Origin of the sequence: Pseudomonas sp. PP3, assembly GCF_905336995.1 — a bacterium.
In the GTDB taxonomy this organism is placed as follows: Bacteria; Pseudomonadota; Gammaproteobacteria; order Pseudomonadales; family Pseudomonadaceae; genus Aquipseudomonas; species Aquipseudomonas reinekei.
Genome location: NZ_HG995459.1, coordinates 5,838,151 through 5,953,493, shown reverse-complemented (window position 1 = coordinate 5,953,493; position 115,343 = coordinate 5,838,151). Strand labels below are relative to the sequence as shown.

90 protein-coding genes (2 of these 90 only partly in view) are annotated in these 115,343 nt (G+C 60.5%); 53 read left to right on the top strand and 37 right to left on the bottom strand.

The window, feature by feature from the left end; all coding sequences use genetic code 11:
- On the top strand, positions 1-927 hold the 3' portion of the coding sequence (locus KHO07_RS26930; protein WP_150735550.1) for a malic enzyme-like NAD(P)-binding protein. The gene continues 342 nt to the left of window position 1, outside the view; the window shows 927 of its 1,269 coding nt (coding positions 343-1,269); its start codon lies off the left edge, out of view; its stop codon occupies positions 925-927.
- A gap of 237 nt (positions 928-1,164) precedes the next feature.
- Here KHO07_RS26930 and KHO07_RS26925 read toward each other — a convergent pair whose 3' ends face one another.
- Entirely contained in the window at positions 1,165-3,606 is a 2,442-nt protein-coding gene (locus KHO07_RS26925) for a penicillin-binding protein 1A (protein ID WP_212625990.1), read from the bottom strand.
- Positions 3,607-3,820: 214 nt separating this feature from the next.
- On the opposite strand from KHO07_RS26925, the gene KHO07_RS26920 reads away from it, so the two are divergent.
- From KHO07_RS26920 to gspM, 23 genes are all read left to right on the top strand, one after another.
- Positions 3,821-4,882 carry a pilus assembly protein PilM gene (locus tag KHO07_RS26920; RefSeq protein ID WP_150735552.1) on the top strand — a complete coding sequence of 354 codons (1,062 nt, stop codon included), beginning with the start codon at positions 3,821-3,823 and terminating at the stop codon, positions 4,880-4,882.
- Positions 4,882-5,448, top strand: coding sequence for a PilN domain-containing protein (locus KHO07_RS26915; protein WP_150735553.1), 567 nt, complete (start codon positions 4,882-4,884; stop codon positions 5,446-5,448). The genes KHO07_RS26920 and KHO07_RS26915 overlap by 1 nt, the downstream gene beginning before the upstream one ends.
- A complete protein-coding gene (pilO, locus tag KHO07_RS26910; RefSeq protein WP_212625989.1) occupies positions 5,445-6,068 on the top strand; it encodes a type 4a pilus biogenesis protein PilO in 624 nt (207 codons plus the stop codon). Before KHO07_RS26915 ends, pilO begins: the two co-directional genes overlap by 4 nt.
- On the top strand, positions 6,065-6,592 hold the full coding sequence (locus KHO07_RS26905) for a pilus assembly protein PilP (RefSeq protein WP_212625988.1): 528 nt from the start codon (positions 6,065-6,067) through the stop codon (positions 6,590-6,592). Before pilO ends, KHO07_RS26905 begins: the two co-directional genes overlap by 4 nt.
- A gap of 13 nt (positions 6,593-6,605) precedes the next feature.
- The gene (gene pilQ, locus KHO07_RS26900) at positions 6,606-8,681 is read left to right on the top strand and encodes a type IV pilus secretin PilQ (protein ID WP_150735556.1); all 2,076 of its coding nucleotides are present in this window, start codon (positions 6,606-6,608) and stop codon (positions 8,679-8,681) included.
- A gap of 4 nt (positions 8,682-8,685) precedes the next feature.
- A complete protein-coding gene (gene aroK / locus KHO07_RS26895) occupies positions 8,686-9,204 on the top strand; it encodes a shikimate kinase AroK (protein WP_150735557.1) in 519 nt (172 codons plus the stop codon).
- 151 nt (positions 9,205-9,355) lie between these two features.
- Complete coding sequence (aroB, locus tag KHO07_RS26890) at positions 9,356-10,456, top strand: 3-dehydroquinate synthase (protein ID WP_075947241.1); 1,101 nt, start codon at positions 9,356-9,358, stop codon at positions 10,454-10,456.
- A gap of 10 nt (positions 10,457-10,466) precedes the next feature.
- A complete protein-coding gene (locus KHO07_RS26885) occupies positions 10,467-12,059 on the top strand; it encodes an AAA family ATPase (protein ID WP_150735558.1) in 1,593 nt (530 codons plus the stop codon).
- Between the two features lie 349 nt (positions 12,060-12,408).
- Positions 12,409-16,854 carry a glutamate synthase large subunit gene (gene gltB, locus KHO07_RS26880; RefSeq protein WP_150735559.1) on the top strand — a complete coding sequence of 1,482 codons (4,446 nt, stop codon included), beginning with the start codon at positions 12,409-12,411 and terminating at the stop codon, positions 16,852-16,854.
- A 32-nt stretch (positions 16,855-16,886) separates the two neighbouring features.
- Positions 16,887-18,305, top strand: coding sequence for an FAD-dependent oxidoreductase (locus KHO07_RS26875; RefSeq protein WP_075947244.1), 1,419 nt, complete (start codon positions 16,887-16,889; stop codon positions 18,303-18,305).
- A gap of 249 nt (positions 18,306-18,554) precedes the next feature.
- On the top strand, positions 18,555-19,622 hold the full coding sequence (gene hemE, locus KHO07_RS26870; RefSeq protein ID WP_150735560.1) for a uroporphyrinogen decarboxylase: 1,068 nt from the start codon (positions 18,555-18,557) through the stop codon (positions 19,620-19,622).
- A gap of 291 nt (positions 19,623-19,913) precedes the next feature.
- Positions 19,914-21,380, top strand: a complete 1,467-nt coding sequence (gene gbpA / locus KHO07_RS26865) for an N-acetylglucosamine-binding protein GbpA (RefSeq protein ID WP_150735561.1) — start codon at positions 19,914-19,916, stop codon at positions 21,378-21,380.
- An 81-nt stretch (positions 21,381-21,461) separates the two neighbouring features.
- Complete coding sequence (locus KHO07_RS26860; RefSeq protein ID WP_244858253.1) at positions 21,462-21,998, top strand: type II secretion system protein N; 537 nt, start codon at positions 21,462-21,464, stop codon at positions 21,996-21,998.
- 7 nt (positions 21,999-22,005) lie between these two features.
- A complete protein-coding gene (gene gspD, locus KHO07_RS26855) occupies positions 22,006-23,934 on the top strand; it encodes a type II secretion system secretin GspD (RefSeq protein ID WP_212625987.1) in 1,929 nt (642 codons plus the stop codon).
- The gene (gspE, locus tag KHO07_RS26850) at positions 23,931-25,412 is read left to right on the top strand and encodes a type II secretion system ATPase GspE (RefSeq protein ID WP_212625986.1); all 1,482 of its coding nucleotides are present in this window, start codon (positions 23,931-23,933) and stop codon (positions 25,410-25,412) included. Before gspD ends, gspE begins: the two co-directional genes overlap by 4 nt.
- Before the next feature lie 3 nt (positions 25,413-25,415).
- Positions 25,416-26,615: a type II secretion system inner membrane protein GspF gene (gspF, locus tag KHO07_RS26845; protein WP_212625985.1), complete on the top strand. Its 1,200-nt coding sequence runs from the start codon at positions 25,416-25,418 to the stop codon at positions 26,613-26,615.
- Between the two features lie 3 nt (positions 26,616-26,618).
- Positions 26,619-27,068 carry a type II secretion system major pseudopilin GspG gene (gspG, locus tag KHO07_RS26840; RefSeq protein WP_212625984.1) on the top strand — a complete coding sequence of 150 codons (450 nt, stop codon included), beginning with the start codon at positions 26,619-26,621 and terminating at the stop codon, positions 27,066-27,068.
- A 3-nt stretch (positions 27,069-27,071) separates the two neighbouring features.
- Positions 27,072-27,539: a type II secretion system minor pseudopilin GspH gene (gspH, locus tag KHO07_RS26835; protein ID WP_212625983.1), complete on the top strand. Its 468-nt coding sequence runs from the start codon at positions 27,072-27,074 to the stop codon at positions 27,537-27,539.
- Entirely contained in the window at positions 27,532-27,915 is a 384-nt protein-coding gene (gene gspI / locus KHO07_RS26830) for a type II secretion system minor pseudopilin GspI (RefSeq protein ID WP_212625982.1), read from the top strand. The genes gspH and gspI overlap by 8 nt, the downstream gene beginning before the upstream one ends.
- Positions 27,908-28,450 (top strand): type II secretion system protein GspJ, encoded by a 543-nt coding sequence (locus KHO07_RS26825; protein WP_212625981.1) that lies wholly within the window; start codon positions 27,908-27,910, stop codon positions 28,448-28,450. The genes gspI and KHO07_RS26825 overlap by 8 nt, the downstream gene beginning before the upstream one ends.
- Positions 28,447-29,277: a type II secretion system protein GspK gene (locus KHO07_RS26820; protein WP_212625980.1), complete on the top strand. Its 831-nt coding sequence runs from the start codon at positions 28,447-28,449 to the stop codon at positions 29,275-29,277. Before KHO07_RS26825 ends, KHO07_RS26820 begins: the two co-directional genes overlap by 4 nt.
- On the top strand, positions 29,274-30,380 hold the full coding sequence (gene gspL / locus KHO07_RS26815; RefSeq protein ID WP_212625979.1) for a type II secretion system protein GspL: 1,107 nt from the start codon (positions 29,274-29,276) through the stop codon (positions 30,378-30,380). Before KHO07_RS26820 ends, gspL begins: the two co-directional genes overlap by 4 nt.
- A complete protein-coding gene (gene gspM, locus KHO07_RS26810; protein WP_212625978.1) occupies positions 30,377-30,832 on the top strand; it encodes a type II secretion system protein GspM in 456 nt (151 codons plus the stop codon). The genes gspL and gspM overlap by 4 nt, the downstream gene beginning before the upstream one ends.
- Here the strand turns inward: gspM and KHO07_RS26805 are convergent.
- Entirely contained in the window at positions 30,825-32,105 is a 1,281-nt protein-coding gene (locus KHO07_RS26805) for an MFS transporter (RefSeq protein WP_212625977.1), read from the bottom strand. The two genes, gspM and KHO07_RS26805, sit on opposite strands and share 8 nt — an antisense overlap.
- 119 nt (positions 32,106-32,224) lie before the next feature.
- On the opposite strand from KHO07_RS26805, the gene KHO07_RS26800 reads away from it, so the two are divergent.
- Positions 32,225-33,136, top strand: coding sequence for a LysR family transcriptional regulator (locus KHO07_RS26800; protein WP_150735572.1), 912 nt, complete (start codon positions 32,225-32,227; stop codon positions 33,134-33,136).
- 85 nt (positions 33,137-33,221) lie between these two features.
- On the opposite strand, the gene KHO07_RS26795 is transcribed toward KHO07_RS26800, so the two are convergent.
- From KHO07_RS26795 to KHO07_RS26690, 22 genes are all read right to left on the bottom strand, one after another.
- Complete coding sequence (locus KHO07_RS26795; RefSeq protein WP_150735573.1) at positions 33,222-33,662, bottom strand: hypothetical protein; 441 nt, start codon at positions 33,660-33,662, stop codon at positions 33,222-33,224.
- Between the two features lie 67 nt (positions 33,663-33,729).
- Entirely contained in the window at positions 33,730-34,254 is a 525-nt protein-coding gene (locus tag KHO07_RS26790) for a DUF4822 domain-containing protein (protein WP_212625976.1), read from the bottom strand.
- A gap of 263 nt (positions 34,255-34,517) precedes the next feature.
- Positions 34,518-35,744 carry a beta-ketoacyl-ACP synthase gene (locus tag KHO07_RS26785; protein ID WP_212625975.1) on the bottom strand — a complete coding sequence of 409 codons (1,227 nt, stop codon included), beginning with the start codon at positions 35,742-35,744 and terminating at the stop codon, positions 34,518-34,520.
- Positions 35,744-36,472 (bottom strand): 3-oxoacyl-ACP reductase FabG, encoded by a 729-nt coding sequence (fabG, locus tag KHO07_RS26780; RefSeq protein WP_150735576.1) that lies wholly within the window; start codon positions 36,470-36,472, stop codon positions 35,744-35,746. The genes KHO07_RS26785 and fabG overlap by 1 nt, the downstream gene beginning before the upstream one ends.
- Entirely contained in the window at positions 36,469-36,930 is a 462-nt protein-coding gene (locus tag KHO07_RS26775) for a hotdog family protein (RefSeq protein ID WP_212625974.1), read from the bottom strand. The genes fabG and KHO07_RS26775 overlap by 4 nt, the downstream gene beginning before the upstream one ends.
- Entirely contained in the window at positions 36,927-38,123 is a 1,197-nt protein-coding gene (locus KHO07_RS26770) for a beta-ketoacyl-[acyl-carrier-protein] synthase family protein (RefSeq protein ID WP_212625973.1), read from the bottom strand. Before KHO07_RS26770 ends, KHO07_RS26775 begins: the two co-directional genes overlap by 4 nt.
- Positions 38,120-38,650, bottom strand: a complete 531-nt coding sequence (locus KHO07_RS26765) for a hypothetical protein (RefSeq protein ID WP_244858252.1) — start codon at positions 38,648-38,650, stop codon at positions 38,120-38,122. The genes KHO07_RS26770 and KHO07_RS26765 overlap by 4 nt, the downstream gene beginning before the upstream one ends.
- The gene (locus tag KHO07_RS26760) at positions 38,650-39,375 is read right to left on the bottom strand and encodes a class I SAM-dependent methyltransferase (protein WP_212625972.1); all 726 of its coding nucleotides are present in this window, start codon (positions 39,373-39,375) and stop codon (positions 38,650-38,652) included. The genes KHO07_RS26765 and KHO07_RS26760 overlap by 1 nt, the downstream gene beginning before the upstream one ends.
- Complete coding sequence (locus tag KHO07_RS26755) at positions 39,372-40,619, bottom strand: NAD(P)/FAD-dependent oxidoreductase (RefSeq protein ID WP_150735580.1); 1,248 nt, start codon at positions 40,617-40,619, stop codon at positions 39,372-39,374. Before KHO07_RS26755 ends, KHO07_RS26760 begins: the two co-directional genes overlap by 4 nt.
- Entirely contained in the window at positions 40,606-41,766 is a 1,161-nt protein-coding gene (locus tag KHO07_RS26750; RefSeq protein ID WP_212625971.1) for a sodium:proton antiporter, read from the bottom strand. The genes KHO07_RS26755 and KHO07_RS26750 overlap by 14 nt, the downstream gene beginning before the upstream one ends.
- Positions 41,763-44,102: an MMPL family transporter gene (locus KHO07_RS26745; protein WP_212625970.1), complete on the bottom strand. Its 2,340-nt coding sequence runs from the start codon at positions 44,100-44,102 to the stop codon at positions 41,763-41,765. Before KHO07_RS26745 ends, KHO07_RS26750 begins: the two co-directional genes overlap by 4 nt.
- Positions 44,086-44,817 carry an outer membrane lipoprotein carrier protein LolA gene (locus tag KHO07_RS26740; RefSeq protein ID WP_244858251.1) on the bottom strand — a complete coding sequence of 244 codons (732 nt, stop codon included), beginning with the start codon at positions 44,815-44,817 and terminating at the stop codon, positions 44,086-44,088. The genes KHO07_RS26745 and KHO07_RS26740 overlap by 17 nt, the downstream gene beginning before the upstream one ends.
- Entirely contained in the window at positions 44,814-45,239 is a 426-nt protein-coding gene (locus KHO07_RS26735) for an acyl-CoA thioesterase (RefSeq protein WP_150735583.1), read from the bottom strand. The genes KHO07_RS26740 and KHO07_RS26735 overlap by 4 nt, the downstream gene beginning before the upstream one ends.
- Positions 45,232-46,776 (bottom strand): aromatic amino acid ammonia-lyase, encoded by a 1,545-nt coding sequence (locus tag KHO07_RS26730; protein ID WP_212625969.1) that lies wholly within the window; start codon positions 46,774-46,776, stop codon positions 45,232-45,234. Before KHO07_RS26730 ends, KHO07_RS26735 begins: the two co-directional genes overlap by 8 nt.
- Positions 46,757-47,698 (bottom strand): glycosyl transferase, encoded by a 942-nt coding sequence (locus KHO07_RS26725; protein ID WP_150735585.1) that lies wholly within the window; start codon positions 47,696-47,698, stop codon positions 46,757-46,759. The genes KHO07_RS26730 and KHO07_RS26725 overlap by 20 nt, the downstream gene beginning before the upstream one ends.
- Positions 47,695-48,429, bottom strand: coding sequence for a glycosyltransferase family 2 protein (locus KHO07_RS26720; protein ID WP_150735586.1), 735 nt, complete (start codon positions 48,427-48,429; stop codon positions 47,695-47,697). The genes KHO07_RS26725 and KHO07_RS26720 overlap by 4 nt, the downstream gene beginning before the upstream one ends.
- A gap of 149 nt (positions 48,430-48,578) precedes the next feature.
- Complete coding sequence (locus tag KHO07_RS26715) at positions 48,579-50,258, bottom strand: acyl-CoA synthetase family protein (protein ID WP_212625968.1); 1,680 nt, start codon at positions 50,256-50,258, stop codon at positions 48,579-48,581.
- The gene (locus KHO07_RS26710) at positions 50,255-50,800 is read right to left on the bottom strand and encodes a hypothetical protein (protein ID WP_150735588.1); all 546 of its coding nucleotides are present in this window, start codon (positions 50,798-50,800) and stop codon (positions 50,255-50,257) included. Before KHO07_RS26710 ends, KHO07_RS26715 begins: the two co-directional genes overlap by 4 nt.
- On the bottom strand, positions 50,797-51,051 hold the full coding sequence (locus tag KHO07_RS26705; protein WP_007992314.1) for an acyl carrier protein: 255 nt from the start codon (positions 51,049-51,051) through the stop codon (positions 50,797-50,799). Before KHO07_RS26705 ends, KHO07_RS26710 begins: the two co-directional genes overlap by 4 nt.
- 9 nt (positions 51,052-51,060) lie before the next feature.
- Positions 51,061-51,321 (bottom strand): phosphopantetheine-binding protein, encoded by a 261-nt coding sequence (locus KHO07_RS26700; protein WP_150735589.1) that lies wholly within the window; start codon positions 51,319-51,321, stop codon positions 51,061-51,063.
- A complete protein-coding gene (locus KHO07_RS26695) occupies positions 51,302-52,111 on the bottom strand; it encodes a lysophospholipid acyltransferase family protein (RefSeq protein WP_212625967.1) in 810 nt (269 codons plus the stop codon). Before KHO07_RS26695 ends, KHO07_RS26700 begins: the two co-directional genes overlap by 20 nt.
- Complete coding sequence (locus KHO07_RS26690; protein WP_212625966.1) at positions 52,087-52,812, bottom strand: beta-ketoacyl synthase chain length factor; 726 nt, start codon at positions 52,810-52,812, stop codon at positions 52,087-52,089. Before KHO07_RS26690 ends, KHO07_RS26695 begins: the two co-directional genes overlap by 25 nt.
- A 355-nt stretch (positions 52,813-53,167) precedes the next feature.
- Here KHO07_RS26690 and KHO07_RS26685 point away from each other — a divergent pair, with 355 nt between their 5' ends.
- On the top strand, positions 53,168-53,938 hold the full coding sequence (locus KHO07_RS26685; protein ID WP_150735592.1) for a ParA family protein: 771 nt from the start codon (positions 53,168-53,170) through the stop codon (positions 53,936-53,938).
- A 50-nt stretch (positions 53,939-53,988) separates the two neighbouring features.
- Here the strand turns inward: KHO07_RS26685 and trxC are convergent, their stop codons facing one another.
- From trxC to KHO07_RS26660, 5 genes are all read right to left on the bottom strand, one after another.
- Positions 53,989-54,423, bottom strand: coding sequence for a thioredoxin TrxC (trxC, locus tag KHO07_RS26680; RefSeq protein ID WP_212625965.1), 435 nt, complete (start codon positions 54,421-54,423; stop codon positions 53,989-53,991).
- A 162-nt stretch (positions 54,424-54,585) separates the two neighbouring features.
- Positions 54,586-56,049 (bottom strand): protein adenylyltransferase SelO, encoded by a 1,464-nt coding sequence (gene selO, locus KHO07_RS26675; RefSeq protein ID WP_212625964.1) that lies wholly within the window; start codon positions 56,047-56,049, stop codon positions 54,586-54,588.
- A 48-nt stretch (positions 56,050-56,097) separates the two neighbouring features.
- Positions 56,098-59,451: a mechanosensitive channel MscK gene (mscK, locus tag KHO07_RS26670; protein ID WP_212625963.1), complete on the bottom strand. Its 3,354-nt coding sequence runs from the start codon at positions 59,449-59,451 to the stop codon at positions 56,098-56,100.
- Between the two features lie 34 nt (positions 59,452-59,485).
- Positions 59,486-61,228 (bottom strand): potassium/proton antiporter, encoded by a 1,743-nt coding sequence (locus KHO07_RS26665; RefSeq protein WP_212625962.1) that lies wholly within the window; start codon positions 61,226-61,228, stop codon positions 59,486-59,488.
- A gap of 269 nt (positions 61,229-61,497) precedes the next feature.
- A complete protein-coding gene (locus KHO07_RS26660; protein ID WP_212625961.1) occupies positions 61,498-63,123 on the bottom strand; it encodes a methyl-accepting chemotaxis protein in 1,626 nt (541 codons plus the stop codon).
- A 275-nt stretch (positions 63,124-63,398) separates the two neighbouring features.
- On the opposite strand from KHO07_RS26660, the gene KHO07_RS26655 reads away from it, so the two are divergent.
- The 3 genes from KHO07_RS26655 to KHO07_RS26645 all read left to right on the top strand — a co-directional run bounded on the left by KHO07_RS26655 (position 63,399) and on the right by KHO07_RS26645 (position 65,963).
- Positions 63,399-63,629, top strand: a complete 231-nt coding sequence (locus tag KHO07_RS26655) for a hypothetical protein (RefSeq protein ID WP_212625960.1) — start codon at positions 63,399-63,401, stop codon at positions 63,627-63,629.
- Positions 63,626-63,925, top strand: a complete 300-nt coding sequence (locus tag KHO07_RS26650) for a cell division protein ZapA (RefSeq protein ID WP_075947277.1) — start codon at positions 63,626-63,628, stop codon at positions 63,923-63,925. Before KHO07_RS26655 ends, KHO07_RS26650 begins: the two co-directional genes overlap by 4 nt.
- Before the next feature lie 100 nt (positions 63,926-64,025).
- On the top strand, positions 64,026-65,963 hold the full coding sequence (locus KHO07_RS26645; RefSeq protein ID WP_212625959.1) for a methyl-accepting chemotaxis protein: 1,938 nt from the start codon (positions 64,026-64,028) through the stop codon (positions 65,961-65,963).
- Between the two features lie 158 nt (positions 65,964-66,121).
- Here KHO07_RS26645 and KHO07_RS26640 read toward each other — a convergent pair whose 3' ends face one another.
- On the bottom strand, positions 66,122-67,924 hold the full coding sequence (locus KHO07_RS26640; RefSeq protein WP_212625958.1) for an acyl-CoA dehydrogenase: 1,803 nt from the start codon (positions 67,922-67,924) through the stop codon (positions 66,122-66,124).
- 235 nt (positions 67,925-68,159) lie between these two features.
- The gene (gene putA, locus KHO07_RS26635) at positions 68,160-72,110 is read right to left on the bottom strand and encodes a trifunctional transcriptional regulator/proline dehydrogenase/L-glutamate gamma-semialdehyde dehydrogenase (RefSeq protein ID WP_150735601.1); all 3,951 of its coding nucleotides are present in this window, start codon (positions 72,108-72,110) and stop codon (positions 68,160-68,162) included.
- Between the two features lie 460 nt (positions 72,111-72,570).
- Between putA and putP the strand changes: the two genes are divergently transcribed.
- The 7 genes from putP to rlmJ all read left to right on the top strand — a co-directional run bounded on the left by putP (position 72,571) and on the right by rlmJ (position 83,729).
- The gene (putP, locus tag KHO07_RS26630) at positions 72,571-74,055 is read left to right on the top strand and encodes a sodium/proline symporter PutP (RefSeq protein ID WP_212625957.1); all 1,485 of its coding nucleotides are present in this window, start codon (positions 72,571-72,573) and stop codon (positions 74,053-74,055) included.
- Between the two features lie 262 nt (positions 74,056-74,317).
- Positions 74,318-76,252, top strand: coding sequence for a type VI secretion system tip protein TssI/VgrG (tssI, locus tag KHO07_RS26625; protein ID WP_212625956.1), 1,935 nt, complete (start codon positions 74,318-74,320; stop codon positions 76,250-76,252).
- Positions 76,242-76,979 carry a DUF4123 domain-containing protein gene (locus tag KHO07_RS26620; protein WP_212625955.1) on the top strand — a complete coding sequence of 246 codons (738 nt, stop codon included), beginning with the start codon at positions 76,242-76,244 and terminating at the stop codon, positions 76,977-76,979. The genes tssI and KHO07_RS26620 overlap by 11 nt, the downstream gene beginning before the upstream one ends.
- Positions 76,979-81,601: an RHS repeat-associated core domain-containing protein gene (locus KHO07_RS26615; protein ID WP_212625954.1), complete on the top strand. Its 4,623-nt coding sequence runs from the start codon at positions 76,979-76,981 to the stop codon at positions 81,599-81,601. The genes KHO07_RS26620 and KHO07_RS26615 overlap by 1 nt, the downstream gene beginning before the upstream one ends.
- A complete protein-coding gene (locus tag KHO07_RS26610) occupies positions 81,598-81,981 on the top strand; it encodes a hypothetical protein (RefSeq protein WP_075947284.1) in 384 nt (127 codons plus the stop codon). The genes KHO07_RS26615 and KHO07_RS26610 overlap by 4 nt, the downstream gene beginning before the upstream one ends.
- A gap of 340 nt (positions 81,982-82,321) precedes the next feature.
- Positions 82,322-82,645, top strand: a complete 324-nt coding sequence (locus KHO07_RS26605; protein WP_212625953.1) for a hypothetical protein — start codon at positions 82,322-82,324, stop codon at positions 82,643-82,645.
- A 247-nt stretch (positions 82,646-82,892) separates the two neighbouring features.
- A complete protein-coding gene (gene rlmJ / locus KHO07_RS26600) occupies positions 82,893-83,729 on the top strand; it encodes a 23S rRNA (adenine(2030)-N(6))-methyltransferase RlmJ (RefSeq protein WP_150735605.1) in 837 nt (278 codons plus the stop codon).
- Positions 83,730-83,876: 147 nt separating this feature from the next.
- Here rlmJ and msrA read toward each other — a convergent pair whose 3' ends face one another.
- The 5 genes from msrA to aceE form a co-directional block, all read right to left on the bottom strand.
- Positions 83,877-84,524: a peptide-methionine (S)-S-oxide reductase MsrA gene (gene msrA / locus KHO07_RS26595; protein ID WP_150735653.1), complete on the bottom strand. Its 648-nt coding sequence runs from the start codon at positions 84,522-84,524 to the stop codon at positions 83,877-83,879.
- A gap of 62 nt (positions 84,525-84,586) precedes the next feature.
- A complete protein-coding gene (locus KHO07_RS26590; protein ID WP_212625952.1) occupies positions 84,587-87,280 on the bottom strand; it encodes a GGDEF and EAL domain-containing protein in 2,694 nt (897 codons plus the stop codon).
- A 176-nt stretch (positions 87,281-87,456) separates the two neighbouring features.
- Positions 87,457-88,851, bottom strand: coding sequence for an alkaline phosphatase D family protein (locus KHO07_RS26585; RefSeq protein WP_212625951.1), 1,395 nt, complete (start codon positions 88,849-88,851; stop codon positions 87,457-87,459).
- A 257-nt stretch (positions 88,852-89,108) separates the two neighbouring features.
- Positions 89,109-91,073, bottom strand: a complete 1,965-nt coding sequence (aceF, locus tag KHO07_RS26580; protein ID WP_212625950.1) for a dihydrolipoyllysine-residue acetyltransferase — start codon at positions 91,071-91,073, stop codon at positions 89,109-89,111.
- A gap of 11 nt (positions 91,074-91,084) precedes the next feature.
- Entirely contained in the window at positions 91,085-93,730 is a 2,646-nt protein-coding gene (aceE, locus tag KHO07_RS26575) for a pyruvate dehydrogenase (acetyl-transferring), homodimeric type (RefSeq protein ID WP_075947289.1), read from the bottom strand.
- 383 nt (positions 93,731-94,113) lie between these two features.
- Between aceE and glnE the strand changes: the two genes are divergently transcribed.
- The 16 genes from glnE (at position 94,114) to KHO07_RS26495 (ending at position 113,119) form a co-directional block, all read left to right on the top strand.
- Positions 94,114-97,053: a bifunctional [glutamate--ammonia ligase]-adenylyl-L-tyrosine phosphorylase/[glutamate--ammonia-ligase] adenylyltransferase gene (glnE, locus tag KHO07_RS26570; RefSeq protein WP_212625949.1), complete on the top strand. Its 2,940-nt coding sequence runs from the start codon at positions 94,114-94,116 to the stop codon at positions 97,051-97,053.
- Positions 97,054-97,380: 327 nt separating this feature from the next.
- Complete coding sequence (waaF, locus tag KHO07_RS26565) at positions 97,381-98,415, top strand: lipopolysaccharide heptosyltransferase II (protein ID WP_150735610.1); 1,035 nt, start codon at positions 97,381-97,383, stop codon at positions 98,413-98,415.
- A gap of 1 nt (position 98,416) precedes the next feature.
- Positions 98,417-99,478 (top strand): lipopolysaccharide heptosyltransferase I, encoded by a 1,062-nt coding sequence (waaC, locus tag KHO07_RS26560; RefSeq protein ID WP_212625948.1) that lies wholly within the window; start codon positions 98,417-98,419, stop codon positions 99,476-99,478.
- Positions 99,478-100,602, top strand: coding sequence for a glycosyltransferase family 4 protein (locus KHO07_RS26555; protein ID WP_150735612.1), 1,125 nt, complete (start codon positions 99,478-99,480; stop codon positions 100,600-100,602). The genes waaC and KHO07_RS26555 overlap by 1 nt, the downstream gene beginning before the upstream one ends.
- A complete protein-coding gene (gene rfaP, locus KHO07_RS26550) occupies positions 100,599-101,405 on the top strand; it encodes a lipopolysaccharide core heptose(I) kinase RfaP (RefSeq protein ID WP_212625947.1) in 807 nt (268 codons plus the stop codon). The genes KHO07_RS26555 and rfaP overlap by 4 nt, the downstream gene beginning before the upstream one ends.
- Positions 101,405-102,139: a lipopolysaccharide kinase InaA family protein gene (locus KHO07_RS26545; RefSeq protein ID WP_150735614.1), complete on the top strand. Its 735-nt coding sequence runs from the start codon at positions 101,405-101,407 to the stop codon at positions 102,137-102,139. The genes rfaP and KHO07_RS26545 overlap by 1 nt, the downstream gene beginning before the upstream one ends.
- Positions 102,136-102,888: a lipopolysaccharide kinase InaA family protein gene (locus KHO07_RS26540; RefSeq protein WP_150735615.1), complete on the top strand. Its 753-nt coding sequence runs from the start codon at positions 102,136-102,138 to the stop codon at positions 102,886-102,888. Before KHO07_RS26545 ends, KHO07_RS26540 begins: the two co-directional genes overlap by 4 nt.
- Positions 102,888-104,339 carry a lipopolysaccharide kinase InaA family protein gene (locus KHO07_RS26535; protein WP_212625946.1) on the top strand — a complete coding sequence of 484 codons (1,452 nt, stop codon included), beginning with the start codon at positions 102,888-102,890 and terminating at the stop codon, positions 104,337-104,339. The genes KHO07_RS26540 and KHO07_RS26535 overlap by 1 nt, the downstream gene beginning before the upstream one ends.
- A gap of 167 nt (positions 104,340-104,506) precedes the next feature.
- Entirely contained in the window at positions 104,507-104,842 is a 336-nt protein-coding gene (locus KHO07_RS26530) for a YceK/YidQ family lipoprotein (protein ID WP_212627695.1), read from the top strand.
- 154 nt (positions 104,843-104,996) lie between these two features.
- Entirely contained in the window at positions 104,997-106,754 is a 1,758-nt protein-coding gene (locus KHO07_RS26525) for a carbamoyltransferase (protein ID WP_056852329.1), read from the top strand.
- Positions 106,738-107,868: a glycosyltransferase gene (locus KHO07_RS26520; RefSeq protein WP_212625945.1), complete on the top strand. Its 1,131-nt coding sequence runs from the start codon at positions 106,738-106,740 to the stop codon at positions 107,866-107,868. Before KHO07_RS26525 ends, KHO07_RS26520 begins: the two co-directional genes overlap by 17 nt.
- The gene (locus KHO07_RS26515; RefSeq protein WP_212625944.1) at positions 107,868-108,764 is read left to right on the top strand and encodes an antimicrobial resistance protein Mig-14; all 897 of its coding nucleotides are present in this window, start codon (positions 107,868-107,870) and stop codon (positions 108,762-108,764) included. The genes KHO07_RS26520 and KHO07_RS26515 overlap by 1 nt, the downstream gene beginning before the upstream one ends.
- A gap of 8 nt (positions 108,765-108,772) precedes the next feature.
- Positions 108,773-110,203: a PIG-L family deacetylase gene (locus KHO07_RS26510; protein ID WP_212625943.1), complete on the top strand. Its 1,431-nt coding sequence runs from the start codon at positions 108,773-108,775 to the stop codon at positions 110,201-110,203.
- Positions 110,200-111,156, top strand: a complete 957-nt coding sequence (locus KHO07_RS26505; RefSeq protein WP_150735621.1) for a glycosyltransferase — start codon at positions 110,200-110,202, stop codon at positions 111,154-111,156. The genes KHO07_RS26510 and KHO07_RS26505 overlap by 4 nt, the downstream gene beginning before the upstream one ends.
- Before the next feature lie 39 nt (positions 111,157-111,195).
- Entirely contained in the window at positions 111,196-111,963 is a 768-nt protein-coding gene (locus tag KHO07_RS26500; protein ID WP_150735622.1) for a glycosyltransferase family 2 protein, read from the top strand.
- Between the two features lie 4 nt (positions 111,964-111,967).
- Positions 111,968-113,119 (top strand): O-antigen ligase family protein, encoded by a 1,152-nt coding sequence (locus KHO07_RS26495; RefSeq protein WP_212625942.1) that lies wholly within the window; start codon positions 111,968-111,970, stop codon positions 113,117-113,119.
- Positions 113,120-113,160: 41 nt separating this feature from the next.
- Here the strand turns inward: KHO07_RS26495 and KHO07_RS26490 are convergent, their stop codons facing one another.
- Entirely contained in the window at positions 113,161-113,802 is a 642-nt protein-coding gene (locus tag KHO07_RS26490) for a toluene tolerance protein (protein WP_150735624.1), read from the bottom strand.
- A gap of 116 nt (positions 113,803-113,918) precedes the next feature.
- On the opposite strand from KHO07_RS26490, the gene msbA reads away from it, so the two are divergent.
- On the top strand, positions 113,919-115,343 hold the 5' portion of the coding sequence (gene msbA / locus KHO07_RS26485; protein WP_212625941.1) for a lipid A export permease/ATP-binding protein MsbA. It continues 375 nt past the right edge of the window; only the first 1,425 of its 1,800 coding nucleotides appear in the window; the start codon lies at positions 113,919-113,921; its stop codon lies off the right edge, out of view.

Genomic DNA, 115,343 nt, shown 5'->3' with positions numbered 1-115,343 from the left:
CCGCAAGCCTTCATCGACACCGTCAAGCGCATCTCCATCACCTTCGGTGGCATCAACCTGGAAGACATCAAGGCACCTGAGTGCTTTGAGATCGAGCGCGCGCTGATCGAACAGTGCGACATCCCGGTATTCCACGATGACCAGCACGGCACCGCGATCGTAACCGCAGCCGGCATGATCAACGCCCTGGAAATCGCCGGCAAAACCCTGCCGGAAGCCAAGATCGTCTGCCTGGGCGCCGGCGCTGCCGCCATCTCCTGCATGAAATTGCTGGTGAGCATGGGCGCCAACATCGAAAACATCTACATGATCGACCGTACCGGCGTGATCCACTCCGGACGTGACGACCTGAACCAGTACAAGGCTGTTTTCGCTCACGCGACCGAAAAACGCACCCTGGCAGACGCTCTGGAAGGCGCAGACGTGTTTGTCGGCCTGTCCGGTCCGAACCTGCTGAGCGCTGAAGGCCTGTTGTCCATGGCGCCTAACCCGATCGTGTTCGCTTGCTCGAACCCTGATCCGGAAATCTCCCCGGAACTGGCGCACGCCACCCGTAACGACGTGATCATGGCCACCGGCCGTTCGGACTACCCGAACCAGGTCAACAACGTGCTGGGCTTCCCGTTCATCTTCCGCGGTGCCCTGGACGTTCGCGCCAAGCGCATCAACGAAGAAATGAAAGTGGCTGCAGCCAACGCCCTGCGCGAACTGGCCAAGCTGCCAGTGCCTCAGGAAGTGTGCGACGCCTACGGCGGCATCAAACTGGAATTCGGTCGTGAGTACATCATTCCGAAGCCAATGGATGCCCGCCTGATCACCCTGATCTCCGATGCCGTGGCGAAAGCCGCCATCGAGACCGGTGTGGCGACCCTGCCGTATCCGAAGAACTACCCGCTGAAAAGCGTGGATGACGTGTTCAACGGCTAAGCCGCTGTAACGCTTCAACCGAAAGCCCCGGCTCGTCATGAGTCGGGGCTTTTTTATGCCTGAGGGTTTTGTGTTGCCTCTAGGGGCCACCGCTGGCAAGCCAGCTCCCACAGGGGAATGCGGTCAACTGTAGGCGTTGGCGTGCCGGCGAAGAGGCCGGTTCAATCAATGCAAAACGGCAGATGTAAAAAAGCCCCGCGCTTCTCTCGAAGGCGGGGCTTTTCAATGTGGCTGCGATCAGAACAAATCGATCGGCGCCGCTTCATCTGCCGGCAGCGGGCTGCCCGGCGCGTTGCCGTTACCCAGCTCGTTCACCGATGGTGGCGTGTCCTCGGCCTTGAACAGTTCGAAATAGGCCCCTGGCGTGCTCGGAGTGGCAGCGCGGCCGCTGATCGGGTCTACACGCAGGCTCAGGATGCCTTCGGGCTCTGCCTGCGTGTGGGGCGGCAGGTCTTTGAGCGCGGCGCCCATGTAATTCATCCAGATCGGCAGGGCGACGGTGCCGCCGAACTCCTTGCGGCCCAGGCTTTCAGGCTGGTCGAAGCCGGTCCAGACGGTCGTCACGTAATCGGCGTTGTAACCGGAGAACCAAGCGTCCTTGGATTCGTTGGTGGTACCGGTTTTGCCCGCGAGGTCGCCACGGCCCAGGGCCAGGGCGCGACGGCCGGTGCCGAGTTTGATCACATCCTCAAGCATGCTGTTGAGGATGTAGGTCGTGCGCCCATCAACGATGCGTTCAGCCACGGCCGGTGATTGTGTCGCCGGTTGCGCGTTCAGCGTGTCGCTCGGGGTGGCGTTGACTGTAAAGGCCTCGGCGACTGGCGCGGCGATACCGTCGGTGGCCGCGCCGCCCTTCGGCACGCTCGGCGGATTGGCGACGAAAAGCGTGTCGCCGTTGCGGCTTTCGATCTTGTCGATGATGTACGGAGTGATCTTGTAGCCACCGTTGGCGAAGGCGCTCCAGCCGGTCGCGATCTCCATCGGCGTCAGGGTCGCGGTGCCCAGTGCCAGGGACAGGTTGGGCGGCAGGTCCTGCTTGTTGAAGCCGAAGCGAGTGATGTAGTCGATGGTCTTGCCGACGCCCATCGCTTGCAGCAGGCGGATCGACACCAGGTTGCGCGACTTGTACAGCGCTTCACGCAAACGGATCGGGCCAAGGAAGGTGTTGGTGTCGTTCTTCGGACGCCAGACCTTGTCCAGGTACTCGTCGACGAACACGATCGGCGCATCGTTCACCAGGCTGGCGGCGGTATATCCGTTATCCAGCGCAGCACTGTAAACGAATGGCTTGAAGCTCGAACCCGGCTGGCGCTTGGCCTGCAATGCACGGTTGTAGTTGCTCTGCTCAAAGGCAAAACCACCCACCAGCGAGCGGATGGCGCCGTTCTGCGGATCAAGGGACACCAGCGCGCCCTGGGCCTGTGGAATCTGGCTGAACTTGAGCGAGTCGTCCGGTTGGCGCTGGACGCGAATCAGGTCGCCGACCTGAGCGACATCCGACGGCTGTTTCGGATTGGGGCCCATGCTGTTGGTGTTCAGGAACGGGCGAGCCCATTTCATGGTTTCCCAGTTGACGTGTTCCTGTCCGGTGCGGGTCAGCACCTGCAGACCGGTCTTGTCGACCTGGGTCACGATGGCCGGCTCAAGGCTGCTGATGGTGCGCTGCTTGGTCAGTTCGGTGGCCCACGCCTCGCGGGTCTTGCCCGGCAGGCGGGATTCAGGGCCGCGATAGCCGTGACGCTGGTCGTAGGTCATCAGGCCTTCGTGGAGGGCGGTGTTGGCCATTTCCTGAAGGTTGCTCGGCACGGTAGTGGTGACGCGGAAACCTTCGGTGTAGGCGTCGCTGCCATAGCGGCCGACCATTTCGGCACGGGCCATCTCGGCGATGTAAGGGGCGTTCACTTCCGGAGTCGGTACGTGATAGCTGGCGTTCAGCGGCTCGTTGATCGCGGTGGTGTAATCGGCTTCGCTGATTTTGCCCAGCTTGTACATGCGCCCCAGGATCCAGTCGCGACGTTCCTTGCTGCGAGCCGGGTTGGCCAGCGGGTTGAAGCGCGACGGGGCTTTTGGCAGGCCGGCAATCATCGCCATTTGCGCCAGGCTGACGTCACGAATCGACTTGCCGTAATACACCTGCGCCGCAGCCTCGATACCGTAGGCGCGGTTGCCCAGGTAGATCTTGTTGACGTACAGCTCAAGGATTTCGTCCTTGGTCAACTGACGTTCGATCTGCAAGGCCAGGAGAATCTCAGTGGTTTTGCGCGAGAAGCTGCGTTCGCTGGTGAGGAAGAAGTTCTTCGCCACCTGCATGGTGATGGTGCTGCCACCGGACTGAATGTGGCCGCTCTTGACCAATTGGGTGGCCGCACGCATCAGGCTGCTCGGGTCGACGCCGTAATGGTTGGCGAAATTGTCGTCTTCAGCACTTAGTAACGCATTAATGAAATTGGGGGGAATGTCGGCGAACCTGATCGGTGTGCGGCGCATTTCGCCAAATTCTGCGATCAACTTGTTGTCGCTGCTGTAGACCCGCAATGGAATCTGCAACTGAATGCTTCTCAGAGCCTCCACGGACGGCAATCCGGGGCTAAGGTAAAGAAACGCCCCGCTCAGACCCAGAAGCAGTCCGCAGAAAACCGCGACGATGGACCAACCGAAAAATTTCAGCAGACGAATCAAGGCTTTTGGATATCCAGGGCAAAGAATGAATTAGGCATCAGGGTTCAGGCTAAAGGCGAACGACCCGCGCTTGAGAAAAAGCGGAAAAAAACGCTGGGCATTATAAGCATTTTTCCGGTGCAGGCGTCATTGGCGGCTGCTGTCAAGACGGGCGGAGGGAACGCAACACATATTACAGAGTCCGTAACTCACGGATAGTCATAGGGAATTGCTAGTGCCAGGACTCTTCAACAAAAAAGCCAATACGCTTCTAGGGATCGACATCAGCTCCACATCGGTGAAACTTCTGGAGCTGAGCCGTCAGGGCGACCGTTATCGGGTCGAGGCCTATGCGGTCGAGCCACTGCCTGCCAGCGCGGTGATCGAGAAAAACATCGCTGAGCTCGAAGGCGTGGGCCAGGCCCTTTCCCGCGTGCTGGTCAAGGCCAGGACCAGCGTCAAGAACGTCGCCGTGGCCGTTTCCGGTTCGGCGGTGATCACCAAGACCATCGAGATGGATGCGGGGCTTTCCGATGACGAGATGGAAAGCCAGCTCAAGATCGAGGCCGATCAGTACATCCCTTATCCGCTGGATGAAGTCGCCATCGATTTCGAAGTCCAGGGGGCGTCAGCGCGCAACCCCGAGCGGGTCAACGTGCTGCTCGCCGCCTGTCGCAAGGAAAACGTCGAGGTTCGCGAAGCGGTATTGACCCTGGCCGGGCTGACCGCACGGGTGGTCGACGTGGAGGCCTATGCCCTGGAGCGTTCATTCGGTTTGCTGGCCAGTCAGCTGGCGGCGTCGAAGGAACGTCTGGTGGCGGTGGTCGACATCGGTGCGACCATGACCACCCTGAGCGTGCTGTTCAACGGGCGGATCATCTACACCCGCGAACAACTGTTCGGAGGGCGGCAACTGACCGAAGAGATCCAGCGTCGATACGGCCTGACTGTCGAACAGGCGGGGCTGGCGAAGAAGCAGGGCGGCCTGCCGGACGATTACGTGCGCGAGGTGTTGCAGCCGTTTCGCGAGGCGCTGGTACAGCAGGTGTCCCGTTCGTTGCAGTTTTTCTTCGCGTCCGGTCAGTACCACTCAGTCGATCAGATTCTTTTGGCCGGCGGCACCGCTTCGGTTTCCGGGCTGGATCGATTGATCGAGCAGCAGTTGGGTACGCCGACACTGGTCGCCAATCCGTTTTTCGAGATGACCCTGAGCAGCAAGGTCAACGCCGCGGCCCTGACCAGCGATGCCCCGGCCATGATGATCGCCTGCGGGCTGGCCCTCAGGAGTTTCGACTGATGGCACGGATCAATCTTTTACCTTGGCGCGAAGAGCTGCGTGAACAACGCCGCAAACGCTTTCTACTGATTCTGGTTGGCGTGCTGGTGGGGTCGACAGGCGCGGTATTGATCGCCAATCAGGCGATCAACAGCGCCATTGAGCGGCAAGTGGCGCGCAATGATTACATCGGCAAACAGATCGTCGTGGTCGATGAGCGGATCAAGCAGATCAGTGAGCTCAAGGCTCGTCGTCAGCAATTGGTCGAGCGCATGCGCATCATCCAGGACCTGCAAGGCAACCGGCCGATCAGTGGGCGGATTTTTGATCAACTCGCGCGTACTTTGCCGGACGGGGTCTATTTCACCGAAGTCAAAATGTCAGGCAAGACCTTGTCGATCAGCGGTGCGGCAGAATCGAACAATCGTGTTTCCGACCTGATGCGAAATCTGGATGCGTCCGATTGGTTCGATGCCCCCAGTCTGACCGAAGTGAAAGCGACCACCGCTGGTCAACTGGATCAAGCCAACGTCTTTCAGTTGAGCGTGCGACAGACGCAGCCTGCTGCCGTGGAGGGCGGAAAATGAGTCCGTCCCAGTGGTTCGAAGGGCTGCGCAAGATCGACATCAATGAACTGGACACCAACAACATCGGTTCCTGGCCACCCGCGATCAAGGTGCTGGTGGCTGTGCTGCTGATGGTGCTGGTGCTGTCGCTGGGCTACAGCTTTTCCACCAGCGAGCTAGAGACCCAGCTGGATCTCAAACGCGAAGAAGAGTCGACCCTCAAAGCGCAGTTCGCCACCAGGGCGCACATGGCGGCGAACCTCGAGCTTTACACACAACAGATGAAAGAGATGGAAAACTCCTTTGGTGTGCTGCTGCGGCAATTGCCCAGCGATACCGAAGTGCCCGGGCTGCTGGAAGACATCACCCGCACCGGTCTGGGCAGTGGTCTGGAGTTTGAGGAAATCAAACTGCTGCCGGAGGTGACCCAGCCGTTCTACATCGAATTACCAATACAGATTACCGTCACCGGCGCCTATCACGACCTCGCGACGTTCGTCAGCGGCGTGGCCGGGCTGCCGCGCATCGTCACCCTGCATGATTTCGACCTGTCGCCAGTCAACCCTGACGGCGGGCCGAAACTGCGCATGAGCATCCTGGCCAAGACCTATCGCTACAACGATAAAGGGCTGCGTCAATGAGCCTTATTCGTGGATTTACCGTAGCGCTCTTGCTGGTCGTCCTGGCCGGTTGTGGTGGTGGTGAAGACTTCAGTGATCTGGACGCCTACATGAACGAAATGCGCCTGCGGGCGCCGGGAAAGATTGAACCAACGCCGACATTCCGGTCTTACCCGACATTCACCTACAACGCGGCGAACCTGCGCAGCCCGTTTTCCCGGCAGGTCAGAATCGACCTGGCCGGTCAGAAACATGGGTCGCGTAACGTCAAGCCAGACCCGAACCGGGTCAAGCAGTACCTCGAGGGTTTCAATATCGAGCAGTTTGAAATGGTCGGCACGATTTCCAATGCGGCGGGCTCCTTTGCGCTGTTGCGCGGGGCCGGCGGGGTGCATCGGCTGAAGGTCGGCGATTACCTGGGGCGTAACGACGGGCGAATAGTCGCCATCAGCAGCGCCCAGGTCGACGTGGTCGAAATCGTCCCGGATGGCGAAGGGGACTGGCTGGAAAGGCCGCGGACCATCCCTTTGAAAGAGCACTCATAGTGGAACTCGAAAAATGAACAGGATTTTCTCCACCCTCGGAATGTCGCTATGGATAGCGTTGCTGTCGCCGATGGTACAAGCGGCCAATCTCAAGGCGCTGGATGTTGCAGCGCTGCCAGGCGACCGCGTCGAGTTGAAGTTGGGGTTCGATGAGCCACCGCCGTCGCCCAATGGTTACACCACGGAGTCACCCGCGCGGATCGCAATCGATCTGCCTGGCGTGATCAGCCAGTTGACCAGCAAGACCCGTGATCTGGGCGCCGGCAACGCCCGCAGCGCAACAGTGGTCGAGGCCAAGGACCGTACGCGGCTGATCATTAATCTGACCCAGCTGACGCCGTACAGCACGCGCGTCGAAGGCAACAACCTGTTCGTCGTGGTCGGGCAGGGTGGCAAAAGCGCCGTATCGCGACCGATCGTCACCGCCATTCCGGCCAAGTCTCCGGTGCGCCCGGTTGCGTCGGCAGGCAAGGCCATCCGCGGCGTGGACTTCCAGCGGGGCACTCAGGGTGAAGGCAATGTGGTAATCGATTTGTCGGATCCTTCCATTGCGCCCGACATCCAGGAGCGCGAGGGCAAGATCATTCTCGGTTTCGCCAGGACCCGTTTGCCCGAGCCATTGCGAGTGCGCCTGGACGTCAAGGATTTCGCCACGCCGGTGCAGTTCGTCAATGCCAATGCCACCGGCGACAGAGCCACTATCACCATCGAGCCCAGCGGGGCCTTCGATTATTCGACCTACCAGACCGATAACAAGCTGACCGTCAGCATCCGCCCGATGACCGCCGACGACCTGCAAAAACGTAACGCCGACCGCTACGCCTATAGCGGTGAAAAGCTCTCGCTGAACTTCCAGGACATCGATGTGCGCTCGGTGCTGCAATTGATCGCCGATTTTACCAACCTCAATCTGGTGGCCAGCGACACGGTGCAAGGCGGCATTACCCTGCGCCTGCAAAACGTCCCCTGGGACCAGGCACTGGATCTGGTGCTGAAAACCAAGGGCCTGGACAAGCGCAAAATCGGCAATGTCCTGTTGGTGGCGCCTGCCGATGAAATTGCCGCTCGTGAACGCCAGGAACTGGAGTCGCAGAAGCAAATCGCCGAACTCGCGCCGCTGCGTCGCGAGCTGCTTCAGGTCAACTATGCCAAGGCGGCCGATATCGCCAAGCTGTTCCAGTCGGTGACCAGTGCCGAGGCGAAAATCGACGAACGGGGTTCGATCACTGTCGATGAGCGCACTAACAACATCATCGCCTACCAGACCCAGGACCGACTCGACGAGCTGCGTCGGATCGTGGCGCAACTGGATATCCCGGTGCGGCAAGTAATGATCGAGGCGCGCATCGTCGAAGCCAACGTCGATTACGACAAAAGCCTGGGCGTGCGCTGGGGGGGCTCGATCCAGAACAAGGGCAACTGGAATACCTCCGGCGTCAGCAACGGTGCCAATGCGTCATCGACCATCGGCACGCCGGGCAGCACCAGCACCAATTCACCGTTCGTCGACCTGGGGGCAGTCAACAATACCTCGGGAATCGGCATTGCCTTCATCACTGACAATGTCTTGCTGGACCTTGAGCTGACCGCCATGGAGAAAACCGGTAACGGCGAAATCGTCTCGCAACCCAAGGTGGTCACGTCCGACAAGGAAACGGCGAAGATTCTCAAGGGCACCGAGATTCCCTATCAGGAAGCCAGCTCCAGCGGCGCCACGTCCGTATCGTTCAAGGAGGCTTCGCTGTCGCTGGAGGTCACCCCGCAAATCACGCCGGACAACCGGATCATCATGGAGGTGAAGGTCACCAAGGACGAGCCGGACTACCTGAACAAGGTCCAGGATGTGCCGCCGATCAAGAAAAACGAAGTCAACGCCAAAGTCCTGGTCAACGATGGCGAGACCATCGTCATTGGTGGTGTTTTCTCAAATACTCAGAGCAAGGTTGTAGATAAGGTGCCATTTCTTGGCGATGTGCCGTATCTTGGCCGCCTTTTCCGGCGTGACGTGGTTTCGGAGAAAAAATCCGAGCTGTTGGTGTTTCTCACTCCGCGTATCATGAATAACCAGGCGATTGCTGTGAGTCGTTGATTCTGTGCGAAATTTGATTCTTGTAGGACCGATGGGCGCTGGAAAAAGCACCATCGGCCGGTTGCTGGCCAAAGAGCTGCGCTTGCCATTCAAAGATTCCGATAAGGAAATTGAATTACGCACGGGCGCCAATATCCCATGGATCTTCGATAAGGAAGGCGAACCGGGCTTTCGTGATCGCGAGCAGGCCATGATTGCCGAGCTGTGCGATTTCGACGGCGTGGTGCTGGCGACCGGTGGTGGCGCTGTCATGCGCGAAGCCAATCGTCGGGCACTGCACGCCGGCGGTCGCGTGGTCTATCTGCATGCTTCCGTCGAGCAGCAGGTCGGGCGCACCTCTCGCGACCGCAATCGTCCCTTGCTTCGCACCGCCGATCCGGCCAAGACCCTTCGGGATCTGCTGGCGATCCGCGATCCGCTTTATCGGGAAATCGCCGATCTGGTGGTGGAAACCGATGAGCGGCCACCGCGAATGGTCGTGCTCGATATTCTGGAACGCCTGCAGCAGCTGCCGCCCCGTTAAAGCGCCGCACGAAATGCGCTATCCTCGGCGTCCCGCCATGACCGCACACGGTTGTGGCGGCTGGCTACCGCACGGCGTCACACCAGCTGAGGCCGTGGACATTCGTTAATTCAAGGCAGGACGCCTGATTCCATCTTCACTGTGGGGACACATGCAGACACTCAAGGTCGATCTAGGCGAGCGCAGCTACCCGATTCACATTGGCGAAGGTTTGTTGGATCAGCCTGAGCTGCTGGCCCCGCATATTCGCGGACGGCAAGTGGCGATCATCTCCAACGAAACCGTTGCGCCGCTCTATCTCGAACGTCTGACCCGCAGTCTGGCGCAGTTCTCGGTGATTTCCGTGGTGTTGCCCGATGGCGAAGCCTTCAAGACATGGGAAACCCTGCAACTGATCTTCGACGGCCTGCTGACCGCCCGGCACGATCGCCGCACCACCGTGATTGCCCTTGGCGGCGGCGTTATTGGTGACATGGCCGGTTTTGCTGCCGCTTGTTACCAGCGCGGTGTTGATTTCATTCAGGTCCCGACCACGCTGTTGTCGCAAGTCGACTCTTCCGTGGGCGGCAAGACCGGGATTAACCATCCGTTGGGCAAGAACATGGTTGGCGCCTTTTATCAGCCGAATGTCGTGCTGATCGACACCGCTTCCCTCAATACCCTGCCGGCCCGGGAACTGTCTGCCGGCCTGGCTGAAGTCATCAAGTACGGGCTGATCTGCGACGAGCCGTTCCTGACCTGGCTCGAAGACAACGTCGATCGCCTGCGCAACCTGGATCAACAGGCCCTGACTTACGCCATCGAACGTTCCTGCGCGGCCAAGGCTGCGGTGGTCGGTGCCGACGAAAAAGAGACCGGTGTGCGAGCCACGCTCAACCTCGGTCACACCTTCGGTCATGCCATCGAAACCCACATGGGCTATGGTGTCTGGCTTCACGGTGAAGCCGTGGCTACTGGCACCGTAATGGCTCTTGAGATGTCCGCGCGCCTGGGCTGGATCAGCGAGCAGGAGCGCGATCGCGGCATCCGGCTGTTCCAGCGCGCCGGGTTGCCGGTCATCCCGCCTGAAGAGATGACCGAAGCCGATTTCCTCGAGCATATGGCAATTGATAAAAAAGTGATCGACGGTCGTTTGCGCCTGGTGCTGCTGCGCCACATGGGCGAAGCAGTGGTGACCGACGATTATCCGAAAGAGGTTCTACAGGCCACGCTGGGAGCGGATTACCGCGCCCTGGCTCAGCTTAAAGGTTAATAAGAACGCGATGACTAGTTTGCATGCCGACGAGGCTTTCCTCGGCCATTACCAGTTGAGTCATGACCCTTTTGCTCCACGGGTGCCTGGCTTCAAGTTTTTCCCGGCCCAGCGCAAACCCGTGCTGGGGCAGTTGCATCACCTGGCGCGTTACAGCCAGTTGCTGCTGGTAGTCACGGGCCCACAGGGCAGTGGCAAAACCCTGCTGCGTCAGGCTTTGGTGGCCAGCACCAATAAACAGTCGGTGCAGAGCGTGGTGGTTTCCGCCCGTGGCGCCGGCGACTCGGCGGGTGTGCTGCGTCAGGTCGCCCAGGCGCTGGACGTTGCCCAGGCCGAGATCGGCGCGATCCTGGCTCAGGTGGTGCAACTGGCGCTCACCGGCCAGGAGGTCTATCTGCTGGTGGATGACGCCGAGCAGCTCGACGAATCCGCGCTCGAAGCGTTGATGGCGCTGGGTGCCGGTGCGCCGGAAGGTCGCCCGCATGTGTTCCTGTTCGGCGAGTCGTCGATGATTGCCCAGCTCGAGCAATTGAGCCTCGAGGAAGAGCGCTTCCACGTCATCGAGCTGCAGCCTTACACCGAAGAAGAAACCCGCGAATACCTGGACCAGCGCCTCGAGGGTGCAGGTCGGGGTATCGAACTTTTCACCGCGGATCAGATCTCTGATATTCACGAAAGCTCCGAGGGTTGGCCTGGCAATATCAACCAGGTTGCCCGCGATGCAATGATCGAAGCCATGATTGCCAGCCGCTCAGCGGTGAAGCGTCCAAGTATGGGGTTCAATATGCCGAAGAAACACGTATTGGCGATTTCCGCCGTCGTCGTGGTCGCGGTAGCCGCCGCCTGGTTGATACCGGGTCGCAGCAAAGCACCGACCACAGGTGCTCCGGCCAACGAACAGGCGCAATTGCCGCTCGGCCAGGGTGCACCTCAGGCGAACGGTGGTGCGCCAGCCGTCGAATTCGCCGGTAACACGCAGCCGATGCCACTGCCGTTGGTCGGTAACTCTCAGCCGGTCATGCGTGGTCCTCTGGCCGAAGCGGCCGGTGGTATCACTGAAGGCGACGATGGCGTACCGCTTGAGGGCTCCAGCGAGACTCCGCCGACCGTCACCACCACCGCACCGCCAGCGGGCGTTCCGGCCGGCCCTGCGCCGACCCCGGCGGCCAAGCCGGTCCCGGCACCGACTCAAGTCGCTACCGCCAAGCCTGCGCCGGTTACAGCCCCTGCGGCCAAGCCAGCCCCGGCACCCGCCAAACCGGCCGTTGCCACCGCCAAGCCTGCGGAGAAACCAGCCGCCGCCACCAAGGCTGCCGGTGGTACCTGGTATGCCGGTCAGGCACCGGGTAACTACGTGGTGCAGATCCTCGGCACCAGCTCCGAAGCGGCTGCGCAAAACTTCGTCAAGGAGCAGGGCGGCGAGTACCGCTACTTCAAGAAAGTACTGAACGGCAAACCGCTTTACGTCATCACCTACGGCAGTTTCAGCAACCGCGATGCGGCCGTTTCCGCCATCAAGGCCTTGCCAGCGAAGGTTCAGGCTGGTAAACCTTGGCCTCGCACTGTCGCCAGCGTCCAACAGGAACTGGCAACAACTCGCTGAAGATTCGGCGGCCTTACCCAGGCCGCCTCTCCAAGCACCTCAAAATTTCTGCACGGCATGCCGCCTCTACAGGCCGCGTGCCTTGTGGTGTCTGCGTCATAGTAGTCTTTGAGTCGTTGCGGTCAGAATTAAAAAAGTTTTGACTAGCACAGCATATCGCTTTAAACCTTTCACAAATGCGACATAGATTTGCGACATTTCGTCGTCAAATTTGTGAGCCTCCGTGTCGGTGTGTACAATGACCTCCCTTTTGCCCCCGCAAAGCTGGCGTACGTCCAGCGCGAATGGTAAGTGGTTGAATTGAAAAGAAATTTGCCTCGATGAGAGGCAGCCTGGTGAGAAAGTGTCTATGAAAGCAGGTCTGTACCAACCAGATGAATTCAAGGATAACTGCGGTTTCGGCCTGATAGCCCATATGCAGGGCGAGCCCAGTCATACCCTTTTGCAAACGGCCATCGAGGCCCTGACCTGCATGACCCACCGCGGTGGGATTAATGCCGACGGCAAGACCGGTGACGGTTGCGGTCTGCTGATTCAAAAGCCGGACGTGTTCCTGCGAGCCATCGCCCAGGAAACCTTCGGCGTCGAACTGCCAAAGCAATATGCCGTGGGCATGGTCTTCTTCAACCAGGACCCGGTCAAAGCCGAAGCCGCTCGCGAGAACATGAACCGCGAGATCCTGGCCGCCGGCCTGCAACTCGTCGGCTGGCGCAAAGTGCCGATCGATACCAGCGTCCTCGGCCGTCTGGCCCTTGAGCGCCTGCCGCAGATCGAGCAGGTGTTCATCGGCGGTGAAGGCCTGAGCGATCAGGACATGGCCGTCAAGCTGTTCACTTCCCGTCGTCGCTCGTCCGTGGCCAACGCCGCCGACACCGACCACTACGTCTGCAGCTTTTCGCACAAGACCATCATTTATAAAGGCCTGATGATGCCGGCGGATTTGACCGCCTTCTATCCAGACCTGAGCGATGAGCGCCTGCAAACCTCGATTTGCGTGTTCCACCAGCGCTTCTCCACCAATACCCTGCCGAAATGGCCGCTGGCTCAACCGTTCCGCTTCCTGGCGCACAACGGCGAGATCAACACCATTACCGGCAACCGCAACTGGGCCGTGGCCCGTCGCACCAAGTTCACCAACGACTTGATGGACCTGGAAGAGCTCGGCCCGCTGGTCAACCGCGTGGGCTCCGACTCTTCGAGCATGGACAACATGCTCGAGTTGATGGTCACCGGTGGCATCGACCTGTTCCGTGGCGTACGGATGATCATTCCGCCTGCGTGGCAGAACGTCGAAACCATGGACCCGGATCTGCGTGCGTTCTACGAATACAACTCGATGCACATGGAACCGTGGGACGGCCCGGCCGGCGTGGTAATGACCGACGGTCGCTACGCGGTGTGCCTGCTCGACCGTAACGGTCTGCGTCCGGCGCGTTGGGTCACCACCAAGAACGGCTTCATCACCCTGGCGTCCGAAATCGGTGTCTGGAACTACCAGCCTGAAGACGTGCTCGCCAAGGGTCGCGTTGGCCCGGGCCAGATCTTTGCCGTGGACACCGAAACAGGGCAGATCCTCGACACCGATGCGATCGACAACCGCCTGAAGTCCCGTCATCCGTACAAGCAATGGCTGCGCAAGAACGCCCTGCGCATCCAGGCGACCATGGAAGACAACGACCACGGTTCGGCGTTCTACGACGTCGATCAGCTCAAGCAATACATGAAGATGTACCAGGTCACGTTCGAAGAACGCGACCAGGTGCTGCGTCCGCTGGGCGAACAGGGCTACGAAGCCGTGGGCTCGATGGGCGACGATACGCCGATGGCCGTGCTGTCCCAGCGTGTGCGCACGCCGTACGACTATTTCCGCCAGCAGTTCGCGCAGGTGACCAACCCGCCGATCGACCCGCTGCGTGAAGCGATCGTGATGTCGCTGGAGATCTGCCTCGGTGCCGAGCGCAACATCTTCCAGGAGTCGCCGGAACACGCTTCGCGCGTGATCCTCAGCTCGCCGGTCATTTCCCCGGCCAAGTGGCGTTCGCTGATGAACCTCGATCGTCCGGGCTTCGAGCGCGCGATCATCGACCTCAACTACGACGAGAGCGTCGGCCTCGAAGCGGCGATCCGCAACGTGGCCGATCAGGCTGAAGAAGCCGTGCGCGCCGGTCGTACCCAGGTCGTGCTGAGTGACCGTCATATCGCTCCGGGCAAGCTGCCGATCCACGCTTCCCTGGCCACCGGCGCGGTGCACCACCGCCTGACCGAAAAAGGCCTGCGTTGCGACTCCAACATCCTCGTGGAAACCGCGACCGCCCGCGATCCGCACCACTTCGCCGTGTTGATCGGTTTCGGCGCCTCTGCCGTTTACCCGTTCCTGGCTTACGAAGTGCTGGGCGACCTGATCCGTACCGGTGAAGTGCTGGGCGACCTCTACGAGGTGTTCAAGAACTACCGTAAAGGCATCACCAAAGGCTTGCTCAAGATCCTCTCGAAGATGGGTATCTCGACCATCACTTCGTACCGTGGTGCGCAGCTGTTCGAAGCCATCGGCCTGTCCGAGGAAGTCTGCAACCTGAGCTTCCGTGGTGTGCCAAGCCGTATCAAAGGTGCGCGTTTCGTCGACATCGAAGCCGAGCAGAAAGCGCTCGCCTCCGAAGCCTGGAGCCCGCGCAAGCCGATCCAGCAGGGTGGTTTGCTGAAGTTCGTCCACGGTGGCGAATATCACGCGTACAACCCGGACGTGGTCAACACCCTGCAAGCCGCCGTGCAGCAGGGCGACTACAGCAAGTTCAAAGAATACACGTCGCTGGTGGATAACCGCCCGGTGTCGATGATCCGCGACCTGCTGAAAGTCAAAACCCTCGACACGCCGCTGGACATCAGCGAGATCGAGCCGCTGGAATCGGTGCTCAAGCGCTTCGACTCCGCCGGCATCTCCCTGGGCGCTCTGTCGCCGGAAGCGCACGAAGCCCTGGCCGAAGCCATGAACCGCCTGGGTGCGCGTTCCAACTCCGGTGAAGGCGGCGAAGACCCGGCGCGCTACGGCACCATCAAGAGCTCGAAAATCAAACAAGTCGCGACTGGCCGTTTCGGTGTGACCCCGGAATACCTGGTCAACGCTGAAGTGCTGCAGATCAAGGTTGCCCAAGGCGCCAAGCCGGGCGAGGGCGGTCAACTGCCAGGCGGCAAGGTCAACGGTCTGATCGCCAAGCTGCGTTACGCAGTGCCGGGCGTGACCCTGATTTCGCCACCGCCGCACCACGACATCTACTCGATCGAAGACTTGTCACAGCTGATTTTCGACCTGAAACAAGTTAACCCGAAAGCGCTGGTCTCGGTGAAGCTGGTAGCAGAAGCCGGCGTCGGCACCATTGCCGCCGGTGTGGCCAAGGCCTATGCGGACCTGATCACCATCTCCGGCTACGACGGTGGTACCGGTGCATCGCCACTGACATCGATCAAATACGCGGGCGCGCCGTGGGAACTCGGCCTCGCCGAAACCCACCAGACCCTGCGTGGCAACGACCTGCGCGGCAAAGTCCGGGTACAAACCGACGGCGGCCTGAAAACCGGCCTCGACGTGATCAAGGCCGCCATTCTCGGCGCTGAAAGCTTCGGCTTCGGCACCGCGCCAATGATCGCCCTGGGCTGCAAATACCTGCGTATCTGCCACCTGAACAACTGCGCCACCGGCGTCGCGACTCAGAACGAGAAGCTGCGCAAGGATCACTACATCGGTACCGTCGACATGGTGGTGAATTTCTTCACCTACGTCGCCGAAGAAACCCGTGAGTGGCTGGCCAAGCTGGGCGTGCGCTCCCTCGAAGAGCTGATCGGCCGTACCGATCTGCTGGAAGTCCTCGAAGGGCAGACCGCCAAGCAACATCACCTGGACCTGACGCCGTTGCTGGGCAGCGACCACGTGCCGGCGGACAAACCGCAGTTCTGCGGCGTGGAACGCAACCCGCCGTTCGACAAAGGCCTGCTGGCCGAGAAAATGGTCGACATGGCCACCTCGGCGATCAACGACCTGAGCGGCGCTGAATTCGAACTGGATATCTGCAACTGCGACCGTTCGATCGGCGCGCGGATCTCCGGCGAAATCGCCCGTAAGCACGGCAATCAGGGCATGGCCAGCGCGCCAATCACCTTCCGCTTCAAGGGTACGGCGGGTCAGAGCTTCGGCGTGTGGAACGCCGGCGGCCTGAACATGTACCTGGAAGGCGACGCCAACGACTACGTCGGCAAAGGCATGACCGGCGGCAAGCTGGTCATCGTTCCGCCGAAGGGCAGCGTCTACAAGACTCAGGACAGTGCCATCATCGGCAACACCTGCCTGTACGGCGCCACCGGCGGCAAACTGTTCGCCGCCGGCACCGCGGGCGAGCGTTTCGCCGTGCGTAACTCTGGTGCCCACACCGTTGTGGAAGGCACTGGCGATCATTGCTGCGAATACATGACCGGTGGTTTCGTCTGCGTCCTGGGCAAGACCGGTTACAACTTCGGCTCTGGCATGACCGGTGGTTTCGCCTACGTGCTCGACCAGGACAACACCTTCGTTGACCGGGTCAACCATGAACTGGTGGAAATCCAGCGGATCAGCGGTGAGGCGATGGAAGCCTACCGTAGCCATTTGCAACGCGTGCTGAACGAGTACGTCGAGGAAACCGACAGCGAGTGGGGTCGTGAACTCGCCGAGAACCTCGATGATTACGTACGTCGTTTCTGGCTGGTCAAGCCTAAGGCTGCCAACCTGAAATCGTTGCTTTCCAGCACCCGTGCCAACCCGCAGTGATATGCGCCTGAAGAGTTTGATGAGGTTTTAAAATGGCTGAACGTCTGAATAATGACTTCCAGTTCATCGAGGTCGGGCGCAAGGATCCGAAGAAGAAACTGTTGCGTCAACGCAAGAAAGAGTTCGTGGAAATCTACGAACCCTTCAAACCCCAGCAGTCGGCCGACCAGGCCCACCGCTGCCTGGGTTGCGGTAACCCGTATTGCGAATGGAAGTGCCCGGTGCACAACTTCATTCCCAACTGGCTGAAACTGGTGGCCGAGGGCAACATCCTCGCGGCTGCCGAGCTGTCGCACCAGACCAACACCTTGCCGGAAGTCTGCGGCCGGGTGTGCCCGCAGGATCGTCTGTGCGAGGGTGCGTGCACCCTCAACGACGGCTTCGGCGCGGTGACCATCGGTTCGGTGGAGAAGTACATCACCGACACCGCGTTCGCCATGGGCTGGCGCCCGGACATGTCCAAGGTCAAGCCGACCGGCAAGCGTGTCGCGATCATCGGCGCCGGGCCTGCGGGCCTGGGCTGCGCTGACGTGCTGGTACGTGGTGGCGTGACCCCGGTGGTGTTCGACAAGAACCCGGAAATCGGTGGCCTGCTGACCTTCGGCATCCCCGAGTTCAAGCTGGAAAAGACCGTGCTGAGCAATCGCCGCGAAGTCTTCACCGGCATGGGCATCGAGTTCCGCCTGAACACCGAGGTGGGCAAGGACGTGACCATGGAGCAATTGCTCGAAGAATACGATGCCGTATTCATGGGCATGGGCACCTACACCTACATGAAGGGCGGTTTTGCCGGTGAAGACTTGCCGGGCGTTTACGACGCGCTGGACTTCCTGATCGCCAACGTCAACCGCAACCTGGGCTTTGAAAAGTCGCCGGAAGATTTTGTCGACATGAAAGGCAAGAAGGTCGTGGTTCTCGGTGGTGGTGACACGGCGATGGACTGCAACCGTACTTCGATTCGCCAGGGCGCCAAGTCGGTGACCTGTGCGTATCGTCGTGACGAAGCCAACATGCCGGGTTCGCGCAAAGAGGTGAAGAACGCCAAGGAAGAAGGCGTGAAATTCCTCTACAACCGCCAGCCGATCGCCATCGTTGGCGAAGACAAGGTCGAAGGCGTGAAGGTGGTCGAGACCCGTCTCGGCGAGCCGGATGCCCGTGGCCGTCGCAGCCCGGAGCCGATCCCGGGTTCCGAAGAGATCATCCCGGCCGACGCCGTGGTCATCGCTTTCGGTTTCCGTCCAAGCCCGGCGCCGTGGTTCGAACAGTTCAGTATCCAGACCGACAGCCAGGGCCGCGTCGTGGCCCCGGAACAAGGCCAATACAAGCACCAGACCAGCAACCCGAAAATCTTCGCCGGTGGCGACATGGTTCGCGGTTCTGACCTGGTGGTGACGGCGATCTTTGAAGGCCGCAATGCCGCCGAAGGGATCCTGGATTACCTGGGCGTCTGATCACCGTTCCAACAGATTGAAATGCAAAACCTGTAGGAGCTGGCTTGCCGGCGATAGCATCACCTCGGTCTACCTGACAAACCGAGGTGTCTGCATCGCTGGCAAGCCAGCTCCTACAGTTGTTTCCGGGTGTGCAAATACTGCATTTCGCCGCGACAAATTGACCCGATAGACAAAAGGTGCGGCGCTTGCCGTGCCTTTTGCCTCCGGCTCTGAGAAAATGCCCGCACTTTTTTTCCGGATGCCGACATGACTGCCCTGAAGAACGACCGTTTCCTGCGCGCCCTGCTCAAGCAACCTGTAGATGTCACCCCCGTGTGGATGATGCGCCAGGCCGGACGCTACCTGCCTGAATACCGCGCCAGCCGTGCCCAGGCCGGTGATTTCATGAGCTTGTGCATGAACCCGGAATTCGCTTGCGAAGTCACGATGCAACCGCTTGACCGCTATCCACAACTGGACGCGGCGATCCTCTTTTCCGACATCCTGACCATCCCCGATGCGATGGGCCAGGGCCTGTACTTCGAAACCGGCGAAGGTCCGCGCTTCAAGAAAGTCGTCAGCACCCTGGCTGACATCGAAGCCCTGCCGATCCCTGATCCACACAAAGACCTCGGTTACGTGATGGACGCCGTCAGCACTATCCGCCGCGAGCTGAACGGCCGTGTGCCGCTGATCGGCTTCTCCGGCAGCCCATGGACCCTCGCCACTTACATGGTTGAAGGCGGCTCGTCGAAAGACTTCCGCAAGACCAAGGCGATGCTCTACGACAACCCGCAAGCCATGCACCTGCTGCTGGATAAACTCGCGCAGTCGGTCACCAGCTACCTCAACGGCCAGATCATGGCCGGTGCCCAAGCGGTGCAAATCTTCGATACCTGGGGCGGCAACCTGTCGGCGGCGGCGTATCAGGAATTCTCCCTGGCCTACATGAAGAAAATCGTCAACGGCCTGATCCGCGAGCACGATGGCCGCAAGGTGCCGGTGATCCTGTTCACCAAGAACGGCGGCCTGTGGCTGGAAAGCATCGCCGATGCCGGCGCCGATGCACTGGGCCTGGATTGGACCTGCGACATCGGTAATGCCCGTGCCCGTGTCGGTGACAAAGTCGCCCTGCAAGGCAACATGGACCCGACCGTGCTCTACGCCAAGCCGGAAGCGATTCGCACCGAAGTCGGACGCATCCTGGCCAGCTACGGCAAAGGCAGTGGCCACGTGTTCAACCTGGGTCATGGCATCACGCCGGAAGTCGATCCGGAACATGCCGGTGCTTTCTTGCGCGCGGTGCATGAACTGTCGGCGCAGTATCACGAATAACTGTCTTTGACGTGATCGAAAGCCTGTCCGGCCTGGTGCCCGACAGGCTTTTTTATGCGCAGCTTTCCTTGTTTAGCTGAGCTCACTGTTTGTAAGAATTCTTTCGTCCAATGTCGGAGAACGAGCCTTAGAGACGGTTCCTGCTGTCAGCAGGGATGTTTCCTACATAGAAAACGCATTCATCCAAGTAAGGTTCGGACCCTTGCTCAGCCCCACGGCTGAGCAATATCGCAAACATCAGCGCCAGCAATGCGCGCGTTAAATTTCGATAAGTAGTCTGGACCTCATTTGATGAAAAATACTTCGTACAAAGGAAGTGCGTTTTCCGCCTGCACTTCTTCGATGATCCTGTTATCGGCAATGTTGGCCTCTCAAGGTGCTTCCGCCCATGGCTTTCTGGAAGTGCCGCCGTCCCGTGCCCTGGCCTGTCAGAAAGGCCTGAATACCCACTGTGGCGGCGCGCAATACGAACCACAAAGTGTCGGCGAAACCTTCAAGGGCTTTCCCGCCGGTGTTGGTGGCGCGCCCTTGCAGGGGCCGGTCGACGGCAAGATTGCAAGCGGTGGTCACTCGCTGTTCTCCGCCATGGACGCACAGTCCGCCACCCGTTGGCACCTGACGGAAATCAAGGACCGCACGATCGATTTCCAGTGGGGCTACACGGCTGTTCATCCAGCCACCAAGCACGAATACTTCATTACCCGTAATGGCTGGAATCCAAACGAAGCACTCAAGCGTGCCACGTTCGAAAGCACGCCGTTCTGCACCGTCGACGGTGGCAATCAGAAGCCGTCGAACAGCGACAAGCACAACTGCACCATCCCCGCGGACAAATCCGGTCATCACGTCATCCTGGCCATCTGGACCGTCGGTGACACTGACGCCGCGTTTTATAACGCTGCGGACGTGAACATCCTGGCGGAACCCGAGCTTCCGGGTGGCTGGACTTCCGTAGGCAGCATTTCGCCTTCGACCCCATTGATGGTGGGGGACAAGGTCAAGGCCCGTGCGTTCTCCGCCAATGGCGAGAACCCTCAATACAGCGTCGAGATCGCCATCAACTCGGCCGATGAAGGCCTGCCAAACAACTGGTCGTTCAAGTTGGCGGAAGCCATCAACAATGCGCACAAACTGGTTCGCGCAGGCGTGCGTGATGAAAGCGGCAACATCGAGCCGGTCAAAGGCAACAACAGCGTTTACGCCCAGAAAGAAAGCGGCGTGACCCGCTACGAAGTTCAACTGAACATGCAGGAAGATGCCGCGGCTCGCCTCTCGGTTGCCTCGCAACAACCTGAGTATGTCTTGGACAAAGGCCTGGCCAAGGTCGATTTCAGCATCATTTCCAATCGCAAAATGAACGTCGAAGCGACCTTGTTCGACGCGAACAACAAGCCGGTTGGCGTTACCTCTGCCCAAGTGGACAGCGGCGCGACCTGGCTGGCGATGGATGTTCGCAGCAATCCTGGCGCACATACCCTGACCCTGGTTGGCACGACCCTCGACGGCCGGACCACTCGCCAGGATACCCAGACCACGAAGCTGACCGGTGAAGGTGCTGGTGCCGACTACGACTTCGTATTCCCGGAAGGCATCAGCGGCTACACCGCCGGTACCAAAGTGCTGCAACCGAAGACCAACGAAGTCTTCGAGTGCAAGCCGTTCCCGGAGTCGGGCTATTGCAAGCAATACACCCCGACCGCCAACGGCTATGAGCCTGGTGTCGGTGCGCATTGGCACATGGCGTGGAACAAGCTCTAAACCCTCCCGCAGCACTTCAGGCGACCTGACCAGGGTCGCCTGAAGGCAGGGCCTTACCGTTTAACATCGAGTGAACCTGTCGTGAAGTTTTCACTGAAGGTGATGACCCGTTTCACTTCGCGCCCGATCGTTGGCCTGCTGATTCTGCCGCTGGGTTGTGGCGTGTTAGTGGTGTGGCAGGAGTGGATTTTTCGCGAACAATTCGCCCAAGCGTTACCCGCGATGACCAAGGTCACCACGGAGCCTGCTCACGTGCCGCTGGATGCGACCGCGGTGGCCACAGTGTTTGGTTTGTCCCCTGACACCACACTTCGCGCAAGTACCGAGCCACTGGCGTTGCAAGCCTGTTTCGTAGTTGGCAGCGGCTTGTCCAGCGCGTTGCTGGTCGATGCTCAAGGCTCGCGCCTGTATCAGGTTGGCGAGCGTTTGCCGGGTGGCAGTGTCCTGCGCCGCGTGGAGGTCGATCAAGTGGTGTTGTGGAACAACGGCCGGGAAGAACGCTTGACCCTGCAATCACCTGCAGCGCCATTTCTGCGTCCATTCGAATCGCCAGCCGAGCTTCATAACCCCGTTGCTTCTGCGCGTTTTTTACGCCCGCTCTCCGGGCCGTCAGAGTGATCAAATCATGAACAGCTTCACAGGCGCGCCGGCCTTGCGCTGCGCGCTGCTTCTTGCCGCTATGGCGACCGCGACCTTTGCCGGTGCGCTGTCTGCTGCGCAAGAAAAATGGCAACTGGCGATGAACAACGCCGAACTGCGCGACATCGTTGAAGAGATCTCCGGCATTCTTGGCACTACCGTGGTGCTCGATCCCCGAGTCTCCGGGCGCATCACGGTCATGTCTCGGCAAGCTCTCGATCGTGAGGGTGTTCGTCGCTTGTTTTACTCGGTGCTCGATGCCCATCACTTCACGGTCATCGATGAGGGCGACCGGATCCTCATCACCCCCGTGAGCGAAGCCAAAACCCGCGCCGGCAGCGGTTCTGCAAAAAACACCACGGCCTCGCAATTCGTCACTCAAGTCATCGAGCTGAACACCAGCAGCGCCAACGACATTGCAGGGCTGGTCAGGCCACTGGTGTCGGTCAATGGTTATGTCGGGCCCTCGGTATCCGCCAATGCGCTGGTGATTACCGACACGGCCGCCAATGCGCAGCGAATCGCCCAAGTGGTGCGGCAACTCGATTCCGGGCAGAGCAGCAGGCATGCGGTGGTTCAGCTGCGCCACGCTCAGGCCGGCGACGTAGCGCCGGTGATGGAATCGTCGCTGGGCAAACGAAATGCCGATACCGCCATTCAGGTGTTGGCTGATACGAGAACCAATCGCCTGATTCTCATCGGCCCGCCGGCGGTTCGCCAACGGTTGACCGAGTTGGCCCGCGGTCTCGATATTCCGGCTACCGAAACCCCTGACAACGCCCGGGTGATCCGCCTGCGTCACAGCGATGCCAGGCAACTGGCGGACATTCTGGAGAGCATGGGTCAGGGCCGGAAAATGGCTCCTGCCCTTGGCGCGGGCAAGGAAACTTCGTCCGGCGCGACGTTCATGATCAAGGCCGACGAAAGCCAGAATGCACTGGTATTGATCGCCGAGCCGGCACAGGTTCGTACCATCGAAAGCATCGTGCGCCAACTGGATCAACCGCGGGCGCAGGTGCTGATCCATGCTGCCATCGTCGAGATCTCCGGCGACATCGCCGAAGCCGTCGGCGTGCAGTGGGGCCTGAATACCGGTGATGCAAAAGGCTTCATCAACTTCCCCGGCACCGACATTCCTATCGTGGGCGGGCTGACGTTCGACGAGAAAAAATCCGCACCGGAAGGCGCATTGCTGCGGCTGGGCAGTGACCGTTTCGGCGCGTTGATTTCGGCGTTGGCCAGCAATACCCATAGCAACCTGTTGTCCACCCCGAGCCTGTTGACCCTGGACAATCAGGAAGCGGAAATCATCGTCGGCCAGAACGTGCCATTCAAAACCGGCTCCTACGCGACCAACAGCAGCGGTGCGGATAATCCGTTCACCACGGTGGAGCGCAAGGACGTCGGCATCAGCCTGAAGATCAAACCGTACATCAACGAAGGCTCGACGTTGCGCCTGGAAGTCGAGCAGGAAGTCTCGGACATCGCACCGTCGGTCTCGGGCGTCGATTCCTCGGATTTGATCACCAACAAGCGCGCACTCAAGAGCACCATTCTGGCGGACGACGGCGAAATCATCGTCATTGGCGGTTTGATCCGCGACAGCGTGCGCACGCAACAAAGCGGGGTGCCGCTGTTGCGCGATATTCCTTACCTGGGCGCGTTGTTTCGCTGGACCCGGGACACTCAAACCAAAAGCAATCTGATGGTGTTCTTGCGGCCGACCATCGTGCGCAGCAAGGAAGATCTCTCTGATGTCAGCCAGCGGCGTTACAACGCGCTGCGGGACTTGAGCCAGTCCGGAACGCGGGACAATAACTCGTTGCTGCTGCCGGCCGATGCGCGGCAGTTGTTTGAACCGGTTTCCGCGGCGCCGGTGTTCGACCTGCGCCAGTCGGCGCCGCCTGCGCCATGACCCGCACGAGGGATTTTTGTCAGCCACTGCCCTTCGGTTTCGCCCGGCGTTTCGGCGTGCTGCTGGCGTGCGAGCAGGGCGAGCCGAGTCTTGTGCTGCGTGGCGATACACCGCTGACGGCCCTGGCCGAAGTGCGTCGGCTCTGTGGTCGGGACTTGCCATTGCAGCTGTTGTCGCCAGATGAGTTTGCGATGCGACTGGCGACGGCCTACCGCGAAGGCCAGAGCGCTGCCGAGCAAGTCGCTCAAGGGCTGGACGAAGAGCTGGACCTGCTGAGCCTGGTGGATCAGGTGCCGCAAACCGCCGACCTGTTGGAGCAGCAGGGCGATGCGCCGATCATCCGCCTGATCAACGCGCTGCTCAGTGAAGCGGTGCGTGAGCAGGCTTCGGATGTGCACCTGGAAACCTTCGAGCAATACCTCTCGGTGCGGATGCGCATCGACGGGCAATTGCGCGAAATGCTTCGGCCACGGCGTGAGCTGGCGACGCTGCTGGTGTCGCGGATCAAGGTCATGGCGCGGCTGGATATCGCTGAAAAACGTGTGCCGCAGGATGGCCGCATGGCGCTGCGACTGGCCGGGCATGAAGTGGATGTGCGGGTCTCGACGTTGCCTTCGGCCCACGGTGAACGGGTGGTGTTGCGCCTGCTCGACAAACAGGCCGGGCGCCTGGAGTTGCCCCGTCTGGGGATGCCGGATGACATCCTCCTGGCCCTCCAGCAACTGCTGGGCAAACCCCACGGCATTTTGCTGGTGACCGGGCCGACCGGATCGGGAAAAACCACCAGCCTGTACGCCGCGTTGAGCAGCCTCAACGATCAGACACGCAACATCCTGACGGTTGAAGACCCCATTGAGTACCACCTGCCCGGCGTCGGACAGATGCCGGTCAATCCGAAAGTCGACATGACCTTCGCCCGGGGCTTGCGGGCGATCCTGCGCCAGGACCCGGACGTGGTGATGGTCGGTGAAATCCGCGACCGCGAGACGGCGGAAATTGCCGTGCAGGCTTCGCTGACCGGCCACCTGGTGCTGTCGACGTTGCACACCAACAGCGCGGTCGGTGCAGTGACGCGCCTGGTGGATATGGGCGTGGATGCGTACCTGTTGGCATCGTCACTGGTCGGAGTTCTGGCCCAGCGCTTGCTGCGTACGTTGTGCCCGCATTGCAAGGTGCCGTACAACGCTGATGCGACGGCCTGCCAGCGTCTGGGATTGGGCACGGCGATGACGATGCAGCTGTTCAAGGCTGTCGGCTGTGAGCTGTGTCAGCACGGCTATCGCGGGCGGATCGGGATCTATGAATTGATCAGCATCACACCCGCCTTGTCGATGTTGATTCACCAGGGCGCCAGTGAGCAGTCTTTGTCTGACGAGGCTCGCAAGGTGTCGCGCAGCCTGTTCCAGGATGGTCGCCAGCGGGTGATCGACGGCCAGACCAGCCTCGACGAGTTGCTGCGTGTGACGCGGGAGGACTAGGGCATGCCGACCTTCGATTACCGCGCAGACAACGCCCAGGGCCGTCGATGCAAGGGCCGGCTGGAGGCCGACAGCCCTCGCCACGCGCGGCAACTGTTGCGCGAGCGCGGGCTATGGCCCCGTGACCTGAATGAGATCCGGACTACGAGCGCGACACCTGGCGCAGGGCGGTTGAACGCCGCTGATCTGGCGCTGCTGACATTGCAGTTGTCGACACTGGTCCAGGCGGGTTTGCCTCTGGAAGAAGCGCTCGAGGCCGTAGCGAAACAGAGTGCCAGACGCCGGGTTGCCGGGCTGCTGTCGGCGGTCAGAAGCCGAGTTATGGAAGGCCACGCGCTGGCCGCGGCGTTGGCGCAATTTCCCAAGGCGTTCCCTGAAGTGTTCCGCGCCACCGTGGCGGCCGGTGAACGTTCGGGCCATTTGGGCCATGTGCTGGAGCAACTGGCGGCGTACACCCAGGCCCGCCAGGCATCGCGACAAAAAATTCAGATGGCGTTGGTGTACCCGTTGATCCTGATGCTCGCCAGCCTTGTGATTGTCGGTTTCCTGCTCGGCTACGTGGTGCCGGACGTGGTGAAAATCTTCGTCGACAGCGGGCAACCGTTGCCGTGGCTGACCCGGGCCTTGATCAGTGCCAGTGACGGGCTGCGCAGCCATGGTCTGTTGCTGCTCGCGGCGTTGGCGATGGTGGCTGGAGGTTGCCGCTGGAGTCTGCGTCAGCCGCTGTGGCGACTGCGTTGGCATCGGTGGGTCTTGAATGTGCCGATCGTCGGTGAGGTGCTGCGGGCGATGGAAGCCGCACGTTTCGCCAGCACCCTGGCGATCCTCGGTAAAAGCGCGGTGCCCTTGGTCGACGCACTGGAAATCGCCGCCGCCGTGATCGGCAACCTGACCATTCGTGCACGCATGGCCGATGTTGCCCGCTCGGTTCGCGAAGGCGGCACCCTGACCCGTGGCCTGGAACTCGGCGGCGATATCCCGCCGATGATGCTGCACATGATCGCCAGCGGCGAACGGGCCGGCGAGCTCGATCGCATGCTGAGTCGTGCCGCCGAACAACAGGAAAGCAGCCTGGCCGCACGCATTGCCCTGGTGGTGAGCCTGTTCGAACCCGCGATGCTGGTGCTGATGGGCGGCGTGGTGCTGCTGATCGTTCTCGCCATCCTGCTTCCAATTCTCAGCCTCAACCAATTGGTGAATTGACCCATGAATGCTTTACGTCACAGAACCTCCCAGCGCGGATTTACCCTCATCGAAATCATGGTGGTGGTGGTCATCATCGGCATTCTGGGGGCCATCGTGGTCCCGCAGTTCATGAGTCGCCCCGATCAGGCCAAAGTCACCGCTGCCAAAGTCGACATCCAGGCCATCGCCACCGCCCTGGAAATGTATCGCCTCGACAACTTCCACTATCCCTCGACGCAACAGGGGCTGGAAGCCTTGAGCAAACGTCCGTCCGGTCTGCCGGCAGCGCGCAACTGGAACCCCAACGGTTACTTGAAAGCCCTGCCCGTGGACCCGTGGAGTACACCGTATCAGTACCTCAATCCAGGCATTCAATCGGTCGACGGCACTTACGATTTGTACTCCCTTGGTTCCGATGGCGTGGTGGGCGGGGAAGGGCATGCGGCCGACATCGGCAACTGGGGCGGTTGACTGATGCGGCGTTCTTGTCGGGGGTTCACCTTGCTGGAGTTGATGATCGTGATCGCGTTGATCGGCGTGCTGGCGGGCATGGTCAGTTTCGCCACCGGCATGAACCCGGCGCAGCAAGCCCGACGCGAGGCCGACGCCCTCGCCGGGATGATTCGCCAGTTACGCGAAAGAGCGGTGATCGATGGCCAGGAATACGGAGTGCGCTTGAGCGCCGACGGGTACCGGGCGATGCGCCTCGACGTGCGAGGCTGGGAGGCCGTGACGACTGTTTATCGATGGCCCGATCACCTGCGATTGCGCCTGAAGCAAGATGGGTACTCCGTCAGTCTCGGCGTCGACGAAGGCCCGCCTCAACTGCTCATGCTGAGCAGTGATGAAACCAGCACCTTTACATTGACGTTCGAGGCCCGGGACAGGATCTGGTCGCGCCTTACCAGCGATGGCATGGGCGAGGTGGTCATTGATGGTTAGGCCTCGTCTCGCCCCACGCATGCACGGTTTCACCCTGCTGGAAATCATGGTGGCGCTGGCGATTTTTGCGACGCTTGCGACCGCCGTGCTGTCTGCGAGCCAATACGTGGTCAGGCAATCGGCCGCCGTCGAAGAACGGCTGCTGGCGGCGTGGGTGGCGGACAACCAATTGAATGAACTGCGCCTGCAGTCTGCGCCAACCCATGGCCAATCGCAGCAGGCGGTGCACATGGCCAGTCGCGACTGGCTGCTGCGACAGCGCATCAGTGACAGTGTTGAGTCAGGCCTGCTGAAGGTCGAGATTGACGTCAGCCTGGCCGATCGCGAACAGACCCTGCATCGGGCCACCGGCTGGATCTCCAACCGAGATGATTAAGCAAACCGGTTTCACCTTGCTGGAGCTGGTCATCGCCATGGCGATATTCGCCTTGTTGGGGCTGGCCAGTTGGGCGCTGTTCGATGGCGTGGTGCGGGTGCAGCAGAGCAGCGTGGCTCACGAGCGTGAGTTGCGAAATCTGCAGCGCGCCATCGCCGTCATCGAGCGTGACGTGCTGCATGTCACGGACCAGCCTTTGGTGCTGCAACAAACGCAGTTGCATTGGCAGCGCGGCAATTGGCGCAACCCGCTGGACCTGCCGCGCAGCGAACGGCAAGCGCTGACATACCGCCTCGAGGAGGGCGCGTTGTGGCGAGAGAGCCGGGCAGAAGGTTCGACAGTCGTGCAACGGCAAAAACTGCTCGATGATGTTCGCGACTTGCGTTGGCGTCTGTTCGACGCGCGCACCGGTTGGCGCAACGACTGGCCGACAGGGCCGACTGCAGAGGCACCGCTGGCGGTGGAAATGCGGGTGTCGGTGGGGCGCTTCCAGGCCATCCGTCGCGTGATGTTATTGCCGGGGGCGTTGCTATGAGCAAGGGCCAACGCGGTGTGGCGCTGATCAGCGTGTTGATGGTCATGAGCCTGGCGCTGGTGATCATCGGCGGGGTGCTACGCAGTCATCGACTGTTGCTGCAAAGCTCCGGGCAACAGCTGCAGCAACTGCACCTGCGCCAACTCGGCATGGCCGGGGAAAACCTGGGGCTGTCATTGCTGAAGGCGCAGCAGAAAGACAGCGACCGGGTACCTGATCAGCTCCCGGTTTTCGACATCGACGACGCGCAGGTCAGCCTCGACATTGAGGACCTGGCCGGACGCTTCAATCTCAATGCCGTGTTGATCCAGGGGCAGATTGATCAGGTGACGCTCAAGCGCTGGGCACGCTTGCTGGCGCTGCTGGAACTGCCGGAGTGGCAGCTCGAGCAAGTAGGCGCCTTGCGGGATCTGAGTCAGTTGCGCCTGCTGCCCGATGTCGACGGTGAACAACTGCGTCGACTGGAGCCCTGGGTCGCGCTGTTGCCCGCAGACGCTTCGCTGAACATCAACAGCGCCCCGGCGCTGATCCTGCGCACGCTGGAAAGCGTCGAAACGGCTGAGGCGGACGCGTTGCTGCGCCAGCGCTCCACGGCGCCATGGCCGAGCGTTCAGGCCTTTACTCAAGATCCGCTGCTATCAGGCAAGGGTTTGAGCAGCCACGGCCTGGGCATCGACAGCCGCTGGTATCGAATCACGGTCCAGGTCACTCAGGGGCAGAGCCGTCTGCGCCTGGCCACCGATGTTGAACGCGACCCACGCACGCGGCAACTGAAAATTCTGCAACGGCGTGTCTTGCCGTCGAACAGCAACGAGATAGCGCGATGAAAAACTGGCTTTACCTGACCCCGGAAGGCCTGGCTGCACCCTCGGCGGATTGGCCCTGTTGCAGGTGGTCTGAGACCGGTCAACGCCAACCCGTGCCCCTGAGCCACGCGACGCAGGTGTTGAAGGGGCAACCCGTCGATCTGCTGCTGCCCATGGAATTGTGCAGCTGGCTGCGCAGTGAACCTTGGCCTTCGCGACGTGCTCCCGATGCACAAACCTTGGCGTTTGCGATTGAAGAGCAATTGAGCGAAGCACTGGAACGCCTGCACTTGAGCATTGGCCCCCGTGACGCGCGGGGGTGCTATCCGGTGATGGTGATTGACCGCGAGCGATTGACTGCTGTGCTCGCGCTGCTGGTCGAGGCCGCAATTGAAGTGCGCTCGGTGTGCATCGATGCCGACGTGATGCCTCGGGATCAGGCGATCGGTGTCTGGTGGTTTGGTCGCTGGTTGCTGGGCGGTGCGTTGCCCGCGCGCCTGACATTGACCGACGACGGATTGGCGTTGTTACGGCCGCATCTGCCAGCGGACATCCAATGGCGCGATGAACGTCAGGAAGAGGCCGAGATTGACCAATGGCTGATGCAGGGGCACGGCCAGGCGATCAATCTGTTGCAGGGTGAGTTTGCCCAGCGCCGCATCCGCATTCCCTGGCGTTTCGGCGGTTCGGTGATATGGCTACTCGCGCTGCTGAGCTGGGGCGCGAGTGAAACGCGCATCCGTTTTCTCGACAACGAAAGCCACCAGCTCTACAGCCGCAGCGAACAACAGTTCAAGGCGCTATACCCCGAGCAGACCCGAATCGTCGACCTCGCGGCGCAACTCCACGCCCTGCAAAGCCAAGGTGCACCCGCGCAAGGCGGCCGCATTGCGGGACTGGTCAATCTGGTCGAGCAAGTGATCGGAGCCAGCAATGTCGAGGTCCGGCGCATTGAGTTTCGAGAGGGCGATGGCTGGCGAATCCAGTTGAGCGCCAACAGCTTTGCCGAACTGGAATTGCTGCGCGAACGTGGACGGCAACAAGGCTTTGCGGTGCGACTCGACAGCTCCGGCAAGGATGGCAATCGAGTGCAAGCGTCCCTGACCGTGGAGCAAGAAACATGACATTGATCAGTTTGAAAACGGTGGTCGCGAAATTTCAGCGGCTGTCCCTGCGCGAGCAACGACTGCTCTCGGCACTGGGTATTTTTGTTCTGGGTGTCGTGGCCTACATGCTGGTCTGGCAGCCCACCCAACAACGACTCGGTGCTGCCGAGCGCCGGTATCAACAACAACGGGCACTGGCGGCGCAGCTGCAGCAGGCACAGCCCCGTAGCCCCGCTGCTCAATCCGGTAACGCGCCGTTATCTCTGCGCCTCAGCGACAGCGCCACAGCGGCGGGTCTTGAGTTGCAGCAGATGGACGGTGACAACGATCAATTACGCCTGACGCTCAGCGGCGATGCCATGGCTCTGCTGCCATGGCTGGACCGCCTCGAGCGCGACGGCACCGCGCTGCAATCGCTGACGCTGGAGACACGCGACGGGCTGCTCGAGGCGCGGATGGTGCTCAGATAGTGGCGCCGCTGCCCGGCAACGGCGGCAACTTCGCCAGTTTCAGCGCGATCAGCAGCGCGATCACCAGCAGCGCGCCGATGAACAAACCGATGCCGTTCCAGCCGCCCAGGTGCCAGAACACGCCGCCTGCGGTGCCGGCAATGCTCGAACCTGCGTAGTAGCTGAACAGGTACAGCGACGACGCCTGGCCTTTGGCCTTGGTGGCGCGGCGGCCGATCCAGCTGCTGGCCACCGAGTGGGCGCCGAAGAAGCCGAAGGTGAAGATCAGCATCCCGATGATCACCAGTGGCAGCGGGGTAAACATTGTCAGGGCCAGGCCGCCGAGCATCAGCGCGATGGTGCCCCAGAGCACTCTGCGCCGACCGAGTTTGTCTGCCAGCGAACCGATTTTCGCCGAGCTGTAGATGCCCGACAGGTACACCACCGAGAGCAGGCCGACGAAGGCTTGTTCCATGTGATACGGCTCGGCCAGCAAGCGATAGCCGATGTAGTTGAACAGCGTCACGAACGCTCCCATCAGCACGAACGCTTCGAGAAACAGCAACGGCAGCCCAGCGTCGCGAAAGTGCATGGTGAAGCCATCGACCAGGCTGCGCGGGTGCAATGAGCGGGCGCGGAAGTTTCGCGATTCTGGAAGGATCTTCCAGAACACTGCCGCCGCAATCAGGGCCAGACCACCGATTACCAGCATCGCCGTGTGCCAGCTGACGAAGTCAATCAATACCCCGGTGATCAAGCGCCCGCTCATCCCGCCGATGGCGTTGCCGCCGATGTACAAACCCATGGCCAGGCCGATGTGCTGCGGATGGATTTCTTCGCTCAAATAGGTCATCGCGACCGCCGCCAAGCCGCTCAACGACAGCCCGATCAGCGCACGCATGGCCAGCACGCCGTGCCAGCTCGGCATCATCGCACTGGCCATGGTGCACAGTGCGGCGGCAAACAGCGCCGCGACCATCACCGGTTTGCGCCCGACGCGATCGGAGATCGGGCCGGTAATCAGCAGTCCGATGGCAAGCATGCCGGTGGCGACCGAAAGGATCAGGCTGCTCTGCGCCGCGTTGATGGAGTATTCGTGGGACAGCAGCGGCATCATCGGCTGCACGCAGTAGAGCAGGGCGAAAGTCGCGAAGCCGCCGCAGAACAGCGCCAGCACTGTACGCATGAACGCCGGCGTGCCTTTTTCGATGTAGATCTCCTTGAGTTCAGCGACGACATCGTCCTGTACGGCAGGTGGAACTTCATGGGCAAGTGGGGCGACAGCAGTTTTCACGATGGACCTCAAAGGAGCACAGCCGGTCAGGCAATGAAAAAAGCATATAACTGGCTAATGATTCAATCCAATATATTGTTCGACCTGTTTGATAGCTTTAACGACCTAATGAGGTTTTCATGGAATTGCGTCATCTGCGCTACTTCATCGCCGTCGCCGAAGAACTGCACTTCGGCCGCGCCGCACAGGCGTTGGGCATCTCCCAGCCACCGCTGAGCCAGCAGATTCAGGCGCTGGAGCAGGAAGTCGGCGCCCGGTTGTTCGAACGGACCAATCGTCGGGTCGAGCTCAGCGAAGCCGGTCGGCTGTTCCTCGAGGAGGCGCGGTTGGTGCTGGCGCAGGTCGACAAAGCGGCGGACGTGGCGCGGCGGGCGCAGTTAGGCGAGCTGGGTGAACTGAAAATCGGCTTCACTTCGTCGGCGCCGTTCAATTCGACCATTCCCCAGGCGATCTTTTCGTTTCGCCAGCGCTTCCCGGCGGTGCACCTGAACCTGCGGGAAATGAGCAGCACCCAGGTGGCGGACGCGTTGGTGGATGAGTCGATCGAAGTCGGGATCATGCGACCGCTCGGGCTGCCTGACTCGCTCGATGTGGTTGAGTTGATGCGCGAACCGCTGGTCGCGGTGCTCAGCTCCAAGCATCCGTTGGCGAAGGACAGTGAAGAGGGCTTGTTCCTGTCAGCCCTGGCCCTCGAACCCTTCGTGTTTTTCCCGCGCAGCTACGGCAGTGGTCTGTACGCTCAGTTACTCAGCCTGGCCAGGGACGCGGGCTTCAGTCCGCACTTTGCGCAGGAGGCGGGTGAGGCGATGACCATCATCGGGTTGGTGGCGGCGGGCCTTGGCGTATCGGTATTGCCGGCGTCGTATCAGCGGATGCGCATCGATGGCGTGGTCTATCGGCCGTTGCTCGATCCCGCGGCCATATCCGCGGTATGGCTGGTGCAGCGCAAAGATCAGAAGTCACCGATGGCCAAGGCGTTTGTGGAGTTACTGACGCGCAAGGTTGAACCTTTGAAGACGTCACTCGGGTGACCCAATGAGGTCACCCGTTTTCTTTATCAGGCACTATAGCGAAACCCGCGCCTGCAATCGTCGCCCGATGACATTCATCAAATCGTCACTGCGCAGTTTGCGTTTGCTGCGCTTTGGTTTGTTCCGCCAGTGCTATCGCTTTGAAATCATAGGTCGGATAGAACTCGGTTCTGTAACTTCCCCACGCTGTATTTTCAAGTGCGAGATTTACTTCAGCAAGACGGGAGGCCGGGAAGCGCACTGTGACGACTTGTCCGATACCCATCATTATGTTCCAACTGACAATCTCTACGCCCGCAGGTGGAAATGCCTTATAAAACCCTTGCTTTGCAAGTTGAGCCTTTAGTTCAGCCAAGGGCCGTGACTGATCATGCTTTAAAAATATGGTGAGCATGACGGCGTTATCTGGCGTAGCAACGGCATTTTTTAAAGGGGCAGTTGTTGTGGACTGCGCATTGACAGCACCGCAGAACGCCGAGGCTATCAACATCATGGATGCCAGGAATGTTTTGAGTGATTTCTGCATGGTGAAAATCCATTTTTTATTAGGAAGGTTTTCAAGCGGTGACGCAGTTTCAGCGGCACTGGCTGGATCATTTAGTGATATTTGTATCTGGTCGAATGGCGGAATTTGTTTCTATTGTTCCGGTGTAAGGGGCATGGACTACATAAATGCGCACCAGAGGGTTAGTGCCTACCATGTCGCGAGGCACTTCGCGAGAATAGGTGAATTCATTTGAATTCAACGTTTCCAATCGTCTGGTCACGGTTTTGATTGGCCCGACATCGGGCACTAAAATATGGTTTTTTTGATCGCCAGTGACAAAGAAGTAACCTCCTCCTCCATTGTCGTACTTTGATTTTCCCGTATCGGTGTAAAAGAACTCATAGCGATTGCGCTCGGGATCCCACGTTGATATTCCGACCACGCCAGGATAATTTGCTTTTACATCTACTTGGGGTGCCCCCTCTACATAGACCTTGGTTGTCAGCCATCGAGGTGAGGACGCCAGTGCCCGAATATCGGCGGTTGCGGAGGTTGGTTGCGCGAAACTACTTACAGGGCAGAACAACGCTGCAAGAAGCAGGCAGGTGGACGTAATTTTGTTTCTATCCATGCGAATAACCCCATGTTTTCTTTTTATTGATCGCTCGCTTTTAGTTGTCGATCTTCAGAGCGTGGAAGTTATAGGCGTGGAAGGGGGAGGCGTCAATAGCGGGTAATTACTTGTAATGGTTCAGTGCTTCTTTGTTTTAAGTAACTATTTGTCGCACTTGTTTTAAAATGTGTTTGTTGTCAGGGTTTTTCCAGTTTCTTATGTTTAAAGTGCCTGTAGGAGTTGGCTGGCTGGCGAGTTTTCCTTGACCCGGAATCATTCGATCAGGACCAGCGGCGGAAAATCAACGAGGTGTTGACCCCGCCAAACGCAAAATTGTTATTCATCACGTACTGGTTACTCATCTGCCGAAACTCCCCACGCAGGTAATCGAGCTTGCCGCAGTGCGGGTCGATTTCGTCGAGGTTGAGGGTGTGGGCGTAAAGGTCGCGGTTCATCATTTCGATGCTGAACCAGGACTCCAGTGCACCGCAGGCGCCGAGAGTGTGGCCGAGGAAGCTTTTCTGCGAACTGATCGGCATGTGTTCGCCAAACAGGCTGCTGGTGGCCAGGGTTTCGGCGATGTCGCCCTGTTCGGTGGCGGTGCCGTGGCCGTTGACGTAACCGATGTCCGACGGTTGTAGCCCTGCGTCTTCCAGCGCCAGTTCCATGGCCCGGCGCATGGTGACTTGCTCCGGACGGGTGGTGTGCTGACCGTCGGCGTTGCTGCCGAAACCAACGATTTCGGCATGGATGCGTGCGCCACGCGCCAGCGCATGCTCCAGCTCTTCGAGCACCAGCATGCCGCCACCTTCACCGATCACCAGGCCGTCGCGGCCGCTGTCGTAGGGGCGTGGCGACAGTTGCGGGGTGTCGTTCTTCAGGCTGGTGGCGTAGAGCGCGTCGAAAACCATGGCTTCGGTTGGGCACAATTCTTCTGCGCCACCGGCGAGCATCAGCGGCAGGCGGCCGAACTTGATGGCCTCGTAGGCATAACCGATGCCCTGACTACCGCTGGTGCAGGCGCTTGACGTCGGGATCAGCCGGCCGGTGAGGCCGAAGAAAATGCTGATGTTCGCCGCCGTGGTGTGCGGCATCATCCGCACGTAGGAGTTGGCGTTCAGGCCCTCGGCCACCGAATTCAGCAGCATGTTGCCGAAAGCCTTGATCTCGTCGGTGCTGCCCGTGGATGAACCGCACGCGACGCCCATGCGTCCGTCCTTGATCGATTCGTCGCCGAGCAATCCGGCGTCGGTCAACGCCTGTTCCGCTGCACCCACCGCCAGCCGTGAAACGCGGCCCATGCTGCGCAGTTGCTTGCGAGTCCAGTGGCTCGGCACCTTGAAGTCATCAATGGGGCCGGCCAGACGGGTGTTGAGTTCGGTAAAACGATCCCACTCGTCCATCCTGCGGATACCGCTGCGGTTGGCCGCGAAGTGGCCGGCGATGGTGTCCCAGTCGCTGCCAAGAGAGGTGATGCCGGCCATGCCGGTGACGACGACGCGCTTCATCAGCACAGGCCTCCATTGACGGCCAGAACCTGCCGGGTGATGTACGAGGCTTCCGCCGACATCAGGAAATTCACTGCGCCGGCCACCTCTTCAGGGGTGCCCATGCGTTGTGCGGGGATCATTTTCATCAGTTCTTCCACCGGCACGTTTTCATCGAGCATGGCTGTGTCGATCAGGCCGGGGGCGACACAGTTTACGGTGATTTTGCGCTTGCCCAGTTCAATCGCCAATGCCTTTGCCGCGCCAATCAGGCCGGCCTTGGAAGCGCTGTAGTTGACCTGGCCCCGGTTGCCGATCAATCCGGACACCGACGTGATACAGACAATACGCCCGGCGGCACGACGACGGATCATCGGCATCATCACCGGGTGCAGCACGTTGTAGAAACCGTCGAGGTTGGTGCGCATGACGACATCCCAATCATCCTCGCTCAGCGCCGGAAAAGCGCCATCACGGGTCAGGCCGGCGTTGAGCACCACGCCGTAATAAGCACCATGGGTTTCGACGTCGGCCTCAAGAGTCGCTTTGCAAGCGGCGCGGTCACCGACGTCGAATTGCAGGATGCGCGCCTTGCGCCCCATGGCTTCGATGTCGGCTTGCACGGCCGTGGCCTCGGCCAGGCCGCTGCGGCAATGCAGCACGATGTCATGCCCGGCCTGCGCCAGGCGCAAGGCGATGGCGCGGCCGATACCACGGCTGGAACCGGTGACCAGTACGGATTCAGTCATGACTGGACTCCTGCGGATTCATGAAGATAGTGGGCCGCCTGCGGCGGGCGATACACGTTCAGGCGGGCGGTGGCGTGAATACCGGGCGCGTTGATGTGGCATTCGAACACGCCCATGCCGTTGTCGTCTTCCAGCGAGCGGATGCCGTGGATGGTCAACTCGGTGCCGGCCGGGAAACGCTCGACGTTGCACTCGAATTTACGGCTGCCGAGCAGAAAGCCCAAAGCCACCGCATCGCCACGTTGGCGTGCATGGCAGCCGGCGAAGGCCGCGACGCTCTGGGCCATCAGTTCGATGCCGACCCAGGCCGGCAAGCTGCCGTCGGGGAGGCTGAACAGGCCGTTGGGCTTGACGGTGAGGCGGGTGTGAATCTGCTCGTCATCGAACGCCAGGATCTGATCGATAAAGATCATGTCGCCAGCGTGGGGCAGCAGTTCGGCGAGCGGCCAGTCAATCATGGGGCGTCTCCGATAATCAGGCTGACGTTGTTGCCACCGAAGGCAAAGGAATTGCTCATCAGGTAGCGAGGTCCAGTGGACGCCAGTCGATCGGTTGGGGTCACCCATTTCAGTGGCGGTAACGCCGGGTCCGGTTGACCATCCCAGATGTGGGGCGGCAAGGCGTGCCGTTGGTTGTCAGGGTGCAGGCTCAACCAGCAGAACGCTGCTTCCAGTGCCCCGGCTGCGCCGAGGGTATGCCCGGTCATGGGTTTGGTCGACGAGCAAGGGACACCTTGCGCAAACAGTGCGGTCACGGCCTGGCTTTCCATGGCGTCGTTATGCTGGGTCGCGGTGCCGTGCAGGTTCAGGTAGCCGATCTGCTCAGGTTGCAGCCTGGCCTGGTTCAAAGCCTTGCGCATCGCCTGTTGGGCACCCCGGCCGGACGGCTCCGGCGCGGAAATGTGGTGTGCATCGGAGCTGGCGCCACTGCCCAGCAAGGCGATCGGTTGGCTGTCAGCGGATTGTTTGCTCATCAGGAACAGCACCGCCGCTTCGCCGATATTGATGCCCTTGCGGTTCGCCGAGAACGGGTTGCAGCGTTCGCCGGACACCGCCTCCAGCGCGGAAAAACCGTTGAGGGTCAGCTTGCACAGCGTGTCGACGCCACCGCACAGCACCACGTCGCACACCCCCAGATCTAGCAGGCGCCGGGCGCTCATCAACGCCCGGGCGCTGGAGGTGCAGGCGGTGGAAATCACATAGGCGGGGCCGCTCAGTTGCAGCCACTCGGCGAGGAAATTTGCCGGTGCGCCGAGCTCCTGTTGCTGATAGTCATACGCGTCCGGAAAGCGCTGCTCGCGGACGTAGTGGGCCAGCCCTTGACTGGCTTCGTCGATGCCCGACGTGCTGGTGCCCAGCACCACGCCGATGCGATGGCGGCCGTAAGTCTGGATCGCGTGATCGATGTCCTGGCGAATTTGCAGGGCGGCTTCAAGCAACAGTTGATTGTTGCGGCTGCGTTGCCGGCTCAGCTCGGCCGGGATCGCCGCCAGCTCGCCGCGCACCGCGCCGACCGGCAAGGAACGCTCCGGCACCCAGCCGGCCTCGCTGCGCATGCCGGAGCAATCGCCGGCGAACAGGTTGTGGGCGACTTGCGTCTTGCCGCGCCCCAGCGAGCAAATCACCCCGAGGGCGTTCAGGTAGGCTGTCATGGAGTGTCACCGCTCAGGGGCGTGATTTTATAATTCGGGCCTTTGGGCAGGTTCAATTCGAAGCTCAACGGTTGTGAATAACGAACGTCCCAGCGCGCGGGCAGGGAGCGTTGCTTCCCGTGTTGCCAGGCGGCGGGATAATTGGCCGACAGTTCATCCCGGGGCGTCAGCGCAAACAGCAATGCAGCGAACAGCTCCCGGGCCTCCGGGTTGGGCGGTAGCAGTCCATCGGCACGCCACGTTCCTTCGATCAGTTTCTGGCGTGCCTGCGGAATGCCCAACAGGTCCATCATCGACCAGCGAATGGCCGGGCCTTCATGCTGGATCACCAGCACCCAGTCCTGACGTTGGTCCGCTTGCAGACGCTGGATGTGCAATTGCATTGGCAACGTCAGGCTTGGGGTTTGTTCGGGCAGCGGAGGCTGGCTGGCGCAGGCGCTGAGCAGCAGGGTCGCGGCTAATAGCAGAAATCGCATGGCGACCATGAACCCTGGGGGATAGTGTTTCACGCGGCTGATGGTAAACATCACACACCACCTTCAAGCGGTTTGCGCGCCACCACATTGACCAGGGTTTCTTCCCGCTGGCCAAAGGGTTTCGGCTGGCGCAGGGCGAAGCGTTCAAACAGGCCGAAATCCTTGGCGCGGCTCCACCACAAGTACGGATAAGACACGTTTTGCGCACTGAATTGGAAACCTTGGTGGCGAATCATCTCCAGATACTGCGCGGCACTTTTCTGCATGTGCATCGGATGGCGGAACAGCCAGCGAATCACCCAGGTATCAATGTAAGCCTCGGTGGACTCGGCGAACAGCAGATAGCCACCCGGCTTGAGCACGCGATAAAACTCGGCGAGGGCCTGCTCCTGCTCGACCAGATGATGGAACGTCTGGTGACAGAACAGCAGGTCGATGCTGGCGTCGGGCACGGTGAGGTTTGCGCAATCGCTGCCGATCAACTCCACCGTCATCCCTTGATTGACCGCTTCTTCGCGACTCTGTTTCAGGCTGTGCGGGTCGGCGTCCACGCCGATCAGACGTCCGGGCATGAAGGCCTGGTGCAGATAACGGAACGACTTGCCCTGACCGCAACCGGCGTCGAGCAACACCGGATGACTTGGTAACGGGTCGCTGAACAGGCTCCGCAGATCATTGATCGCCACGCGTAACACGTGATGCTGCCAGGTGTGGCTGCGCAGGAACCAGAGCCCGAAACGGGTCTCTTCGACGTAAGTGTTGCTCAGGTAGCTCATGTGGCATCCCTTGCACAGAGCTCCGACAACATCCGTAGTCGGCGTTTGGGTTCGGTGACGAACGGGTTGCGTTCATCCCAGGCATAACCGGCGAGGATCGAACTGATCATGCGGCGGATTTCCGGAGCACCGCCGGGAAAATAAATCACGTCCTGGAACGTCCCGGCGTACCAGCCCTCGACGTAGCAGCGGAACGTATCGACGCCGCGCTTGAGCGGTTCGGCAAACTCGCGTTGCCAGTCGACTGTTTCACCTTGCAGCTGGCGGTGCAGTACTCCGGCAGCCATGCTCGCCGAACGCATGGCGATGGTCACGCCGGAGGAAAACACCGGGTCGAGGAACTCCGCCGCGTTGCCCAGCAAGGCAAACCCTGGCCCGTGCAGGGTTTTGACGTTGGCCGAGTAGCCGCCGATGGTACGCGCCGGGGTATCCCAGACGGCATGGTTCAGCACCCCGGCCAGGCTCGGCGTTTCGGCGATGAAGCCACGCAGGCAATCGTCCAGGTTGTCGGTGCGGCCTTCAAAATGTTCTGCGGCCGCGACCACGCCCACCGAGCAGCGTCCGTTACTGAACGGGATGGTCCAGAACCAGATGTCGCGCTGGGTCGGGTGAGTGGTGACGAGAATTTTTGTGCGGTCGAAATTCGGGTTGTCGATATGGTCTTCGACATGGGTGAACACGGCCTGGCGCACCGGGAAATTCGACGGTGCCTCAAGGTCGAGCAAGCGAGGCAGGACGCGACCGTAACCGCTGGCATCGAGCATGAACCCGGCTTCGATGTGGTACTCGCTGCCGTCTTCACGCCTGACGCCGAGCAGCGGTTTGGCCTGATCGATCTCGACGCTGACGATGGTTTCGCCGTAGCGGATTTCTACGCCTTGCAGCGCGGCCTGATCGGCCAGCAGCTTGTCGAAGTCGGCGCGCTGGACCTGAAAAGTCGTCGGCTTGCCTTGGGTGAACGTGTCGCCGAAATCGAAGGTGCTGTAGCGCTCGCCCCAGGCAAATGCCGCCCCGGTTTTCAGTTGGAAACCGGCCGCATTGACCGCATCGAGCATGCCCGCTTCTTCGACGAAATCCAGGCAGTGGGACAGCAGGCTTTCACCGATGGAAAAACGCGGGAAATGCTGTCGCTCGATCACCAGCACGTCATGGCCTTTGCGCTTGAGTAGCGCGGCGGCGATGGCACCGGAAGGGCCGGCCCCGATGACCACGATCGTGCGACGTTGCAATTCAACGGTTGACATGGGGGCTCCTTGCCGGGGCGGCAGCGTTAAGGGGAATCCGGTGCATGCCGGCGAGTGCCGGCAGCAGTGTCGCGATCAGACCCATCAGCATCAACGCAAAGTACAGCGCCGGGCTGATCAGCTGTTGTTGCAGCAGCAAATTGAGAAAGACGATCTCGCTCAAGCCGCGAATGTTCAACAGTACGCTTTCGCGCCAGCGGCTGGCGCCCTGGAACGAGGCGCCGGCCCAGCCGAGGCCGATCCAGTTGCCCAGCAGTTTGCTGGCAATCGGCAACAGCAGCAGCGCCGCCAGTTGCAGCCAGCCGAGGCCGTCCATCGCGCTGTGCACGTTGATCTGCACGATGCCGAACGTGAGGATCAGCGGAATGGCAATGCAGGTCTGCAGACGGCTCATCCAGATCGCCGGCAGCGGCAGCACCAGCGGCGCCTTCAGCGCGGCCATGATGAGCACATAGCCGATGCCGAAGATCAGCGCATTGAGCCTGTAGTGCTCGGCCACTACCAACAGCGCAAAAAAGCCCAGGCTGTACAGCCACAACTGGCGCAGGCCGAGCAGCCGCAGCAGCAACGGCAGGCACGCGCCGGCCAAAGGCAGCAGCAGACTGCTCAGGTGCAGGCTGCCTTGGGCGATGGCGAACAGGGTCCAGCAGGCGAGGTCGATCAGGATCGCGGTCTGCACCAGGCGCCGGGTAGCGGCGGGCGGGTAATTGATGTGTCGCAGGTACAGATACAGCACCGGGATCGCGGTAATGGCGAACAGCAGGCCGACCGCCAGCGAGCTGATCCATGGTTGCGGCGGCAACAGCCAAATGGCAGTGACGAGGCCGCAGACAAACGGAATGCAGAAACTCGGCAGGGCGATTTTCAGGCTCTGGCGGTCCAGTTGCAGGTCGATCACATCGCTGAGGATATAGCCCAGCAGCAGCGCGAAACTCAGACTGTATAGGTTCTTCAGCCAGGTCGGCGACACCAGCGCCGCGCCGCTCAGTTGCCAATGCGGCTCGATCCAGAAGTACATCAGCAGCGGCAGGCCAATGGTCGCGAGCAACAACTGGCTGACGATCGGAATCAGGCCGAAGTGGCGGCCGAGCCGGGTCGCCACGGCGAACAGCGCCAGGGCCATTGCCCAGAACACCGCGATCATCATGCTGCCGGCTCCGTGACAGGCACGGCATGCACATGACGCCCGGCCCAAGGGGCGAGCAGGAAACTGAAGATCAGCCCCAGGCTCACCGACAAACCGAAATTGCTCACCGCCGGCGTACTCGACACCGCCAGCAGGCCGAACGACAGCCAGGTGGTCAACGCGGCCAGCAAGGTGCCCAGCAGGCTTACGGCGGCGCCGCCGACCTGTTCGCGCATGAGGATCGCGTAGTCGACGCTGATCGCCGTCACCAGCAGCAGGCCGAACAGGCTGAACAGGGTCAGCGGCTGCCCCAGCCAACCGAGGCTGGCCAGGCTGCACAGTGCGGCCAGCAGCGGCAGGGAAACAATGCGCAGCGCGCCACCGAAACCGAACGGCAGGACCAACACCAGCACGATCAGCACGCAGGAGGCGAGTTTCAGTTCGGCGGCGCTGATTTGCGTGGCCGCGAACACTTTGTTCAGTTCACCCAGACGATCCACCAGCACCACGCCTGGTAAATCCTCAGCCTGGACTCGCAGCAACATCGGATTGTTCAGGCCTTGCAGGCTGACCATCGCCGCCACGCCGTCGTCGGTCGGTCCCAGCCACAACAAGCGATAAGGTTCTGCCAGGGGGCCGGCCAGTGCGGCGTCAATGTCTTCGACGGGCAGTGCTTGTAGCTGGGTCAGCTCCGCTTGCAGCGCCTGGACCGGCACGCCGACATCCAACAGCGGCTGCCAGAACTGCGGCAGTTTGCCCAAGGCTTCGCGCACGTGTTGCTGGTCGCCGGGTTGGCTGACCAATTGGTCCAGCGACAGATAGCCCTGAAGCTTGTCCAGATTGACCAACTGATCCAGGCGTTCGCTCAACGCACTCGAGCGTTCGAGTAATTGCTCCTGGTTGGCAGCGCGTACCAGGAAGAACTGGCTGGTGGGTTGATAGCCGGTAATCCTGGCGATGGCTTGCGCTTCGTCGGTCAATTGTTGCGGTGTACCGACCCATTGGCGGATGTCGTTTTTCGTTTCCAGTCGCAGCAGGCCACCGACACAGAACGCGATCAGCAGCGCCAGCAATACCGGTGTACTCAGGTGTTTGAGCAGGTCTTCGCGACGTGCCAGCAAAAACGCGGATATCCGCAGCGGCCATTGCGCCGGGCGCAGCTCCACACCCTTGAGCAGAGCCGGCAACAGGCACACGGCACACAGATAAGCACCGAGCAGGCCGGCCGCAGAGAACAACGCAATCTGGGTCAGCGCCGGGAACGGTGTCCAGGCCAGCGCCAGATAGCCGATGGCGCTGGTGATCAGGCTCAGGGTCAGGCCCGGCAAGGTCAGGCGCAACGCCGGCCAGCTCTGCCAGGGTTTCAGGCTCCAGCTCTTGGACAGGTAGTGCAGCGGGTAATCGACCGCGACACCGATCAGGCTCGAGCCCAGCACCAGGGTCATCACGTGCATATGACCGAACAGCGCCACGCAAGCCACCGCGCCGAACAGCATGCCCACCAGCACCGGGACAAACGCCAGCAATACGCGCCAGCGGCGGAAGGCCAGAAGCAGTAGCAGCAAGATGCCGACGGTGGCACCGCCGCCGACCCAGGTCATTTCACGGGAGGCTTGTTTCTGACCGTTGGCCGCGTAGAGCAAGCCGCTGGCGGCGAGCAATTGCACGTCGGACCTGGCCGCTTCTTCGCGACTGTGCTGGAGCAGATCGGCCACTTGCAGCGGCAGGCTCATGTCGAAGGCGTTGCCGGTGGTTCGGGCGCGCAGCAAGACCCAGCTCTTGCCGTCCGCATCGGCAATCAACGCGCCGCTGCCAATGTCCAGTTGCACCGCACCGTGTTGCGGCTGACTGTTCTGGATGCGCCCGGTCAGGCCCAGCCAGTCGTCCTGGCTGGGCACCAGGCTGAAACCGGTGAAGGGGTCGAACAACGCCTGCACCCGTTGTTGAATGAAGGCGTCGGGATGCTCGATCAATTGTTGGCGGTCGTCAGCGGACAGCATGGCCAATCGACCTTGCAGCAACTGCGTGCGCAGCGCCGGCAAATCGGCTTGCAGGTTCCATTGGACCTTTTCGAACAGGCCGCTGGCTTGCCATTGATCGCCCAGTGTTTGCGCCATGGATATGGCCTGCTCGCGATTTTCATGGCCGACCAGTACCAGCATTTCGCGGTTCAGCGGTTCCTGCATGCGCTGTTCGGCGCGCAGTTCCAGGGCGTCGGGCGCAGTGCCCGGCACCAGCTCCATCAGGTTTGCCGACAGCGGCGCACCGTCACGCCATTGCCACCCGGCGAGCGCCAGCACTGCCAGCAGCAGCGTCAGGAACAGCCATGGCAGTCTGCGTTCACTGGGCAAAGTCATGTTGCTCCGCGTCGCTCAACGGTTGCGCGCTGGTGCTGTCCTGCATACGCAGCAGGGTGCTGTCGCCCTGGGTTTCCAGCAGTTCGATGCTGTGCACCAGTTCACCGCCGGCAATGTTGATCTGGTTGAATACCTGCTTGAGCAGCATCGAGCGCGGCAGCAATGTCAGTTTCCAGTTCTGGGCATCGCCGCTCAGCGACAGTTCGAAATCCCGTTGCAGGCCGCTGCTGTCGCCTTGCAACACGGCGAGGAACAAACGGTTCTGCTCGGCGCCAGCGCTCTTGCCCGGCAGCATCTGCCAGCCATCGGCGTCGCGTCGGGCAATGCCTTGGGCGGTGATGCGGTAATCCTGTTGCAACGGGGTTTTCAGTAGCCACAGCAAACCGTGGTTTTTTGCCAGGACGAAGGTGCCTTTGCTGGTCAGTGGCTGGGGCAGGGCACGCAGGTGTTTTTCCTGGACGAAGTTGCCGTGGACGACGTCGGGTTTGGCCAGTTGATCGCTGAGCTGTTGCAGGTCGAAGGCGTGGGCCAGCCCCGACAAACCGAGCAGTACCAGCGCAGCAAGGCATTGGAACACCGACGAATGTGGCGAGCGAGCTTGCTCGCGCTGGGCCGCGTAGCGGCCCCAAAATGGAAGTGGTGAGTGCTGCGCACTCAAGCGCGAGCAAGCTCGCTCGCCACGGGGAATTTGGCGAATGTCGATTCCTGTGGTCATGTCAGCATCCTTTCGACAGCATCGGTGAACACCTTCGGCGAGGCCAGCTGCATTTCGCGGTTGCTCATGTCGACTGCGACCTGCACGGACACCGCGCGGGTCAGGCGTTCGCCGGTTTGCGCATCGCTGATCAGGTAGTTGATCTTCAGGCGGTTCTCCCACTCCACCAGATTGGCGCGCACGTTGAGTTTCTGACCGAACACCGCACCGCGTACATAGCGCAATTGCAGGTCGATCACCGGCCACGCGTAGCCCGACTCGGACATGGCGTTGTAGTTGTGGCCGATCTTGTCGAGCAGCGCGCAGCGGGCGACCTCCAGGTATTTGACGTAATGGCCGTGCCAGACGACGTTCATGCTGTCGACGTCAAAGAACGGCACGAGGATTTCCGTATCGGTATGCAGCACTCCCTTGCTACGCATGCAGCCTCCAGTGTTGTTCGGCGATACGTTTCAGGCACAGGCGCAATTCGCCTTCCAGCGCGCGGTCTTCGATCACGGGAGGGAAGTCTTTGCCCAACGCTTCATGCATGGCCGCGAGCGCTGGCGGCAGCGGTCGCGCATCCTCGGCCTGGCCGCGCAGCCATACCCCTTGATTGGCGGCGAGCAGCGTGGCGGCGGCGACTTGCTCGGTCAGTTCCAAAACACGGATCGCATCGCGGGCGGCGATGGTACCCATGCTCACCTTGTCCTGGTTGTGGCACTCGGTGGAGCGCGAGAACACGCTGGCCGGCATGGTGTTTTTCAGCGCTTCGGCGGTCCAGGCACTGGTGCCGATCTGCACGGCCTTGAAACCATGGTTGAGCATGGCGCGGTCGGCCGTGGCACCGGACAGGTTGCTCGGCAAGCCGTGGTTGTAACGCTCATCCACCAGCAGGGCGAGTTGCCGGTCCAGCAGGTCGGCGACGTTGGCCACGAGGTTTTTCAAGCTGTCCATGGCGAACGCGATGTGCCCGCCATAGAAATGACCGCCGTGCAAAACGCGTTCGGCTTCGGCATCGATGATCGGGTTGTCGTTGGCGCTGTTGAGTTCGATCTCGATGAACGAACGCAGCCAGTTCAGGCTGTCGGCCAGCACGCCGAGGACGTGGGGCGCGCAACGCAGGGAGTAACGGTCTTGCAGGCGATGCAGTGGCGCGGTGGGCGCGTCGATCGCCAGGTCCTTGCGCAGCCATGCGGCGACCTGCATCTGCCCCGGATGCGGCTTGGCGGCGAACAGGCGCTCGTCGAAATGCTCCGGGTTGCCTTGCAGGGCGACCACGTTCAACGCGGTGATGCGCGTGGCCAGTTGCAGCAGGTAATCGGCGCGGGCGAAGGCCAGACAGGCGAGGCCCGTCATCACCGCGGTGCCGTTCATCAACGCCAGGGCTTCTTTCGGACGCAGCACCAGCGGCTGCCAGCCGAGTTCGCGATGCACGTCGGCGGCTTGCTGGCGTTCGCCTCGGAACATCACTTCGCGTTCGCCGGAGAGCGTGGCGGCGACGTAGGACAGCGGCGTCAAATCACCGCTGGCGCCGACCGAGCCTTCTTCCGGAATCAGCGGCAGGATATCGTGCTCAAGGAAGGCTTGCAGGCGTTCCAGCAGCTCCACGCGCACTCCGGAAACGCCGTGGCACAGCGACTGCAACCGCGCCGCGAGCACCGCACGGGTGGCTTGCGCGTCGAGCAGTTTGCCCAGCCCGCAGCCATGGAAGGTGTACAGGTGCTGCGGCAACGCTTCGACGTGATGCAGCGGCACCGCCACCACGCAGGAATCGCCGTAACCGGTGGTCACGCCGTAGATCACGCCTTCCTTGTCCAGCAGGGAGTCGAGGAACCGCGCGCCTTTGGCGATGCGCTCGCGGTACGCAGGATCGCTCTGCAACTGCGTCGGCGCCTGGCGGTTGGCCAGGGCCAGCACGTCTTCGATGCGCAAAGGGAGTTCGCCGAAGGTTACCGGCTCAAGCGTTGGCGTCGTCATCGGTCTTCCAGAAAGGGTAAAAGTTGAACCATTGTTGAGGCGCATCGAGGCAATAGTGACTCAGGCGCTCTGCATAGCGGGAGGCCCACTGATGAATGACCTGCTCGCGATCAGTGCGTTTCCAGATGATCGAATCGGCGAACGGTTCAATGGTCAGGCGATAGTCACCGTCGGGTTTCTTCAGGCACAGCAACAGGTTGACCGGGCATTTCAACAAACCGGCCAACAACCAGGGCCCTTGCGGAAACCTGGCCGGGTGACCGAGGAAATCCACCGTCACGCTGCGTCCGCCATGCAACGGTACGCGATCGCCGGCAATCGCCAGCCACTCGCCGCGCTCCAGGCGTTCGTGCAGTTGCAGCATGATCACTGGATCCAGCTCGCTGACCTGGATCAGGCGCAGATTGGTCGCGCCGGCTTCGCCCAGCAAGCGGTTGAATTGCTCGGCGTGCTTGGTGTGCACCAGCACGTTCATCGTCACTTTTTCGCCGATCTCGGCCAGTGCGCGGCAGACTTCGAGATTGCCCAGGTGCGCCCCGACCAGCATCTGTCCGCGTGTACCGCGCAGCTGATTACGCAGCAGCGCCGGGTCGATGATTTCGATCTGCTCGATGCTCAATTTACCGTTCCACACGTCGAGTTTGTCGAGCATGGAATCGGCGAACGCCATGAACTGACCGAACACTCGCCAATGGGTCGGGCGCAATTCGCGGCGACCGCTCCAGTCGGCCAGGCGTTGCTGGTATTGCCAGGCGCTGTGGCGGGCGCTGCGGCCAAACAGGAAAAAATACAGGACGATGCCGTACAGCAATGGGCTTAGCAGTCGACGGCCAAGCACTTTGGCAGCGAGCGCGGTGAATTTCATCAGCCAGAAACTGCCGCGCTCCTCGTGATCGGCCCAGTGTTGTTTGTCGGTGCTCATGCTCGCCACCGTCGCCAGAGGATCACGGGCGAACGCAACAACATGCCGAAGAACAACCGGGTGTGCATGCTCGTAATCAGTACGTTGTCGTGGAACATGCGGAAATGCGAAACGCCGTCCAGCGGGTAATGGACTCGGGTTTGCAGCCATTTCATCGGCTGGTTGCGCCAGGCCAGACGCACCAGAATGTCGGAGTCGAAATCCATGCGCTTGCCGATTTTCGCGGTGTCGATCAGCGCCAGGACCGGCGGCAGCGGGTAGACACGGAAGCCGCACATGGAGTCGCGGATCTGCAGCGACAGGGTGTTGATCCAGACCATGACGTGGGTCAGGTAGCGGGCGTACAAGCGGCCTTTGGGCACGCTGTCATCGTACTGCGGATAGCCGCAGATCACCGCTTGCGGATGGCTGCGCGACAGTTCGATAAACCGTTGCACGTCTTGCAAGTCATGCTGGCCGTCAGCGTCCACCTGCAAGGCATGGCTGAAGCCCAGGCGCGATGCTTCACGCAAACCGGTCATCACCGCGCCGCCCTTGCCCTGATTGGCCGCGAGGCGGATCAGGTAGACCATTTCCCGTTGGGCCAGTCGATCAAGCACCCGGGCGCAGGCCGGGCTGCTGGCATCGTCCACCAGAATGCACGGCAGATTGCTGGCAATCAGCGCATCGACCACGGTGGTGATTGCGCTTTCGTGGTTGTAGACCGGGATGATTGCGCAGGGGCTATGCATGGCCTGAGACCTCCGAAAATTCCCTGTGGCGAGGGAGCTTGCTCCCGCTCGAGTGCGAAGCGCTCGCCACAATAGGGTCTGCTTCGCAGCCCAGCGGGAGCAAGCTCCTTCGCCACAATGAGCATTCCTGCCTCACCAAACCTCTTGGGTCAGGCATCTGCCGCCTCCAGCAAAATGCGCCCGCTGGAGCAGGTCGCGGTTTCGTTGCGATAGGCGAAATACAGCTTGCTGCGCACCGGGTCGAAACGCAGGTGCAACTGGACTTCATCCCCCGGGCGCACCAGTTGCTGAAACTTCAGTACCTCCATGCCGGCGAACGTTGCCGGCAGGTTCATCAAGTGCTGGCCCAGGTTCAGCGCCCATTCGACCTGCACTACGCCAGGCAGTACCGGCGCCGTGGGGAAGTGGCCGCTGAAATAGGCAAGATCCGGCGGCACGGCCAGTTGCAGGCTCCACTCGCCCTCGGTTTCGGACTGCTCCAATACTTCCGGTGCCTTGGGGCGTGGTGCCAGCAGCAGGGCTTCGACGACGGTCTGGGGCAGTTTGCCTTGGCTGTTCAACGGCATTTGCCGCAACAAGCGCCAGCGTCGTGGCAGGGCCAGCGCTTCGCAATGCTCGCTCAAGTGTTGGCGTAACTGCTCGGTGAGCGTGCGTCGACCTTGATTACGCAGGGCATGCAGGCCCGCCTCTGTCAGAACCAGCAGCGCCCCCAGCGAGGCGCGGTTTTCCTGAACGACGCCAAGGCGCGCTTCGGCCACCCAGGCGTGGGTCATCAGCGCTTGCTCCAGCATCGGCAGCGAGATGCGTTTTTCTTCCAGTTTAACGATCCGGTCGAGCCGTCCCAGTAGTTCGAAACGGCCGTCAGCGGCGATTCGCGCGGCATCGGCGGTCTGTTCGATATGGCCGGCGGGCAAGTATGGCGAGGCGATGAGCAGTGCGCCGTCGTCGTCCTGGCTGAGCTTGATGCCGGCAAACGGCTGCCAGGGTGCATGCCCTTGTCGCCAGGCAATGCCGCCGGTTTCCGAGCTGCCGAAAATCTCGGTCGGCCATTGATGCAGGCGTTGTTGCAGGCTTTGCGCGGCCTCGGCCGGTAACGCACCGCCAGAAGAAAATACCCGGCGCACTGCGCTCAGGGCCGGCCAGTCGAGGTTGTCGCCCATGCGCTTGAGCAGCGCCGGGCTGGCGACCCAGGCAAACGCCGGATGCTCGCGACTGGCGCGTTGCAGGTCTTCGGGAAAGGCCAGTTGCCTGCGCATGAACGGACGCCCGGCGCACAACGGCCAGAGCACCCGGAACAGCAGGCCATAGATGTGTTGGGTGGCAACGCTGCCGATGATGCATGCCGGACCGAGATCGGCACCCCACAGCTGTTCCAGGGCTTCGACCTCGTTGGCCAGTTGCCGCAGGCTTTTTTCGATGCGCTTGGGCTCGCCACTGGACCCGGACGTACACAGGCTCAGCCGGCATTGATCCAAATCCAGCGAGGCGGGACTGAGCGGCGATTGCCGATAATCGCCGAGATGCGCATCGTCGGGCTGATCGGTCAGCCACAGGTCCACCTCGTTCGACCAGCGCTGGCGCGTTTGCGCTTGCAGGTCGGCCGGCAATAACACGCTGGCCCCGGCACGCCAGGCGCCCAGCAGGGCAATCGCCAGATCGGCGGCGTCTTCAAGGTGCACGGCAATGCGCTGCACGCCCTGGGCTTGCAGGCCGGCGGCCAGGCTCAAGGCCTGTGCGCACAGGTGTGCGTGATCGAGCGACGGCTCGGCCGTTACGGCACGTTCCGGCTCGGCCTTGAGCAGCAACTGCTCAAGTTTTATCCAATTCATGGGTGGCCTCGTACCCGTTGTCGTATCAGCCATTCAATGGCAAACATCAGGCCTATCAATCCGTAGGAAATCAGGCCGGTGTACAACATCCACCAGCTCAGCGGCGCCCACAGCGTCAGGGCGGCGGCGCACAAACCGTTGCAAAGAAAAAACACACTCCAGGCGATCGTCACCTGGCGGGTATAGCGAATAGCCTTGGCGGGCAGGTACGGTTCGCGCAAGCGGGCCAGGCGTTCGACCATTGGTGGCCCGTACTTCAGACTCAAGCCGAACAGCGCCAGCATGAAAGCGCTGATCAACACCGGATACCAGCGCAGCAGCGCCGGGCTGTCGAATAGTGCCAGCAGCAGGCAAAACCCGATGGCTGCCGCCGCCATCCATTGGCTGCCGGGCTTGTGTCGGCCGGTCAACGCGCGAGCCAGCCACAGGCTGCCCAGCAGCAGCCCGAACTGCCACGGCGCGAAGTGCTCCATGCCGAAATACACCGCAAAGGGGTACAGCAGGCCTGCCAGCAGCAGGCCAAGGCCGATCAGTCGGCTCATGCGGCCGGTTGAACCAGACGGTAGACCGCCTCGACGACGTCGCTGACGGTACGTACCGACTTGAATTCTTCGGCGGCGATTTTCTTGCCGGTCTGACGTTTGATGTGGTCGATCAGGTCGACCGCGTCGATGCTGTCGATTTCCAGATCCTGATACAGATTGGATTCGAGGCTGACGCGCTCGGGGTCCAGTTCAAACAGCTCGACCAAGGCATCGCGCAGGGTGTTGAAAATGTCGTCACGAGTTTGCATGGTCCGGTCTCAAGCTGCCTGTTTTGCGGTGACGAACGCTGCAAGGCTCGCCACGTTGCTGAAGTGATTACGCGTGTCCTTGGCGTCGGCATCGATTTTGATGCCGTACTTTTTCTGGATGGCCAGGCCGAGTTCCAGGGCATCCACGGAGTCCAGGCCCAGGCCTTCGCCGAAGAGCGTCAGGTCATCGCCGATGTCGTCGGCACTGATGTCTTCGAGGCCGAGGGCGTCGATGATAAGCATTTTGATATCACGGTGCAGATCGCTCATCTTCGGCGAGCTCCTTAATAAAGTAAGAATGTAGATAATCGTTGAGCTTGCGCGAGGCCTGAGGGGCCGCGCCCATTGCAGCGAAGGCCTGTGGGTCTATATCGGCCCCGACGCGGAAACTGAAGTGCACGCGACGCTTTGGGATCCGGTACCAGGGCTCCGCCTTGGTCAAAGTGGTCGGGGTGACCTTGATCACCACGGGGGTGAGGATTTTCGCACCCCGCAGGGCAATTGCCGCTCCCCCCCGATGAAAGGCTGGCGCCTGACCCGGCTGGGTGCGGGTGCCTTCGGGAAAGATGATCAGGGTTTGCCCTTCTTTCAAGGCGTCGGCGGCGGCATCGAGCATGTCCATGCTGCCGTCGTTGCTGATGTAATCGGTGCGGCGCAGCGGGCCGCGGGTGAAAGGGTTTTCCCAGAGGCTTTGCTTGACCACGCAGTTGGTGTGGCGCACCAGCCCGATCAGGAATACCACGTCGATCAACGAGGGATGATTGGCGATGATCATCTGCCCCGGACGCCCGAGTTTCTCCGCGCCCTGAATGTCATAAGTCAGCACGCCGGCGCGGGCCATGAACTGCACGAAAAACCAGAAGCAGCGGCTGACCATGCGCCTTGCGCGCAGCCGGTGGGTGCGGGCATCGCCCGGCAGGCAGCCGAGTACCGGGAAAACCACCAGACGCAGGCACAGCCCGCCCAGTCCGAACAGGGTGAAGCTTGCAGCCGTGGCCAGCAGGCGCCAGTAGTAGGCGTCGCGGTTTTTCTCGGTCATGGGTTGCGTTGCCAGGTCCATACGCGATTTTTCCAGGCATGTTGGCAGGTGGTTTGCTCACCCAACAGCGCACGCAACAGATTCAGCGCATGGGGCCAGCGAACTTTTGACAACGCTTGTGGCGGGCTGTTCAGGGACAGCTGCCAGTCATTGCCGGGTGTGATCAGCAGGCCGAGGGCATACGGAAACGGCACGTCATCGATCCACGTCGAATAGGCTTCGGGCGGCTGCTCTTCGGTCACCACCAACAACACGGCCGGCACACCTTCATTCAGCAATGCCGCGGCCTCCAGCATGCCGTCTTCCAGTCCGTCGCCGGCTGCGGCAAGGGCGGTCATCTCGCTGGTTTCACCGCGCATGATCGACCACAGGCCGATGATCGCGTTGTGCACCGACAGGCTGAACTGGGTCGGAGACAGCGGCTGTTCAGTGGCCAACTCGCTGAGAATGTCGAACGTGCGCGGGGTTTCGCCATGACGGGAAACAAAGACCAGCGGCAAGTCCTGGCGACCTTCGGCCAGGGGCCAGCCGACGCTGAACGCCATTCGCGCCAGCCGGCTGAGGCGCCGGCGCTGCATGGCCGGCAGAAATGAGACGTCCGGGGCCGCATCGCTGCCCGGAAGCACGACCGGTCGTCGGCTCCAGGCCTGCCAGTCGTCCACGCTTTCGAGCCCCGGGGCCCACGCGCGCCACTGGGCGATGTTGAAATTGATCACAGACATTCATCCCGCCCTTGAGGGCTTTCTTGACGCGGTGAGTGGCGCAAAGGCACGGCACACCCTACGTGGCGCCTGGCGCCGAGTGGTGCGCATTATCCCGGTGCGACGAACGTGTAGCAAATGCTGGTTACATTTTGCTCAGTGAGATGTACCGGTTAGTTCGCGAAATCCGAACATTTGGTATTTATTCACATTTTCATAAGCCCCGTCTGTCGGCTCTGGCTCCGTTTGGCCCGGAGTTTTGTCGGTTTTTCAGCAAGAGATGACGACTGACTGTGTAGTCCCTTGCCCGCGAGGTAGCTAAGCAACGCCATCGACCACTACACTCGATCATTCTTTGATACACGGAGGTTTTGACATGCGGCGCGTGGTGTTCAATCAGAAAGGTGGCGTAGGCAAATCCAGCATTGCCTGCAATTTGGCGGCGGTCAGCGCCAGCGAGGGTTTTCGTACCCTGTTGGTGGATCTCGATGCCCAGGCCAATTCCACTCAATACCTGACGGGGCTCACCGGCAACGACATTCCGATGGGGATTGCCGATTTCTTCAAGCAGACCCTGTCTTCCGGGCCGTTCTCCAAGAAGAACCAGGTTGATATTTACGAAACGCCGTTCGATAACCTCCATGTTGTCACCGCCACGGCTGAACTGGCCGACCTGCAGCCCAAACTTGAGGCCAAGCACAAGATCAACAAGCTCAGAAAGTTGCTTGAAGAGCTGAGCGAAGACTATGACCGGATTTACCTCGATACCCCGCCCGCACTTAACTTCTATGCGGTTTCAGCGCTGATTGCCGCTGATCGGGTACTGATTCCCTTCGATTGCGACAGCTTCTCGCGTCAGGCGCTGTACGGCCTGCTGGCGGAAATCGAAGAGCTGAAGGAAGACCATAACGAAGGCCTGGAAGTGGAAGGCATCGTCGTCAACCAGTTCCAGGCCCGGGCCAGCCTGCCGCAGCAAATCCTCGATGAACTGATCGCCGAAGGCCTGCCGGTGTTGCCGGTGTACCTGGCCAGTTCGGTGCGCATGCGCGAATCCCACCAAGCCAACACGCCGCTGATCCATCTCGACCCGCGGCACAAGTTGACGCAGCAGTTTGTTGAACTGCATAACCTGCTGGAAAACACCTGAAAAAACTGTGGGAGCGAGCAGGGTCGCTCCCACAGGGTTTAAGGTTGCTGTCAAATCCCCTGACTGCGCAACCAACTCATCAATTGCGGTAACGGGAAGGCCCCGCTCTGGCGGGCGACTTCCCGACCGTTCTTGAACAGAATCAGGCTCGGAATCGAGCGAATCCCCAACTGAGCCGACAATTGCTGGTTCGCCTCACTGTCCAGCTTGGCCAGCCGGCATTTGCCGGCCAATTGCGCAGCGGCCTGTTCAAACACCGGCGAAAACGACTTGCACGGCCCACACCAGTCGGCCCACACGTCCACCAGCAACGGCAGATCGCCCTTGATCTGGCTGGCGTAGTCACCCTGTTTCAATTCGAAAGGCTTGTTCAGCAGGACGTCGGCCTTGCAGCGCCCGCATTTTGGGTGGTCGCCCAGGCGCTCGGCGGGGATGCGGTTGAGGCCGTTGCAGTGGGGGCAGGGAATGTGGAATGGGTCAGACATGTAGGTGGTCCTGTGAAGAATCCGATTATTCCTATTTGGAGACGTCTGCTCACATTTTCAATCGGGCAGAGAAGTCGTGCGAATCTACGCCGGAGAAGGGCGGGACGCCATTGGTCGGCGGACGAATATCGCAAATCGGTGGAAACCTTCATATGACCGGCTTCACGACGAACAACTGATCTCCAGATGCTTGCCCCATTCCGGCGGCCGTTCGGCGTAGCGTTCCATCCCCGGTTGTTCTTCGAACGGCTTGCTCAGTACGGCATGCAGACGACGCACTTCTGAGTAGTCGCCGTTCTCTGCCGCATCGATGGCTTTTTGCGCCAGATAGTTGCGCAGGATGTACAGCGGATTGACCGCGTGCATCCGATCGCGACGTTGCTCCTGGTTCAGCTCGCCTTCCCGGGCGACCCGGGCCACGTAGAGCTCGCCCCAGGCATCGAAACCCTTGATGTCGACGAAGTCATCGCGCAGGCGGGCGATGGCGGTTTCGGGTGATTCTTCGCCCAGTCGGCGGAAGAACAGGCTGTAATCGACGCCGCTGTTTTGCATCAGTTGCAGCAGGTGTTCCAGCAGTTTCTGGTCGTCTTCTTCAGCGCTGGTCAGGCCGAGGCGGCGGCGCATCAGGTCCAGGTAATGGGCCTGGAACAGCGGCAAATACAGGCCGAGGGTTTCGCGCAGGGCTTCGACGCTGATGAACGGCGTCAGGGCCTGGGCCAGGGCGCTGAGGTTCCACTGGCCGATCGGCACCTGGTTGCTGAAGGAGTAGCGGCCCTGGTCATCGGAGTGGTTACAGATGAAGTTGGCGTCGAAGTCGTCGAGGAAGGCGAATGGGCCAAAGTCGAAGGTGATGCCGAGGATCGACATGTTGTCGGTGTTCATCACGCCGTGGCAGAAACCATAGGCTTGCCACTTGGCGATCAGTTCGGCATTGCGCTCGACGATCTCGCGGAACATCGCCAGGTACGGTTCCGGTTGCTCCAGGCATTCCGGGAAATGCATGGCCAGCACGTGTTCGCCGAGTTCTTTCTGCTTTTCGGGGCGTTTGGTGTAGTAGAAATATTCGAAGTGCCCGAAGCGCACGTGGCTCGGTGCCAGGCGCAGGACCATGGCGGCGCGTTCCTGTTTTTCGCGCCAGACCGGTGTATCCGAGCCGATCACGCACAATGCCCGCGTCGTCGGAATGTTCAGCGCGTGCAGGGCTTCAGAGGCGAGGAACTCGCGGATCGAAGAGCGCAGCACTGCGCGGCCATCGCCCATGCGTGAAAACGGTGTCTGGCCGGCACCCTTGAGGTGCAGGTCCCAGTGCTCGCCGGCCTCGTTGTACACCTCGCCCAGCAACAGGCCACGGCCGTCGCCCAGTTGCGGGTTGTATGAACCGAACTGATGCCCGGAATAGACCATCGCCCGAGGAACCGCGTCGGCCCACAGCTTGTGGCCGCTGAACAGCTCGGCGAACTCCGGGGTTTCGGCCACGGCCGGGTCGAGGTCCAGCAGCGCCATGGCGGCGGAACTGGCGACTACCAGGCGCGGGTTGTCGATGGGCTCGGGCAGCACGTGGGCGGAAAACGTATCGCCCAAGCGGTCGAAGCGATTATCGAAGGTCAGTTCGTCGAGGGCTTTCAAGGGCCGACTCCAGCAGAATGTCCGAGCATTCTGCTGGGGAAAGTCCGGTTAGTCGAGTTTGGCGGCGGGCGGCATTTGCGGTGGCTGTTTGCCATCCGGCAGCGGCACGATGGTTTTCGCTTCCGGTTCGATCGGTACCATCTTGTATTCCTGGCCGTGCAGGTTCTTCAGGTACACCTCCATCTGCCGGAACGAGATGTTGATGTGCTGCTTCTTGAACTCGCGGTTGATGAAGCGGTTGACCTCATCGAGCACCGGGTTACGGTCACCGAGGTCACGCACGTGCATGCGCAACTCGTGGTCGAGGGTGCTTTCGCCGAAGTTCAGGAAATACACGTGCGGCTCGGGTTCTTTGAGTACCCGTGGGTTTTCTCGCGCGGCTTTGAGCAGCAGTTCTTTCACCAGGTCCAGGTCCGAGCCGTAATCGACCCCTAGCTTGAGCGTCACCCGGGTGATGGTGTCGGTCAGGGACCAGTTGATCAGCTGCCCGGTAATGAACGTCTTGTTCGGAACAATGATGTCCTTGCGGTCGAAGTCGGTGATGGTCGTGGCGCGAATGCGGATCTTGCTCACCGTGCCCGACAGGTTACCGATGGTGATGGTGTCGCCGATCCGTACCGGACGTTCGAACAGGATCATGATCCCGGAGATGAAGTTCGCAAAAATCTCCTGCATGCCGAAACCGAGGCCCACCGACAGTGCCGCCACCAGCCACTGCAACTTGTCCCAGCTCACGCCGAGGGTCGACAGGGTCGAGACGAAACCGACACCGGCGATCACGTAGGACAGCAACGTTGTCGTAGCGTAAGCGCTGCCCTGGGCCAGATTGAGCTTGGACAGCACGAACACTTCCAGCAGGCCGGGCAAGTTGCGCGCCAGGGCAAAGGTGATGCCGATGATGATCAGCGCACCGAGCATGTCGCCGATGCTGATTGGCACCATACTCATGTTGGCGCCGGTACCGCTGGTGTATTCGTAGAGGGTGATGTTGTCGAGGTACGAGAACACCGTGATCAGGTCGGCCCAGACCCAGTACAGCAACGCCATGAAGCCGCCGAGCAAGGCCAGGCGAATCAGGCGCAGGGACTGTTCGTTGACCTTCTCGATATCCAGGGTCGGTTCTTCGATCACCGCTTCGCCGTCGCCGGCCTCTTTGGCCGCCTGACGTTTGGCCAGGGCGCGCTGGTAAGCCAGGCGGCGTGCCGCGACGCTCAGGCCACGGACGAAGGTGGCTTCGATTACCAGCCAGAACATCAGCAGGTACAAGGTGTTGATCAACCGGTCGCTGAGTTTCAGTGCGGTGTAGTAGTAGCCGAAGCACACCGCCACAAACAGTGCGACGGGCAGGGCGGTGAACAAAATACCGACGACCTTGCGGAACAGCGAGGCGTTTTCGTGGGTCGGGCTGCTGATCAGCAGGCGGCTGAGCAGCAAGGTCATCAAGGCGTAGCAGGTGAGCACCACTGGCATGCCGATCACGTCGTCGGCCAGCCCGGCCGGTTGCAGCTCGGCAACGGCCACCACCGCCACCAGGGCCATCACCACCATCCCGAGGCGGCGTACCCAGCCGCGGAGGAATTCGACCTGGGGCTTTTCCCAACGGAAATGCAGCTCAGCCACGCCGCCCGGCGCGAGGATCCGGTAGGCGGTGTAGAACACCAGCCACGCCTGGGCCATTTGCAGCAACGCTGCGCCCATGTTGGCGTTTTGCCCGCGTGCGTCGATCTGCAGGGCCAGACCGCAAAGGGCCAGACCCAGCGAGACTGGCATCGCCAACAGGATATTGATCAGGATCGCCTGCGGCGTGTGCCACTGGCTGTCGCGCTTGAAGTGGCCGACGTCCTGGTGAACCTTGTTCAGGCGGGCATACAGTTGCTTGCGACGCCACAACAGGGCACCGATCAACAGTGCCAGCGGCAAGAACAGCAACGGTCGCTGGGTCAGGCCATCAGTCAGTTCGCTCAGGCTTGAGGCCAGCGGCAGGGTATCGACCTGGCGTTCCAGGCGATCCGGCACGGCGCGTATCCATTCCAGGTCCAGTGGCTTGTTGCTGGGAATCCAGAACATTTGCTCGTCAAGCGTTGCGCGCAGGCTTTGCGCGGTGCTGAGCAATTGCTTCTGGTTCAGTTGCAGGGTGATGGATTCGTTGAGCACCGCGCTCAATTCGCGGTTCAGCCGCTCCAGCAGGTCGGCGCGGGTAGTCGCCAGTTCCAGCAGGCTCTTGCGCAACTGCGGGGTGACTTGCTCGGGTGGTTGGTTCGACAGCAAATTGTCGACGTAGGTGGCCGGGTTGCTGAGCAATTCCCGTTGCTGGCTGACTTCGAACTGATACAGGCGAATGTCGGCGATCTGGTCGGCGAGGTCGCGGTCGAGCTTGAGGCGCGGCAGTGCCTGCTTCTGCTTGTAGAGAATCTTGGACAGCAGCAAGCTGCCTTTGAGCACGTTGATCTGTTCGTCCAGCGCCGAGTCGCTCTGGGTCACGCTGTCGAGTTGTTGCTTGGTCTGCAGGTTTTGCTGGGTAACTTCGTTGAGGCGGTCCGTGCTTTTGAGCAGGTAGTCCGAGAGCTTCAGGTTGGCCGCGCTTTCGGTCGCCAACAGGCTGCTGCCGCCGGCCTTTTGCGCTTCGATCGACTGCTGCGTCACGGTTTCCTGGGACTGGGCCAGACGCTTCTGATTGATCAGGCTTTGCAGGTCCTGGATTTCCTGGTCCAGGCGATCGGACTTTTCCGATAGCAAGTCATGCTGGCTGTTGCCCAGGTCTTGCAGTTGGGTATTGCCGGCCAGTTCCTGGCGACGCAGCGGGATCAGGGCATTCAGGGCTGCGAGCTCGGCGTTGAGCTGGTCGCGCTGTTCGCCGCTCAGCGTCTTGCCGGCGTCTTTGCCGGTCTTGAGGATGTTGTTGATCTGCTGGATGCGCGTCTGGCTGGCGGAGATTTCGGCCTGGGCGCGCTCGGGACGGGTCTGGGCGGTGATGATCAGACTGTTGGCGTCCGCCAGGGCTTTTTGCAGATCGCTTTGCTGGGTCGAGCGCTCGGTGAGCAATTGCTCGAGTTGCTGGATCGACTCTTTGGCGAAGCGTTGCGCCACCGGCACCACGGTGCTGGCCTTGAGACGGGTCAGCTCACGCTGGTTCTCGATGGTTTGCTTGGGGGCGGTGGCCAGTTGCTGCTTGAGATCGCTGAGTTTCTGCTCGTAATCACGCTGATTGTTGAGCTGCGTCAGCGTGCCTTGCAAGACGGACTGCAAGGCTTTTTGATCGGCTTCCGGCAGTTTGCGGTCGGCAATCTTGTCCAGACTCGTCTGCACGGATTCGCGGGAGGGCGGTTCGGCGGCTTGCAAAGGGCCGACAGAAAGACTCAGGCCCACAAGGACCATGAACAACAAAGAGCGCAGGCTTGACATAGAGACCGATCAAATACGAGGCGAAGAATGGAGTTTAGAGGAAGAGTCCCGGACCCGGGCGACTTCCTTCGGGGAATCTGACGCCCACTTTGCCAATCTTGTTCCCGTCCATGACTGCGACGGTCCAGATGGTGTTGTTCCATTCCACCTGGTCCCCGACTACAGGAGCACCCCCCACTTTCTGGGCAATGAACCTGGCCAGGGACATCTCCGGATCGATGCCTTCGACCTTCAACCCGTACAGGGCAGCAACCGCGGCCAGTTGGGCATCTCCTTCGAGTACGAAGTCGCCGAAGAAGCGCAAATCGAGGCCCCGTTGCGGCGCCTGACTGAAGAGTTTTCCGAGGGCTGCAAGGTTGTGTTCATGGCCGATTACGCACAGTAAATCATCGACTTCCAGCACCGTACTACCCGACGGATGGAGCAGTTGCTGGCCACGAAACAGGGCCGCGATACGGGTGCCTTCGGGCATTTTCAGTTCACGCAGGGGCGAACCGATGCACCATTTTTCGGCGCCGAGGCGATAAACGAACAGCTCCCACTCGCTGGTGACGTGCACTTCCAGCGCTGATCGGGAGATCGGCGCGGGATCCGGTGGTACGGTTACTTTCAACAGTTTGGCGACCCACGGCAGGCTTGTGCCCTGCACCAACAGCGACACCAGCACGATAAAGAAGGCCAGGTTGAAATACAGCTGGGCATTGGGGAGGCCGGCCATCAGCGGGAACACCGCCAGAATGATCGGGACCGCGCCGCGCAGGCCGACCCAGGAAATGAAGACTTTCTCACGGCCATGGAACGCCTTGAACGGTAACAAGCCAACCACTACCGACAGTGGCCGGGCAAACAGAATCATCCACAGCGCGAGGGCGAGGGCCGGCAGGGCAATCGGCAGTAAGTCGTGGGGCGTGACCAGCAGCCCCAGCACCAGGAACATGCCGATCTGTGCCAGCCAGGCCATGCCGTCGAGCATGTGCAGAATGCCGTGACGGCTGCGCACCGGGCGGTTGCCGATCACCAGGCCGCACAGGTACACCGCGAGGAAGCCGCTGCCGTGCAGGGCGTTGGTCAGGGCAAACACCACCAGTCCGCCGGCGATGACCAGGATCGGGTACAGGCCGGTGGCCAGATTGATCCGGTTGACCAGTTGCAGCATCAGCCAGCCGCCACCCAGGCCAATCACGCCACCGATGCCGAACTCGCGCAGAAGATGGGTCAGCAGGCTCCAGTGCAGGCCGGTCTGGCCGCTGGCGAGCATGTCGATCAGTGTGACGGTGAGGAACACCGCCATCGGGTCGTTGCTGCCGGATTCGATTTCCAGAGTGGCGGTCACCCGCTCGTTCAGGCCTTTGCCGCCCAGCAGCGAGAACACTGCCGCGGCGTCGGTGGAGCCGACGATGGCGCCGATCAGCAAACCCTGAATCATATTGAGGTCGAACAGCCACGCAGCGGCCATGCCGGTCAACCCGGTGGTAATCAACACCCCGACTGTGGCCAGCGACAACGCCGGCCATAACGCCACGCGGAAACTCGACACCCGCGTGCGCAAACCGCCGTCGAGCAGGATCACCGCCAACGCGAGGTTGCCGACCAGATAGGCCGTTGGGTAGTTATCGAAGATGATGCCGCCGCCGTCGACGCCGGCCGCCATGCCCACGGCCAGGATGATCACCAGAATCGGGATGCCGAGGCGGGACGAAAGTGAGCTCACCAGAATGCTTGCACCTACCAGCAACGCGCCGATCAAGAACAGGCTGTTGATGGTCGTCGCATTCAAAGGCAATACTCCAGAAGCTCAAAGACGGGCACAAACTGACCATGCAGTCTGCGTGCCAGTGATTCTAACCTGTTGAAATGTGATGCTGTCAAAAAGCTTTTTGGTGACGTTATCGAGTCATGCTCGATCCCTGTGGCGAGGGAGCTTGCTCCCGTCAGGTCGCGTAGCGACCCTCGGAGTCGTTGCAAATTGATTTTGCAAGCCCGATGGCAACCGCAGCGCAGTCGAGCGGGAGCAAGCTCCCTCGCCACAGGGGGTGTGGGGTCCAGTTACAGGCTAAACCGCCCAACCATGGTGTTCAGGTCCACCGCCAAACGCGACAGCTCACTGCTCGCTGCACTGGTCTGATTGGCACCCGTCGCCGATTGCACCGACAAATCACGAATGTTCACCAGGTTGCGGTCCACTTCCCGGGCCACTTGCGCCTGCTCTTCGGCGGCGCTGGCGATCACCAGGTTGCGTTCGTTGATCTCGACAATCGCGCTGTTGATGGTGTCCAGCGACATCCCGGCGCCGCGGGCGATGTTCAGGGTCGACTCGGCGCGTTCGGTGCTGTTGCGCATCGAATCCACGGCGTGTTCGGTGCCGCTCTGGATGCTGCCGATCATGCGTTCGATTTCGCTGGTCGACTGCTGGGTGCGATGGGCCAGTGCCCGCACTTCGTCCGCAACCACGGCAAAACCACGACCGGCCTCACCGGCACGAGCGGCTTCGATGGCTGCGTTCAGGGCCAGCAGGTTGGTCTGGTCGGCCAGGCCACGGATCACGTCCAGCACCTTGCCGATGTCACGGGACTCATTGGCCAGGTCGCCGATCAGGGTCGCGGTGCTCTGCACATCGGCGCTCATGCGTTCGATGGCGCTGACGGTTTCCTGTACCAGATCACGGCCATCGCCGGCGGAAGTGGTGGCGTTCTTCGAGGCTTCGGACGTGCTCACCGCGTTGCGCGCGACTTCTTCCACGGCACTGGTCATTTCATTGACCGCCGTGGCGGCCTGTTCGATTTCGTTGTTTTGCTGGGTCAGGCCGCGGGCGCTTTCGTCGGTGACGCTGTTGAGTTCTTCCGCAGCCGACGCCAGTTGCGTGGCCGAGCCGGAGATCCGTTGAAGGGTGTCGCGCAGCTTGTCCTGCATTTTCGACATCGCCAGCAACAGGCGACCGGCCTCGTCCTGGCCATCGACGGTGATCGGGCGCGTCAGGTTGCCTTCGGCGATCTGTTCGGCGGCGTCCAGGGCGTTGGCGATGGGTTTGGTGATGCTGTTGGTCAGCAACCAGGCGAACAGGATGGTCAGGGCGGTGGCGATGACCAGCAGGGTGATCACCAGATTGAAGGCCGATTCGTACTGCTCGGCAGCTTGCTGGTTGGTGTCGAGGGTCTGCTGGGTGTTGATCTCCAGCAGCTTGTTCAGCACCGCATTGACGGCTTCGGAGTTACTCAGCAGATCGGCGTTGAGCAGGCTGCGCAGTTCGTCGACCTGATTGTTGCGCGACAGGGTCTTCATCCGGTCTTCGATCTGGCGGTACTGCCCGAGCAACTGCACGTATTGATCGTAGGCCGCTCGTTCCTGCGGGCTGCTGATCAGCTTTTCGTAGGTGGCCTGGGCGGTGCGGATCTGCTGGTTGCGCATATCCAGCAGCTCCATGGTTTTCTGCTGCACGTCTGGCTCGCGGTTGACCAGTAAGCGGTAGGACAGCACGCGCAAGCGCAGGGTCAATTGGGTGAACTCGTCGAGGCTCTTGATGCTCGGCACGCTGGTGACGGTGATGTCTTCGGCGGCGTCGCGGATCTTGCTCATCTGGTTCAGGGCAAACACGCCCAGCAGCAGCATCAAGCCGCCAATCAGGGCAAAACCGAGGAACGCTCGCGGCGCAATATTCATATTTCGAAGGGACATGGTGTTTACCGGGATGAGCGCACCTGAGGGGTGCCGAGGCTGACGTATGGATGACTTATCGGTCATGCGACTAAAGTCTTGAGCCCCTGTGCGGTTTTGCCGCACAAACGCCATGGCGACGAAGTGCAGGAACCAGATCGGCCAATCACAGTCTCTACAGTTCGCGAGAAAGGTCAGTCGCCAGGAAAATCAAGGCCTTGCGCCCGTATAACCCTGGCTTCCACCGTGACTTTTCTTTATCGTACGCGCCCTTTGAAAATGCCTGGAAAATCAAAATGTTGGAAGTATCCCTAAGCCAATTGGAACAACTGGTAAGCGACCTGGTGCAACAGAACCAGACCCTGCTCGGCACCAACCAGACCCTGAGCGCCGAACTGGCCCAAGCCAAGGATGAAAACGAAAGCCTGCAACTGAGCCTGATGGAACAGGAAGAGAAACAAGGCGCCACCGCTGCACGCATTCAAGCCCTGGTTGAACGCGTCAGCGCCGGTCCCGTCAGCGCATGAGTTACGGCCCGGGTGTGAAAGTCGTCTCGATCCTGGGAGAGGACTACTCGATCAAGGCCCCGGAAGGGGAAGAGCAGACCCTGCTGGACGCTGCATTAATGTTGAAAGCTGCCCTGGCCGACACCAAACGAAAGTACCCGACGCTGATCGGTGACCGCCTGCTGGTACTCGCCGCGATGAATCTGTGCTCCCAGCAGATCGAAATGCAGAAGCAGCACAAGCTCGAACTCGACCGTTACCAAGAGCAAGTCAGCGCCACGGTTGAAGTGATCTCCAAGACGATCAATCAGGCCTGATCGGCTTTGCGCACAACCAAAGAATAAATTGTCGGTTGCGTTGTATACAATCGGCACGGCTGTTGCAGTGTTTCAGCCTCTTATTCTTTGGGGGTGCTCCATGCAGTTCTGGCGACGCAGTATTCAGTGGCAGTTGATCCTGAGCATGGGTACCGCCCTGCTGGTCAGTATCCTGATCGTGGTTGGCATTTATACCCTCGTGGTCAACCGCCTCGCCCAGCGCTATCTGGTCGAACAAGCGCTGCCGTCGAGCATCGAAGCAATGCGCAACGACATCGAGCGCATCCTCGTCCAACCGCTCACCGCCGCCAAGGACATTGCCAGCAACAGCATGGTGCGCGACTGGCTGGCCGAGGGTGAAAACAGTGCCCAGACCGCTACGTTCACCACTTACCTCGAAGGCATCCGCGCCGAGCACAAAGCCTTTACCGCGCTGATTGTCGGCACCGCATCCAACCATTACTTCACCGAGAAAGGCCTGGACCGCACCCTCAGTCGCTCCAATCCCAAGGACGCCTGGTTCTATGCGTTTCTCGACAGTAACCAGCCACGCACCCTCAATATCGACAACGACACGGCCACCGGAGAATTGGCGCTTTTCATCGACCTTAAAGTTGAGAAGGCCGGCAAAGTCGTGGGCGTTGCGGGCCTTGGCTTGAGTATGAAAGAGCTGTCGGAGCTGATTCACAACTTCAGCTTCGGGGAGCGCGGCAAGGTCTATCTCGTGCGTTCCGACGGTTTGATTCAGGTCCACCCTGAAGCGCAATTCAGTGGCAAACGCACCTTGGCTGAACAGATTGGTGGTCCGGCGGCAGAAGCCGTCATGGGTCAAAAAAATGCCATCAACAGCAGCTTTGTCCGCGAAGGCGAAGATTATCTGGCGTTGAGCCTGCCGCTGCGGGATTTAGGCTGGACCCTGGTGGCCGAAGTGCCGCAGTCGCAAATCTACGCCGAAGCCCGTCGTGCGATGTGGATGAGCAGTGGCATCGGCCTGGTGGTGGCACTGGTGTGCCTGTTGCTGGTGGTGTTGCTGGCCCGAGGACTGGTGCGACCGATTCGTCAGGTAACAGCGGCGTTGGTGGCCATCGGTAGCGGTGGTGGTGATTTGACCCATCGGCTGGATTCCAGCCGCGCCGACGAGCTGGGCGATCTGGCCCGTGGGTTCAATCGGTTCCTCGATAGTCAGCGCGACATGATCGGTGAAGTGCTGACCACCAGTGAGCGTCTGCGCACGGCGGTGGGCCAGGTAGCCAAGGTTGTGGATAACACTGCCGAGCGTTCGGGTCGCCAACAGGAAATGACCGACATGGTCGCGACGGCCGTCCACGAAATGGGTCTGACGGTGCAGGACATCGCCCAGAACGCGGGCAATGCGGCAGTCGCTTCACAAACCGCTCGGGATGAGGCGATGCAGGCGCGGGAAGTGGTCGGTGGCTCGATCCGGCATATTGAGAGCATGTCCGACGAAATCGGCGTTGCCGCCACTGCCGTAGGCGAGCTGGCCCATCAGGTTGCATCCATCGACCAAGTGTTGGCAGTGATTCGCGGGATTTCTGAACAAACCAACCTGTTGGCGCTCAATGCCGCCATCGAAGCCGCGCGGGCCGGTGACATGGGGCGCGGGTTTGCGGTGGTTGCCGATGAAGTGCGCACCTTGGCGCGGCGCACGCAATCGTCCACCGACGAGATTCAGCAGATGATCGGCAGCCTCAAGCAGGGTGCGGAAAATGCCGTGTCATCGATGCATTCCGGGCAAGCAGCGACGGGGACCGGCGTCGAATCGAGCCAGCGGACCGGGGCTTCGTTGACGGCGATTACCGGACAGGTCGAGCGCATCAGCGACATGAACCATCAGGTGGCGACGGCGACGGAAGAGCAGTCGGCGGTGACCGAAGAGATCAACCGCAATGTGCAGGGGATTTCCGATTTGGCCCGGGCGACGGCGGGGGAGGTCAGGGCTTGTCGTGAGGATTGCCAGACGTTACAGCGGTTGGCGGATGATTTGGCGCGGCAGATGGGTGGCTTCAAGCTGAGTTAAGAGACAACTTTGTGGCGAGGGAGCTTGCTCCCGCTGGAGTGCGAAGCGCTCCCGAATCCGGCAACCCGGGTCTATGTGATGCACCGAGTTGCCTGTATTTGCGGCTGCTTCGCAGCCGAGCGGGAGCAAGCTCCCTCGCCACAAAAACTTGCCAGTCGTCAGAACCACTCATCCTGCATGCCCAGGCACACATCATCCCGAGCCTCAAGAATCGCCAGCTCATGATGGCAACCCGGCACTTCCCACGTCAGGAAGTAACGCGCCGCCTGCAACTTGCCTTTATAGAAACTCACATCCGCCGCATTGCCCTTGGCCAACCCTTCCTCAGCGCGAATCGCTTGCTCCAACCAACGCCAGCCAATCACCGTGTGGCCGAACACCTTCAGGTACAGCGCCGAGTTCGCCAGGCTGCTGTTGACCTTGCCTTGGGCCAGATCGGTCAGCAGGCCGATGGTCACGGTTTGCAGGCGGGCCACCAGTTTTTCCAGCGGCTCGCGCAGGGCTGTCAGTGAATCATGGGCCTGTGCGCGTTCGGCGGTGTCGGCGATCAGGCGGATCAGTTGCTTGAGTCCGGCACCACCGTTCTGTGCCAGTTTTCGCCCCAGCAAGTCCAGCGACTGGATGCCGTGGGTGCCTTCGTGGATCGGGTTCAGGCGGTTGTCGCGGTAGTACTGTTCCACCGGGTATTCGCGGGTGTAGCCGTGACCGCCGAGGATCTGGATCGCCAGTTCGTTGGCCTTCAGGCAAAACTCCGACGGCCAGGATTTGACGATCGGCGTCAGTAAATCCAGCAGCTCATGGGCCTGCTTGCGTTCGGCTTCGGTCGCAAGCGTGGTGGTGTCATCGAACAGCCGTGCCGCGTACAGGCCGAGGTCGAACGAACCTTCGACGTAGGCCTTTTGCGTCAGCAGCATGCGTTTCACGTCAGCGTGTTGAATGATCGCTACTGGTGCGGTGTTCGGGTCCTTGCTGTCCGGCACGCGCCCCTGCGGACGTTCGCGAGCGTACTCCAGCGAGTAGAGGTAACCGGCGTAGCCGAGCATCACTGCGCCCATGCCGACGCCAATCCGCGCTTCGTTCATCATCTGGAACATGTAGCTCAGGCCATGGTGCGGCTTGCCCACCAGATAGCCGACACACTCCCCGTTATCGCCGAAGTTCAGCGCGGTGGAGGTAGTGCCGCGCCAGCCCATCTTGTGGAACAGGCCGGCCAGCAACACGTCATTGCGCTGACCCAGGCTGCCGTCATCGTTGACCAGGAATTTGGGCACGATAAATAGCGAAATACCCTTCACCCCGGCCGGGGCGTCTGGCAGCTTGGCCAGCACCATGTGCACGATGTTTTCCGATAGCGGGTGATCGCCACCGGAAATGAAGATCTTGTTGCCTTTGAGGCGGTAAGTGCCGTCAGACGCCGGCTCGGCGCGGGTACGAATATCCGACAACGATGAACCGGCGTGGGGCTCGGTCAAGGCCATGGTGCCGAAGAAGCGACCGTCGATCATCGGTTGCAGGAAGCGGCGCTTCTGCTCGTCGGTGCCGAAGCTTTCGATCAAGTTCGCCGCGCCCATGGTCAGGAACGGATAAGACGTTGAAGCAGCGTTGGCCGACTGGAAATGCGCGAAGCAAGCTTGGGACAGCAGTGTAGGAAGTTGCATGCCGCCGGCGTCGAAACTGCGTGCGGCGTTGAGGAAACCTGCTTCAAGGAAAGCATCCACCGCCGGTTTCACTTCCGGAATCAGAATCGCCTGACCGTCCTCGTAGCGCGGCTCGTTCTCGTCGCCCTTGCGGTTGTGCGGGGCGAAGAACTTCTCGGCGATGTTGCGGGCAGTGCCAATGGCCGCATCGAAGGTTTCGCGGTTGTGCTCGGCGTAATGCTCACGCTGGGTCAGGCCCTCGGCATCGAGGACTTCATACAGCTCGAAAGCCAGATTGCGGGAACTGAGCAACGTCTCGGACATGGCGGCCTACCTTTTATTGGGATGGGCCGAGTCTAGGCGCGGGAATAAACCCTGAACAGGATGATTGATATCGGTGATGGAAGGGCAAAACATCGACCTGTAGGAGCCGGCTTGCTGGCGATGGCGGTGCATCAGACGCACCGTGGTGTATTGATCGCCAGCAAGCCGGCTCCTACAAGGCAAAAAAAATGGGCGCCGATGATGGCGCCCATTTTTACAGTGACTGCATCGTTATTTAACCGATGGTCATCAAACTGGCATTACCACCCGCCGCAGCCGTGTTAACGCTCAATGCGCGCTCAATCACCAGACGCTCCAACGCAATGTTGGTTTCACCTTGCGACAGGCCCTGCACGCCAACGATGGCGCCGGCACGCTTGGCAATCTGCTGGCAAACCGCGCGCAACTGGTCGGAATGGCCGTGATGCAGAACCGCATCGAACACCACTTCGTCCTTGTTCCAGTCGGAAACCAGCTTGATGCGCGCCTGAACTTCCTTCGGCAAGCGTGCGAACAAAGCCTTGGTCAGGTCGGCTTCCGGCCATACCGCCGAACCGCCGACAGCCAATACCGCCGCCAGTTGCGTCAGCAGGTCGCCTTCGACTTCCGCCAGGCACAGCACGTGTTCGCGCGGCAGGATCGCATAGCTGTTGCGCTCGCCGGTCGGGCCGGCCAGAACGCGGGTGATCCCGCTTTGCGATTGCGCGGCGAACTGCACGCACAGGGTGCTCAGGTCGGCGAACTTGTTGCTCTCGGCCCAGGCTTTCAGGGCGGTCAATGGCTTGCTCATGGCGTCACGCAGGCGAACGTCCGGTGCTGCGATGGCATCACCGCGAGCGAAGGATTGTTCGATCGCGTCGGTAGGACGCGTCGACAGCAGGCGGTAAAGGTACAGCGGACCACCGGCTTTCGGGCCAGTACCCGACAAGCCTTCGCCACCGAACGGTTGCACACCGACCACGGCACCCACGATGTTGCGGTTCACGTAGACGTTACCGGCGTTGACGTTGTCGATCACCTTGGCGATGGTCTCGTCGATGCGGGTGTGCACGCCCAGGGTCAGGCCGTAGCCGGAAGCATTGATTTGAGCGATCAGTTGATCGATGTCTTTGCGCTTGTAGCGAACCACGTGCAGCACCGGACCAAAGATTTCCCGCTGCAGTTCGTCGAAGCTTTCCAGTTCGATCAGGGTTGGCATCACGAAGGTGCCGCGTTTGACTTCTTCGGCGTCGGCAATGGCCACCTGGTACACACTGCGACCTTTGTCGCGCATGGCCTGGATGTGCTTCTCGATGCCTGCCTTGGCTTCGGCGTCGATCACCGGGCCGATGTCCACGGACAGGCGCTCAGGATTGCCGAGACGGCTTTCAGCCATGGCACCTTTGAGCATTTCGATGACGCGTTCGGCGGAATCTTCCTGCAAGCACAGGACGCGCAATGCCGAGCAACGCTGACCGGCGCTGTCGAAGGCCGACGAAACCACGTCGATCACCACTTGTTCGGTCAGGGCCGAGGAGTCGACGATCATTGCGTTCTGGCCACCGGTTTCGGCGATCAGCGGGATTGGACGACCCTGGTTGTCCAGACGGCCGGCGATGTTGCGCTGCAGCAAGCGAGCGACTTCGGTGGAGCCGGTGAACATCACGCCTTTGACGCGATCATCACCCACCAGGCCTGCGCCGACGGTTTCGCCACGGCCCGGCAGCAGTTGCAGCACGCCTTCCGGAATGCCGGCTTCGAGGAGCAGGCGCACGGCCTGCGCTGCGACCAGCGGGGTCTGCTCGGCGGGTTTGGCCAGTACCGGGTTACCGGCGGCCAATGCAGCAGCCACTTGACCACTGAAGATCGCCAGCGGGAAGTTCCACGGGCTGATGCACACCACAGGGCCCAGCGGACGGTGAGCGTCGTTGGTGAAGTCGTTGCGGGCCTGCACCGCGTAATAACGCAGGAAGTCCACGGCTTCGCGCACTTCGGCGATGGCGTTGGCGAAGGTCTTGCCGGCTTCGCGAGCCAGCAGGCCCATCAATGGCTGGATCTCGCCTTCCATCAAATCAGCGGCGCGTTCCAGAATCGCGGCGCGCTCAGCTGGCGGAGTGGCCTGCCAGATCGGTGCGGCGTTGAGGGCGCACTGGATCGCATTGTCGACGTCTGCGACGGTGGCTTCCTGCACATGGCCGACCACGTCACGCAGGTCGGACGGGTTCAGCACCGGCGCCGGCGCTTCGTTGCTGGAAGCGCAACCGAGCATCGGCGCGGCTTTCCAGTGGTTGTGCGCGGTGGCGAGCAGGGCGCAGGACAGCGATGCCAGACGATGTTCGTTGGCCATGTCGATGCCGCTGGAGTTGGCGCGTTCGGAGCCGTACAGGTCACGCGGCAGCGGAATACGCGGGTGCGGCAGGCCGAAGCCACCTTCCACGGTCGCCATCTGCTCGATGCTGGCTACCGGATCGGCTACCAGTTCCTGGATGGAGATCGACTGATCGGCGATGCGGTTAACGAACGAGGTGTTCGCGCCGTTTTCCAGCAGGCGACGAACCAGATAGGCCAGCAGGGTTTCGTGGGTGCCGACCGGAGCGTACACGCGGCACGGACGGTTCAGCTTGCCTTCGGAAACTTTGCCTACAACTTGCTCGTACAGCGGTTCACCCATGCCGTGCAGGCACTGGAACTCGTACTGGCCCGGGTAATAGTTCTGACCGGCAATGTGGTAAATGGCGGACAGGGTGTGGGCGTTGTGCGTGGCGAACTGCGGGTAGATGACTTCTGGAACCGACAGCAATTTGCGGGCGCAAGCGATGTAGGAAACGTCGGTGTACACCTTGCGGGTGTAGACCGGATAGCCTTCCAGGCCTTCGACTTGGGCGCGCTTGATTTCGCTGTCCCAGTACGCGCCTTTCACCAGGCGGATCATCAGGCGATGACGGCTGCGGCGAGCCAGGTCGATCACGTAGTCGATCACATACGGGCAACGCTTCTGGTAAGCCTGGATGACGAAACCGATGCCGTTCCAGCCAGTCAGTTGCGGCTCGAAGCACAGGCGTTCGAGCAGATCCAGCGACAGCTCGAGGCGGTCGGCTTCTTCGGCGTCGATGTTCAGGCCGATGTCGTATTGCTTGGCCAACAGGGTCAGCGACAGCAGGCGCGGGTACAACTCATCCATCACGCGCTCGTACTGGGCGCGGCTGTAGCGCGGGTGCAAGGCCGACAGCTTGATGGAGATACCCGGGCCTTCATAAATCCCACGACCGTGGGACGCTTTGCCGATCGAGTGGATTGCTTGTTCGTACGAGGCCAGGTACTTCTGTGCGTCGTGTTCGGTCAGTGCCGCTTCGCCGAGCATGTCGTAGGAGTAGCGGAAGCCCTTGGCTTCGAACTTGCTCGCATTGGCCAGGGCTTCGGCGATGGTTTCACCGGTGACGAACTGCTCGCCCATCAGGCGCATGGCCATGTCGACGCCCTTGCGGATCATCGGCTCACCGCTCTTGCCGATGATGCGGCTCAGGGACGACGTCAAACCGGCTTCATTGTGCGTGGACACCAGTTTGCCGGTCAGCAGCAGCCCCCAGGTCGCGGCGTTGACGAACAGCGAAGGGCTGTTGCCCAGGTGCGGATGCCAGTTGCCGGTGCTGATCTTGTCGCGGATCAGTGCGTCGCGAGTGCCTTTGTCCGGGATGCGCAGCAGCGCTTCGGCCAGGCACATCAGTGCCACGCCTTCCTGGGACGACAGGGAGAATTCCTGCAGCAGGCCTTGAACGATGCCGGCACGGCCGCCAGCGCTCTTCTGGTTGCGCAGTTTTTCCGCGATGGATGCGGCCAGTTTGTTGGTGGCTTCGGCCATCGGGGCCGGCAAACGCGCCTGCTCGATCAGCATCGGCACGACTTCCGGCTCCGGGCGACGGTAAGCGGCGGTGATCGAAGCGCGCAGGACCGATTGCGGCAGGATGCTTTCGGCGAATTCGAGGAAGCACTGGTGGGCATGATCCAGAGGCGCATCGACGGCGTCGTCGGAATCCTTGGTCAAACCGTTCAGCTCGGTCAGGGTTGCACCACCCTCGAGTTTTTCCAGGTAATTGAAAATTGCCTGCTTGATCAGCCAGTGCGGCGTGCGATCAATCGAGGTCGCGGCGGCCTTGAGGCGTTCGCGGGTCGGGTCGTCAAGTTTGACGCCAAGGGTGGTGGTAGCCATGTTTTTATCCTCATATTTGCCACGACCGCGTGGCATCAGCTGGCGGCAAGATTAGCCGCGCGACTGAAGAGGTGCAACCGGGTGCAACCCTTTTTTTGTCGGAATAATACGCAGCTCGTCAGGAAATAATTTCTGGTACGCCAGTGCTGCATTTACTTGGTGCTTTTTGGTTTGGTCGACGGTGATTCTTGCTCCGAAAAGGAGCAAAAACGGGCTTTGGAATTATATTTCCGACTGGGTGCAACTTATTCGGACGAAATGGGTTGCACCTTATTTGCTTTGTTGAATAGCATTCGCGCCCAAGGTGCAACCGTCGAAGAGACCGGTGTACCGGCTGATGGCTTTCCTGGGGAAACATCAGTCATAAATGCGCGGGATCCCGGATCGTCTGTCAAACGTCACCGTTTGCGAGCGGTTCACCAGCCGCCGCTACATAAAAATAAAGCCAGGGCGTCACATAATGAGCGTAAGCAATCCAACACTGATCACATTCGTGATCTACATCGCAGCAATGGTGCTGATCGGCTTGATGGCCTATCGCTCCACCAACAACCTTTCTGACTATATTCTGGGTGGCCGCAGCCTGGGCAGCGTCGTGACCGCACTGTCCGCCGGTGCTTCCGACATGAGTGGCTGGTTGTTGATGGGCCTGCCGGGCGCCATCTACATGTCCGGCCTGTCCGAAAGCTGGATCGCCATCGGCCTGGTGATCGGTGCTTACCTGAACTGGCTGTTTGTCGCCGGTCGTCTGCGCGTGCAAACCGAGCACAACGGTGATGCCCTGACCCTGCCGGATTACTTCGCCAGCCGCTTTGAAGACAAAAGCGGTCTGCTGCGGATCATCTCCGCTGTCGTGATCCTGGTGTTCTTCACCATCTACTGCGCCTCTGGCATCGTGGCCGGTGCCCGTCTGTTCGAAAGCACCTTCGGCATGTCCTACGAGACCGCGCTGTGGGCCGGTGCTGCGGCAACGATTGCCTACACCTTTATCGGTGGTTTCCTGGCAGTGAGCTGGACCGATACCGTACAAGCCACCCTGATGATTTTCGCGCTGATCCTGACGCCGGTTATCGTGCTGCTGGCCACCGGTGGCGTCGACACCACGTTCCTGGCTATCGAAGCGCAAGATCCAAGCAACTTCGACATGCTCAAAGGCACCACTTTCATCGGCATCATCTCGCTGATGGGCTGGGGTCTGGGCTACTTCGGTCAGCCGCACATCCTCGCACGCTTCATGGCGGCTGATTCGGTGAAGTCGATTGCCAAGGCACGACGCATCTCCATGGCCTGGATGATCCTGTGCCTGGGCGGCACCGTCGCCGTTGGCTTCTTCGGTATCGCTTACTTCTCGGCGCACCCGGATGTGGCCGGTGCCGTCACCGAAAACCCTGAGCGCGTGTTCATCGAGCTGGCCAAGATCCTGTTCAACCCATGGGTTGCCGGTGTCCTGCTGTCGGCCATTCTGGCTGCCGTGATGAGTACCCTGAGCTGCCAGTTGCTGGTGTGCTCGAGCGCCCTGACCGAAGACTTCTACAAAACCTTCCTGCGCAAGTCCGCTTCCCAGGTTGAACTGGTCTGGGTCGGTCGCGCCATGGTGCTGCTGGTTGCCCTGATTGCTATCGCGCTGGCAGCCAACCCGGAAAACCGTGTACTGGGCCTGGTGAGCTACGCCTGGGCCGGTTTCGGTGCTGCGTTCGGTCCTGTTGTGCTGATCTCCGTGATCTGGAAAGACATGACCCGCAACGGCGCACTGGCCGGTATCCTGGTCGGCGCGATCACCGTGATCGTCTGGAAACACTTCGAGCTGCTGGGCCTGTACGAAATCATCCCTGGTTTCATCTTCGCCAGCCTGGCGATCTACTTCGTCAGCAAAATGGGCGCGCCGACTGCCGGCATGCTGCAGCGTTTCGCTGCTGCCGAAAGTGATTTCCGCCTGAACAAGTGATGGGTTGAGCGCATGCGCTGAGCCACTGCTTGAATGAAAACGGCCCGCTTCCTTTGGAGGCGGGCCGTTTTTTTTGCCTTCGAAACTCACAATCCCACAGGGCTTGGTGGTGTTTTGCAAAGTTGTCTGTAGTCGGATAAACCGTTTTCTGAAGGTGAATGCTTCAGAGGAAGTAGGGCAAATCTGAATTTTCAGCCTTTTGATCAGGGCTTCCTGGTGCTCATGCAGAATCGCTCGCTTTCATTCTGCAGAGACACATCGGATGTTCGCTTCTGCTAATCAACCACGCTTCTCGCTGACCGTCGACGGCGTCCACGGTGAACTCAACGTGCTTGAGTTCTCGGGCAGGGAGGCCATCAGCCAGCCATACCGTTTTGACGTCGAACTGGTCAGCGAGCGACCGGACATCGATCTCGAAAGCCTGCTGCACCGCCAGGCGTTTCTGAGTTTCGATGCGCAGGGTGCCGGTGTTCATGGTCAGATTTTTCGCGTTGGCCAGGGCGATTCGGGCAGGCGTCTGACCCGCTATCAGATCAGTCTGGTACCGCGCCTGACCTACCTGGGGCAGCGCACCAACTACCGGGTGTTTCAGCACCAAAGTGTGCCGGCCATCATCACGCAGATCTTCAAGGACCACGGCATCCTGGGGGATGCCTTTGCGTTTCAGCTCGGCGGCGATTACCCCGAGCGCGAATACTGTGTGCAATACGCGGAAAGTGACCTGGCATTTATCCAGCGGCTGTGCGCCGAACAGGGGATTCACTACCACTTCCACCATAGCTGCGACGGGCACCTGCTGGTGTTCGGCGATGACCAGACGGTTTTTCCGCGTTTGCCTGACCCGACACCTTACCGACCGGGCAGTGGCATGGCGGTGGATGAAGCGGTGATCAACCGGTTCAACGTCCGCCTGGAAACCCGGCCCACCGTGGTGACGCGCCGTGATTACGACTTCCATCAACCCCGTCTCGAGCTGGAAAGCCGTCTCGACAGCGAGCTATTGCCGGTGTTGGAAGACTACGGTTTTCCGGGGCGATTCAATGATCGCGAAGTTGGCAGGCACCTGGCTCAGCGGGCGTTGGAGCGCCATCGCGCGGATTACCGTCAGGCACAAGGCCGCAGTGATCAATCGGCCCTGCTCAGTGGGCATTTCCTGCAACTTGCCGAGCATCCCCAGAGGGAGTGGAACAACCTGTGGCTGCTCACTGAAATTGAACACCATGGCCGACAGCCGCAAGTGCTTGAAGAGTCGGCGGGGAGCGACAGCTCGGACAGTTTTCAGGGCTATCGCAATAGCTTTCTGGCAACGCCGTGGGATGTCTTTTACCGTCCGCAGTTAGTCGCCAAGCCTCAGGTTGCCGGGTATCAAGCCGCCGTGGTCAGCGGTCCGAAAGACAGTGAAATCCATTGCGACGAGTTCGGCAGGGTCAAGGTCCGCTTGATGTGGGACCGCCATGGTCAACTGGATGAGCATTCCAGTTGCTGGCTGCGCGTGGCCAGCGGTTGGGCGCACGATAGCTATGGCAGTGTGTTGATCCCGCGTGTCGGCATGGAAGTGTTGGTGGGGTTTGTTGATGGCGATGCCGACAAACCGCTGGTGATGGGTTGCCTGCCCAACGCCGTGAACCCGGTGCCGCTGAATCTACCGGCCGACAAGACCCGCAGCATTTTCCGTTCGCGCAGCAGTCCCGGTGGCGGCGGATTCAACGAATTGCGCATCGAGGACCGCAAAGGGGCCGAGGAAATCTACTTGCGCGCCCAGCGCAACTGGAATCAGGACGTGCTGGGGGACATGCATGTTCAGGTCGGCAACCAGCGCAGCGTACTCGTCGGCAGCGCCGAAGGGCTTGCCTCAATAGACCGCCTTCACGTTCACGGCGACCGCCATGTCCGTGTCAGCAACCAATCGCTCAGCGCGAGCGGGAAAGTGCATGTCAGTGCCGGCCAGATGGTCGTTATCAACGGCGGTGACAACACCACGATCCAATCGGGCGGGCACTGGATCAACATTGGCCCGGCGGGGATTTTCAGCAGCGTGCCCATTGAAGTTGGGGGCGCGCCGGTGTCGGCATCAGACGCTTCGACCGTTCAAAGAACACTTGAAACACTCAGCCCAGCACAAGTTTTGAGCCTGAAAAGCGCAGCGCCGTTCTGTGAGATTTGTGCGCGTTGCAAGGAGGGTTTCTGTGCCGCCTGAATCGTTGTCACCTCACCTTTGGCTTGAGCGCCAACCGCTCAAGCCTGGGGAACAGTTGTTTGCCGTTTTCAGTAACACCAGCTCCGCTGAACCCTTCAAGGCCTGGCAACGCTACGGCCCGGCTCAGGCTCCGTGTCCTATCTGGGCGAATACCGTTTACGCCGAGTGGGAGTCGGTCATGCCCTATGTCGCGGTTGTCGATCCCGGCAGTGAGTTTATGGCGTGGGCCGCCTGCACCGAGTCGCGCGATTGGGGTTGGCTGGCAGTTTCTTCTGCAAGTCCGGCGGCGCTGATCGAGCATTTGTGCAGTCTGACGCAAGTGTTGATGCCCAATGGTAGTTTGGCGTTCTTTCGGTTCTGGGACGGGCGATTTCTGTTGCCGATTCTGCAGTCTGCCGAAATCGATGCAGCGGAATTGATGCCGCTGATCGAGCGCTGCCTGGTCAATGGTCAGCCGCTGGAAATTGGCGGTGGCTCGCTGAAAGCCTCCAGGGATTTTCCTTGGTGGGAAGTCCCCGAAGCGCTGCTGCGAGTGCTCGCTGCCGAGTCTGCAGCACCGTTGATCAACAATCTGCTGAAGTGGTTGAGCGAGGACCGCCCGGATTTGTTCGGCGCGTTTTCCGAGGCTGTTTTGCACCACAAAATCGCGGTGTTTCTGCAAACCCCAGGCCTGCCTGACGCATCCAGGACGGCGTTGGTGGATTACCTGTTTGCAGAGCTGAATTGATGGACTGCATCGTCCGCATTGAGCACGAGCTCGACAGTTTCCCGGACACCCTGACGCTCTACCGTCAGCAGCTGGCACGCTGGTTCGCCGAGACCGCCGACAAGGTCAGCCACGCCACCGACATGCCCTCGCTGATGGGCATGGAGCGGGTAATCAAACTGGGTAACACCCGCACCGTAGTCAGCAGCGCTGATGACGACTTTTTTTCGACGGTTGCGCAGTGTCCGCAGGGCGGGATTCTGCACATCGAGAGCAAGTTCGAGTCGGTCCATGACATCCCGCTGGGGAACATTCAGGTCGACGTGATCGCCGTTGATGGCGGTGAAACGAAGACGCTCACGCTGGATGAAAACGGCCGAGGCCAGTTCAAAGGCGAGGCCGGCAAGTTCTACCGCGTGCGAGTGCAGAGCGAGGTCACGCCGCAGCAGGTTGATGAGCTGTTCCAATCCTACGACGGGCTGACGCAGACGCTGGAGCAGTGGCTGCGCAGCGAGTGGCAAAGGTTCAAGCCGCAGTGGTCACAACAGTCAGCCTCGGCGTCATTGGCAGCCGTGGGCAACGGGATGTTGGCCGGTAGCTGGGCGGCGATCGAGGCTGTCTGGGATGGCCTCGGCGAGCTGAGCGACATTCTGAAAGACCCCCGGGCTTACGCCGACAAACTCGGCGCCAGCGCAGGCGAGTTGGCCGCACTGGCCGACAGTGCGCCCGACCTGATCGCAAAGGCCATGTTGCTGGCCAGCGATGAAGCGGCGTTGTGCCTGTTGTTGCGTACCGCGACGTTGTGGCTCGAGGCGTTGCCGCCGACCTACATCGCAGGTTCCTCGGCGGAGGCCATTTCCAGGGTTGTGGTCGGCGTGGTCATCGACCTGCTGATCGGCATCGTGCTGAGCATGGTGGGTGTCGGTATCGCATGGCTGAGTGTGCGCCTGATGAAGTACGGCGCGCAGCTGTGTCAGGCCGTCATGGGCTTTGTGAAGGCGATGGTCGCGATCATCAATCCCTTCATGGGGCATGTCGATCGCTACAAAAAAGTGGCCGCACGGGGTGTCGCGGCGGGCCTGAAAAAAGGCCGGATGGGGTTGCGCTGGAAGGGCCGCAATAACACTTCGTTGAAAAAGGACGAGCCCTTCGACGATGCCCCGACCCAAGCGAAAAACCCCAACGGCGACAGTGCCGATTCCGCCGAGCGCACCGCCACCCACGGCTGCCCGGTGTCGCTGGTCACCGGCGAAGAACTGCTGACCCTGACCGATGGTGTTCTGGATGGTGTGCTGCCGTTCGACTTCACCCGCTTGTACCGCACCAGTGCCGTCGAAATCGACAGCGGCCTCGGTTTTGGCTGGAGCCATTCGCTGGCGCAGCGCCTGGAAATCGATGGCGACAGCGTGGTGTGGATCGACGCGGAAAACCGCCGCACACCGTTTCCGCTGCCGAGCCTGACGCGTCCGGCGATCCACAACAGTTTGTCGCGCGCGGCGATTTATCGGGGCGATGCGCCGGAAGAGTTGATTGTCGCGTTGGCGGGTGAATCGGCGCGGTTTTATCACTTTCTTGATGGGCGCTTGAGCGCGATCAGCGATGCCTATGGCAATCGTCTGACCGTGCAGCGCGACGTGTCCGGGCGCATTCAACGGCTCGATAACGGTGCCGGTCGCTGCCTGTTTTTGCGCTACGAGCGCCAGCACCTGATCGCTGTCGACTATCAGCGTTTTCACCCGACCGACGAGGGCTGGCGCACCGAGCAGACACTGGTGACTTATCGCTACGACGCCCGATGGCGCTTGATCGAAGCCACCAACGCGGCTGGCGAAAAGGAGCGCTACGACTACGACGAACAGCACGTCATTTTGCAGCGGCAACTGGCCGGGGGTGCGAGTTTTTATTGGGAGTGGGAACGCAGCGGCAAAGCGGTGCGCTGTGCCCGGCATTGGGCCTCGTTTGCGCAGATGGACACCCGTTACACCTGGGACGACGACGGTGGTGTGCAGCTCAAACACGCCGACGGCAGCGAGGAAGTCTACGTCCACGACGACCGCGCGCGACTGGTGCGGCGAGTGGCGGCCGACGGTGGCGAACAGCGCAAAACCTATGACGCGCAGGGGCGCCTGGTCGCCGAGCAGGACGCGCTCGGCGCCGTCACCGAATACCGCTACGACGAGCGCGGACGACTGATCGCGCTGATTCCACCGGAAGGCGAGCCAACGTCCTACGAATACCGCAACGGTTTCCTGCACGCCCGCTATCGCGGCCAGGCCAAGTGGACGTATCGGCGCAACGCCCAGGGCGATGTCACCTGGCTGATCGACCCGGATGGCCAGAGCACCTATCACGAGTACGACGCCCAAGGTCGGCTGCTGGCGATTCGTTATCCGGACCACAGCCGCCATCTGTTTGAGTGGAACGGCCTTGGACAACTGCTCGCGGAAACCTTGCCCGACGGCGGGCGGCGGCAGTTTTCCTACGATGCGTTGGGGCGACGGACGACAGTTCAGGACGAACACGGCGCGGTCACTGGTTATGAGTGGGATGCGCTTGGGCGGTTGCTGCTGACGACCTTTCCGACGGGTGCCCGTCGCCGCTTCAGCTACAACGCCTACGGCCAGGTCACCGCCGAAACCGATGAACTGGGGCGGGTCACGCGCTATGAATACGCCGACGATCTGCACTTGGTCAGCCGGCGGATCAACCCCGACGGCAGCGAACTGAAGTACCGCTACGACCACGCTCAACTGTTGCTCACCGAGATTGAAAACGAAGTCGGCGACCGCTATCGGCTGGACTACACGCCCACCGGTTTGATTCAGGCAGAAACCGGCTTCGACGGCCGGCGCACGGCGTACGCCTACGACCTCAACGGCCAGTTGCTGGAGAAAACCGAATTCGGCGATGACGGCTCGCAGCTCGTCACCGGTTATCAGCGCGACAGCGCCGGGCGGTTATTGGTCAAAACCCTGCCGGACGGCAGCAAGGTCGAGTATCGCTACGACGGGCTGGGACGGCTGGTCAGCGTCGACGACGGGCAGGATCACCCGCTGGAGTTCGAATACGACGCCCATGACCGGCTGATCACCGAGCATCAGGGCTGGGGCACGTTGCGTTACGGCTACGACGCCTGCGGCCAGTTGCAGCACCTGCGCTTGCCGGACAACAGTCGCCTTGAATATCACCGCGCGCAAGGCGGGGCGCTGACGGCCATTGACCTTAACGGTTCGCGGCTGACAACGCACACCTTTGTCGGCGGGCGAGAACAACAACGCCAACAAGGCCTGCTGCACAGCGACTTTGCCTACGACGAGCAGGGCCGTTTGCAGGCCCACGCTGTCCGGCAACAGCAGCGACCGCTGTACCGCCGCGATTATGCCTACAGCGCCAACGGCAACCTCGCACAGGTCAACGACACCCGCCATGGCGAACGCCGCTACCAGTACGACCCGCTCGATCGCCTGACCGGTGTTCGCCACGCCCGCGATCAAGACCCGGAAAACTTCAGCCACGACCCGGCCGGCAACCTGCTGATCCACGACCGCCCCGGCCCCTGGCACCTCAAGGGCAACCGCCTGCTGCGCCACGCCGATAGGCATTACACCTACGACGCCTACGGCAACCTGGTCCGCGAACGCCGCGGCCAGGACCTCAGCCAATACACCTACGACAGCCAGCACCGCCTGACCGGCTTCACCTCGCCGGACGGTCGCGAAACGTCCTACCGCTACGACGCCTTCGGCCGGCGCATCGCCAAGACCACCGACGGCCAGACCACACAGTTTTTCTGGCAAGGCGACCACCTCATCGCCGAAAGCAGCCCCGGGCACTACCGCAGCTACCTCTACGAACCCGGCAGCTTCCGCCCCCTGGCCCTGCTCGACGGCAAAGGCCCGAAACACGCCTGCCCGTTCTACTACCACCTCGAACACCTCGGCACCCCGCAGGCACTCACCGACTACAGCGGGGAGATCGTCTGGTCGGCGAGGTACACCGGCTACGGCAAAGTCAGCCAAATCACCCATGGTGGCGGCGAACAGCTGGAGCAACCGCTGCGTTTCCAGGGCCAGTATTTCGACACCGAAAGCGGGCTGCACTACAACCGCCATCGCTATTACCACCCGGATACCGGGCGATACCTGACGCCGGATCCGGTGAAGCTGGCGGGCGGGTTGAACGCGTATCGGTACACGCCGAATCCGACGGGGTGGGTGGATCCGTTGGGGTTGAGTGGGAATTGTCCGGGAGGCGATGGTTGCAAGAGCCCGTCAATGGAGGATCAGGAGCTCTCGAAAAAGACAGTGGCAATTGAAGGAGAACCTCAAATTCCAAGTGCGGGGTATCACAAAGAGGTTTTTGCAGACAAACCAGTCAAACCACAGGAGGCGACCAGTAAATGGGAAGAGTTTTTGGGTGAAGGACCCTATACAAACAAACACCCTCGGACGAGTACCCCGGATCCTGACCGCCTGGTTTCAGCTGATGGGACCAGAAGCATCCGCTATGGGGCTCATGAAATGGGTGGCAACCCGAGTAAGCACCATTACCACGAGGAAAGGTGGATGCTTGAATTGAAAGGGAATGTTATGAACGTAGAAAATACCGTTGTACGTGTTCCATTGGCGAAGAAAAAACAATGAAAGTGACTATAGATAATGTGGCTCACATTGCTGAAGAGATCCTTGTGACATTTTCTACTGACATTGGTAAAGCAGCCGCCATTTGGAATGGTGTGCAACCGAAAATAGGTGAAATTCATGATGTTGAGCTGGAAATCGAACAAAGCGTTTTTTGGGGGAGAAGTGCGCATCGGGCATCAAATGACGACTGCTTCATTGGTTTCGTGGATGGCTTGATAAAATTGACGGGGAATATGGTCTCAGTCGATGCAGAAGGAATGATGGCTTTTGAGGTGGCTGGTTCAGTGATCCTTGTTGAGATAATTGGGTTTGCGGGAAACATTCCGATGGTTGTTGATTTATATGTTGAAAGAGTCGATTTTTTTCCAACTGGTATTTGAGCGAAGCTCCTGACGGATGTACGAAATTTCCGGGCATAGCCTTCGGAAGTTTCCTTCAAAACGTAGCGGCTTTCATGAACTGGTGCAGCGCAGAACTCATCGATAGTCTTTTGCCTGTCACTGAAGTTGAGTGGCAGGGTGTGGAAGCCTTCTATCGTTAGGTGCATCAGTTTCACCATTCGGCGTCTTTTACGCCTGTGTTTTATGGTGGCTGTGCGCGGGGCGCTTTCGAGTGCGCCGGGTGCCTAACGTCCCGGTCTTCCACACCCTCGTACGGCCGCCACCTATTGCGTGGAAGCGAAGGGTAACGGCTCCAGTCCATACGTTAGGAAGTAAAAAAATGACAAAACTTCATCCCGATCCACCCTACGAAAAACCGATCCCCCATCCCGAAAACCGTTTCATGGCCCTAACCAGCAATTGCGACGACATGCCGACCCTGTTCGTCGACACTCACGCGCCGCTCGACGTTTTGTACGACGCTGCCAGCTACCGCATTCAAGCCGTCACCCAAGTGCTTGAGAACCTTTCCATGCGTGGCTCAATCGAGTGTGAGTCGTTCATCCTCAGCGACTTTGCCTTGCTCTGCGCCATTCCGTTGCGCGATGGCTGTGATGTGCTGGATGTGCTCGGACGGCGGTTGCGGGCGCGACCTTCGCCTTAAAGTTGCACGGCTTTTGTGGCGAGGGAGCTTGCTCCCGTCCGGCTGCGCAGCAGTCGTAAACTTGGGATTAAGGTGTGTCAGGCGGTTCCGGTTTGCAGGCTTGGGGCCGCTTCGCAGCCCACCGGGAGCAAGCTCCCTCGCCACAGGTTTTGTGTCCGGCTGGGCAAACGTGCCCAGCCGCTCAGCCGTGAACCCCTGACTTGCCGGCCGGTAAAAGGTAAACTTCCCGGCCTTCGCAGGAGCAGCCATGAATTATCGTCACGCCTTCCATGCCGGCAATCACGCCGATGTGTTCAAACACCTGACCTTGACCCGCCTCATCGCCCTGATGTCGCGCAAGGAGCAGCCGTTTGCCTATCTCGATACTCACGCCGGCATTGGTCTGTATGACCTGCAGGGTGATCAGGCCAACCGTACCGGTGAGTACCTGGAAGGTATCGCGCGTTTGTGGGATCAGCCGGATCTGCCGATCCTGACCGCTGACTACATGCAGGTGCTGCACGAGATGAACCCGGATGGCCAGTTGCGTTATTACCCGGGCTCTCCGGAATTGGCGCGGCGTCTGACGCGTAAGCAGGACCGCGTGTTGCTCAACGAAAAGCACCCGGAAGATGGCCTGCTGCTCAAGGACAACATGGCCGGTGATCGTCGTGTGAAGGTGCACTTGGGCGAAGGTTGGCATGTGCCGCGTGCCTTGCTGCCGGTGCCGGAGAAGCGTGCGGTGATGTTGATCGACCCGCCGTTCGAAAAGCTTGACGAGATGCAGCGTTGCGCGGCGTCGTTGAAAGAGGCGATTGGCCGCATGCGTCAAACCGTGGCGGCGATCTGGTATCCGGTGAAGGATCAGCGCGCCCTGCGTCGTTTTTATCAGGACCTGGCCGGCACCGGCGCACCGAAGTTGTTGCGCGTAGAGTTGCTGGTGCATCCGCTGGATACGCCGAACACCCTGAACGGCTCCGGGCTGGCGATTGCCAATCCGCCGTGGGGGCTTGAGGAAGAATTGCGTGAGCTGCTGCCGTGGTTGTCCCAGAAGCTGGGGCAGACCCAGGGTGGGTGGCAGATGGATTGGTTGATTGCCGAATAACATGTGGCGAGGGAGCTTGCTCCCGCTGGGGCGCGAAGCGGCCCTAAAATCGGAATGGGTTCCGTCAGCAAGAACCCGCATGCCGATTTAGCGACTGCTTCGCAGCCGAGCGGGAGCAAGCTCCCTCACCACAGAGGTGATACTGAATCAGATCGGGCAGGTCACGCCTGTACCGCCAATCCCGCAATAACCTTCAGGATTCTTGGCAAGGTATTGCTGGTGATACGCCTCGGCGTAGTAGAAGGTCGGGGCTTCGTCGATTTCGGTGGTGATGATGCCTTTGCCGGCCTTGGTCAGCTCGACCTGGAACACCTGCGCGCTTTTCTTCGCCGCTTCCAGTTGTTCCGGTTTGGTGGCGTAGATCACCGAACGGTACTGGGTGCCAATATCGTTGCCCTGGCGCATGCCCTGGGTCGGGTTGTGCAGTTCCCAGAACATCTTCAGCAGCTCTTCGTAGCTGACTTTCTCCGGCTCATAAACCACCAGCACCACTTCAGTGTGGCCGGTCAGGCCCGAGCAAACTTCTTCGTAGGTCGGGTTTGGCGTGTAGCCGCCGGCGTAACCCACGGCGCTGCTGTACACGCCTTCACGCTGCCAGAAGCGGCGTTCCGCGCCCCAGAAGCAACCGAGGCCGAAGATGGCGAATTCGACGTTGCCGGGGAACGGGCCGAGCAATGGGTTTTTGTTGACGAAGTGTTCGTCCGGAACCTTGATCGGGGTTTCGCGACCAGGCAGAGCTTGTTCTTTGGTAGGGAGCACGTTTTTGTTCACCAGAATTTCCGAGCGCAGAACCATCATCAGTCCTCTCAGTCGTTGGAATGTTTAGAGATGCAGTTTGCCCGAGTGTTGGCTCGCTGTCAGGCGATTGGGCCACGCGGGTAGCGCTTGAGCTTTTCAATCAGCTCGGCGCCGGGGATTGGCTGGTCGAACAGGTAGCCCTGGCCTACGTCACAGCGGTGGCGACGCAGGAAAGCCAGTTGTTCGGCCGTCTCGATGCCTTCAGCCACGACTTTGAGCTTCAGGTTGTGCGCCATGGCGATCACCGCGGAGGTGATTTCCATGTCGTCCTGGTTGTCCGGGATTTCGTGGATGAAGCTTCGATCGATCTTGATGATGTCGATGGGGAATTTTTTCAGGTAACTGAGGGACGAGTAACCGGTACCGAAGTCGTCCATCGCCAGGGTCAGGCCCAGGCGCTTGAGTTGGTCGAGTTGCAAGTGGGTGTCTTCGGTGGCTTCGAGCAGCAAGCCTTCGGTCAGTTCCAGTTCCAGCAGGTGCGCCGGCAGTGCTTCTTCCTTGAGGATATTGGCGATGGAGGCCACCAGGTCCGGGTCGGAAAACTGCTTCGGTGACAGGTTGATCGCTACCTGAAGATTGCCCAGCCCGGCGGCGGTCAACGTTTTGCTCATGCGGCAGGCCTGACGGGCGATCCATTTGCCGATCGGGATGATCAGCCCGGTTTCTTCCGCGACGCTGATGAACTGGTCCGGGCGGATCATGCCTTTTTCCGGATGGTTCCAGCGCAGCAGCGCTTCCATGCCCAGCAGCCGACCGCTGCGCAGGCACAGCTTGGGCTGGTAGAACACGTCCAGTTCGTTCTGGGTCAAGGCGCGACGCAGGTTGTTCTCGACGAACAGTTTGTAACTGGCTTCGGCGTTCAAGGCTTCGGTGAACACCTGCACCTGATGTTTGCCGTTGGCCTTGGCCTTGTGCAGCGCGAGCCCGGCGTTACGCATCAGGGTTTGCGGATCGCGCCCGTGCAGCGGCGCGCAGGCCAGGCCGACGGAGCCGGTCACGCTGATCAACTGATTGTCGACGAACATCGGTTTGTCGAGGGTCGTCAACAATTGGCTGGCGATCTGCTGGCCGGTTTCAAGATTGGTGTTGTCCAGCAGCACGGCAAACTCGTTGCTGGCGAACCGCGCCAGGCTGCCGCTCGGGCTGAGGCTGTTGCGCAGGCGCCGGGCCAGGCTGATCAGCAGCTTGTCGCCGGTTTGATGGCCGAGGCTGTCGTTGATCCGCTTGAAATTGTCGATGTCGACCAACAGCAGGCTGATGGGCGTATCGCTGTCGCGGGCGAAGCGCTCGTCGAGGTTGCGGATGAACGCCGGACGGTTGCCGAGGTTGGTCAGGTTGTCGGTGTAGGCCAGGCGCTCGATGCGTTGCTGAGCGAGCTTGGTCTGGGTGATGTCTTCGTAAATGCCGATGTAGTGGGTCAGCTCGCGGTTGTCGCCGTAAACCTTGGAGATCGACAACTGACCCCAATAGGGTTCGAGGTTTTTGCGACGGCTTTTGAACTCACCCTGCCAGCTGTTGCTCTTGGCCAGTGCCGACGGTGCGTCGAACAACAGCTCGCTGAGGTTTTCCAGGGCCGGCAGTTCCGACAGGCGTTGGCCGTGGACTTCTTCGGTACTGTACTGGGTGATCGCGGTAAAGCTCGGGTTGACGTACTCCACCACGCCGTCGCAGTTGACCAGCAAAAAGGCGTTGGCGCTTTGTTCCACCGCGCGCTGGAACAAGTGCAGGGCACTGGTGGCGGTGCGTCGGTTGTGATTGTTGATGACCTGGGCGAACTGGTCCGCCAGTTCGCCGGCGAAGGCGATTTCATCCGACTGCCAGGCGCGGGTTGCACCGGTTTGCTCCAGGCACAGCACGCCGACCACTTGGCCGTCGACCCGGATACTGGCGTCGAGCATCGCGTTGACATCGCGCGGGCGCAGGCTCTCGGCCATTTCCCGGGTGCGCGGGTCGTGCATGGCATTGTGCGCGTCGATGGCGCGGCCGGTGTGCAAGGCGTCGAGATAGTCGGGGAACACGCTGACGTCGATCGGTTCCGGCAGCAGGTATTCCTGGGTCGTACGGTGATAGGCCGAGATCGGCACCAACTGGGAGCCTTCCAGATGCCACAGGCTGGCGCAGTCGATTTCATAAATGTCGCAGGCGCTGCGAGTAATCAGTTCGGCAGCTTCTTGCAGGGAATTGTTGCTGCTGTAGCGCTGGCGGGTCAGGAGCAGGATCAGGTCCTGCTGGGCGCGAACGCGGTCCAGATGCAGCAGTTGTTCCTGTTGCGCGCGCTGGTTGAGCTCCAGGGCGATCTGCAGGCGCGAGTTCTGGGTTTCCAGGTCTAGGGCCGGCAGCAACGGGTCATCATCGAATAGACCGTCGATCACCAACAGGTAGCCACGCAGCAGGTGTCGATTGTGTTGTTTGTAGGCTTCACCCAGCTCCAGCAGGCTCAGGGATCCTGAAGCCGTATGCAGGGTGTAGCGAATCAGGTAATGGGTGCTTTCGCTCAGTTGCTGTTGGACGGTGTCATGCAGCTGATAGCGCGCCTCCGGTTCCATCAGGCTGGCGTAGGGCGAGCCGACCAGAGCGCACAGCTCCACGGCCGGCAAGCCGAACTGGCGTTCGCAATTGGGATCAAGAAACAGCAGCGCCCAGCTGGGTTCATTCAGCCGTTCGAAACGCAGCATGCCGAGCCGCGAGGGCACAGGCAACTGCGTCACTACCTCGGCCACCATACGGCTGGCGGCATCGGGTTGGCTTTTCATGGAGGGAACTCGCTTCGAATTTGCTGAACGCGCCGGGGCTCTCGCCCTCTTTACTGTTGCCTGCGGCAAGGTTGCATCATTGCGACACTGACTGACAAGAGACATGAAGGCCAAGTGCTATAAGAATGTGTCGGCAGGCGCGAAGATTTCTTCAATTGAAGTCAAAAGTAATGCTTTTAACGCAACAGAATCCTGACCGACTCTAGAAGCTGTCCATCCCGATCGTGATAACGAACCTGAATCCGTTCCGAATCGACGATCAGGTGCGCAAAGTTATCCCGGCTGATCACGCCGCTGGTCAACTCATGCCGATAATCGCCGGCAGCGGTCCGGGCCAAAGGTTGATCGAGCATGAAGGTGGAAGCTTTCGCATAGGGCAGCAGTTTGCTGTTGCACAGCGGCGACGAGACGATGGTGTGGACTTCAAAGTCCGGGTCTTCGCTGTGGGTCAGTCGACTGGTGAGGGAACCGTGTACATCGCCGGAAATGAACACAACGTTCTTGATGCCATGGGTGCGAATCGTCTCCAGCAGCCGCAGGCGTTGCTCGGGAAAGGCTTGCCAGGCGTCGTCGCCCAGGCGTTTGCGGTCCGGGTAGAACATCACGCTGGTGACCACGAATTTGACCCGTGCCGGGCTGTGGACCAGCCAGTCGCACAAAGCCTGCTCCTGTTCGATATCGAGGATGCGCCGGTCATTGGCCGTGAGATTGCGCCGGGTTCGACTGTCGGTGACAAACCACTCGATATCACCATGGGAGAACGGGTACCAATAGCGCACCAGCGCTTGGCTCATTTGTCCTTTGGAACTAAGTTCATGGGCCGGGCTGTGGCTGGCTTGATAAAGTTCATACGCCGCCATGGCATTGTTATATAAATATTCATCCGAGCTGTTCTTGTTGGCTGGCCAGTTATCTTCAATTTCATGATCATCGAGAATCATGTAAGTCGCGATGCCGGACATTAATTTCGCAATATGTGGTTGTGAGAACGCAGCACGATATTTGGCAAGTATCTCCTTGTATTCCCTGTCCGGCGCGATGAAGTTCAAATCGTCGACATACACTTGGTCGCCCGTCATCAGCAGTGCGTTGATCGGCGGTGTCGCGCGTTGTGCCAGATGGTCAATGGAGGCGAAGATCCGGTCGCCCAGGCGCGGGTTGGAGGGTCGGCCTGCGGTCATGCGCAAATAACGGCAGGAGCCAACAACATAGGCCCGTGATGTTGTGGTCTCGCTGGATTGCGTGCGCAGGCGATAAACATCCCGTGGCCATTGCAGTGGCAGTTCCTGGACCGTCTCCGGGGTGTGCATCGGGTACATGGGGCTGAACCAGCCGGCCTGGTATTCGTACTCGGTGTCGGCGTCCAGATCATGCAGCACGATGACGCCTGACATGTCGCGAGACGGCGTCAGGTGAATAAATACGCCCTTGTTCCAGTATTCGTCACCAACCCGGCGATAACGGATGCCTGCAAATACAAGTTGGTCTTTTTGCCATGCGCCACGCAAAAAAATGCGGGCGTGCTCAGTTGTTGTATGCCCGAGTATTGGGCCGACAGTAGGTTTTAACATATTCGAGTCCATTCGAAATGATGTTGTAGAGGTTGCCTGCGCTGTTGGCGGCTATTGAACTAAGCCTAAATAGTCGGGCGGAAAAAATATCGAGCGAAAGTGGACCGAAGTTGTGGGCGATTTAAGCCACGGATGTAGGAATGTGCTTTATCGAAGGCAAAAAAAGCCCCGCCAAATTGGCGGGGTTGAGGTACGAGCGTGGCGCTCGGAAAACTTGGAACGCGACGGGCCCTCCGGTGAAGGAGGGCCGGCCGGTCTTACAGCAGGATGGTGCGGATGTCCGCCAGCAGGCTGCCCAGGCGCTGGGTGAAGCGTGCGGCAGCGGCGCCGTTGATCACACGGTGATCGTAGGACAGCGACAGCGGCAGCATCAGTTTCGGCTGGAAGGCTTTGCCGTCCCAGACTGGCTGGATGGTTGCCTTGGAAACACCGAGGATCGCCACTTCCGGCGCGTTGACGATCGGCGTGAAGCCGGTGCCGCCAATGTGGCCGAGGCTGGAAATGGTGAAGCAGGCGCCTTGCATGTCGTCAGCGGTGAGCTTCTTGTCGCGAGCCTTGGCGGCCAGCGCGGCGGCTTCGGCAGCCAGTTGCAACAGGCTCTTCTGGTCGACGTTCTTGATGACCGGTACCAGCAGGCCATCCGGGGTGTCGACGGCGAAGCCGATGTTGACGTATTTCTTGCGGATGATCGCCTTGCCGCTTGGTGCCAGCGAACTGTTGAAGTCCGGCAGCTCCTTGAGCATGTGTGCGCACGACTTGAGCAGCAGCGGCAGGATGGTCAGCTTGACGCCGGCCTTCTCTGCAACGGCTTTCTGCGCAACACGGAAGGCTTCCAGCTCGGTGATATCAGCCGAATCGAACTGAGTCACGTGCGGAATGTTCAACCAACTGCGGTGCAGGCTCGACGCGCCGATTTGCATCAGGCGAGTCATCGGCACTTCTTCGATTTCGCCAAAACGGCTGAAGTCGACGACCGGGATCGGCGGGATGCCCGCGCCACCGGTTGCGCCAGCAGCAGCGGCCGGAGCTTCCTTGGCCTTCTGCATCATGGATTTGACGTAAACCTGCACGTCTTCTTTCAGGATGCGACCGTGTGGACCGCTTGCGCCAACAGCGCTCAGCTCGACGCCGAATTCACGGGCCAGTTGACGCACGGCCGGGCCGGCATGAACTTTGGCGCCCGGCTTGGCTGGAGCAGCGGCCGGGGCGGCAGCAGGTGCAGCGGCTGGAGCAGCGGCGGCGGCAGCAGGAGCGGCGCTCGGTGCGGCAGCGGCAGGTGCCGGAGAAGCAGCCGGGGCGGCGCCTTTGACTTTCAGTTTCAGGATCAGGTCGCCGGTACCGACTTCGTCATCGAGCTTGATGGAAACGCTTTCCACCACGCCAGCGGCAGGCGACGGGATTTCCATGCTGGCCTTGTCGGATTCCAGGGTGATCAGCGACTGGTCGGCTTCTACGGTGTCGCCGGCCTTGACCAGGACTTCGATGATCTTGGCCTTGCCCGCCGAACCGATATCCGGAACGTGGATGTCCTGGACGCTGTCGGCTACCGGTGCAGCCGGAGCGGCAGCGGCTGGCGCAGGAGCGGAGGCGGCAGGTGTAGCAGCCTGGGCTGGAGCGGCAGCAGCCGGTGCCGCAGCACCCGCCACTTCCAGATCCAGAATCAGGTCGCCCGTGCCGACTTCGTCGTTGAGCTTGACGCTGATGGCCTTGACCACGCCAGCGGCAGGCGACGGGATTTCCATGCTGGCCTTGTCGGATTCCAGAGTGATCAGCGACTGATCAGCCTCGACGGTGTCGCCGACCTTGACCTGGATCTCGATGATCTGGGCCTTGCCCGACGAACCGATGTCCGGTACGTGCACTTGCTGAACGCTGGCGGCGGCCGGCGCAGCAGCAGGAGCAGGAGCAGCGGCGGCAGGAGCAGCAGCCGGTTTGGCTTCTGCTTTTGCCGCTGGCGCAGCGGCAGCCGCAGGGGCCGCATCAGCGGCACCTTCGACTTCCAGCTCCAGCAGTTCGTCGCCTTCTTTCAGGCGATCACCCAGCTTCACTTTCAGGCTCTTGACGATACCGGCCTTCGGCGCAGGCACTTCCATGCTCGCCTTGTCCGATTCCAGCGTCAGGATGCTCTGCTCGGCTTCGATACGGTCGCCGACCTTCACAAACAGTTCAATTACTTCACCTTCACCGCTGCCGATGTCAGGTACGCGAATGAGTTCGCTCACAGAATCTCTCCTCAGCAGTCCAGTGGGTTGAGTTTTTCCGGGTTGATACCGAACTTGGCGATGGCTTCAGCCACAACCTTAGGTTCGATGTCACCACGGTCAGCCAGTGCTTCCAGGGCTGCCAACACCACGAAATGACGGTCAACTTCGAAGAAATGACGCAGTTTCTTGCGGCTGTCGCTGCGGCCGAAACCATCGGTGCCCAGGACTTTGAATTCCTTGGACGGTACCCACTGACGGATCTGCTCGGCGAACAGTTTCATGTAGTCGGTAGAGGCGATGACCGGACCTTTACGGCCGTTCAGGCACTCTTCCACATAGCTCAGCTTAGGCTTCTGGCCAGGGTGCAGACGGTTGCTGCGCTCTACGGCCAGGCCATCGCGACGCAGTTCGTTGAAGCTGGTAACGCTCCACACGTCGGCGCCGACGTTGAACTCTTCACGCAGGATCTTCGCTGCTTCACGGACTTCACGCAGGATGGTGCCGGAGCCCATCAGCTGAACGTGGTGCGCCGCTTCGCGGGTGTCTTCTTCGAGCAGGTACATGCCTTTCTTGATGCCTTCTTCGGCACCGGCCGGCATGGCTGGCTGCTGGTACGACTCGTTCATCACGGTGATGTAGTAGAAGACGTCCTGTTGCTCTTCGGTCATCTTCTTCATGCCGTCCTGAATGATCACCGCCAGCTCGTAGCCGTAGGTTGGATCGTAGGTGCGGCAGTTCGGGATGGTCGCGGCCAGCAGGTGGCTGTGACCGTCTTCGTGCTGCAGGCCTTCACCGTTGAGGGTGGTACGGCCGGCGGTGCCGCCGATCAGGAAGCCACGGGTACGGCTGTCGCCAGCGGCCCAGGCCAGGTCACCGATACGCTGGAAGCCGAACATCGAGTAGAAGATGTAGAACGGCAGCATCGGCTGGTTGTGGCTGGAGTACGAAGTACCGGCAGCGATGAAGGAGCTCATGGCGCCCGCTTCGTTGATGCCTTCTTCGAGGATCTGGCCCTTCTTGTCTTCCTTGTAGAACATCACCTGGTCTTTATCGACTGGCTCGTAGAGCTGGCCGACGGACGAGTAGATGCCCAACTGACGGAACATGCCTTCCATACCGAAGGTACGGGCTTCGTCCGGAATGATCGGGACGATGCGCGGACCGATTTCCTTGTCCTTGACCAGCTGCGCCAGGATGCGCACGAAAGCCATGGTGGTGGAAATTTCACGGTCGCCCGAGCCGTCGAGGATGGCCTTGAGGGTGTCCAGGTCCGGGGTCGGTACGCTGAAGCTCTGCGCGCGACGCTGTGGCACGAAACCGCCCAGTGCAGTGCGGCGCTCGCTCAGGTAGCGGGCTTCGGCGCTGTTTGGCTCTGGCTTGAAGAACGGCAGGTTCTCCAGCTCTTCGTCCTTGACCGGAATGTCGAAACGATCGCGGAACAGCTTCAGGCTTTCAACATCAACCTTCTTGGTGTTGTGCGCGGTGTTTTTCGCTTCGCCGGCACCGGTGCCATAACCCTTGATGGTCTTGGCCAGGATGACGGTAGGTTGTTCTTTGTGATTGACCGCTTCGTGGTACGCCGCGTAGACCTTGTACGGGTCGTGGCCGCCACGGTTGAGCTTCCAGATCTCGTCGTCGGACAGGTCTGCAACCATCGCCTTGAGTTCTGGCGAGTTGAAGAAGTGTTCACGCACGAACGCGCCGTCTTTGGCTTTGTAGTTCTGGTACTCGCCGTCGATGACTTCGTCCATGCGACGTTGCAGGATGCCGTCGACGTCCTTGGCCAGCAGTGGGTCCCAGAAACGGCCCCAGATGACTTTGGTCACGTTCCACTGAGCACCGCGGAACACGCCTTCGAGTTCCTGGATGATCTTGCCGTTGCCGCGAACCGGGCCGTCGAGGCGCTGCAGGTTGCAGTTGATGACGAAGATCAGGTTGTCCAGCTTTTCGCGGCCAGCCAGGGAGATCGCGCCCAGGGATTCCGGCTCGTCGCACTCGCCGTCGCCCAGGAAGCACCAGACTTTTTGCTTGCCGGCAGGAATGAAGCCACGGGCTTCCAGGTACTTCATGAAGCGTGCCTGGTAGATCGCCTGGATCGGGCCCAGACCCATGGATACCGTCGGGAACTGCCAGAAGTCAGGCATCAGCCAAGGGTGCGGGTAGGACGACAGGCCCTGGCCGTCGACTTCCTGGCGGAAGTTGTTCATCTGGTCTTCGGTGATGCGGCCTTCCATGAATGCACGGGCGTAAACGCCTGGCGAGGTGTGGCCCTGGAAGTAGATCAGGTCGCCGCCGTGTTCGTCGGTCGGGGCCTGGAAGAAGTAGTTGAAGCCGATGTCATACAGGGTCGCACTGGAAGCGAAGCTGGAGATGTGACCGCCGAGGTCAGAATCTTTCAGGTTCGTACGCATTACCATGGCCATCGCGTTCCAGCGTACCAGCGAGCGAATGCGGCGTTCCATGAACAGGTCGCCAGGCATGCGTGCTTCGTGGGTAACAGGGATGGTGTTGCGGTAAGGCGTGGTGATGGCGTAAGGCAACTGCGAACCGCTGCGGGTTGCGAGTTCACCCATACGGGTCATCAGATAGTGAGCACGGTCTTCGCCTTCTTTGTCGAGAACCGATTCCAGGGCGTCCAGCCATTCCTGGGTTTCGACGGGATCGAGGTCTTGCATGGCTTGCTCCAGGGCGGAAAGGCTACCAGAATCGGTTGCCTGAGTTAGCGACTGGCCTTGTGGGCAGACGTTATGAATTCTTGGATTGCCGATAGGTTGTTCCGGCGGTGTGTAGTTTTACTACAAATCATCCGGCATTTCAGCCTTCCTAATGTATATACGAGTAGTAAAACTACAGATGAGCGGCTTGTGGCCCCCGGCTGCGTTGTGAGAATAATCGTTAAGGTTGGTCTTTTACCAACCAGAAAAGGTGAAAGCTTGATGCTGGCTGCCAAAAATAAAGAAATTTCAGCTATTTCTAACTTTTGTTCGACAGTCCTTCAGGTAGTGCAATATGAAAATTCACTACATGCAGCCCGATACACGCCGATCAAGGATAGACCATGAGCCTCCCTTCGCTTGCCGAACTGCCCGCCATTCTATTGCCGCTTGTCACCCGCGCCGAGCAGTCGTTCCGGGCGGCGGTCGATGCCCTGGATGACGATCATGGGTTGTCCACCTGGACCCCTGAGCGCTGGGCTCAATTTGCCCGAGTGACCGCCGCCAGCGACTTTGTCATTGAACAGAGCGTGCGTGACCCTTTGATGTTGCTGGAGCTGGCGCAGTCCGGCGAACTGGACCGCCGCTTCGCCGTCGGTGAGATGTGCGCGCAGATTGCCGCCGCCGCGGCATCGGCAGAAACCGATGATCAACTGGCCCGCGCCTTGCGCCGCCAACGGGCGCGTCATCAGGTGCGGATTATCTGGCGCGACCTGACCCGCCAGGCCGATCTGGTCCAGACCTGCCGCGATCTGTCGGACATGGCCGACGCCAGCATCGACCAGGCCTATCAATGGCTGTACACGCGCCATTGCCAGCAGTTCGGCGTGCCCACCGGCCGCCGCAGCGGCGAGCCGCAGCAGATGGTGGTGCTGGGCATGGGCAAGCTCGGTGCGGTGGAATTGAACCTGTCGTCCGACATTGACCTGATATTCGCTTACCCCGAAGGCGGCGAAACCGTCGGCGTGAAACGTCCGCTGGATAACCAGGAATTTTTCATCCGGCTCGGGCAGCGTCTGATCAAGGCGCTGGACCCGATGACCGTCGACGGTTTCGTGTTCCGTGTCGACATGCGTTTGCGTCCTTACGGCTCGGCCGGTGCGCTGGTGCTGAGCTTCAATGCGCTGGAACAGTATTACCAGGATCAGGGCCGCGACTGGGAACGCTACGCCATGATCAAGTCGCGTGTGGTGGCGGGCGATCAAGTCGCCGGCGCGCAACTGCAAGAGATGCTGCGACCCTTCGTGTACCGGCGCTACCTGGATTTCTCCGCCATCGAAGCGCTACGCACCATGAAGCAGCTGATCCAGCAGGAAGTGCGGCGCAAGGGCATGGCCGACAATATCAAGCTCGGTTCCGGTGGCATCCGTGAAGTGGAGTTCATCGCCCAGGCGTTCCAGCTCATCCACGGTGGTCGCGACCTCAGTTTGCAACAGCGTCCTCTATTAAAAGTACTGAGCACTCTGGAAGGGCAGGGCTATCTGCCGCCTGCGGTGATCAGCGAGCTGCGCGAAGGCTACGAATTCCTGCGTTACACCGAACATGCGATCCAGGCGGTCGCCGACCGCCAGACCCAGATGCTGCCGGATAGCGCTCAGGATCAGGCACGCATTGCCTTTATGTTGGGCTTTGCCGATTGGGCGTCGTTCCATGAGCAGTTGATGTACTGGCGAGGTCGTGTGGCGTGGCACTTCGGTCAGGTCATCGCGGACCCTGACGAGGAAGAAGGCAGCGAAAGTGAAGTGGTGGTCGGTGGTGAATGGCTGCCGCTGTGGGAAGAAGCCCAGGATGAAGAAGCCGCGTGCCGTCAGTTGGAAGAGGGCGGTTTCGCCGATGCGCCCAAAGCGTTGAGGGCGTTGGCCGGCCTGCGCAGCAGTCCGCAGTTGCGCGCCATGCAGCGTCTGGGGCGCGAGCGACTGGATGCCTTTATTCCGCGTCTGCTGGCCCAGGCTGTGGAGCACGCCAACCCGGATCTGGTGCTGGAGCGTGTGTTGCCCTTGGTGGAAGCCGTGGCGCGCCGTTCTGCCTATCTGGTGTTGTTGACCGAAAACCCCGGGGCATTGCGCCGCCTGCTGACCTTGTGCGCCGCGAGCCCGTGGATCGCTGAACAGATTACGCGTTTCCCGTTGTTGCTCGATGAATTGCTCAACGAAGGCCGACTATTCAAGCCGCCGTTGGCTCCGGAGCTGGCCGCTGAATTGCGTGAGCGCCTTACGCGGATTCCCGAGGACGATCTCGAGCAGCAGATGGAAGCCCTGCGCCATTTCAAACTGGCGCACCGCTTGCGCGTCGCCGCATCGGAAATCGCCGGCAGCCTGCCGCTGATGAAGGTCAGTGATTATCTGACCTGGCTCGCCGAAGCGATCCTTGAGCAGGTATTGGCGCTGGCCTGGCGGCAAACGGTGGCCAAGTACGGCACGCCGTTGCGTACCGATGGCTCTCTATGCGATCCCGGCTTCATCATTGTCGGTTATGGGAAAGTCGGCGGCCTGGAACTCGGGCATGGTTCGGACCTCGATCTGGTGTTCATCCACGACGGTGATCCGCAGGCAGAAACCGACGGACCGAAGCCGATCGATGGCGCACAGTTTTTCACCCGGCTTGGGCAGCGGATCATCCACTTGCTCACGGCCCAGACCAACTCCGGGCAGCTGTACGAAGTGGATATGCGCCTGCGACCGTCCGGTGCGTCGGGGCTTTTGGTCAGTTCACTGGGGGCGTTTTCCCGTTATCAGGAAAATGAAGCCTGGACGTGGGAGCATCAAGCACTGGTGCGGGCGCGGGTGTTGGTGGGCAGTCAGGATGTCGGCCAGGCTTTCGAAAAAGTCCGTGCCGCGATACTGGGCAAACCGCGTGACTTGCCGACCCTGCGCCAGGAGGTCAGCGAGATGCGCGCCAAGATGCGCGATAACCTCGGCACCAAGAGCACCGCGGCCGGTACCGGGGCAAATGCCTTCGAGCCCGCGGCGCCCTTCGACCTCAAGCAGGACGCCGGAGGTATCGTCGATATTGAATTTATGGTGCAATACGCGGCCCTGGCGTGGTCGCAAACGCACCCGCCATTGCTGCGCTGGACCGATAACATCCGCATTCTGGAAGAGCTGGAACACGAAGGGCTGATGCCCGTCGAAGATGCCAGTCTGTTGCGTGAAGCCTATAAAGCTTACCGCTCCGCCGCCCACCGGCAGGCCTTGCAGAAGGATCCCGGAGTGATACCGGGCGATCAGTTCGCGGACGAACGGCGACAGGTCATGCGGATCTGGCGTGAGCTGGGGCTAAGCTGAAACGGGATTTTTGGTGCGCCAATATCCCCCGTAGGAGCGAGCCTTTGTGGCGAGGGAGCTTGCTCCCGCTGGAGTGCGAAGCGCTCCCAAATCAGCTTGTGCGGTCTGTCAGATGAACATGCGGTGGCAGGTTTTGGGACTGCTGCGCAGCCCGGCGGGAGCAAGCTCCCTTGCCACAAAGTTCTATGCTGACTGAAATGGATGTGTATGAAATTGATCCGACGAGCCTCAACCCGCTCGTCCAAATGACCTGCCAGCCAAGGCTGCGGGTGCTGGATTCACGAGGCGGGGAGGCGTAGGCCTCCCCGGTTCGTTTATGGAAACCACATGAAAATTCTGATCGTTGGGCCCAGTTGGGTCGGTGACATGGTGATGGCGCAGACACTGTTTCAGTGTCTCAAGCAGCGCCACCCACAGTGCGAAATCGACGTGCTGGCCCCCGAGTGGAGCCGGCCGATTCTTGAGCGCATGCCCGAAGTTCGCCAGGCCTTGAGCTTCCCGCTCGGCCACGGCGCACTGGAGCTGGCGACCCGTCGGCGCATCGGCAAATCCCTGGCCGGGCAATACGACCAGGCGATCCTGTTACCCAATTCCCTGAAGTCGGCGCTGGTGCCGTTCTTTGCCGGCATCCCCAAGCGCACCGGCTGGCGTGGCGAGTTCCGTTATGGCCTGCTCAACGATGTGCGCACGCTGGACAAGGATCGTTACCCGCTGATGATCGAGCGCTTCATGGCGCTGGCCTTCGAGCCGGGTGTTGAACTGCCAAAACCGTATCCACGGCCAAGCCTGCAGATCGACCCGGTCACTCGCGAGGCGGCGCTGGCCAAGTTCGGCCTGACCCTCGATCGCCCGGTGTTGGCGCTGTGCCCCGGTGCAGAGTTCGGCGAATCCAAGCGCTGGCCGTCCGAGCATTACGCCAAGGTTGCCGAAGCGAAGATCCGTGACGGTTGGCAAGTCTGGCTGTTCGGCTCGAAAAACGATCACGCCGTCGGTGAAGACATCCGTTCCCGGTTGATTCCCGGCTTGCGCGAAGAGTCGGTGAACCTCAGCGGCGGCACTTCGCTGGCCGAGGCCATCGACCTGCTCTCCTGCGCCGATTCGGTGGTGTCCAACGATTCCGGGCTGATGCACGTTGCTGCCGCGTTGAATCGTCCGTTGGTGGCGGTCTACGGTTCCACATCGCCGGGTTTCACGCCACCGCTGGCCGAGCATGTCGAGATCGTGCGCCTGGGCATCGAGTGCAGCCCCTGCTTCGATCGCACCTGCCGTTTCGGCCATTACAACTGCCTGCGCCAACTTATGCCGCAAGCGGTGAACGAAGCTCTGCAGCGTTTGCAGGGCACAGCGGTCGAGGTCAAATAGTTTGCGGGTACTGCTGATCAAGACTTCATCGCTGGGCGACGTGATTCATGCGTTGCCGGCGCTGACCGACGCGGCGCGGGCGATCCCCGGCATCACGTTCGACTGGGTGGTGGAAGAAGGCTTCGCCGAGATCCCGACCTGGCATCCGGCGGTGGGCAAGGTGATTCCGGTGGCGATCCGTCGCTGGCGCAAGAACCTCTGGCAAACCATCAAGAGCGGCGAGTGGAAGCGCTTCAAGCAAAGCCTTCGCGCCACGAAATACGATCTGGTCATCGATGCCCAGGGCCTGCTGAAAAGCGCGTGGTTGACTCGCTACGTCAAAGCCCCGGTCGCTGGTCTCGATAAGGCGTCGGCGCGCGAGCCGATCGCTGCCCGTTTCTACAATCGACGTCTGGCGGTTGCCCGTGGCCAGCACGCGGTAGAGCGAGTGCGTCAATTGTTCGCCATCGCCCTGGGTTACGACTTGCCAAAAGGCTTGGGCGACTATGGCTTGAACATCGAGCGCCTGGTGGAATTGCCGCGCAAGAATCCTTACGTGCTGTTCCTGCACGGCACCACCTGGGACACCAAGCACTGGCCTGAAGCCTATTGGCGCGAGCTGACCGAGCGGGTCGGTTATCTCGGCGTCGGGGTGAAACTGCCGTGGGGCAATGCGCTGGAAAAGGCTCGCGCCGAGCGCATCGCTGCCGGTTTCAAGCACGCCGAAGTACTGCCGAAACTGAACCTGGCCGGGGTCGGCAAGGTGCTGGCGGGTGCACAGGCGTGCGTGGCGGTGGACACCGGTCTCGGTCATTTGGCCGCCGCACTGGACGTGCCGACGCTGTCGCTGTTCGGCCCGACCAACCCGGGTCTGACCGGCGCCTACGGCAAATCACAGATTCACCTGGCCAGCGATTTCCCTTGCGCACCGTGCCTGCAAAAGAAATGCACCTACCAACCGACGGCCGAAGACGCCCGTCAGTTCGACCTGAAACGCGAGTGGCCGTTGTGCTTCACGCGCCTGAATCCCGAGCGTGTCGCCAGCCGACTGAGCACGTTGTTACTGGCTGAGGAGCTGCGCTGATGCAATTGGCATTTGTCCTGTACAAGTACTTTCCCTTCGGTGGCTTGCAGCGCGATTTCATGCGCATTGCCCTGGAGTGCCAGAAGCGCGGTCACCAGATCCGCGTCTACACGTTGATCTGGGAAGGCGACGTGCCACCGGGGTTTGAAGTGCTGGTGGCGCCGGTCAAGGCGTTCTTCAACCATCGTCGCAATGAAAAGCTCAGCGAGTGGATGGAAGCGGACCTGGCCAGGCGCCCGGTGGATCGTCTGATCGGCTTCAACAAAATGCCGGGGCTGGACGTCTATTACGCTGCCGACGGCTGCTTCGAGGACAAGGCACAGAACCTGCGCAACTCGCTGTATCGCCGCTGGGGCCGCTATCGCCACTTCGCCGAATACGAGCGCGCGGTGTTCGCCAAAGACGCGAAGACTGAAGTGTTGATGATCTCCGAAGTCCAGCAGCCGCTGTTCATCAAGCATTACGACACGCCGCTGGAACGCTTCCATCTGCTGCCGCCGGGCATCGCTCAGGATCGCCGCCGCCCGGCCGATGCCGACGACATTCGTGCCGGGTTCCGAGCCGAATTCAACCTCAAGGACGATGAGCTGCTGCTGGTGCAGATCGGCTCCGGGTTCAAGACCAAAGGCGTGGATCGCAGCCTCAAGGCGCTGGCGGCATTGCCCGCTGATCTGAAGAAACGCACGCGGCTGTTTGTAATCGGCCAGGACGACCCCAAATTATTCCAGATGCAGAGCGCGACGCTGGGGCTTGGCGATAACGTGACGTTCCTCAAGGGCCGCAGCGATATCCCGCGTTTCCTGCTGGGTGCCGATCTGTTGATCCACCCGGCCTACAACGAAAACACCGGTACCGTGCTGCTTGAAGCGCTGGTCGCCGGGTTGCCGGTGCTGGTCAGTGCGGTGTGCGGTTACGCCCATTACATTGCCGAGGCCGATGCCGGCCTGGTGCTGGACGAACCCTTCGAGCAGGCGCAACTGACGCAGTACCTGACCGGAATGCTGAACGACGCTCAAGCACGGGCGGCCTGGAGCCGCAACGGTCTGGCCTTCGCGGAGACGGCCGACCTCTACAGCATGCCGCAGCACGCGGCCGATGTGATTCTGGCGGAGCACGCTAAATGAAGTTGATGCTGGCTGAACCGTTCAAAAGCCTTTGGGCCGGACGCGATCCGTTCGCCGAAGTCGAGGGCTTGCAGGGCGAAGTGTACCGCGAGCTTGAAGCGCGCCGGACCCTGCGCACCGAGGTGAACGGCAACGGGTTTTTTGTGAAGATCCACCGTGGCATTGGCTGGGGCGAGATCTTCAAGAACCTGCTCACCGCCAAATTGCCGGTACTCGGTGCGGGGCAAGAGTGGAAAGCGATCCAGCGCTTGCAGGAAGTCGGCGTGCCGACCATGACGGCCGTCGCTTACGGTGAGAAGGGCAGCAACCCGGCGGATCAGCACTCCTTCATCGTCACCGAAGAGCTGGCGCCGACGGTCAGTCTCGAAGATTTCAGCATCAACTGGATCAAGCAGCCGCCAGAGCGGAAGCTAAAGCGCGCCCTGATCGCAGAAGTGGCGCGCATGACCGGCATGATGCACCGCGCCGGGGTCAACCACCGCGACTGCTACATCTGCCACTTCCTGCTGCACACCGACAAACCGGTGACGGCCGATGACTTCAAATTGTCGGTGATCGACTTGCACCGCGCCCAGACCCGCCCGAAGATCACCGCGCGCTGGCGCAACAAGGATCTGGCGGCGCTGTACTTTTCCGCCCTGGATATCGGCCTGACCCGACGCGACAAACTGCGCTTCCTCAAGGGTTATTTCCAGCAACCGCTGCGGCAAATCCTCAGCGAGGAAGCCGGGCTGCTGAGCTGGCTCGAAGGCAAGGCCAACAAACTCTACGACCGCAAACAGCGATACGGGGATGCGCTCTGATGGCGGGTTGGACACTTGAACCTGAGTACAGCGATCTGGCGGAAGACTTTGGCAGCCTCGAAGCGGTGTTTGCGCTTCAAGGCGAGCGCTTGACCCGTGACCCGCTGTCCGAAGTCATCCGCGTCCAGCGCAAGGGCGTCAACTATTACGTCAAGCGCTATGTGGGTGCAGGCAAGGGCTTGCGCCGTTACCTGGGCAAGCCTCGGGTGAAAATGGAGTGGCAGAACCTCAAGCGCTTCGCCAAGTGGGGGATTCCCACCGCCGAAGTGGTGGCCTGGGGGTTGGAGCGTCGCGGCATGGCTTATGATCGCGGGGCGATGATCACTCGTGAGCTGCCGAATACCGAAGATTTGTCGGCCCTGGCCGAGCGACACGACCCCAAGCTCGCGGATCGCGCGTGGGTCGATAACGTCAGCCGCCAACTGGCCAGCTACACCCGGACCATGCACGAGCACCGTTTTACCCACAACGATTTGAAGTGGCGCAACCTGCTGGTCGACGATCAGCCCCGGCTATTTCTGATCGACTGTCCCAATGGTGATTTCTGGAGCGGTTTCTGGCTCAAGTACCGCATCACCAAGGACCTGGCGTGCCTGGACAAAGTCGCCAAATACCAGCTGTCGGCGACCCAGCGCCTGCGTTTTTACCTGCAATACCGGCAACGGGCGCGGCTCAATGCCGCCGATAAAAAACGGATTCGGCACGTGGTTAGATTTTTCGAGGGACGCGAATGACTGATTTTCTGGCCGCTGAAGACCGTGCGCTGCTTGAGCGCCATGGCCTCGGCACGTTCGATGCGCTGTGGTCCCGGCAGCTCGATGCCGTGGACGAACCCAACACCGTTCGCGGTGGCTGGAGCAGCGTGTTTCGACTGGATCTGGAAGGTCATGGCTTCTATCTCAAGCGCCAGAGCAACTACCAGATGCGCACTTTGCACGCGCCATTCGGCGAGCCGAGTTTTGCCCGTGAGTTTCGCAACATCAGCCGCTATGAGCAGCTCGGAATTCCAGCGCTGAAAGCCGCGTTCTTCGGCGAGCGCAAGGTTGATGGCGAAGTCCGCGCCGTGCTGCTGACCCGGGCGCTGGACGGTTGGGATGACCTGGATTCGCTGCTGCGGCGCTGGTCGGACCTCGGCGAGGCGCAGCATGTGGCCATTCTGCAGGCCTGCGGACATCTGGCGCAGCGCCTTCATGGCATGCGTCAGGTGCACGGCTGCTTTTATCCCAAACACATTTTCCTGCGCGCCACCGGCGACGGTTATCAGGCGCAGTTGATCGACCTGGAAAAGACCCGGCCGCTGTTGTTCGGCCAACGTGACCGGGTCAAGGATCTGGAACCGTTGCTGCGTCGCGCGCCCGAGTGGAGCGAAGCGCAGTTGCGGGTGCTGTTGGCCGCGTATCTGGATCAGGCACAGGACAGTTCGCTGATCGACAGTTGGCTGACACGCTTGATTGCCCGGCGTAGCCATAAGGGGAAAGGCTGATGCGCTTGTCTGAACTGAAAAACGCTGGTCGCAGTCCGGCGTTGCCATTAAGCCTTTCCCTGGCCGATGCTGCCGGGCCGGCCGATCTGCAATTACTCAGCCTGCTACGGGTGTTGCCGGGGCAGCGCTACGTCGGTGCGGGTGTCTGGCGTGGCCGGCCGGTGCTGGCAAAATTGCTGGTTGGCAGCAAGGCTGCGCGGCATTTTCAACGTGAGCTGGACGGCGTGCGCTTGCTCGCTGCTCAAGGCTTGACCACGCCGCTGCTGTTGGCCGATGGCCTCAAGGACGGCGAGGGCGGCTGGCTGTTGTTCGAGTTTCTGGAAGGCGCTGAAAGCCTCGGCGATGCATGGCAGCAGGTTGAACACTTGCCCGTGCTGGCCGACGAGCAATCAGCGGTTTTGGCCGAGGCCTTGGGTGCCATTGGCCAAATGCACCGCAAAGGCTTGTGGCAGGAAGACCTGCACCTGGACAACCTGTTGCGTCAGGGCCGTCGGCTGTATTTGATCGACGGCGCCGGAATCTGCAGCGAAACTCCAGGCCAGCCGTTGTCGCGGCAGAAAGTCCTGGAAAATCTCGGGGTGTTTTTCGCCCAGTTGCCGCAATCCCTGCAGCCGTTTACCGAAGAGTTGCTGGTGTACTACCTGCTGAGCAATGGCGAGCATGCCTTGCCCATGGAAGCGCTGCAGAAGCAGATCGACAAGGTCCGCAGCTGGCGTCTCAGGGATTTTCTGAACAAGGTCGGCCGTGATTGCACGCTGTTCAGCGTGCAGCGCGGGGCGTTCGGCTTGCGTGCGATTCACCGCGAGGAAGAAGCGGCCATGCTGCCGGTGTTGGAGCGAGCCGATGACTTGCTTGACCAGGGGCATCTGTACAAGACCGGTGGCGCGGCGAGCGTCGGCAAGGTCGAGGTTGATGGCCGCACGCTGGTGATCAAGCGCTACAACATCAAGGGGTTCGCGCACTGGCTCAAGCGCTTCTGGCGCCCGAGCCGGGCCTGGCATTCCTGGCGTGAAGGCAATCGCCTGGCGTTCCTCGGCATCGCCACGCCCAAGCCGCTGGCGCTTCTGGAGAAACGGTTTCTCTGGCTGCGCGGTCGCGCCTATCTCATCACCGAGCATCTGCCGGGACCGGACATCATCGAGCGCTTTGCGCCCTACGTGGACAGCGGTGATGCACCGAAGTCCGAGCTGGCGGCGCTGGATCATCTGTTTGCCGAATTGATCCGTGAGCGCATCAGCCATGGTGACTTCAAGGGCCACAACCTGTTCTGGCAGCAGGATCGCTGGGCGTTGATCGATCTCGATTCGATGTGCCAGCACGCCTCGCTCGCCAGTTTTGCACCGGCGTATGCGCGGGATCGCGCGCGGTTCATGCGTAATTGGCCGCAGAGTAGTGCGCTTTACCGAGTCATCGATCAGCGTTTGCCCAAGGATGTTTCTGGCGCAGACTAAATCGGACCTTCGGTCCTATCGCGGGCTTGCCCGCGATGAGCCCAGAGCAGTCAATCAAGAATGGGGACAGTTTCTTAAGATACGTCCTACATAATCTTGGGAAGCCATGAACTGTGGCCTGAATGAGCGCGATGCTAGTTTGCCCTGACGTTCACGGAGGGCAGATTTTGACGATAAAAATGGCAGCTGCATCAGGCGCGATTTCGCTGGCGTTGGCGGGGTGTGGGAGCATCTCGACGGTACTTCAGGATGACGCCGACGCCGCTCAAGGGCTGCGAAAGCAAAAAACCTATTGCCAGTCCATCCCGCGGGTCTATAGCGGCCTCGCTTATGATTTTTGCATCTTGAACGCACCACCTGATCCCACCGGAATCCTCGTACCGCTCGTTCTGCTGGACCTGACCCTGTCTTGCGCACTGGATACCGTTGCCTTGCCCTACACGATTTACCGGCAGGGTGTGGACGGCAATATCCAGATCTACTGGCGACCGGCGCGAGGTTAAACAGGGGTCGAAAGAGCTTGCCGCTTGCCGCTAGAGGCTTGCCGCTGCTTTTACGCTATAATCCCGCCCTTTAGCTGTCTCTCGCCCCTTGCGAGGGCACATAAATTTTTGAGGCGCACTGCGCCTGCACGCAGACTAAAGAGGCTAGACCCCTGTGGCATTGACGATTCTTGGCCTGTCCGGCGCCCTTAGCCATGATCCTTCCGCAGCCCTGTACATCGACGGCAAGCTGGTCGCGGCGGCTGAAGAAGAGCGCTTCGTGCGCGATAAACATGCAAAGAACCGCATGCCTTATGAATCGGCGAAGTTCTGCCTGGAACAGGCCGGCATCAAACCTTCCGACGTTGACGTGGTAGCGATTCCATTCGCACCGATCAGCCTGTTCGGCAAGGCTCGCTGGCACTACGCCAAGCGTTACTGGTACGCCCCGGACCGCGCCCTCGACGCGATCCTGATGGGCAACCGTCGCTACAAGCGCTATCGCAACAAGATTGTCTGGTGCCTCGAGCAACTGGGTTTCGATCCGAAGAAAATCAAGATCGAGCCGGTCGAGCACCACCTGGCCCACGCCTCCAGCGCCTACCACTGCTCCGGTTTCAAAGAAAAAACCGCGATCCTGGGCATCGACGGCAAGGGCGAGTACGCCACGACCTTCTTCGGTTACGGCGAAAACGGCAAGATCCACAAGATCAAGGAATTCTTCGATCCTGACTCCCTCGGCGGCCTTTACGGCGCGATCACCGAGTTTCTCGGTTTCGAGATGCTCGACGGCGAGTTCAAGGTCATGGGCATGGCGCCTTACGGCGACGCCAGCAAATACGATTTCTCGCGCCTGGCCTCTTTCGAAAACGGCGAACTGGTGATCAACACCGATTACGCCAACGTCATCGGCCTGCGTCGCTATAAAGAGAAGGGCAAGGGTTTCTACTTCTCGCCGAAGCTGATCGAGTGGCTGGGTCCGAAGCGCGAAGGCGACATCGCCGACGAGCCGTACATCCACTATGCCGCGAGCATGCAGGCGCTGTTCGAGAAACTGGCGCTGCAAATGATCGACCACTACCTGGGCGACGTGCTCAAGGAAACCGGCAAGCTGGCCTTCGCTGGCGGCTGTGCGTTGAACGTCAAGCTGAACCAGAAAATCATCGCCCGCGACGACATTAAAGAGCTGTTCGTACAGCCTGCGTCCGGCGATGCCGGCACCGCCGTCGGCGCCGCGGCGTATGTGTCCCACGCCCGTGGCGTACCGGTCGAGAAGATGGAACACGTCTACCTCGGCCCGTCGTACAGCAATGAAGACGTGATCGCCGCTTGTGCCCGTCATGAGAACAAGCCTGCGTGGCGCAAGCTCGACAACATGCCGGAGCAGATTGCCAAGATCATGGTCGACGGCAACCCGGTGGCCTGGTTCCAGGGTCGCATGGAGTTTGGTCCGCGTGCACTCGGCGGTCGTTCGATCATCGGTTGCCCGAGCGTGCCGGGCGTGGCAGATCGCATCAACCATCAGATCAAGTTCCGCGAGCGCTGGAGGCCTTTCTGCCCGTCGATGCTCGACACCGTCGCGCCACAGATGATCAAGATCGATCACCCGGCACCGTTCATGACCTTCACCTTCGAAGTGGCTGAAGAGTGGAAAACCCGCGTGCCGGAAGTCGTCCATGAGGACGGCACCTCCCGTGCCCAGGTGCTCAAGCGCGAATACAACCCGCGCTACTACGACATGATGAAGGCGCTGGAAGTGCTGACCGGCAACGGTGTGTCGCTGAACACTTCGCTCAACCGTCGTGGCGAGCCGATGATCTGCTCGCCGACGGACGCCTTGAACATGTTCTTCGGTTCCGATCTACAGTATCTGATCATGGAAGACATCCTGGTGGTCAAAGAGGGCGCGAACGCATATGACACGCTCGGCTGAACGCCATGTGTTGCAGTTCTGCCACGGCTATGACGGGCCGTTTCTGGACTGCGCCCGGCAGTACGCCAGCCTGTTCGCGGGGACCGGTTATCGGGTGACCACGGTGTTTCTCACCGGGGTCGCAGACGCTGAAGTCGCCGCCGGATGCGCCTCCGACGAAGTGTTGTTCATGGAATACAGCTCCAAGGCCATTCGTGGCCTGAAGCTGGGCGCCATCGGCGATCTGCGCAAGATCGCCGCTTCGCGCAATTTCAGTTTCTGCATTGCCCACCGCTTCAAACCCATCTACATCGCCTTGCTGGGCACTTCGTTGCCGGTAATTGGCGTGCACCACGCGTTTGACGATTACAAGCGCGGCACTCGCAAGCTGTTCGCTCATATTTTCCGCAAACGCCTGAGTCTGCTCGGGGTTTCCGACGCCGTGCGCGATGACATGCGACGTTGCCTGCCGAAGTGGCCGGCGGCGCGAATCCAGACACTTTATAACCGCATCGATGTGCCGGCCTTGCAGGCCAGCCAGGTGTCGGCACGCGAGGCGCGGGAGATTCTCGGGCTGTCGGCGGATGCCTGGATTGTCGGAAACGTCGGGCGGTTGCACCCGGACAAGGATCAGGCCACGTTGCTTGATGGCTTCGCCGCCGCGCTGCCGGGCCTGCCCGCCAACAGTCAGCTGGTGATTCTTGGCAGCGGGCGACTGGAAGACGACCTCAAGGCGCAGGCGCGCGAATTGGGGGTCGGCGATCGCGTGCTGTTCCTCGGTCAGGTACCCGAGGCCCGACGTTATTTTCGTGCCTTCGATGTCTTTGCCTTGAGTTCCGATCACGAACCCTTCGGCATGGTGCTGCTCGAAGCCATGGCGGCTGGTGTACCCTTGCTTGCCACTGCATGTGGCGGGGCCAGGGAAGTGGTCGAAGGCGTAGGTATTTTGTTCCCGCTGGGCGATGCCGAACATCTGGCGCAAGGGCTGCAACACTTGGCCGTGATGGACGATCAACAGCGTCATCAGTGCGCCGAGCTGATGCTGGACCGCTTGCGTGAACGCTTCTCCGACCGCGCGGTGCAGGATGCTTTCTGGCAATTGCCACACGTTATCGAACTGGCACCGAGGGGCTGATGCTCAACAGATTTCAAGGCTGGCGCGAACGTGGCTGGTCGGTAGCCGATGCCTCGATATATGCCGAGGCCTGGCAGCGTTACGGCGGCAGCGTCGCGACCCACCCGATGGTGGTTGAGCGGCTGGCGCAGTTGGCCGATATTCCGGTGCGTTACTTGGCCTGGGAGCATGAGGGCGAAGTCAAAGCTGCGATCCCGACCTGGGGACGCGATCTCGCCCTGTCCAAGGATGTGCTCAAGCGCAGCGGCAAAAAAGGCCTGTTCGACCTTGGCAATGCCGAGATCATCCTGCCGGCCGCCGCCGATGCCCAGGCACCTCTGCGCCATCGCGGGCGTTACCTGTCGGCCCTGAACGAAAGCCGTTTCACGGGCATCAAGCTACAGGCCGAACAGCTGGCGATGGCCCGCACGCCTGAAGAGTTGTCGAAAAAGTTTCGCTATAACCAGCGCCGTGAACTCCGCTTGCTGGAAGAGGCGGGTGGTGTGGTTCGACCGGTTTCGGAGTTTTCCAGCAGCGAGCTGGCCGCCATTTACTGCGACCTGTTTCAGCGCCGCTGGGGCTTTCCAGCGACCGGCGCCGAGCGCATGGCAGAGGTCATCGAGCTGTTGCGCGAGTTGTTGATCGGCTCGGTGATTTTCCTCAACGATGCCCCGATTGCCATCCAACTGGTGTACCGCGTCGTAACGCCTCAGTGGATCAGTGTCGAATACATCAATGGCGGCGTTGACCCTGAAACCCGGGCGTTCAGCCCTGGCAGCGTGTTGAGCTTCCTCAACACCCAAAGTGCTTGGGAACACGCCCGGGCGCTGGACAAGCCCTTGCGCTTTTCCTTCGGCCGCGCCGACCGGGAATATAAGGATCGCTGGTGCAACCCTGTGCCGGTCTTCACCGTATGAGCCAACCCATGAGCCGCAAACAACAACTGCTCAAGCGCCACCGGCGCAACAAGCGCATCGGCTTGCTGGTCGCGCTGGGATTGTTGATTGTTCTGGGCCTGCTGGTGGCCTGGTGGCTGCCACTGGTGCTCGCAGTCCTGGGCTGGATCGCCCATGAGGCCTGGTTCGCCGACCATTTGTTCTATTCGCCCAAAGACGATTACCAATACAGCTTCCCGCCGTACACGCCGCAACCGAAGGTGCACTTGAACGGCGAACGCCTGCGGCTGGACGATGGCGTCATGCTGGTCGAAGACGCGACGCTGGTGTTGGCGTTGCGGATCAAAAGCACCTGGCTGGGGCGTTTCCTTGATCCGGTGGTCGAGTTGACCGGCGGTGACAACCCGGACCGGCAGACCTTCGAGCGCGGCGTAGACGGCTTGCGTTACCTCAACCTCAGTGGCCAGGCGCAGGTGCTGTCCAAAGGCGAACTGCGCTTGCGCGGTCGCTTCTGCCGCCTGCTCGGCGAGCCGGTGCTGTGGGCGTTCGAACATCCGGATTACAGTCGTCAACGGGTGATGGTCATCGCGCCCCACGCCGATGACGCGGAACTGGCTGCCTTCGGTTTGTACAGTCGCGCCAGCGAAAGCTGGATCGTGACCCTGACCGCCGGCGAGATCGAAGCCGAGCATTATCAACAGATGGGCCTCGACGGTGTTGAAGCGTCACGCCTGAAAGGTTCGCTGCGGGCCTGGGACAGTGTCAGCGTGCCGTTGTGGGGTGGCGTGCCCCAGGCACGTTGCATCCAGTTGGGGTATTTCTGCCTGCAACTGCCCGCCATGCAGAGCGCGCCGAAGGAACCTGTGGCCTCCCGTGAAGCGCAGCTTGGCGACACCCGTTACTTCCGCCGCTTCAATCCATTTTCCCTGGCCAGCGATGCCGACGGCGTACCGTCCTGGAACAACTTGCTGGCCGACTTGAGTGAATTAATCGAGCGAATCCAGCCTCAGGTCATTGTTTTGCCACATCCGACCTTTGATCCGCATCCAGACCATCTATGCTCCCAGCAAGCGGTGATGCAGGCATTGAACGGCACCGTCTGGCAGCCGGAAACGCTGTTGCATTACGCCAACCATTTACACGACAACGATCGCTGGCCGATGGGCGAGGCCGGCACGGGTGTGGCACTGCCTCCGCAAATCGGCGCAAACGCACCGCTGCGGCCGTGGACACCTTGCCTGTCGTCTGAAATGCAGTGGCGCAAGGCCATGTCGTTGGGCATGATGCACGACCTTCAACCCCGGATGCCGTTCAAGCGTCTGCTTCGCCGAGGGATTCAACGTTGCCTCGCGGCCCGGCGTTGGCCGGCTTTCGGGGATAATGAGTTCTTCCGTAAAACAGTGCGACGCCACGAGTTGTTCTGGGTTCAAGAGCTGGCTGGCAAGAGAGAGACCAATTGAAAGTTCTGTTTCTGGTGCAGAAAGAGCAGCGTGCGATCCTCGATCGGCTGTATGACGGGATCGCCGAGCAGTGCGACTGCGACAAGCGGGAACTGACCAGTGCGGAGCAGGACGACTTGCGTGGCTATTTCCGCAAGCACGTCGACGTGAGCCTTTACGATCGCATCGTTTTTTTCCTGCGCTTCAAAAAGGAGATCAGACAGGTTGCGTTCATACAGACCCTGCCCAATCTGGTTATCCTTGAGCACGATGCGTATCAGAATTACATCCCGTGCAAATACACCGGCAAGTTCAGTGCGCACTACCGTAAATTGCCCTGGGCGCGCGTGATCAGCTCCGGGTACATGGTCAGCCAGCGTTTGCGCGAAGAGGGTTTTGATGCCCATTTCGTGCCCAAGGGCTACGACCAGGCACTGTTGCAGAACCGCCAGCTCGAGCGTGATATCGAGTTGGGCTTTGTCGGCAGCCTCAACAGCGTGGCTTATGCCGGACGCAAGGCCATGCTCGAATCGGTGGCAGAAGTCGAAAACCTGCTGATCACCCGCACCAAGTCGGGTGAGGAATACTGCGAAACGTTGAGCCGGATCCGTTGTTTCGTCAGTGCCGACGTCGGCATGGGCGAATACATGATCAAGAACTTCGAGGCCATGGCCTGCGGTTGCGTTCTCTTTGCGTACGACCAGGGAGAAGACGAAAATCGCGCCCTGGGCTTTGTCGACATGCAGAACATTGTGTTGTATCGGACTCGAGAAGAGCTCCAGGAGAAGCTGGCGGTACTACGTGAATCACCGGAGCTGACCGAAGCCATTTCATTGGCCGGGCAGGCACTGGTAGAACAGCGTTACACCTTCCGTGCGGTGGGGCATGCGATTGTCGAGGCGATGCGTGAGCCGCTGCGCGAACGGGTTCCGTTGAGCTGGAAAGAAAAATTACGCTTGTCGCTGGGGCTGTAAGGCCGGGTGACTCAACAACCAAGGGTGCGGTGTAAATAAATGCTGTTCAGCGAGACTAGCGACATTTCGGTCGTCATCACCAGTTGCGGTCGCTTCGACCTGTTGAAGCGAACCCTGGAGACGTTTGACCGCTTCAACACGGCTCCCATCCGTAAAGTGTTCATCACCGAGGATTCCGGCGATAGCGCTGTCGAAGCCTGTATCCCGGAACACTGGCGGGCGCATACGCAATTTTTCATCAACAACCCGCGCCTGGGGCAGTTGAAGTCCATCGACGCTGCTTATGCTCAGGTCGAGACCTCGTGGATTTTCCATTGCGAAGATGACTGGGACTTCTACCGTGAAGGGTTTATCGAAGAATCCCAATGCTTGCTGGAAGAAGACCCGCAGGCCCTGCAAGTGTGGCTACGCAGCTTCAACCACGATCTGATGGTTCACAGCCCTTATGTGTTCCTGGGCGAGCGGAAAGTCAGCCACGGCATTCCTTTTTATGTGCTCGGCTCGCAGAAGGCTGACTGGCAGGGTTTTTCCTTTAACCCGGGTTTGCGCCGTCGTGCCGACTATTTACTGCATGCGCCGTACTCCGGGTTCTCCGGTGAAAAAGACTTGTCGCGATTGTATGCGGCGAAAAACCGCTACGCGTTGATCCTGGAAAACGATGCGGTGTTGCACACGGGCTTCGGTGAGCACGTTGTCGTTCCCGAAGAGCGGGTGAACAAGAAGCGGCGCAAGCGTCTCGACCGAATCAAGCTTGTTGTGGCACTTGTCGTAGGGCTGGTGGCGGGTTGGGTGCTTCATGGTTTCTAGCGGTATGAAAAGCGGAAAATTCACCGTTTCAGCTTACTTCGGAACAGCGCTTTGTCTGTTCCTGTTGAGCTTTGTCATCGGCTGGTCCTCGAAGTGGACCAACAATCTGTTCTATGGGCTGATGGTATTGCCGGGCCTGGTGTTCCTGATCAAGGAACGAGGTGCGGGGCTGTTCAAGCAGCCTCTGGCCCTGGGGTGGCTGGCATTCATTCTGTGGTTTCTGGTGCCGGCTACGATTGCCGGAGAGTTGCAGTTCTTCAAGCATGTCTTCTACGTGATGATGTTCATCATGGTGGTCAGTGCTTTCAGTGATCCGCACTTTTTTCGCAGCCCAGGGTTTGTTCGAGCGCAATTCTGGATCCTCGCGTTGTACATCTTCTGTTGTGCGCTCTATAGCTGGGTGACTGGGGAATATGCCGTCGGGACGCGGGTGGCGTTGCTGCCATCGCGCCTGCAGAACGTCATCTATGCCAGTGTCTGGTTGTTGTGTTCGCTGGCATTGGCGTTGCCATTCTGGTTCAGGACGCGTCGATGGGTTGAAGCCGGGTCGGCCATTGTCCTGTCGATCTTCGCGGTTGTCTTTGTTCTGCAGACCCGTACAGCGCTGGTCGGCGTTGCGTTCCTGGTGGGTATCTGGCTGCTTTACGGCCTGTACCACAGGCCGCGGCTGGTTGGCAGTGCAGTGGTTATCACTCTGGTCGTTCTGGGGGTTTTGTATGCGGTCGTGCATAACGAAGCCTGGTACCAATCGCTCTGGACCCGAGGCGATTCCTATCGCATCGAAATCTTCAACATCATGGTCGGTGAGTGGCACAACTGCGGCTGGTTGCTAGGGTGCGGGATCGACTTCCATACCGCCCAAGTGCTCGATGGCTGGATGCCAATCCAGCATCCGCACAACATCTTTGTCGCCCTGGGGTTGTACACCGGAGGGGTGGGCCTGGTGCTGTTTATCGGGTTGATGCTGGCCACGCTTTGGCAAGCCTGGCGCCTGCGCGATATTTGGGGCATGTACCTGGCCTGCGCGCTGGTTATGCTGAACTTCGATGGCAGCTTGCTGATCGGCAACCCTGACGAACTGTGGCCGCTGGTGTTGCTGCCTGCGGCAATGGTTTTAGGGCGAGCGCTGAACGCGCAGCGCGCCACGCTGGCATAAGCCGGCGCTTCGCCTCCTCTCCGGAGGCGAAGCGATTCAAATCACTTCTGCAGGGCGCTGTTCAGTTCTTCGGGCGTACAGATGCTCTGGGTCCGGCCATAATTGTGCATGAAGACTTCGCCGTGGCGGTCGAGCAGCCACTGGCGATCCTGCGGGTAACGCACCATGTGCTTGAAGTTGCGCAGTCGCAGGGACTTGCGCAGCGGGCGGCGATAAACCCGTAGATCAGCAATATCGATCAGGCCCAGCTGGTGTTCCGGCGTGAGCACGATGTTGCCCAGGTGCGCCGAGCGGAAGTAAATCCCCCGTTCATGCAGCGTGGCCATGAACACGCCCAACTGGCCGCGCAACGGATCGGCATCGCCCTGGTTATCGAGCAGTTGGCGCAGGGTTTGCCCCGGTAGCGGGTCGTAGTGCACGGCATCGCGCTCGATACTTGCAATTCGATAGACGTCCCGGATCGTCGGGCAGGGAATCTGCCGCTCACGCAGTGCTGTGCAATTGTCGGCAAAACGCCGGGCGTACGGATACCAGGCCGCCGACGTCAGCAGGCGCTTGCGGCGAAACAGCTTGAGGATCGAGCCGTCCGTCAGTCGCAAAACCTTGTCCCCCGAACCATCCGCTTCAAGGACTTGTGCTCCCTCGCGCAGGGCGAGGTATCGGGTGTGATCAAGCGCTTGCATCAATACTCCGGAGTTCGACGCCGTAAGGCATGGATAGCCGGCCATGTTACCGCAGCTCAGCGACTAAAATGGCCTGTGTTACACTCGCGGGCTCTTTTCTCATACAACGGGTTCTCATGACTAGCCCTGATTCGCCTGCGCCGTCGAGCTTGAAGATTTACCTGCGCCTGCTGTCGTATGTACGCCCGTACTGGGGCATGTTTGCACTCAGTATTGTCGGCTTCGTGATTTTCGCCTCGACTCAGCCAATGCTCGCCGGGATCCTCAAGTATTTTGTGGACGGGTTGAGCAATCCTGAAGCGGTGCTGTTCCCCACTGTTCCTTATTTGCGCGATTTGCAGCTGTTGCAGGCCGTGCCGCTGCTGATCGTATTGATTGCCGCGTGGCAGGGCCTGGGTTCTTTCCTGGGCAACTACTATCTGGCCAAAGTGTCCCTCGGCCTGGTCCATGACCTGCGTGTCGAGCTGTTCAACAAGCTGCTGGTACTGCCCAATCGCTACTTCGATACGCATAACTCCGGGCACCTGATTTCGCGCATCACCTTCAACGTGACCATGGTCACCGGTGCCGCCACCGATGCCATCAAAGTGGTGATTCGTGAAGGCCTGACGGTGGTGTTCCTGTTCGGTTACCTGCTGTGGATGAACTGGAAACTGACCCTGGTGATGCTGGCGATCCTGCCGCTGATCGCAATCATGGTCAGCAGCACCAGCAAGAAATTCCGCAAGCAGAGCAAGAAGATCCAGGTGGCCATGGGCGATGTGACCCACGTGGCTTCCGAAACCATTCAGGGCTATCGCGTGGTGCGCAGCTTCGGCGGCGAGACCTACGAAGAGCGTCGCTTTGCCGCCGCCAGCCAGGGCAACACCGACAAGCAATTGCGCATGACCAAGACCGGTGCGGTCTACACGCCGATGCTGCAGCTGGTGATCTACACCGCCATGGCCGTGTTGATGTTCCTGGTACTGTTCCTGCGCGGTGATGCCACTGCCGGTGATCTGGTGGCCTACATTACCGCCGCCGGCCTGTTGCCCAAGCCGATCCGCCAATTGTCGGAAGTCAGTTCGACCATCCAGAAAGGCGTCGCCGGTGCCGAAAGCATTTTCGAGCAACTGGACGTCGAGCCTGAAGTCGACAACGGCACGGTCGAGCGTGATCGGGTCCAGGGTCATCTGGAGGTGCGTAACCTCAGCTTCACGTATCCGGGGACCGAGCGTGAAGTGCTCAAAAACATCAGCTTCACGGCGGCGCCGGGGCAGATGGTTGCACTGGTCGGCCGTTCCGGTAGCGGCAAGTCGACCCTGGCCAGCCTGATTCCGCGTTTCTATCATCACGACGTCGGCGAAATTCTGCTCGATGACGTTGAGATCGAAGACTATCGCCTGCGTAACCTGCGCCGGCACGTGGCCCAAGTGACTCAGCATGTGACGCTGTTCAACGACAGTATTGCCAACAACATCGCTTATGGCGATCTGGCTGGCGCGCCTCGCGAAGACATTGAAAAGGCTGCCACTGACGCTTATGCGATGGACTTCATCTCG

What these genes read in the sequence shown, in the direction of transcription:
- KHO07_RS26915 (WP_150735553.1), top strand. Translation starts at nt 4,882, where the DNA reads ATGGCACGGATCAATCTTTTACCTTGGCGCGAAGAGCTGCGTGAACAA.
- pilO (WP_212625989.1), top strand. Translation starts at nt 5,445, where the DNA reads ATGAGTCCGTCCCAGTGGTTCGAAGGGCTGCGCAAGATCGACATCAAT.
- KHO07_RS26905 (WP_212625988.1), top strand. Translation starts at nt 6,065, where the DNA reads ATGAGCCTTATTCGTGGATTTACCGTAGCGCTCTTGCTGGTCGTCCTG.
- pilQ (WP_150735556.1), top strand. Translation starts at nt 6,606, where the DNA reads ATGAACAGGATTTTCTCCACCCTCGGAATGTCGCTATGGATAGCGTTG.
- aroB (WP_075947241.1), top strand. Translation starts at nt 9,356, where the DNA reads ATGCAGACACTCAAGGTCGATCTAGGCGAGCGCAGCTACCCGATTCAC.
- KHO07_RS26885 (WP_150735558.1), top strand. Translation starts at nt 10,467, where the DNA reads ATGACTAGTTTGCATGCCGACGAGGCTTTCCTCGGCCATTACCAGTTG.
- gltB (WP_150735559.1), top strand. Translation starts at nt 12,409, where the DNA reads ATGAAAGCAGGTCTGTACCAACCAGATGAATTCAAGGATAACTGCGGT.
- KHO07_RS26875 (WP_075947244.1), top strand. Translation starts at nt 16,887, where the DNA reads ATGGCTGAACGTCTGAATAATGACTTCCAGTTCATCGAGGTCGGGCGC.
- hemE (WP_150735560.1), top strand. Translation starts at nt 18,555, where the DNA reads ATGACTGCCCTGAAGAACGACCGTTTCCTGCGCGCCCTGCTCAAGCAA.
- gbpA (WP_150735561.1), top strand. Translation starts at nt 19,914, where the DNA reads ATGAAAAATACTTCGTACAAAGGAAGTGCGTTTTCCGCCTGCACTTCT.
- gspD (WP_212625987.1), top strand. Translation starts at nt 22,006, where the DNA reads ATGAACAGCTTCACAGGCGCGCCGGCCTTGCGCTGCGCGCTGCTTCTT.
- gspE (WP_212625986.1), top strand. Translation starts at nt 23,931, where the DNA reads ATGACCCGCACGAGGGATTTTTGTCAGCCACTGCCCTTCGGTTTCGCC.
- gspF (WP_212625985.1), top strand. Translation starts at nt 25,416, where the DNA reads ATGCCGACCTTCGATTACCGCGCAGACAACGCCCAGGGCCGTCGATGC.
- gspG (WP_212625984.1), top strand. Translation starts at nt 26,619, where the DNA reads ATGAATGCTTTACGTCACAGAACCTCCCAGCGCGGATTTACCCTCATC.
- gspH (WP_212625983.1), top strand. Translation starts at nt 27,072, where the DNA reads ATGCGGCGTTCTTGTCGGGGGTTCACCTTGCTGGAGTTGATGATCGTG.
- gspI (WP_212625982.1), top strand. Translation starts at nt 27,532, where the DNA reads ATGGTTAGGCCTCGTCTCGCCCCACGCATGCACGGTTTCACCCTGCTG.
- KHO07_RS26825 (WP_212625981.1), top strand. Translation starts at nt 27,908, where the DNA reads ATGATTAAGCAAACCGGTTTCACCTTGCTGGAGCTGGTCATCGCCATG.
- KHO07_RS26820 (WP_212625980.1), top strand. Translation starts at nt 28,447, where the DNA reads ATGAGCAAGGGCCAACGCGGTGTGGCGCTGATCAGCGTGTTGATGGTC.
- gspL (WP_212625979.1), top strand. Translation starts at nt 29,274, where the DNA reads ATGAAAAACTGGCTTTACCTGACCCCGGAAGGCCTGGCTGCACCCTCG.
- gspM (WP_212625978.1), top strand. Translation starts at nt 30,377, where the DNA reads ATGACATTGATCAGTTTGAAAACGGTGGTCGCGAAATTTCAGCGGCTG.
- KHO07_RS26800 (WP_150735572.1), top strand. Translation starts at nt 32,225, where the DNA reads ATGGAATTGCGTCATCTGCGCTACTTCATCGCCGTCGCCGAAGAACTG.
- KHO07_RS26795 (WP_150735573.1), bottom strand. Translation starts at nt 33,662, where the DNA reads ATGCAGAAATCACTCAAAACATTCCTGGCATCCATGATGTTGATAGCC.
- KHO07_RS26790 (WP_212625976.1), bottom strand. Translation starts at nt 34,254, where the DNA reads ATGGATAGAAACAAAATTACGTCCACCTGCCTGCTTCTTGCAGCGTTG.
- KHO07_RS26785 (WP_212625975.1), bottom strand. Translation starts at nt 35,744, where the DNA reads ATGAAGCGCGTCGTCGTCACCGGCATGGCCGGCATCACCTCTCTTGGC.
- fabG (WP_150735576.1), bottom strand. Translation starts at nt 36,472, where the DNA reads ATGACTGAATCCGTACTGGTCACCGGTTCCAGCCGTGGTATCGGCCGC.
- KHO07_RS26775 (WP_212625974.1), bottom strand. Translation starts at nt 36,930, where the DNA reads ATGATTGACTGGCCGCTCGCCGAACTGCTGCCCCACGCTGGCGACATG.
- KHO07_RS26770 (WP_212625973.1), bottom strand. Translation starts at nt 38,123, where the DNA reads ATGACAGCCTACCTGAACGCCCTCGGGGTGATTTGCTCGCTGGGGCGC.
- KHO07_RS26765 (WP_244858252.1), bottom strand. Translation starts at nt 38,650, where the DNA reads ATGTTTACCATCAGCCGCGTGAAACACTATCCCCCAGGGTTCATGGTC.
- KHO07_RS26760 (WP_212625972.1), bottom strand. Translation starts at nt 39,375, where the DNA reads ATGAGCTACCTGAGCAACACTTACGTCGAAGAGACCCGTTTCGGGCTC.
- KHO07_RS26755 (WP_150735580.1), bottom strand. Translation starts at nt 40,619, where the DNA reads ATGTCAACCGTTGAATTGCAACGTCGCACGATCGTGGTCATCGGGGCC.
- KHO07_RS26750 (WP_212625971.1), bottom strand. Translation starts at nt 41,766, where the DNA reads ATGATGATCGCGGTGTTCTGGGCAATGGCCCTGGCGCTGTTCGCCGTG.
- KHO07_RS26745 (WP_212625970.1), bottom strand. Translation starts at nt 44,102, where the DNA reads ATGACTTTGCCCAGTGAACGCAGACTGCCATGGCTGTTCCTGACGCTG.
- KHO07_RS26740 (WP_244858251.1), bottom strand. Translation starts at nt 44,817, where the DNA reads ATGACCACAGGAATCGACATTCGCCAAATTCCCCGTGGCGAGCGAGCT.
- KHO07_RS26735 (WP_150735583.1), bottom strand. Translation starts at nt 45,239, where the DNA reads ATGCGTAGCAAGGGAGTGCTGCATACCGATACGGAAATCCTCGTGCCG.
- KHO07_RS26730 (WP_212625969.1), bottom strand. Translation starts at nt 46,776, where the DNA reads ATGACGACGCCAACGCTTGAGCCGGTAACCTTCGGCGAACTCCCTTTG.
- KHO07_RS26725 (WP_150735585.1), bottom strand. Translation starts at nt 47,698, where the DNA reads ATGAGCACCGACAAACAACACTGGGCCGATCACGAGGAGCGCGGCAGT.
- KHO07_RS26720 (WP_150735586.1), bottom strand. Translation starts at nt 48,429, where the DNA reads ATGCATAGCCCCTGCGCAATCATCCCGGTCTACAACCACGAAAGCGCA.
- KHO07_RS26715 (WP_212625968.1), bottom strand. Translation starts at nt 50,258, where the DNA reads ATGAATTGGATAAAACTTGAGCAGTTGCTGCTCAAGGCCGAGCCGGAA.
- KHO07_RS26710 (WP_150735588.1), bottom strand. Translation starts at nt 50,800, where the DNA reads ATGAGCCGACTGATCGGCCTTGGCCTGCTGCTGGCAGGCCTGCTGTAC.
- KHO07_RS26705 (WP_007992314.1), bottom strand. Translation starts at nt 51,051, where the DNA reads ATGCAAACTCGTGACGACATTTTCAACACCCTGCGCGATGCCTTGGTC.
- KHO07_RS26700 (WP_150735589.1), bottom strand. Translation starts at nt 51,321, where the DNA reads ATGAGCGATCTGCACCGTGATATCAAAATGCTTATCATCGACGCCCTC.
- KHO07_RS26695 (WP_212625967.1), bottom strand. Translation starts at nt 52,111, where the DNA reads ATGGACCTGGCAACGCAACCCATGACCGAGAAAAACCGCGACGCCTAC.
- KHO07_RS26690 (WP_212625966.1), bottom strand. Translation starts at nt 52,812, where the DNA reads ATGTCTGTGATCAATTTCAACATCGCCCAGTGGCGCGCGTGGGCCCCG.
- KHO07_RS26685 (WP_150735592.1), top strand. Translation starts at nt 53,168, where the DNA reads ATGCGGCGCGTGGTGTTCAATCAGAAAGGTGGCGTAGGCAAATCCAGC.
- trxC (WP_212625965.1), bottom strand. Translation starts at nt 54,423, where the DNA reads ATGTCTGACCCATTCCACATTCCCTGCCCCCACTGCAACGGCCTCAAC.
- mscK (WP_212625963.1), bottom strand. Translation starts at nt 59,451, where the DNA reads ATGTCAAGCCTGCGCTCTTTGTTGTTCATGGTCCTTGTGGGCCTGAGT.
- KHO07_RS26660 (WP_212625961.1), bottom strand. Translation starts at nt 63,123, where the DNA reads ATGTCCCTTCGAAATATGAATATTGCGCCGCGAGCGTTCCTCGGTTTT.
- KHO07_RS26655 (WP_212625960.1), top strand. Translation starts at nt 63,399, where the DNA reads ATGTTGGAAGTATCCCTAAGCCAATTGGAACAACTGGTAAGCGACCTG.
- KHO07_RS26650 (WP_075947277.1), top strand. Translation starts at nt 63,626, where the DNA reads ATGAGTTACGGCCCGGGTGTGAAAGTCGTCTCGATCCTGGGAGAGGAC.
- KHO07_RS26645 (WP_212625959.1), top strand. Translation starts at nt 64,026, where the DNA reads ATGCAGTTCTGGCGACGCAGTATTCAGTGGCAGTTGATCCTGAGCATG.
- KHO07_RS26640 (WP_212625958.1), bottom strand. Translation starts at nt 67,924, where the DNA reads ATGTCCGAGACGTTGCTCAGTTCCCGCAATCTGGCTTTCGAGCTGTAT.
- putA (WP_150735601.1), bottom strand. Translation starts at nt 72,110, where the DNA reads ATGGCTACCACCACCCTTGGCGTCAAACTTGACGACCCGACCCGCGAA.
- putP (WP_212625957.1), top strand. Translation starts at nt 72,571, where the DNA reads ATGAGCGTAAGCAATCCAACACTGATCACATTCGTGATCTACATCGCA.
- tssI (WP_212625956.1), top strand. Translation starts at nt 74,318, where the DNA reads ATGTTCGCTTCTGCTAATCAACCACGCTTCTCGCTGACCGTCGACGGC.
- KHO07_RS26615 (WP_212625954.1), top strand. Translation starts at nt 76,979, where the DNA reads ATGGACTGCATCGTCCGCATTGAGCACGAGCTCGACAGTTTCCCGGAC.
- KHO07_RS26610 (WP_075947284.1), top strand. Translation starts at nt 81,598, where the DNA reads ATGAAAGTGACTATAGATAATGTGGCTCACATTGCTGAAGAGATCCTT.
- KHO07_RS26605 (WP_212625953.1), top strand. Translation starts at nt 82,322, where the DNA reads ATGACAAAACTTCATCCCGATCCACCCTACGAAAAACCGATCCCCCAT.
- rlmJ (WP_150735605.1), top strand. Translation starts at nt 82,893, where the DNA reads ATGAATTATCGTCACGCCTTCCATGCCGGCAATCACGCCGATGTGTTC.
- msrA (WP_150735653.1), bottom strand. Translation starts at nt 84,524, where the DNA reads ATGGTTCTGCGCTCGGAAATTCTGGTGAACAAAAACGTGCTCCCTACC.
- KHO07_RS26590 (WP_212625952.1), bottom strand. Translation starts at nt 87,280, where the DNA reads ATGAAAAGCCAACCCGATGCCGCCAGCCGTATGGTGGCCGAGGTAGTG.
- KHO07_RS26585 (WP_212625951.1), bottom strand. Translation starts at nt 88,851, where the DNA reads ATGTTAAAACCTACTGTCGGCCCAATACTCGGGCATACAACAACTGAG.
- aceE (WP_075947289.1), bottom strand. Translation starts at nt 93,730, where the DNA reads ATGCAAGACCTCGATCCCGTCGAAACCCAGGAATGGCTGGACGCCCTG.
- glnE (WP_212625949.1), top strand. Translation starts at nt 94,114, where the DNA reads ATGAGCCTCCCTTCGCTTGCCGAACTGCCCGCCATTCTATTGCCGCTT.
- waaF (WP_150735610.1), top strand. Translation starts at nt 97,381, where the DNA reads ATGAAAATTCTGATCGTTGGGCCCAGTTGGGTCGGTGACATGGTGATG.
- KHO07_RS26555 (WP_150735612.1), top strand. Translation starts at nt 99,478, where the DNA reads ATGCAATTGGCATTTGTCCTGTACAAGTACTTTCCCTTCGGTGGCTTG.
- rfaP (WP_212625947.1), top strand. Translation starts at nt 100,599, where the DNA reads ATGAAGTTGATGCTGGCTGAACCGTTCAAAAGCCTTTGGGCCGGACGC.
- KHO07_RS26545 (WP_150735614.1), top strand. Translation starts at nt 101,405, where the DNA reads ATGGCGGGTTGGACACTTGAACCTGAGTACAGCGATCTGGCGGAAGAC.
- KHO07_RS26540 (WP_150735615.1), top strand. Translation starts at nt 102,136, where the DNA reads ATGACTGATTTTCTGGCCGCTGAAGACCGTGCGCTGCTTGAGCGCCAT.
- KHO07_RS26535 (WP_212625946.1), top strand. Translation starts at nt 102,888, where the DNA reads ATGCGCTTGTCTGAACTGAAAAACGCTGGTCGCAGTCCGGCGTTGCCA.
- KHO07_RS26520 (WP_212625945.1), top strand. Translation starts at nt 106,738, where the DNA reads ATGACACGCTCGGCTGAACGCCATGTGTTGCAGTTCTGCCACGGCTAT.
- KHO07_RS26515 (WP_212625944.1), top strand. Translation starts at nt 107,868, where the DNA reads ATGCTCAACAGATTTCAAGGCTGGCGCGAACGTGGCTGGTCGGTAGCC.
- KHO07_RS26510 (WP_212625943.1), top strand. Translation starts at nt 108,773, where the DNA reads ATGAGCCGCAAACAACAACTGCTCAAGCGCCACCGGCGCAACAAGCGC.
- KHO07_RS26500 (WP_150735622.1), top strand. Translation starts at nt 111,196, where the DNA reads ATGCTGTTCAGCGAGACTAGCGACATTTCGGTCGTCATCACCAGTTGC.
- KHO07_RS26495 (WP_212625942.1), top strand. Translation starts at nt 111,968, where the DNA reads ATGAAAAGCGGAAAATTCACCGTTTCAGCTTACTTCGGAACAGCGCTT.
- KHO07_RS26490 (WP_150735624.1), bottom strand. Translation starts at nt 113,802, where the DNA reads ATGCAAGCGCTTGATCACACCCGATACCTCGCCCTGCGCGAGGGAGCA.